This is a genomic window from Nocardia sp. GP40 (assembly GCF_050434125.1).
Taxonomy (GTDB): domain Bacteria; phylum Actinomycetota; class Actinomycetes; order Mycobacteriales; family Mycobacteriaceae; genus Nocardia; species Nocardia albiluteola.
Window position 1 is genome coordinate 518,652 of sequence record NZ_JBNPVW010000003.1, and the last position, 115,343, is coordinate 633,994.

Genomic DNA, 115,343 nt, shown 5'->3' on the forward strand with positions numbered 1-115,343 from the left:
AGCACGCTGGACCTCGGGACTAGCCTCACGACTACCACCCTCGGACAGGATGAACGTCGCCCTGTCAAGGATCCAGGTCTGATCAATTTCGTCGCCGAAGAGATGCCGGCCCGGAACCGGATGCCCCTTCAGGGTGGAGAACGCAAAATCTTTAGGCGTACCGACATACACGGTCCCGAACTTGTTACTCGGCGGCTCTTCCGGCTTATCGGAATCCACCATGCGGATGTCCAGACCGATCGCCTTGTATGCGTCGATCGCCTCCTTGAAGGCGCGGCTGGCGAGCATCTCCTGAGAGAGCTGGTAATGGACGGCCTTGTGCTCGAATGCCATTCGGGCCACATGTGCGATCGCGACCAGCGTTTTACCCTGGCCGGCCTCCATATTGATCACGGCATTATACGTCCGGGAACCATCGTTCTGGTCGCCGAGCAGTGCTTTCGCCGCGGCGATCTGCTCGGGATGCATGATTTTACCTTCGCCATCGCTGCGCAGACCGCCTTGGCGAACGATCTCGATTTGCGCGGCCAGCACGTCGTCTTCCGAACCACGCAGCACCATATCGCGCAACAGCCTGCCGCCCAGCTTCCCGTCGGGAACAGCGGACAGTTCACGAGCCATGAAATCCTCGCGAATACGATCGGCATCCGCCAAGTCCGATTTGGACAAGTGCTCTACATAGGCATCCGTTTTAGGCCGCAACGCCGCGTATTGCTCCTGCGTCGCCTGCTCCATCGCCGCATCGAGCGTGGGCCGCGCGGATTTCTGCGCCTCTCGATGCTCGGCCACCGCGCGTTCGTGTGCGGCCCGCACCTGCTCTATGCGCTCGTGGTCCTCGGTGTTCTCGGCCTCGCGCAGATCGCGCTCGGTCGTCTCGACGGTCTCGCGTGTGTCGTCGACGTTCTTCTTCAGTTGTTCTTGCTTCAGCTCGAACTGTTTGCGTTCCTCCCGGAGGCGGCTGGCGACCTTCGGGTCGAGCTTGTACGACATCGACCCGGAGTCGCCGACAAGGGTGTCGTCGTCGCGCCCGTCCGATTCCCCGGGAACCTTTCCCTTGGATTCGCTCGCCTTCTTGAATCTGTCCAGGAACCGGCCGAATCGCGACGAGGCCGGTTTGCGTTTGCCGTCCTTGCCGGATGCGGAGCCCGACGACTTGTCCTCCGGTGTGTCCTCCGCTTTATCCGACGGCGGATCGTGCGGAGGCCACTTGTCCTTGGCCTCATCGGAATACTCCTTGCCGAACCGGTCGAGATGCTTGATCTCCTTGTAGCCGTCCTCGCCCAGCAACTCTTCGAACACGTGTCGCAGGCGTGCGGAGTTGTAGTTCTCCACCTTGCCGTCGCCGATCTTGCGACGGGTGTGATAAACCGGGGACTTGTCGGTGATCGACACGATCTTGCCCTTGACCACCTTGACCGTCGCCACCGCGTACGGCCCGGTGTTGTGGAACGACTCGTGCGTGATCGTCGTACCGTCACCGCGCGCGAGGTACACCCCGCCCTTGTGCTCGAAGTCCTGGGGCGCGACCAGCAGCCAGTCCGATTCGGCCCGGAACCAGTGTTTCTTACCGACGAGCCGTTGGATGTCGATGCCGGTGTCGATCCGATCGCCCCCGGCGTCGCGCAGCGGCTTGCCCTTGGCGATCGGCACGAAATGGTCCTGCGCCTCCTGCGTGGTGAACCGCCGCACCCCACGCGAGAGCGACAGGTCGAACCCGTCCTCGTCGGTGCCGTGCTTCTTGGCGATCCGCAGGTCGTTGCCGACGTCGTTGGCGCGCACCGGTGGCGGGGTCTCGGGGCGGCCGGCGAAGTGGCCGTGCGCCTTGAGCCCGTCGTAGAGGGCGCCGACAGGGTGCAGGCCGGCGCACCCCAGCAGGAATCGCCCCCATCCGGGCCACGACGATCGGAAAACATCGGCGTCGACGGTGACCTTGATCTGGTTCATGCGGTCGATCCAGTTCGACGGCCGCGCCCGGTTCCGTTTCGCGGCGGCGGGGGCGTGGGCCTCGTCGTCCTTCACGGCGCGCGCGCCCTTGTTGTCGTCCTTCGGATTCGACGTCGACTCCGGGGTCTTCGAGCCCTTCGTCTTCTCGTCCTCGGACGGCTGGTCCGGCTTTCCCTCGTCCTGCGGGCCCTTCTCGCCCTTGCCAGCGGCACCCTTGCCGTTCTCGTCCTTGTCGGTCTTCTCGGCGCCACTCCCCTCGGAATTCTTCGGCTCGGGCGATTTCGTATCCAGGACAGTGGATTTCGTGTTATCCGGGCCGGAATTCTCCGCCTTCGACGTCTCCGATTTCGACTGATCATGCACCGGGCCGGATGTCTGCGTCTCGACCTTCTCCGGGGCACCGGTGGAGCCGGCGGCAACGTCCTGCTTCTTCCCCGCGACCGGGCCCTGGATCCCGGACTCCGACTTGCCCGCGCCCGCCAGCGACCCCTTGTCCGTGGACGTGCTGCCGCTCGACTTGTCCGACAACTGCGATTGCTCGTTCGAATTGGTGACATGAGAAGTGTTCGGGTCGATCTTCGACGACTGGGCCCCCGGAGGCGAGAGCGGCGACGCCCCGTCCTGCTTCGAGGGCGATCCGCTGTCGCCCTTGTTCTGATCGCCGCCGACCTGATTCCCCTGATTATCCTGCGCGCCATCGTTGTTCGACTCGACCACCGAACCGGACCGCTGCTGGCCGTCGCCGGTCGAGGACGAGTTGTGCTGTGAATTCTGCGACCCCGACAATTCCGACTTGTTCGGGTTCTGCCCCTCGGTGTTCGTCGTCGAGGACGACTGCTGCGAATCGCTGTTCGCCGACCGCTGCCCGTCCCCGAGGGACGAACCCCCGGCGCCACCGGCGGACGGCCTCTGATCGGCCGGATTCTGCTGAACGTCAACGGATTCCCCGGGCGTATTCGGCGTCCCTGGGGCCTTTTCCGGCGGCAGCAAAGTATCCGGCTTGGGCGTGGAGACGTTCTCGTGCTCGTTCGCCTCGATATGAACTCCGGCGTCCCCGGCGCCATGGCTGCGGAGACCGCCCAGCGAACCGGCCACACCGGCGGCTATACCGGCCGCATTGAATTCGAACGGGCCGCCGTAGACCAGCTCGTTGCCCAGGCCACCGCCGACCGCGCCGCCCAGGCCACCGGCAGCGCCGACAAACAGGTGCTTGAGAACATTCCCCGCCGTACTGTTGACCACGCCGGGGGCCACCGCCTTGCCCAGCGACTTGAACAGCCCGCCCGCGCCCTTGCCGAATACGCTGCCGAGCGCGCCGCCCAGCGCACCACCCGCGATGCTGGCCTCCAGTTCCTTCAGATCGACGCTGTCCCTGCGGTGCTCGCCCCACATCTGCCCCAGCTGGATGGCCAGATCCAGCAGCCCCTGCGACACCGCACCCTCGATGGCCGCGAGCACCGCCTCTTCCAGGATCTTCTTCGCGTACGCGAGGATGACCCGGAACAGGCCGACCGCCGCGGCCTGCTCCTCCGGCGCCGTCGGCGGGAAGATCCACATCACGACGATGTCGGCCACGAGCTGGGCCAGAGCGAAGAGCGTCATGATCTTGTTTTCCTGGATCGAGCAACCGACCTTGTTGCACGAGCTGGCGATGCTCTGCATCGACGTGACGATCGACGGCAGCGAGTTGTTATTCGCCGGGTCGGTCAGATCCTTGAGCGTCTTGACCATCGTCGCGTCCACGTCGGACACCGACGGATACGCGTTCTGGATGATGTCGTTCACCACGTCCTGGATGCCCTGCACCTGGTTGTTCAGGGCGGTCGCGGCGTTGTTCCAGTCGTCGGCGAGCGCGAACATGCCGCCCTCGCTGCCCTTGGGCCAGGTGCCGCCGGTGACGGTGGCCGCCCAATGCAGCCAGTCAGGCAGCGGGATGTCGCTCTGCGGGACGACGGGAGGCAGGGCCATGCGTCAGGCACCACCCGTGGTCCAGCCGGACCGTTCCCACGGGTCGCCGGGCTGCCGCGGCGCCTCGCCGCCGCTCGATTCGATCTCCACACTCGGCGAGGTTCCCCGGCGCCGGTCCCTGCGCTTGTCCTTTTCGTCGTCCTTACCCTTACCGGACGCGCCGCCCAGGCCGCCACCCGGCATGCCGGGCATCATGCCCGCACCCGCGCCGCCCGCGCGCGTACCCAGGCCCTGGGGGCCGAACTTCGAGGCGAGCTGCTCACCCTGGAACGGCGAGCGGCCCAGCCCGTTCGGGGTCGTGCCCAGGCCCGAATCTTGGCCGCCCGCATAGCTGTTCGGGCCGTAGGCGCCGAGAGGTCCACCGGCAGCATCGAATTCGTCATTCGGGTCGAGCGGACCGTCGGGGATGGCGCCGCTGGGGCCCAGGGCGTACGCGCCGAGCGGATCCGCAGCCCCGGTCGCGCCGCCGTCGGACGAGAGGTCGGAGGTGGTAGGCGTCGTGCCGGAGGTGTCGCCACCGAGCGACCCGTCACCGAGCCCTCCGGCGCCGTCGGCCGATCCAGTGCCACCGGGCCCGCCGCCCGGATCGCCGCCGCCGCTCGAATCGCCGCCACCACCCGAGTCGCCGCCGCCACCAGAATTGCCGCCGCCACCAGAATTGCCGCCACCGCCGGTGTTGGAATAGTCTTTCGGGCCGGTCGATCCGCCGCCCGAATCGGGATTCGAACTCAGCGGGCCCGAGTACTGTCCCGGATCACCGGAGGCGTTCTCGTCGACGTAGTTCTTCAGGATCCACTCGGCATAGAGGTCGTCGCCGGACGCGAATGCCTGCCCCGCGGTCTGGATCGTCTCGCCGTAGTTGACCAGGATCTGCCCGTAGACCGGAATCGCCCCGGAAGCGTCGTCGCCCGTGCTCGCGTTCCCGACCAGCGAACTCAGCGCGGCCAGATAGCCGGAGGCCCCCTGCGAGAACTGCTCACCGGTCTTGTCGTCGCCCCAGGGCTGACCCAGCGCGGCGAGGTTTTTGTGCAGCGAGGTAAGTGTGTCGAAGATGCCGCCCACCAGTTCCGGCAGCGAGGCCAGCTTCTTGCCATCGGAGATCAGGAGGTCGGGCCGAACCTCGACGACATGGGAGCCGCTGCCGAAGGTAGTCAGGGGCCCGGCGCCGCTGCCCGAGGCGCCGCTGCTGCCGGAGTTGCCGTCGCTCACCGGTCCCCCTCCTCCGCGTGCGCGAGCGACGCGTCATCCGCGCGCGGCGCCACCGGAATCCGGCGCCCGGTCTCCGGCATCGACGGCGGCATCACGCTGGTCATTCGAGTCCCTCTCATGCGGCATGCCATCCATCGCCCCACAGGGACTCCAGGCGTTCGAAGTACGTCTCGTACTGCGGCCCAACGACATCGGTGGAGAAACGGGAGATCGCGTACTCGCGAATGCCCCGGTAGTCCAGCTTGTCCACCGATTCGGCGGCATCGCAGAATTCGCGCAGCGTGTGGCAGCGGAAACCCTGCACGCCCTGCTGCACGGTCTCGGTGAAAACACCCCAGTCCGTGGTGATCACCGGGGTTCCGCAGAGCATCGCCTCGACATGCACGCCGCCGAACGGCTCCAGATACAGCGAGGGCACGAACACACCGCGGGCGCGGCTCATCAGCTCGCCGCGGCGCACGTGATCGACCACGCCGGCATACTCGGCGACCTCCGGCGGCGGCGCCTGCCCCGCCCCGGCCACGACGAGTCTCGCGCCCAGCCGCTCACACGTGTCGATGGCGATCTGAATGCCCTTGGGCTCCACCAGCCGACCGATGAACAGGAAGTAGTCGTCCTTCTCCGCCGAGAACGGAAAGTCCTCCACCTCATAATAATTCGGGATCACCGTGTCGTAGAACCGGCCGCGGGCGCTCATCACGCCGGGTACGGTGGTGCGCGAACCGTACACCGAGTGCATCCACGCATAGCTCTCGAAGACCCGGTAGTTGGCGAACACGCCGCTGTAGCCGATGCCGTATTCGACGGTCATCAACTCCGGAAACGTCCGGGCGATGGGCTTCTGACAGGTGCCGCCGAGGACGCAGATGAAGTCGCGGTCCCGCTTGCGCTGGGCGATCTCGGTGATGGCGCGATCGTTCGAGGTCACCCAGTGCGGGGCGCGCTGATCCCAGGTCATATTGGCCAGCTGCCGGTAGGGGTCGAAGTCGTCGAACCATTCGGCCTGCTCCCGCTTCGTCACGAGGGTGACGAATTCGGTGCACTCCGCGTCGTTCTCCTCGCCGCCGTACAGGAACACCTCGTGGCCCAGCCGCGTCATCATGGTCGCGAAGCGACGGTTCTTCTGCGTGTACGCGCACGGCTGGTAGTACTGGGTCGTCTGCGTATTGGGCTGGTTGACGACGTGGAATCGCATGGCGGAGGCTCACATTCGAACGGGGGGACGGCATGGGGTGCGCACGGGTCAGCGGTCGATAATCGGGCGCACGGACAGCGGGTCTTCGCCGACGGCCTCCTCCAGATGTTCCTTGCCGTCCAGATAGGGCGCGCGTTTACGTTCCTTCTGCTGATTGCCCTGACCCCCCTGACCGGCGCCCATACCGCCCATCGGGTAGCCACCCACCGGCCCGGCGGCGGTCTCCGCCACGCCCGCCCGGGGGACGACCTCCTCCTCGGCTGCCACGGCCATCACGCCGCTCACGGCGGTGCCGGCCGCGCGGGGGAACAGCTTGGCCTCGTCGAGGGGTGCCATAGCGGAACTGCCTCCGCCCCCTCCCGCACCGATGCCACCGCCACCGGTACCCGCCGGGTGGGTGCCGAATCCGAACAGGCCGCCGCTGCCCCAGAGACCGCTCACGCCCGGTATTCCGGATCCGGATCCGGAATGACCGGAGGAACCGGACGATGCACCGAACATGCCGGAACTCATGTTCTGCAGCATGTTCTCGAGCGACGACAATGCTCCCGAGGTACCGCTGAACAGGCTGCCGGCACCGCTCTGGCCGTAGGAGGACGACGAACCGGTATAGCCGCTCAGGCCGGAGCTCAGGGACAGGCTCGTGCCCGAGGAGTTACCGGCGCTGAAGTCGGCGGTCTTGGGGGACGATCCTCCGCTGCCGCCGCCGGTGCTGCCGCCGCCGGTGCCGGTGCTGTCGCTGCCGGTGCTGTCGCTGCCGGATCCGCTGCCGCTGCTGCTGCCTCCGCTGCCGCCGCTACCTCCGCTGGATCCTCCGTTGCTGGAACTGCTACTGCCGGAGCCGGATCCGCCGCTGCTGCCGCCGTCGGATCCGCTGCCGGAGCCGGATCCGCTGCCGCTGCCGGATCCGCTGCTGGATCCGGTGCCCTTGGCGTCGGCGGTGTTGGGGTCGGTGATGACCGGGATGCTCTTGACGATGGCGGCCAGGCCGCCGGCGTAGCCCTGGCTGGAACTGGTGGTGTCCCACCAAGTGTCGACGTCGTTCAGGGTGCTGTGGGTGCCGCCGGACCAGGTCCAGTTCTTGTCACCGGTGGGGGCGGTGTCGCCGGTCGTCACGGGAGCGATGTTGCCGTTGCCGTAGCCGGTCTCGTCGCCCCAGGTGGGTACCTGCTGGTGCACGTACCAGAAGAATTCGACTGTGTTCGCGATCGAGTTGTACATGTTCTGCATGGACGTGCCCATGGTCTGCGCCGCGGTCACATAACTCGTCACCGCGGTCTGTGCCGTCGACGCCGCCGAGCCACTCCAGGAATTGGGACCGAAGATGTTACTCATCGTCGACTGAAACGCGAAGACGGCGTTGTTCCACTGCTGATACATTTGCTGCCACTCGCCGGCCACCCATCCAACGGTGCCATTCCACTCATTGATGAGGTCGTTGATATTCGCGAAATCCGGCAGATCCGCGAACAGACTGCTCGGCTCGGGCGGGACACTGATCGAGGAGTCCGCGGAGACACCACTACTGACACCCGTCGCATACACCGGCGTGGTCCACTCATTATTGGTGGCCTCGACCGAGGTAATACCGCTGGTCAGATCCACCGGAGTGCCCGAGGACGGCACGACGAACAAATTCAGGTTCTCACTCTCGGCACCCTTGTACTTCTGCGCCGCGACATTGAAGGTGTCACCCATATCGGTGAGGATCTGCTGATGATTCTGCAGGACCGTCACGACCTCGTTCAGCTTCTTGTTGAAGACCCCGAACAGATTCGCCAGACTGACAAAGTTCGTGGTCCACGTCCCCGACTGACTATTCAACGACCAGTTCTTGGTGATCGACAATGTCGTCGGCAACTGCGTCGTGGACGTGTTCATGCCCTGCACCGCGGTAATCAACCCCATCACGGTCTTCAACAACGTCTCACACGCACCCGCGGCCGTGCCCAACACGGACGGGTCCAGAGTGAGCGAACCATTGTTCGCCCCATCCAACAATCCGGCCCAGTCGGTGCCATCGCTACCGCTGCCCGACATGACACTCCTGCCAATTCACCATTACTACGGGATACTCAAACACGGCGGGTCCTGCCTTTCGAGTCGCGGACCACGCGGACGCCGGTAGCGTCACCGGGTGTTCACCGTTCCGGGTGACGCCGAGAATTTCTTCGGGTGCTGGGCGTCCAGCGAACCCGCCGCTCCCGACGGGAGCGCCCCCGGCGCGCATCATGCCCTGTCGGATCTTGCGACTCACCACGAAATACATTCGCCCGCAGGTCTTTTGGAATAGTCGAGGCCGCGAATTCGGTCGTACGACACGACCCGGCCCTCCCCTCCTGCCCCGCGGTCACTGGCGCAGAGTCTCGCGCGGAGCCACGGGGCCGCCGCCACTGACGGTCACCGGGATGTCATCTCACCCCGGGGCTTCCGGTGAACACCCGATGTACAGAACGATTCCAAGGCCGGCGCCGGGAAGCCAACAGCCACATGGACGTGTACAAACCGGAAGGACGCGTTCGAACATCGAACCTGATGAATCTGTAGTAGGAGTGTCATGTCTGGCAGCGGTAGTGATGGCACCGACTGGGCCGGGCTACTGCATGGGGCGAACGATGGTTCGCTCACCCTGGATCCGTCCGTGTTGGGGACGGCCGCGAAGGCGTGTGAGACATTGCTGGGGACCGTGATGGGGTTGATCACGGCAGTGCAGGGCATGACACCATTGCCCACGACATTGTCGATCACCAAGAACTGGTCGATAAGTGGTCAGTCGGGGACGTGGACCACGGGTTTTGCCAGCATGGCGAACCTGTTCGCGGTCTTCAACAAGAAGCTGAACGATCTCGTGACGGTTCTGCAGAATCATCAGCAGATCCTCACCGATATGGGTGACACCTTCAATGTCGCGGCTCAGAAGTACAAGGGCGCCGAGATCGATAACGCGAGTCTGTTCACTGTGCCGTCCGCGGGAACCAAGGTGGATCTGTCCAGCGTCACACCGCCTGCGGCCACCGACGGTGAGTGGGCCACGCCGGTGTATGCGACGGGTGTCAGCAGTGGTGTTTCCGCGGACTCCTCGATCAGTGTCCCGCCCGAGCCGAGCAGCCTGTTCACGGATCTGCCGGACTTCGCGAATATCAACGACCTCATCCAAAAATGGGAGGGCACCGTCGCATGGGTGGCCGGTCAGTGGAACGAAATGTATCAGACATGGAACAACGCCGTCTTCACGTTCCAGTCGACGATGAGCAACCTCTTCGGCCCCACTACCTGGAGTGGTTCGGCAGCATCGACCGCAAAAACCGCGGTGACAAATTATTTAACCGCGGCGCAGACCACGGGCACGTCCATGCAGAACATGTACAACTCGATGGCGAACACGGTCGAATTCACGTGGTACACGCACCAGAACATACCCACCTGGGGCGACGAGACCGGCTACGGCAACGGCAGCATTTCTCCCGTGACGGCAACCACCACCGTCACCACCACCAACCCCCTCACCGGCGCGCCGACCAGCACCACCACCACCAAGACCCCCCCCACCGGTGACACGAACTGGACCTGGACCGGCGGCACCCTGAGCAGCGTCGACACATGGTGGGACACCACCAGTTCCAGCCAGGGCTACGCCGGTGGCCTGGCCGCCATCGTCAAGAGCATCCCGGTCATCACCGACCCCAACATCGCCGACGCCAAGGGATCCGGCAGCAGCAGCGGCAGCAACAGCGGATCCAACAGCGGCAGCAACAGCGGATCCGACAGCGGCAGTAACAGCGGCAGCGGCGGAGGCGGCGGAGGCGGCAGCACCAGCAGCAGCGGCAGCGGATCCGGCAGCGACAGCAACGGCAACGGAGGCGGAAGCAGCAGCACCGGCAGCGGAAGGGGCGGCAGCACCGGAGGCGGAACCGGAGGTTCCAGCGGATCCGGCGGCAGTTCCAGCAGCATGAGCAACCCGTTCGGCCTCGGCGCACTCGCCAGCGGCGCCAGCGGAATGGACGCCTCGGGCCTGCTCAACCTGTTCTCCGAGGTGATGCAGCTCGTCTCATCGGGCATACCGATGCTGCAGCAGCTCGGTATGCAACTCGCCGCCGACCTCGGGCCTGGGCTGCAGGCGCTGGCGTCGGCGGTCCAGAACGGGGCCATGACCGTGAAACAGGCGATGGCCGACGCCACCAAACATGTCGGCACCGAGCTCGACGAGTTCCGGCACCAGTTCGACCACGGCCCCGCGGGACCGAAGATCCCGGAACTGGATCTGTCGCTGACTCCCCGTGCGGGCGTGACCAATTGGGGTCCGCAGGGCTACACACCCGACGTGGTCCCGAACCTCACCATCAGTACGGGCGGCACGGCCGTCGTCGACGGTCAGCCCGCCGCCTCCGGCGTCACCGTGAAGGGAGAGCAGTAGGTGGAACACACCTGGCAGCTGACCGGCCTGGAGTATCTGGTGCTGCGCGAACGCCTCCTCGGCCGCCCGAACAGCTGGCCGTTCCGGACGGTCACCACCATCGAGAGCGCCTGGGACTACCAGTTCGTCAAGGCCCGCATCTGGGGTGAGCTGAGGGCGAAGTGGGATGCCGAGCTCGCCGAAGTGCTGACGGCATCGATGGACCCCGACATCCGGCTCATCGCACAGGTTTTCGGCGCCCGGGGCAACAACGCCACCCGGGATCTGCTCATGGCCAAACGATTCGGCGACCGCGCGGTGGTGATCCAGGGTTTCAACCCCACCTCGCTGTACAGCCACGACCACTTCGACATCACCCTCTGCGACGCCGCGGCCATGTCCCGCGTCCTGGTCGACCGGCTGCCGCCGATGACGCCGGGCTCACAGCCCCGGGTGGAGCTGCTCAGCTACGACAAGGAGGAGACCGTCGACCACTGGACCCACGGGAAGAGCGGCTTCTACGATGACGGCGACACCGTCGACGCGCGGAGCCGGTACTGGCAGGCGGCGCCGAAGTCGCGCGTGGGCAGCATCCAGATCACCCCGGGCCAGTCCAGATTCGGCCCGCGCGGCAAGGTCACCAAGCACATCTTCTGGGAGGAACACCGCGGCGACGGCTGCTACGTCGTGGACCTCGGGCCACCGATCGCGGCCGTCGCGGCCGACGGCGAGCGGTTGCGCGCCGACATCGACGCACAGTGCGCCGAGCTGCTGATCGTGCGGCAGGACGAGTCCCGGCAGGGAACCGCTCGCGAGAGCGTCTACGACGAATGGTGAACGCGCGCCGCAGACTCGAGCACGGGCATTCCGACACGGTTTGGGAGGCAGAGTGGTTCAGCACAACACCCGGCTGATCGCAGACACCGCCGGGGTCTTGGACGGCATCCACGAGGTCATCACGAGGCTGGCCGACGCCCGCCGCCGCTGCCAGGCCGTCACCGCCACCGTGACCGCGGAGCACGGAAGTATCAGCGTCACGGCCGACGGCTCCAGCGCGGTGACCGACATCGAATTTGCCGACGACGCAGATCAACTCGGCTACGCCCGCCTCGCACGTTCCACCGTGCAGGCCGCCCAGGCGGCAGGTGCGGAGGTCCGGCACCGCGCCGACGCGATCATGGCGCCGCTACGCGATCAGCTCAACCGGCTACCCGGTCCCGCCGAGATGATCGGTGGGCTGTCCGCGCGGGGCGATATCCCCGCGCCCCCTCCAGCGCTGCTGACCCCGCCCGGCGCGCGCGAGCCGACGCCCGTAACTGCCGGCGCACAACCGCATCCGGGCATCGAAGCCGCTGACCAGTCGGTCGCCGAGCTCGTCCGGCTGCAGCACGCGCGCACACTGCTAGTGGCGACCGGCACCGCCGAGCAGCGCCGCGTGGCGGTCACGGTGAACGCGGACTGCATCATCGTCGACATCCAATTCTCCCCCGGCATCGCCGATCTCGACCCCGACGAGATCGCGGCGGCGATCCTCGCGGCGTCGCGGGCGGCGGTGCCCGAGGTGGCACGGCGGGTGAAAGCGCTGTTCGCGCCGGTGTCCTACGACCGATCCGGATTCCCCGGCATCGCCGAGACGTTAGCGGGGCTGGAAAACCTCCGCGATCAATTGCGGTGAGCGGCAACGCGAGCCGTCACCCACACATCACTGCTAGTACGGGAGTATCACGGTGGCACCGAATCCCAACGACCTGGCCCTCACGAGCTGGTCCGGCCTGACCGGTAGCAACGATCTCATGCTCGAATCCGGCACCGCAGAGAAGTGCGCACAGCACGTCGCGGACATGCTCGACGCCGTCGTGGGCGTGCAGACCTGGATCCGGAGCAATAACGCCCAGGCCAGCCCGCCGATCAGCCTGACGACCTCGGGGGCGAATTTGTCGATGGTGTACCAGCAGAAGATCTCCCTCGAGATGCCGCAGCGGATGGTGCAGCACCACAACATCCTCACCGATATGGGCAACACCTTCATTTCGGCCGGAAAGTTGTACGACACCACCGAGCACAACAACGCGACGAATTTCGACAGCATCTCCTTCGACGCCGGCTCAGGCACCGCACCGACCGGATCGCCGGAGCCGCAGACGATTCCGAACTATTCGACCAAGTTCCATGCCAAGCGCGGCACGGACTATTATCCGTGGACCTTCGGCGGCCCCGAAAGCGGAGCACAGCTGGCCTGGGGCGACTTCTGGCGGATCGGGCACTCGATCGACGCACAGAAGGTCGCGGATGCCGGGGGCATCTGGTTCTGGCTGTCGAACCAGCTCGACACCGGCTTCACTACGTTGCGCGAGCGCATCTCGGCCGTGTCGGATCAATGGACCGGGCAGGGGGCACAGGCCGCCATCCAGGCCACCTCGCAGTACGTGTACGCCTCCCAGCAGCTCACCGGCGATATGAACCTGCTGGGCAAGAACCTGCTGTTCACCTCCGGCTGGCTGGCGAAGACCCAGGCCATGTCCACCCCGCCGACACCCGCGCCCGAGATGTACGCCGGCGGGGATCCCACCACGATCCAACAGGCGCTGACCGTCATGCAGAACAACTTCACCACCTACTACACCGATAATTTCCCGACCACGGCCAGCGGCATCGTCATCCTGCCGCCGCCCACGATCGTAGCCCCGGCAGGCGACACGACCACCCGTGATCCGAGTACCTCCGGCGACAACAGCGGTACGAATAACCCCGGCAACAGCAATACGGACACCACCGGCTCATCCGGTGGCGACACGAACAGCACATCGGATTCCAGATCCTCCGGTGGCTACGGCGGAGGATCCGACCACGGCGGCAACTACTCGGACAGCAACACCAGCTACGACAATGGCGGCCCCACGTACAACCCGACCACCGGGAAAACGGACTCCACCAGTACCCCTTCCTCGCTGCCGAATACGATCAAGGACCTCTCGACGACCCCGGACGGCACGGCGTCCTCGCTCGGCGGCATGCCGCTGCTGGCGCCGCTGGGAGGCCCCGGACCGATCGGCCCCCTGGGCAACACGGGCCTCGGTAAGGGACTCGGCCGCAGCCTGGCCGCCACCGAGGAGGAACTCGAGCGCGAGGAGTCCAAACTCTTCCCCCGGTCGGTCCTGCCGCCCGAGGAGAAGCTCCCCAAGGCCGGCCTGATGGAGGAGGAGGGCCGCGAGCCCGGGTTCCCGATGGGCGGCGGGCGCGGCAGCAAGGACGAGGAGAAGGAAAAGAAGCGCCTGGACATCCTCGACTCCACCGAACACCTGGACGAGGCCATGGGCACGCTGGGACGCATCGTACGGCCGGTACTCGACCGATGAGCGAGTCCTGGTCGCTGACCGATGTCGAGCTGATCGTGTTGTGGGACACGCTGTTCGGGGATCGACTGCCCACACCGCTGTTCGCGTTGCAGCGCGGATCGAACGTCGACGACTGGGCGGTGCTGGCCGCCGGCGCCCGCGCCGCGCTACGCGCCCGCGACGACGGCGCACTGTACGACGCGCTCGGCCGAGCAGCACGGGCCGACGTACTGGTGCGCCTGCACGCCATCGACCCGAGGGACCACGAGGATCCGCTGACCCGGCTACGTGTGCTCGGCGCCCGCCAGGGCGCGGTGGCCGTGCTTATCCGCCAGCTGCCCGGCGAAACTGTGTGGCACAGTGGCGGATTCGTGATCACCATGGGCGAAGCGGAACGACTGGCCGGTGCGATGGCCGGCACGCTGCCGCCGTGCCCGCAGGCGAGCGGACCGGACATCCCGCTCGCAACCCCGAGGCCCGGCCACACCGGCCCTCGGCACGGCCACTCCCCCGCCCACGCCGACTATCTGGACGCCGAACGCCGCGGCGCGGCCTGGCGCAAGCATCCGGCGGACCGCGCCGGCGCCTTCGAAATCGTCTTGGGCAGTTCAATTTTCGGCCCGCGCGGAATCATCCCACACCGCGTCTCCTGGCGCGATGTGACGGGCGTCGGTCGCTACGCCGTCGCCGAGACCGCAGAGCCGGTCGCTGTACCCGCGGACCGGCACCGGCTCGCGGCCATGATCGACGCCGAGATCGCCAAGGTACTGCAGACACTGGAGGACGAGCGCTGTGCCTGAATCATCCTGGAGCGCCGCATCATCCTGGGACTCCGACCCGGGCGACGCGGCCGCACCGTTCGGCGCCGTCCTGCACGACGGCGTCTACACCGGCGACGACCCGGACGAGCCGGATGCGTCCGATGCCCCGGACGGCGCGGCAACCGGGGCGCCCGACGGGGACGACGCTGGCTTCGCCACCTACTCCGTCGGCCAGGCATCCCTGCGCGGCGGCGAGATCCAGCTCACGGCAACCGATTCCGGGCTCCCGCTCGCCCTCCGCGTCTCGGCCGCCCAGCTCCGGCGCGAGCCCCGGGACCTCGGTGACGACCTGGTGCGACTGTGCCGCCTCGCCGCGGGCCGCGCCGGCCTGACCCGCCGCTCCTACCTGACCGACATCGGTATCCCGGCGCACGCGGTGGAACTGCTGGGCCTGCCCACCCAGACCGAGGTGGAGCGCATGGAACTGGCCGACGAGGCCGTACACGAGTACGAGCCCCGCAGCCTGATGGAGCCGGACGGGAGCATCTGGTGACAACCGACGACTTCGCCGCGTTCGAGGAGTCCGCGCAGGCCCGGCTCGATCGCATGCAACAGCTATCGGACGACCTGGCCGCCCTCGAGATCCGGCACACCGGCGTCGGCGGAGCGGTCACCGTCGTCGTGGACGGGTCCGCCCGGCTGCTGGACATTGTGCTCTCCGTGGACATTTCGCGGCTCTCGCCGGCCGAGTTCGGGCGCGCGGTCATCGACACCGCCGCGGCCGCCACGCACCGGGCCCTGGCCCGCCGCGGTGCGCTGATCAGCGAATTCAACGAACAGGTGAACAGTTGACGTTCGCCGTTCCGAGCGGTTGCCCAACTCGGCCCGCTCATTAGCATTCATCGCAAAACCCCTGCGTAGCAGCCATATCGCAGATCACGAGGAGCGCACCATGGCAGACACTCTCGATATACGGCCCGGGTCGTTCCGGCAGTACGGCAACATCTCCCAGGCCATAGCCACGACGGTCGGCGCTGTCGGGGCGATCGATCAGGCCGCCAGCGTCGCGGCCGCGGTGCCGGTATTCGGGCTGATCGGGCAGGAGTTCCTCGCCAGTTTCGCCTACGCGCAGGCCAATCACTGTGCGGCCCTGGCGGATCTGGTCGACAACTACACGACCACCGCGACCGCGGCTCACTCGTCCGCCGCATCCTACGAGCAGCACGAGCAGCACAGCGTGGACACCTTCGCCGCGACGACACGGGTCGCCGAACAGTGACTCCCGCCGCCGAACCCCTTGCGGCACCGTTACATCCGAGTGTCCTGGACGCGTTGCGCAACACCCCGGCCGCGCCACTGGCGGGCCTGCCGGCCGCGCAGGTGCTGGCCGGAGTGGGACTGCCCGGGTTGCCGGCGGTTCCCGCCGCGCTGCCCATGCTGCCGGGCGCGCCGATGCTGCCGCCGCTGGATCCGGCCGCACTGGTCAAGCCGATCACCGACCTGTTCGGCGGATTCGGCGACGGCCGGCTCGGCGCGGGCGGCGTGCTCAACCCACAGACCCTGCTGCAGAATGTGATGCAAGCCATCGAGACCGCGACGCAGTGGGCCGGACAAGGCATCTCGCTGTTGCAGACGATGCAGAGCGCCGGCACGCTCGCCGCGACCACCTCGGCGACGTCCGCCCTGGGCACCTCGGCGGAGATCTCCGATCAGGCGCTGCAGATGCACACCACCATGGGCGTGGCGGCCGGCACGGTCGCGGTCGGCTACGCCCAGATGGCTGCGGTGGCGGCGAAATTCGCGCTCACCGCCGCCGCTCTGGGCCCCACCCTGGTCACCCCGCCGGGTCAGGCGGCGCTACTGGCCACTGCCCTGGAGACCGGCGCCGAGGCCACGGCGATCACCGCGAAGACCAAGGGGCAGCTGGCCTGTCACTCCGCGAATATGGCCCGGTGCGGCACCCGCGTCAAACCCACATCCAAGCCGAAGCTCGGCGCGCTGCGGGCCGCCGAGCCCGCGACGACGGCGGCCCCCGCCTCGAGTGCCTCCGGTTCGCAAACCCAGCTGCCGCAGCTGCTTTCGATGCTGCAGGGCGTCGTGGCGCCGCTGCAGACCGCCGCACAGCAGGTCGGTCAGTATCTGCCCGCGAGCGTCCCGGCCGGTCATGCGGCAGTATCCGCGGCCCTGACCGCGCCGCTGGTGGGCGCCCGCGGACTCGGCGGCCCCGCAACGAATATCGCCGCCTCGGAGCCGCTGACCCAGTGGCAGCAGGAGGGCGTCGCGGCGACGGCCGAATCGTCGGAATTCACCGCGATACCGCTCGGCGGGGTCGCGGAGACCTCCGAGGAGGAGATGCTGCCGCCGATACTCCCCGGCGCCGGCATCGCGCCCGGCGGCGGCCGGGGCGGCGCCGCCACCCCCGAATCGCTGGTCACCGGGCAGCACGGCGACGAACTCGTCGGCGAGGCGCCCGATGACGTGGCCGCGCCCGTCATCGGCGCCCTCGCCACCGACAGTAATCCCGACACCCCGTTCAGTCTCTAGAGGAGAAAACTATGAGCCGCATCGCTTTCGACCATGGTCTGGCCCGGATCGCGGCCGGTCGGCTGGACACCCTCGCCGATGTGCTCGAGAGCCGGATGACCGATTCGGCGCCCACCCTGCACCCGGCTGCCGCGGCCCTGGACCCGGTCTCCCTCCGCACCGCACAGACCCTCGGCGGCGCCGGCGAGTCGTTCCGGGAGTCGTACCTCAGCGGCGTGCACGAGCTGCGCAAGATCGCCGCGAACCTGCGTACCCACGCCGACACCCACGAGAACACCGAGGGCGACGCCGCCGGGCTGTTCAGCCCCCTGATGTGAATCCCGCGACCGCGGAGTCACCGCGGTCGCGCGAGAAGGAGTGACACGATGGTCGAACCGTCGCACCCGGGCTTCACCGGCAGGGTGTGGGACGCCGTCCCGGCCGAGCAGTTGGCCCACGAACTGACCACGGGCCCCGGCGCGGCCCCCGTCGCCGAGACCGGCCTGGCCTACGGCGCGTTCAGCGCCGGGCTCGGTGAGGCAGCCGCCGAGTATCGCGCCATCCTGTCCGTCGTCGGCGATGCCTGGGGCTCGGAGTCCAGCAGGGACGGCCTGGCGCAGCTCGCACAGCTGGCCGACTGGCTCGATCACCTCGGCAGCGCGGCCCGCCAGAACGCCGAGACCGCACTGCATCAGGCCACGTCCTACGAGATCGCCGAGCTGGCCATGCCGCCCGTCGCGGAGGTCACCCAGGCCGTGCGGACGGCGCACACCATGGTGCAGGGCACACCGCTCGGCGCACCGCTGGCCGGTCTGTTCGACACCGCCGAACAGCAACTCGACGAGCTGCGCGCCCAGGCCGCGCAGGTGATGCGCACCTACGAGGCGGCCAGCGAGAAGATGGCGCACCCGTGGGAGCAACAGCGTGCGCCTCTGGTCTCCGACGGCGCGAGCCTGATCTCGGACAATTCGCCGGGCCGCGGATCCGAGCAGCCGCAGGGCCCACCGGAGAACGCCGCGACGGTCACGCAACCCACGCTGCAAGTGCAGCTACCGCAGGTGGATCTGTCGATGATGAACACGACCCCGACTGTGCCCATCGGTGTGGACAGCCTGCTGCTGACGCCGGTCGCCCCGCCACTGCTCGTCACGCCCTCGGCGACCGCGATCGTGCAGCCCGCCTTGATGGCCCAACCCCTGCCGGCGGTCCCGCCGCCCCTGCCGGCGCCGAACGCCCCGGCATACGGCGCCGCCGCAGCGGCAACGACCTCGGAGACCGTCGAGGAGACGTCGGCCGCCGGCGCCGCCGATTTCATCGACCTCGGCGGCCTCTCGATCGCCGCCGGATTCACCGCTGCCCCCGCCGTTCTGGGCCGCGGCGCACAGCAGCTACCCGTCGTCGCGGCGCCGGGGGCGTAATGCGCGCCCACACCACAGCACCGGGGGCCGATCGCCGATGACAACGCTCACAAGCGACGGCATGCTCACCGTCGCCGCGTCACTCGGCGTGCAGACCCTGCCCACCGTGCTGGCGCTGCGGCCCCGGCACACAGACCACGAGGAACTCGCCGCCGCCCGCGCCGCTACCGCGACCGCGCTGCGCGAGCGCTGCGTCCTCGATGCGGCCGGGGACCCGCTGGACGATGAGCTCACCACGGCTCTGGTCGCGCTGGCCCGCCCGGATCGTCAGCTGGCGATGCGAATTCGCCGCGACGGCACAGTGATTCGGCTCTGCCTGGTCCGCCGTGGTCTCGAGCACGCGTTGGCCGTGCGCACCGGAGACAACCTGGACGTGCGCACGGTCTGGGGCGACGACGACCCCGCGACGCTGGCCCGCCCGCTGCTGGCAGCCCTCGGCCCCTGCCCGGCCGCGGACCTGCTGCCGTTCAGCGTGCCGACCGCTGAGCTCCAGGAGCGTTTCGATGCGACCGACTCCAGCTACGCCGATGCCGCCTATCGACTCGGCATGCCCGAATCCGATGCCATAACGCTCGGATTGGCGCTGCGTCAGTGCCAGTCGGTCGCCGAACTCGTCTGCTACAGCCAGGGCGAGGCCCGCCCGATCCGCGGCGGCGCGAGTGCCGCGATCTACGACACGCCCGCCGGACGCGTCATCGGGAGCGGCAGCGTCGCCGCCGACGGCCGGGCCTGGACCACGCTCGCCCCGGGCGGCGACCGCCGGCTTGCGCAGGCGATCACCGCGCTCGTCGAGGCGCTGCCGGAAGGTAGGTGGATGCCCTAGCCGTTCGTATACGCCGCGGTGGCGTGCGCTCGCCGTGGCGGCGCCACGAAATATTCCGAGCATTTCCGGGTGATTTCCCATCCGGAATTCGAACACAGAAAGTGAGCTGCGACCATGGTCGTACAGAATGATTCCGGCGCGTCCGCACAGGCCCAGCAGAACATGGGCAACTCGGTGGACGCCCTGCGCGCCAAGATCACCAAGATAACCCAGGCCGTCGATGCGGCAAAGAGCGGCTGGCAGGGCTCCGCGTTCAAGGCGTGCGCGAATGCCGCCGACGCCTGGGACGCCAAGGCCAAGAAACTCAACTCCACCCTGGACGAGATCACCAACGAGGTCGGCAAGGGCAACCAGTCCTACACCGGTCTGGAGGGCGACAACGAGCAGCAATTCAATCAGCTGGTGAATACCGATGCCCCGAACGCGGCATCTTCCTGGACCTCACTGCGCGCCTGACGCACGAGTCACCCAACCTATCCCGACACGAAGGATTCGATATGTCGTCCGATTTCATGAAGTACGAGGAAGGGGTCCTGCAGGACCTTTCCGATCAGCTCAGCCAGTTCGCGAAGGATCTCGGTAGCGAGTCGACCGATTTCCACACCCACGCCAAGGCCCTGGCGGCCGCGTGGGAAGGCAACGCCGGTCTGGCCGCGTTCCAGAACTCGGTGAAGAAGTGGGACACCCAGTTCGGCCCGGAGGGTGACACCAGCAAGGATACCGCAATCGGGCTGTTGAACACGCTGTCCACGTCGGTCAGCCAGGCACTGCAGAACGCGAAGGCCGCCGACAACGGCGTGAAGAACGCGTTCTCCGCGTACGAGTAGTCCGATTCGCACGCGGGGCCCGGCACAGCGTGGTGCCGGGCCCCGCATCGTGCCGGGAGCCGCCCCGGATCAGGTCGGCTGCAACACCTCCCGCTGGCGTTGCGTCGCCCCCTCCAGATACCGCCGCTCCTCCGGAATCGACACCACCTGCACCGTCAGTTCCCCGCCCGCCGTGCGAATGTGCACTCGTCCAGGCTGTTCCGCGGATTCGACCAGTACCACGTCGGCCTCGAGCACGGCCGCCGATACCTCTCCGGGTTCTCGCACGTGCACCACCGTCGCCTCGGAAACCTGTCCCGCCGAACCGATTCCGTCGTAGACGATGATCGTCGCGGCCGCGGTGTGGTGCGCGCCGCCGCCCGGCCGGGTCACCGACAGCGCCTCGGGCCGGTCGATCATGGCGGCCAGATGCAGCCACGCCTCCCCGCGCACGGTGTGCACGATGACCCGCGCACCGACCGCTACCGCGCGCAGGATCATCTGCTGGACCAGGTGCAGGCTGCCCACGATCTCCACCGTCCGCACCGCCGGTCCGAACAGCGGCACCGCGACGCCGAAACCGCCCTCGGTCGCGCCGATCACCTGCCCGCAGTCGCCAGCGGGCACCGACAGCCCGGCCAGCGCGGTGGGCGGGCCGGACGCGGCGCCGACCGGCGCGAGCGATCCGCCCTCCAGCAGCACCCTCCGCTGCAGCCCGGCCAGCGGCCGCAATCCCATCTTCCGCAGCATCTTCCGATCGGCGCCGGGCCCGCCGACGCGAGTGTCGTGGCGTACCAGCGCACTCACCGATACCTCGCCGCCGTCCCCTCCGGGCGCCCGCGGGCCGGATGCGGGGGTCAGCCGCAGGCGCAACAGCGTCGACATCCCGGGCAGCGACCAAATACCTGCCAGCACTTCGGAATTGAGCCGACTCGGGCGCACGGCGTACCCGGTCAGCTCGATCGTCTCGTGCCGCATCGCATGCCACCGCTCGGTCCAGTCGCCGGGCGCGGCGCCGTGCAGCATCTCGGCTTCGGCGGCGGTGAGCTCGGCCGCGGTCAGCGCACGCACCCGCACCCCGCGCGTGGCCAGGCGGCCCGCGACCCGGCGGGTCGCGACCAACGCCGTGCGCAGGGCGCCCTCGTGCCCGCCGCCGCGGCTCTCGATCGCCTCGGCGTTGGCCACCGGATCGAAGCGCAACACCAGGCAGACCGTGCGCGAGGTGGACGCGGGCAGCGGGCCCAGCAGCCGCTCGTAGAGCTGCACCACCTCGTGGCTGCCGCGGGTGCGCACACCGAGGGTGACCACGTCGATCGCGGCCAGGCGGATGTCGAACTGCGACAGGCAGCGCGCCGCCTCGGCCAGCGGCACCGCGTCGCCGGTGCGAATCTCCTGCGGGCGCAACAGGGTCGGCGCCACGTTCGCGCGTTCGACCCGCAGCATCGTGAGCACGTGCCTGCCGTCCCAGCGCATGCCGCAGCGCTCGCCGGCCGCATCCGGCACCGGCACGTCGAACGGCTCGGCCGGCCCGGCAATATCACCGCCGCGCCGACTCCGCAACCGGAGCGCGGCCCGCATTTCCAGAGTTTGCCAAATATTTCTTTCGTTAATCCTGGCGGCACCTAGAACCGCAATTCCGAAACCGATTCCGAGGGTCGCCAAAAGCGGAGCATGAAAGGCGACGGCAGTCGTTCCCGCGACCGCGCCGGAGAGTGCGGACGGCAGCACCTCCGGCAACGGAAATCGGTCGAACGGCCCACGCTTCCCGCCCACCAGCTGGGGAATCTCCGGGTTCGCCGGGGATTCCGGGATATCGGCGACGGGTACGGCCTCGGTCCCGTTTTCCGGAGAGTTGATCATTTTGTGCCCAACCCGCACGGCGGCGATTTCACTCATTCGACACATCTCCCATCGGCACTGCCCCCCGCAGTACGGTAGCCTCCCATACGCTCGCTGATTTCGTGAGCTCCGGGAATTGGCGAGGAGGTGCAATTGCCCGCACAGTTGACGACCCGGGCACAGGTCAATGGGTATCTATTCCTGTTACAGCGTTTCGATCATGCGCTGGTGCGTCGCGATGTGCACATGCTGCACGATCCGATGCGTATCCAATACCGATCGTGGATCACCGGATTCGTCCTGGCAGCGCTCGTCGCGGGCGGCTGCGCGGTACTGGGGTTCCTGCATCCCCAGGGGCAGGTGGGCGACTCCAAGATCATCATGGGTTCGCACAGCGGCGCGCTGTACGTGGTGGTGGGCAAGACGCTGCATCCGGTGCTGAATCTGGCCTCGGCGCGCTTGGTCGCGGGCAGTGGCGCCGCGCCTGCGCCGGTCGAGGAGGCCAAACTCTCCGATATGCCGCGCGGTTCGCTGCTCGGTATACCCGGCGCCCCGGCCGCCCTGCCCGGCCCGTCGAGCGCCCGGTCCGCCTGGGCCGTCTGCGACGATGTCGGCTCCGGATTGAATACCACTGTGCTGGAAGGCAATCCGCAACTCGGCCCGCAGGTGCACCCGACCGCGGCAGGCGAGGCACTGCTGGCCACCCGGGACGGAGCCAGCTATCTGATCTACGACGGCAGGCACGCCCGGGTCGACACCGCCAATGCCGCAATCGAATCCGCGCTGCAATTGCACGGGATAGCCCAGCGGCCGATCGGGACCGGCCTGCTGAACGCCACCGTGTCCGCGCCCGATCTGGCAGTGCCCGCGATCCCGAACGCCGGTGCGCCCAGCGCGGTGCACGGCACTCCGATCGGCACGGTGATCTCGGTCGAGGGCGAGCAGCCCGGATCGGCCATGCTGTACGTCGCGCTCGCCGACGGCATCCAGACCGTGTCCCCATTCACCGCCGAGGTGCTGCGCACCGCGAATTCGATGGGGCGCAACGAGATGACGCAGGTTGCCCCGGACGCCATCCGCGGTGTGCCGGTGGTGCACACCCTGCCGGTCGACCAATTCCCCGTCCAGCGCCCCGCCATCGTCTCCGCGGATACCGCGCCGATCGCCTGCGCGGCGTGGGCGCGCGGGCCGCACGATCCGGCGGCACAGCTGGGGGTGCTGATCGGCAGGCAGCTGCCCCTGCCCGACGGCGCACAGCCGCTGGACCTGGTCGGCGGCAGCACCGGCGCCGTGGCCGATGCCGCGTACGTGCCGCCGTCCACCGGTGAGTTCGTTCAGGTCACCGGGATCGAACCGGACAGCACCCGCCGCGACGGGCTGTTCTACATCACCGACACCGGGGTGCGGTTCGGCATTCCCGACGCGGCCACCGCAGCCGTGCTGGGGCTGTCCCAACCGAAACTCGTGCCCTGGCAGATCGTCGATCAGTTTCCCTCCGGGCCCATGCTGGACCGGCGGTCGGCGCTGATCGCCCGCGACACCGTCCCCGTCACCGGCCCCGGCCGGTGAACTCCGGGTGAACGACATGACCTTTCCCCACCGCACGCGGACGCATGCAGGAGCAATTCATTGATCGAATCATCGACTTCCGAGCCGCAGCTGTGCCGGGTCTCGGTGATCGGCGGCAATACGCAGGTGGACATGGTGCTGCCCACCACGGTCCCGATCGCCCACTTCATCCCCGATGTCGTCACACTCGTGGACTCGCGCAATCCGAACCTGAACGAGCACGACGAGGGCGTGCTCACCGCGCAGCGCTGGACGCTGTCCCGGCTCGGCCACGGCGCCATCGATCCTCTGCGCACCCTGACCGAGGCCGAGGTATACGACGGTGAGCTGCTGGTGCTGCGCACCGACGACGCCATCGACGCCCCGGCGCTGTTCGACGACGTCATCGACGCCGTCGCCCGCCTCACCGAAAGTTCTTTCCGCGGTTGGACTTCCGCGTCCGCGGCCCGCGCGGGCATGACCGGCGCCCTGCTCGCCGGGCTCGGCGCCTGCCTGCTGCTGCTGATCTCGAAGGCGCACGGCCAGGGCCTGGCCGCCGGCGGCGCAGGGCTCGGCGCCGGGCTGCTTGCCCTGGTGGTGGCCACCCTCTCGGCCCGGATGTACGCCGCGGAACAGCCCGCCACCGCACTGTCGCTGACCGGACTGCTACTCATGGGCAGCGGGGCCGCCGCGCTGGTGCCCGGCGCGCTCGGCGCGCCACATCTGCTGCTGGGCGGCGCGGTCGTGCTGCTGCTGGCCGTGCTGGCGCTGCGGGTCGTGTGCACCGGCCCGGCGATGTTCTCCGCCGTCGTCACCGCCGCGACGTTCACCACCGGCGCCGCCGCCGCGATGACGCTGTGGGGCGCCGCACCGGCGAAGGCCGCGGTGTCGGCGACCGCCCTTGCGCTGCTGGGCATCACGTCCGCCCCGCGCATCGCGGTGTGGGCCGCGCGGCTACCGGTGCCGCCGGTGCCGACCGCCGGCGGTGCCATCGATCCGCGCGATCACGAACCCCGTCCCACCGTCGAGGGCATCGGCGCGATCGGCGCCACCTCGATCCCCTCGGCGGCCGGGCTGGGCCGGCGCGCGAACCTCGCCAATGCGTATCAGACCGGCATCGTCCTGGGCATCGTGCTGGTCGCGGTCGCCGGGACGATCGTCACGGTCGCCGAGGCCGCCGAACACCGGTGGCAGGCGGTGGCGCTGGCGTTCGCGGTCGGCATCGTGCTGGCCCGGCGCGGGCGCGGATTCGCCGACCTCACCCAGGCCACTGCGCTGGTACTGGGCGGCTGTACGACGCTCGCCGCGCCGGCGGTGCTGCTCGGCGTCGGCCTGCACGGTGCGGCGTTACCGGGCGCGGCGGCGCTGCTGGTGCTGGTGGCACTGACCCTGCTGATCGGCGTCGCCGGGCCGCACCTCGAGATCTCGCCGCTGATGCAGCGCGCCGGCGAATGGTTCGAGTACCTGCTGATCTGCGCGATCGGGCCGCTGACGTTCTGGATCCTGGACATCTACGCCCTCGCCCGCAATGGCTAGCGCGGCAACGGTATCCCGCGCCCGCCGGCTCGGCGCCGCGGCCGCCGCCCTGGCGCTACCGCTCGCGCTGACCCTCACCCCGGCCGGGTCCGCCCGGGCCGTCGCACCGCCCGGGGTGAACCCGAACGCGCTGGTACTCAACGCGCCCGTCGCCCCGCCCGAACCGTCGCAGCAGCACCTGATGTGCTCGCACCCGACCTGGTCCGGCCCCCCGCCCGTCGGCGAGCCCGCCGTGCAGCGCGCGCTCGAGCTGCGCCAGGCCTGGCAATTCAGCCGCGGCGCCGGACAACTCGTGGCCGTCATCGATACCGGCGTCAACCCGCAGCCTCGCCTGAGCGTCGTGCCCGGCGGCGACTACGTCTCCAATTCCAACGGCACCACGGACTGCGACGGGCACGGCACCCTCGTCGCCGGGATCATCGCCGGCCATCCCGCACCCGACGGCAGCGACGGCTTCTCCGGCATCGCGCCGGACGCGAGCATCCTGTCGATCCGCCAGACCAGCCTGGCCTATCAGGCCAAGGGCAGCTACAACTCGGACAGGTCTGGCGGGATGTCGGCCGGCGGCTTCGGGACCGTCGTCACCCTCGCCTACGCGGTGACTCATGCGGTCGACATGCACGCCTCGGTAATCAACATCTCCGAGGTGTCCTGCCGCGCGGCCGGGGACAACGCCGCCGACGGCGCCCTCGGCGCGGCGCTGAAATACGCGTACGACCACAACGTCGTCGTGGTCGCCGCGGCCGGCAACCTGGAAACACAGGGTGCGTGCAAGACCCAGAACGGCACCGCCGGTTGGGATTCGGTGAACACGGTCGCAAGCCCGGCCTGGTTCACCCCCTACGTACTGCCCGTCGGCTCGGTCGAGGCCGATGGCTCCCCCTCACCGTTCACTCTCTACGGCCCGTGGGTCGGAGTCGCCGCACCCGGCAGCAACCTGATGTCCCTGGACAGCGATCCCGGCGGCACCGGACTGGTCAACGGCACACCGCAGGCCAACGGCCCGGTCGCCCCCGTCGACGGGACCAGCTTCTCCAGCGCGTTCGTGGCGGGCCTGGCCGCGCTGGTGCGAGCCCACTACCCCCGGCTGTCCGCGGGCCAGGTCATCGACCGCATCGAACGCACCGCCCACGGCTTCGGCCCCAGCCACGACGACCGCGTCGGCGCCGGCATGATCGACCCGGTCGCGGCGCTGTCGGCGGCGCTGCCGCCGGTCCCGGCCGCGGCCGCCGCCGAAGCGATCCCGGCCCCGCCGGCGCCTCCCGCCGTAGACCCGTGGCCGCGCCGGATCAGCGCCGCGGGCGCGCTGACCTGTCTGGCGCTGCTGGGCCTGGTTCTGGGCCTGTCCGTGCCGTTCCGCCGCAAGCAGCGCACCCCCCTCGCCATGCCCGGCGACGACTGACCCCACCCACCCCGCCGGCTCCGCCCCCTCCGCCGGCCCATCGTTTCCCGAGGAGCCCTTCATGACGACGACACAGGGTTTCATCCGCCTGGCCCGCATCGCGCCGCCGCGCCCGCCGGGCGGCGAGGTGGTGCTGAACGCACCGCCGGAGATCAGCGCGCCGATCCCCAATCCGTTGTGGCAGCGGCTGATGCCCGTGGTAATGGTGGTCGCGATGGTCGGCATGGTGGGCCTGATGTTCACCATGAGCGGTAAGTCGATGCTGTCCAATCCGCTCACGATGATGTTCCCGATGATGATGCTGATGTCGATGGTCGGCATGTTCGCCGGGCGCGGCGGCGGGGGCGGCAAGCGGGCCGGCGAGCTCAACGAGGAACGCAAGGACTACTTCCGTTACCTGGAGCAGTTGCGACGTGACGTACGGCAGACCGGCGCCTCCCAGCGCGAGGCGCTGGCCTGGAACCATCCGGATCCGGCGAATCTGCACTCACTGATCGGCACCCGCCGGATGTGGGAGCGCCGCCCGAACGATCCCGACTTCGCGCATGTACGCATCGGCGTGGGCAGCCATCGGATCGCCACCAAACTGGCCCGCCCCGAGACCGGGCCGCTGGAGGATCTGGAACCGGTGGCGACGGTCGCACTGCGGCGCTTCGTGCGCACCCATTCGGTGGTGCACGGCCTGCCGACCGCGATCTCGCTGCGCGCGTTCCCCGCGATCAACATCGAGGGCACGCGCGAGCACGGCCGCACGCTGGTGCGCTCGATCCTGCTGGAGCTGGCCACCTTTCACGGCCCCGACCACATGGTGTTCGCCATCGTCACCGCCGATCCGGACGGGGAGGCGTGGGGATGGGCGAAATGGCTTCCGCATCTGCAACATCCGCGCGAGAACGACGGCATCGGCAGCATGCGCATGCTGTACGAGTCGCTGTCGGAGCTCGAGAGCTCGCTGACCGAGGAACTGCTCGAGCGCGGCCGGTTCCTGCGCAACGCACCGTCCACGGCCGGCCGCCTGCATCTGGTGATCGTCATCGACGACGGTTATGTCAGCGGTTCCGAACGCATCATCAGCGATGCCGGCCTCGACTCGGTGACCGTGCTGGATCTCAGCGCTCCGCAGGCGGGACTGGCGGTGCGCCGCGGGCTGCAACTCGTGGCGGAGGAGAACGTGATCGGCGCCCGCACCGGGGGTTCGGTGGAGAAGTTCGCGGGCCCCGACCGGGTCGGCCTCGACGTGGCCGCCACATTCGCCCGCGGCATGGCCCGCTACCGCCTGGCCACCACCGCGCAGATGGTCGACCTCGACGAGGACGGCGCCGGCGATCCGGGTTTGATGGCGCTGCTGAAGATTCCGGACGCGGCGACCATCGACGCCGACCGGGTATGGCGGCCCCGCTCCTCGCGCGAGCGGCTGCGCGTGCCGATCGGCATCACCCCCGACGGCAACCCCGTAGAGATCGATATCAAGGAGTCCGCCGAGAACGGCATGGGACCGCACGGACTGTGCATCGGCGCAACCGGTTCCGGCAAATCCGAATTTCTGCGCACCCTCGTGCTCTCGATGGTCACCACGCACTCACCTGATCTGCTGAACCTGGTGCTGGTCGACTTCAAGGGCGGCGCAACATTTCTCGGCCTCGACCCGCTGCCACACGTTGCGGCGGTGATCACCAACCTCGAGGAAGAACTCTCGATGGTCGACCGCATGCGCGACGCGCTGGCCGGTGAACTGAACCGCCGCCAGGAATTGTTACGTGCGGCAGGCAATTTCGCCAACGTCACCGAGTACGAGAAGGCCCGCGCCAACGGTGCGGCACTGGATCCGTTGCCGGCGTTGTTCGTCATCGTCGACGAATTCACCGAACTGCTGTCGCAGAAGCCGGATTTCGCCGAGCTGTTCGTGATGATCGGCCGCCTCGGCCGGTCGCTGCGCGTGCATCTACTGCTGGCCTCGCAGCGCCTCGAGGAGAACCGGCTGCGCGGACTGGACTCGCACCTGTCCTATCGGATCGGCCTGCGCACCTTCTCCGCCGGCGAGTCCCGGCAGGTGCTCGGCATCACCGACGCCTACCACCTGCCCGCGCAGCCCGGTGCGGGCTATCTGAAGAGCGATTCCTCGGATCCGTCGCGATTCAACGCCACCTATGTCTCCGGCCCCTATACGCCGCCGGTCGCCCGGCGCACCGGAGGCGTCGTCGCGGGCGCGGCAGCCGGCGAGGTCGGCCTGTTCACCGCCACCGCCGTCGCCGTCCACAAGGCGGTGCCGGTGCAGGTGGAACTGCCGAGCCTGGCCGAACTGCTCGCCGAGGAACCGCCGTCGGGTACCGAACGCTCACTGCTGCAGGTGGTGGTCGAACGCCTCACCGGCCACGGGCGACCCGCGCACGAGGTGTGGCTGCCACCGTTGGACATCTCCCCGACCGTGGATATGCTGCTGCCACAAGAGGATTGGCGGGCCCCGGAGAATCGGCACGGCAAGCTGTGGCTCCCGATCGGCATCATCGACAAACCGTATGAACAGAAGCGCGATGTGCTCACCATCGACCTGGCCGGCGCGCAGGGCAATGTCGCGATCGTCGGCGGGCCGCAGTCCGGCAAGTCCAATGCGCTGCGCACCGTCATCATGGCCGCCGCGGCCACCCACACCCCCGAACAGGTGCAGTTCTACTGCCTCGACTTCGGCGGCGGCACCCTCGCCGGCCTCAACGGCCTGCCGCACGTCGGCTCGGCCGCCGGCCGGCTCGAGGCCGACCGGGTGCGTCGCACCATCGCGGAACTCAGCACTCTGCTGCGCCGGCGCGAGGCCCGCTTCCTGCAACTCGGCATCGAAACCATGCGCGACTTCCGCAAGGCCAAGGCCGAGCTGGCCGCCCTCCCGCCCGACCGGCACGGCGGACATCCCTTGTCCGAGGACCTGTTCGGGGATGTGTTCCTCGTGATCGACGGCTGGCTGACCTTCCGCGAGGAGTTCGAATTCCTCGAGCCGCAGGTACACGCGCTCGCCGCGCGCGGGTTGTCCTACGGTATCCACCTGATGCTCGGCGCGAACCGCTGGGGTGAGATCCGTCCCGCGGTCAAGGACCAGATCGGCACCCGCATCGAGCTGCGCCTCGGCGACCCGTCCGATTCCGAGATGGACCGGCGCGGCGCGGCGGGCGTGCCGATCAACCGGCCCGGTCGCGGCCTCACCGCCACCAAGCTGCACATGCTCGTCGCACTACCTCGGCTGGACACCGACACCGACCCGAACACGCTGACCGAGGGGGTCAACGCGGCCAAGGAGGCGTTGCGGGAGATATACGGCGAGCGGCGAGCACCCGCGGTGCGTATGCTGCCGCTGGAGCTGCCACGCGAGCACGTGCTGGCCATCACCCGTGAACAGAACGTGCGGCTGGATCGCCAGCGGATGTTGATCGGCCTGTCCGAATCCGAATTGCAGCCCATGGTGCTGGATTTCGCGGATTCGCCGCACCTGATGATCTTCGGCGACGTCGGCAACGGCAAGACCACCCTCTTGCGAAATATCGCCCAGGGCATCGTGGAGAACTCCACACCCGACGAGGCCCGGATCGTCCTGATCGACTACCGCCGCACGCTGCTCGGCGCGATCGATACCAAGCATCTGGCCGCATATTCCACCAGCGCCCAGACCTCGATTCCGACGCTGAAGGAGGTCGCGGGCTTCGTCTCCGAACGCATCCCCGGATCCGATATCACCCCCACCGAGCTGCGCGAACGCAGCTGGTGGTCCGGGCCGGAGGTGTATGTGATCGTCGACGACTACGACATGGTGGCCAACAACAATCCGCTGCTACCGCTGATGGATCTCATCCCGCAGGCCCGCGACGTCGGCCTGCACGTCATCATCGCCCGTCGTTCCGGCGGCGCGTCCCGCGCACTGTTCGACAATGTCCTGGGCCCACTCAAGGACATGTCGGTGGACGCGTTCCTGATGAGCGTCCCCAAGGATGAAGGCATCCTGATCAGCGACGTCCGCCCCGCCACCTATCCACCCGGCCGCGGCATGCTGGTCTCCCGCAGCCGCGGCGGCCGGGAACTGGTACAAATCAGTCAGATGCCCCCGCTGTAGGCGAGTGACCGCCGCCCCAGGTCGTTGGCCTGCCTCCCATTACCGGCATCACGGTTGCCGTCTCCTAATCCGCCCCATGCGAGCCACCGGCGGGTAGCGGGTGCTCGTGGAGGCGGGATCGAACCCTGCTCAGGACGCTGCCAGTGCGTCGTCACGTCGGCGCAGGCTGTCGAGCCAGTCGATGATGGCGCGCAGGGCGAGCCCGAAATTGCCTACCTGACAGTGATTTTGGGCCTGCTCATGGTGGGTGAAGACGCGAGCGGTGAGCGAGCTGGTGGCGGTGAGCAGCGCGACCTGGTCGACGAAGTGCTGGTTCGGGATGTAGTGGTCCTCGTTGCCGTGCAACAGCAGCACATCCTGGGTCACCCGCGCCGAGACCGATGCTGTCTCGTAGTCGCGGGGCGAATGATTGGTCCAAGTGCCGTGCCCGTAGGCAAGTAGTGCGAGACCGATGCCCCTCGTCGGCGCGGCCGGTTGCCGGCAACTGCCGAGACATCCGCGGCGGTTCTTCGTATGCTCATTGTTAGCGAGCAGGAGGGTCGTCAGTGGTGGACCTCGATGGCTCAGCGGTGGAGGAAGGGCATCGCGGATGGACAGTCGCGACGTTGCGGAGATGGCGGGTGACTGGTCGGCAGCCCTGGTCGAATGCGGCGGCGTGCTGATATCTCTGCCGCACGACATCAGCCGGTTGACGGCCAGATGGATCGTGGAACTGGAAGCTGCCCTGTCGGCCGAATCGTTCGACCCGTCGCCCGCATGCCGAGTCGGGGTCGAGATGGTCCGGTCGAACCTGACGGTCCCCGCCATGATGAGCCCGACCGCAGCGGTGCTGACCGGTTTGCTGGAGCGGTCGCCACAACCGGATCGGACACAGCGATTCGGCGCGCTGATGGGCGAGCTGGCCCGCGGCTACACCACCGAGCTGTTGCAGGCCCACGTCCGCAGCCAGGAGCTTGCGGACCAGCGCTTCCGTGTGGTGTTCGACAACGCCGCGGTGGCCATCGCGCTCTACGACGTCTACGGCATCACGCTCGAGGCCAATCCCACCACGGCGCGGATGGTCGGGATGAACCCCGAGGACATGCCGGGCGTGTCCGCTCTGGACTTGATGCACCCCGATGACCGCGACAAGCTCCGTCAGGTGGCCGTCGGCCTGTTGAAACGCGGAAGCGGCACCGAGTATCTCGAGGGTCGATTCTGTCGCACTGACGGCACCGTCTGCTGGGGGGCGTGGACGATAACGCTGGTACGCGGCATGGACGGACGTGACGTGCGGCTGCTCGCCGTCGGGGAGGACATCACCGAGCGCCGGGCTATGCAGGAGGAACTGTCGTGGCAGGCCCGTCACGACCAGTTGACGGGTTTGCCGAATCGTCGTCGCTTACTCGAGCAGCTGGAGGCCATTGTCGCGGTGGCCCGTCCCGCCGATCACCTCGGTTTGTGCTTCCTCGATGTCGACGACTTCAAGCTGATCAACGACCGGTACGGTCACAGCGCAGGAGACAGCGTGCTGGCCGAGGTCGGCCGCAGGCTCGACGCGGCCCTGACCTCGCCGGCGGTCACGCTGGCCCGCATCGGCGGAGATGAATTCGTCGCTCTACTCGCACCGCCCTGCGACGACGACACGGCGTACGAGACGGCCGAGACGATGCTTGCGACGCTGCGAGACCCGATTCCGGTCGGTCCCAGCAGGGATCTGCTGACGATGTCTGCCAGCATCGGCGCCGTCGTCACGCCGGCTGCCGGCACACAAGCCGAAAAGCTGTTGGACGACGCCGATGTCGGCCTATACCGCGCCAAGGCCGCCGGCCGCGGCACCTGGGTATTGCATCGCGTCGGCGACGGCCCCGCAGCCGGGGAGTAGGCGATCGGCCGGTACGGCAACCACGCCGGACCCGAAACCATCGCCTGGCACCTACCGCTACGCCCGGACCTCGTTGAGGTAGTTGTAGATCGTGTAGCGGGTGACGTCCAGGCGTCCGGCGAGGTCGTCGACAGCGTCCTTGATGAGGAAGAAGCCGGCCTCGTCCAGTTCGCGCACGACGGCCGCCTTGTGACGTTTCTTCATCAGATCCACCGGGATGCCGACCTTTCCCACCGCGCGGTCGACGAGGAACCGTTGCAGGCTGTCGATATCCGCGGGAAAGATCTCCGGTTCGCCGTTGCCGTCGGCGGATGCCGCGGTGTCCAGGCTGTTGACACACAGGCAGCCGATCGCCGACCCGTCCGGGTCGTGCAGGAACAGCGTCGACGAACGGATCGGGCGGCCATCGGGACTATGGGTCCGATAGTTCGTCAGATCCTGGGTGGTGCCGCGGCGGATCAGGCTGAGCAACAGATCGGTCATCGGGCCGCCGATGCTGCGTCCGGTCAGATCGCCGGCGATCGCGATGATCGAGTCCGGCAGCCGGGTCAGGTCGTGCAGCAGCACCTCGTTGCCGGGACCGAGCATGGCGGCCAGGCCGGGTACGGCTGGGACCAGCGCGGTCAGCACGTCGGGCGTGGCCGCCGTAGCCGCGGGCGCCGGAAGCGGTTTCCGCGGACGGTGCAGCGTCTCCAGCGCGGAACGCAGCAGGTCCGCGCTGGCGGGCGGGGTCGAGGCGTGCGGCGACAGCCGAACGTGCTCCGGCCGGACCGTCGCGGCGATCCCGGCCGAAGTGAGCGCAAGACCAACCTGTTCGGCCGAATGGCCGGGCAGGGTGAATGCCAGGATTCCGGCCCGTCTGTCCACAGCGGACACGATCTGCGCGCCGACACCGGCGAGCACGTCGGAGAACTCGCCGATCCGCTCGGCGATCCGGGCCGCGATCGTGCCGGGACCGGCCTCCTCGACCAGTTCGAGCGCCGCGGCGAACGCGCCCGAGGTGATCGGGCTGAGATTGGTCAGCGACCACGCGGCGGCGGTGGTATCCGGCGGACGGATCTCGTCGTTGAACAGCCCGGGGTCACGGGCTCCGGTCCAGCCCGACAGCACCGGGTCCATCCGCTCCAGTGCCCGGTCCGACAGCACGGCGAACCCGGTACCCCACCCGGCGCGCAGCCACTTCTGGCCACCCACGACGAGGATGTCCGCGACCTGCCACGGTTCCTCGGTGATGCCGAAACCCTGGATGCCGTCGACGACCAGCAACCGGTCACCGACGACATCGCGCAGTGCGGCCAGATCGGCGCGGTAGCCGGTGCGGAAGTCGACCGCGCTGACGCTCACCGTGGTTATCTCGTCGGTCAGCCCGGCCGCGACTCGCTCCGGCGTGACATACCCACCGGCCAGCCGTCGGACGACGAGCCGCCCGTCCTGCTCGGCCCGCGCCCACGGGTAGGTGTTGGCGGGGAACTCCGCGGCCGATACCAGCACTTCGCCGCCGAAACCGAACGCCGCTTGGAACAGGCCGAGGCTGGTGTGCGGGAGCAACACGACGTGGTCGGTATCCGACCCGGACAGTCGTGACACGGCCGCTCTGGCCCGGATCTCCTGCAGCATTAGATTGTCTACCGTGGCCGGGCCGGCGGTGGTGGCCTCGTGCAGCAGACTCGCGGTGGTGTCCAGCACGGCGTGCGACGGCGGACCGAACCGCGCGAAGTCCAGATATCCTGCGGGCTCATCGAACTGCAGCAGGTAGCGCGGCGAAATCCGCGTCGCTGGATTCACGACAGAATCCTCGCGAGGAACTGGCGGGTGCGGTCGTGTTTCGGTGCGCTGAGCACCTCACCCGGCGGCCCGGTCTCGACCACCACGCCGTCGGCGAGGAATACCACCTCGTCGGCGGCCTCGGCGGCGAAGCTCATCTCGTGTGTCACCACGACCATCGTCATCCCCTCTCGAGCCAACGTACCCATCACTTCGAGAACCTCACCCACCAACTCCGGGTCGAGCGCCGAGGTCGGTTCGTCGAACAGCATCAGCTTCGGGCGCATCGCCAGCGACCGGGCGATCGCCACCCGCTGCTGCTGCCCGCCCGACAGCTGCGCCGGGTAGGCGTCGGCACGGTGTGCCAGCCCGACCCGGTCGAGCAGCTCCAGGCCCTGCCGCCGCGCGCTCGCGGCGTCGACACCCAGTACCCGGACCGGCCCTTCGACGACATTCTCCAGGGCCGTGCGGTGGGCGAAGAGGTTGAACCGCTGGAAAACCATGCCGATGTCGCGTCGCTGTCGGGCGACCTCGTGCTCCCGCAGCTCGTACAACCTGCCGCCGCGTAGCCGGAATCCGATCGGCTCACCGTCGACCCAGATCTGGCCGCCATCGATGGTCTCGAGGTGGTTGATACACCGCAGGAACGTGCTCTTCCCGGCGCCGGAGGGCCCGAGCAGGCAGACGACCTGACCCTTGCGGACTTCCAGATCGATCCCGCGCAGCACTTCGGTGTTGCCGTAGTTTTTGCGAACGCTCACGGCTCGCAGCAGGGGGTCACTCACGGGTACTCCTTACTAACGGCACGCCCCGCAACGCCTTCGCGGCGCGCGCCATCGGCCCCCGGTCGGCCACACCGAACGCTCGCTCCAGGCGATGCTGGCCGACCCCGGCGACCGTGACCACGACCATGTACCAGACCGCCGCGGCGAGCAAGGTCTCCATCACCAACAGGTTGCTGGAGGAGATGTTGTTGGCCGCGTGGATCAGCTCCGTCACGCCGATCACCGACGCCATCGACGTTCCCTTGAGCATGTTGATGAAGTCGTTGCCGGTGGGCGGGATGATCACCCGCATCGCCTGCGGCAGTACGACCCGCCACAGGGTCATCCCGGGTGTCATACCGATCGATTTGGCCGCCTCGGTTTGTCCGCTGTCGACACTGTTCAGCCCGGCCCGGACGATCTCGGCCATGTATGCGCTCTCGTTGAGCGCCAGGCCGAGGAAGGCCGCGGTGAACGCGCTGATCAGAGCATTGGTCTGTGCGTGGAAAAGGGATGGGATGGAGATCACCGGGAAGACCAGCGCCAGGTTGTACCAGAGCAGGATCTGCAGCAGCACGGGCAGGCCGCGGAACAGCCAGATGTAGCCCGCCGCGAACCAGCGCGCCACCGGGTTCGCGCTGCGTCGCAGCAACGCGACGACGACGCCGAGCACGATCGCCACACCCTGCGAGAGCACTGCCAGCACAATGGTGTTGACCAGGCCGGTCACCATCACGCGATACCACAGGAAGTCCGGTACCCGAGCCCACTCGATCTTCCCGTTGCCGAGCGCGATGCCGAGTGCCACCAGCAGGGCGAGGATCACTGCGGCGGCGATCCAGCGACCCCAATGTCTCAGGCGGACTATCGGCAGCTCAGCTTCCGCCATTGATCACGGCCTCCTTGACCGCGCCCTTCTCCACACCCCACGCCTGCAGGATCTTGCCGTAGCTGCCGTCGGTGATCAGCTCGTTCAGCGCCTTCTGCACGGCCTCGGCGAGCGGCTTGTTCTGCTTGTTGATACCGATACCGTAGGGACCGCCGTTGATCGGCTCGCCCGGCACGACCTCGAAGAACTTCCCGTCGCCCGCGGTGCGGGACACGTAGATAGCGGTGGGCAGGTCGTTGACGATCGCTTGGACCCGACCGGTGCGCAGCTGGGTCTGGTTTTGGTTGTCGCTCTCGGTCTCGGTGACGTTGATCGCGGCCTTGCCTGCCTGCGTGCATTTCGTGCTCTGGTCCGCGGCGAACTTCTGCTGGCTCGTTCCCTGGACGACCGCGACGTTCTTGCCGCACAACGTATCCGGCCCGGTAATCGCGTCCGGGTTGCCCTTGCGGATCATGATCGCGATGCCGGAGGTGAAGTAGTCGACGAAGTCGATCTGCTGCTGACGTGCTTTGGTGTCGTTCATCGCCGCCATGGTCAGGTCGACTCGGCCGGACTGCAGGCTGGTGATCAGCGAATCGAACGTCATGTCCTGATACTGGACACCGACACCGAGCTTGGCCGCGATCGCCTTGGCCAGATCGACCTCGTAGCCGATCGGAGTCTTGCCGTCGGCGGCATAGAAGTTGTTGGGTGCGGACTGGATATACGACGCCAGGTGCAGCGTGCCCGCCCGGCTGATCGACGCCGGCAGGCTGGCGTTGAGCTGCGGATCCTTGGTCACCGCCCCGATGATCGCGGCGTTGTCCGGGACGTTGGCGCTCGGTGCATGCGACGTCGTGCCGCCGCCGCTCGGGTCGCTCCCGCAGGCGACGAGGAAACTGACCAAGCCTGCCAGTAGTGCGATGTGGCGCACATAGGTTCGCGACATTGCGGAACCTCCGTTCTCTAGATAAACGGCGACGCTACCCTCGCTTGTTGAAGAGATCAACGAATTGTTGAAATTACGCCTCGCCTTCGACCGTGAGCCGGTGGATCGCGCGCCGAGTTGCTCGACGCGCTGGGCGGCTAGGTGCGCATACCCGATATCGCGGAAGCCCTGTTCCCGGCGGTGATACGTGGCGCACGTGACTCGAATCCGCCTGCCCTGGAACTGCTTTCGCAGCTGCGCCAGCATCCGACCGCCACCGCCGAACAGCTAGCCGACACACCTGGGGTGCGCGCATCGCCGATTTCCTCAGCTGACCGGCCCCCGACCCGACACCACAGGGCGGCCTTGCGCGGTCGATGCGGGCACGCTCGCACCGATGCCAGCGGCAGCGAGTCGGTCAGGTACGGATGTCCGAACCCGGAAGACCGTGCTGCCCCTGCGCATCTCGAAACAGCTGACGGCGCCCGCCCGCTGGTTCCGCCCGATCGGCATGGCCTAATGTCGGTGCGTGCGAATTCTGGTGTTGGAGGACGACCAGCGGTTGTGCCACGAGGTCACAACCGGACTTCGGTCGGCGGGGTTCGCCGTTGATCCGGCCGGAGACATCGCCGATGCCGATTTCAAGATCGCGGTCAACCGCTACGACTGCCTGGTCGTCGACCGCGGATTGCCCGACGGTGACGGCCTGGACTTGGTCGCCGACACCCGCGCCGCCGGTCACAACGTACCCGCACTGATCCTCACCGCCCGTGACGGACTGGCCGACCGCATCGCCGGCTTCGAGAACGGTGCCGACGACTACCTGGCCAAGCCATTCGCGCTGGCCGAGTTGGTGTTACGGGTGCGCGCGTTGTGCCGGCGTCAGGCCCAGCCGACCTCGGCGCAGATCATGGTGGGCGACATCGAGATCGACCTGATGCGCCGCCGGGTGCAGCGCGGAGGGATCCTGCTGTCGTTGACTCCGAAGGAGTTCGCGGTACTGGAGTTGATGGCGGCCCGGCGCGGCAGCGTGGTCTCGCGCAGCGAACTCATCGAATGCTGCTGGGACGAAATGGCCGAGCCCACCTCCAACGTGGTCGATGCGCTCGTGGCCAAGCTACGCCGCAAACTCGGTCCGCCGCCGGTCATCGAGACCGTTCGCGGCACTGGCTTCCTGTTCGCTCTCGAGCCAGTTCTATGAGCGAGCGAAGCGGAGGCAGGAGCAATACCCGCCCCGCACTGGCTGGGCTGCGGCGCACCCGATGGATGCTCACCGCGCTGGTCACCTCGATCACCGCGGTGTGCACGATGGTGCTCGGGGTGGGCGTGGTGTGGGTCGACAGCCAATCCCGCTCGCGCGGAGTCGATCACGATCTGGACCGGGTGGCGGGCGGCCTGGCCCGGGCCGTGCTGCTCACCACCGATAACAAGGCCGTCGACGTATCCACCATCGCCAACGACGACCTGACCAACCAGCAGACCGCCGTGGTCGTGCTGACCCGCAAGGGCACCGGCGGAAAGTGGCGACAGGTGTACACCCATCTGCGATCGCAGCTGCCTGACGACACCGATCTGGGGATCCTCGCCTCCGACTCCGTCGACCGATCCCAGGGCCAGATCTACGCCACCTGGATGCACACCGGGTCCGACGTGTCCGGCGCAGCGGTGCGGGTGGCCGCCACCCCGGTGTTCTGGGACGACAACGATCGGGTCGCCGTGGTGATGGCGGGCGCGCCGCCGATGAGCGGGGCCGGTGCGCATCGGCTGCTCATGCTCGGCCTGTTCGCCGGCGGGCTGCTGATCGTGGCCGCCGCCGGCGCAGCCGGGCACGTGCTGTCCGGGCGCAGCATGCGAGCCGCGGTCCAGGTGCTCGACGAGCACGAGCAGTTCCTCGCCGACGCCGCCCACGAGCTGCGAACGCCACTGACCACCATGAAGCTGATCACCGAATCACGGACGCACACACCGCAGGACCTGGACCGGGTGCTCGACGAGACGCGCGGGCTGGCCGATCGGATGGCGCGGCTGGTGACCGGTCTTCTCGCGCGGGCCCGCATGCAGGCAGGCATCGCGGATCCCGAACGCACCATGCTGCGGCTGGATCAGCTGGCCGATACCGTCGTCGAGGACATCCCGGACGACCGCATCACCCTGGACGCCCGGCCCTCGATGGTGGTCGGCGATCCGGAACTGCTGACCCTGGCGATCCGCAACATGGTGGAGAACGCGCTCACCCACGGTGCGGTGAACCGATCGGCACCGGTGGAGGTGCAGGTGGCCGAGGGCCGGATCAGCGTCCGCGACTACGGACCGGGCATCGATCCGGCGCTGTCGGCCAACCCGTTCGACCGCGGCGTCGCCGGGCGCAGCGGCCGGCACGGCATCGGGCTGGCTCTGGTGGCCTGGGTCGCACAGGTGCACGGCGGCAACGCCGCCATCGAACCGGCCGCCGGCGGCGGGGCGATCGCCACGCTGTGGCTGCCGCCGGCAATACTGCCCGCCGTCACGAGAACCCAGTAGGCATTCTGCTGGAATTCGCTGTGGTGGAGGGGATGAACCGCTTCTCGCCGGCTTTCCACCAGTGCGAGTGGAGGCCGGTATAGCCGGAGGGAACGTCTATACCGGCCTCCATCCGCACTCGGAATGCAGTGCGCGGCGACGCCGGGTGGCGCGACCCCTCGCGAGCCACCCGGGCAGCGGCTTGGAGGAAACCCCAAGCGGCGATGTCGATTAGTTCGACAGGTACAGGTAGAAGAGGCCGTCGTCGCCCTGGCGGCAGTCCCATTTGGTCCACTTGTCGTTGTTGCGGGTCACCTCGACATGGGGGCCGTCGGCCTGGCAGGCGGCCAGGGTCGAGTAGTTGCCCTCGACCTGGACCTCGTCGGCGGAGGCGATCCCGGTGCCGGCAGCGGCGAGGCCGATCGCGATGGCGCCGGTGACAAGAATGTTCTTCATCATGAGAGCTGAATCCTTTCGTTGTGGCGCGGATTTCCGTGCCACACAAAGGAAACCAATCTCTTCGTGAACATTTCATGATCGCCCGCGCAGCGGTGTCAGCTCTTGGGCGTAGAAGGCCTGGAGGCCCTGCGGCGGAAGCTTCCCGAGCCCACCACACCCGCTCCGCTGCCCGCCGATCGACCCAAACCCGGCCGGGCCCGCCAACTCGGCACCGATCAGCGCTTAAGAAAGGGCATGTCCCATCGGGAGCGGAGGCTTGCCATAGATCGACTGTTCGAGGCCGCGAATGTATCCGATGGCGAACAGGCGCCCCAGGGCGCCGTATGCCGGGCGGTCGTTGGATTCGCCATGCATGGTGGGGACGTGGTCCGGACGCATGGGTCCGGAAAAACCGACCTCCGCGTAGGCGCGCATACATTCGGGCAGGTCCGTCTGGCCTTCGTCGTGGAAGGTTTCCTGGAAGTCGTCGGCCGTACCCCGGACGTCGCGGAAGTGCACGAAGCTGATTCGGTCCAGGCCGCCGAATTCCCTGATCAATGCGGGTAGGTCGGCGTCCATCAGGGCGAAATTGCCCTGGCAGAACGTGATGCCGTTACTCGTGGAGGGGCGCAGCGACAGTAGCCGCCGGAATGCCTCGGGGGAGCGCATGATGTGCGGCACGTTGCGGCCCGTGGCGCGGGGCGGGTCGTCGGGGTGCATCCCGAGCCTGACTCCGGCTTCTTCGGCAACCGGGATGACGGCGTCGAGGAAGTAGCCCAGCGCATCCCACAACTGATCTTCGGTGATCTCGCCCGGTTCGGCGAGCGGGGGCAAGCTTGCTATGTCCGCTGCCCTGAACCCGGTGACCAGGGCTCCCCCGCGCCCGATGATGTCCACGCTCGTGCGGCCCCAGCTCGAGATGGCCATCCAGTTGTAGCACAGGGTCGGGATTCCCAGCCGGCCCATCGCGCGTATCTGCGTGAGAATGTTTTCGATTTGTTCGTCCCGCCCAGGGAGCCCCAGGCGGACCTTGTCCATGGGGGCCGTGTCCTCGATGGCGATTACTTTGAGGCCGTGTTCGGCGAAAATTTCGATGTCGCGTCTGATCGCTGCCTCGCCCCACGGAATATCGCCGGAAGCAGTCCCGGAGAACCCGTCCTTGCCGACGGAGGCGAACATGCGCTGGTCCTGTTCGGCTCCGTTGAGGAGGGCGACGACGTTGTCGACCCCGCATTGCTTGATCAATTTCCAGAGCGGCTCGGGCCGGGGGGAAAGCATTTCGCTCAGTTGAATCATCATGCAACCTTTCAGTTGGCCCTGGTCGATTCGGGCATTGCGTCGGTGCTTTTAGTTCTTCGTATCGGGAAGAGGGGCGGCGATGCGGGCGAGCAGGCCTCCGTCGACCCGGATTTCCGCTCCCGTGACGAAGCTGGCCCGAGGGCTGGTCACGAAGGAGACGACTTCCCCGATTTCCTCGGGCCTGGCGACCCTGCCGAGGGGGTGGGCGGTGCCCCAGTTCGCGACGATCTGCTGGGCGCTCTCTTCCGAGCCGTCGCTGAACAGCGCCGCCGACGTGCGGAGCATGGGTGTGTCCACCGAGCCGGGGCTGATGCTGTTGACGCGGACCCCGTACTCGGCTTCGTCTACCGCCATCGCCCTGGTCAGGGCGTTGAGAGCGCCTTTGCTCGCCGTGTACGCGGCGACCTGGTTCTGGGTCGCGGTGGCCTGCACGGAGGAGATGATGGCGATGGCACCGGCCGGGCTCTGGCGCAGGTAGGGCAGGGCCGCACGGGCGGCGAGGAAGACTCCTTTGACATTCACGTCGAAAACTTCGTCCCAGGTTTCCTCCGGGGTGGAGGGAACGTCGCCGTACCGCTGGATTCCGGCGGAGGTCACGAGGGTATCGAGCCGCCCGTACCGGGAGATGGCCTGCTCGACCGCAAACCGGCTGGTATCGGAAGCGCCGATCGGTCCCCATACCGCGATCGCCTTGCCGCCTGCACGGTTGATTTCCGCCGCCGTTTCCTGGGCAGGGTCCTCGGTCTGCCCGTGGCAGACGATGGCCGAACCTTGCCGGCCCAATGCCAGCGCGATGCCCTTGCCGATGCCTTGGGATCCGCCGGTGACGAGGGCGACCCGTTCGTCGTGTTCACCCATCACGCACTCCTGTCGTCGAAATTGATGCTCAGTGGGATCTCGATCGCAGCCCGGGGGCCGAGGTGCAGGGCGCTTCGCCGGTCCGGACCGCTTGTCTGCATGCTTGCCGGTTCCATGGCCATCGCGCGGGCCCGCCCATACCACGGGAACTGCTGGGTGGCATTGAGCTCCTGCCACAGCCATGCGTAGGGCAGGTGCGTGCCGTCCCAGTCGAGGCGAACCGTCAGGCCCAGGTCCAGATTGGTGACCGAGACCCAGTGCTCGGTGAAGTCGTGCAGCCACCCGAACACTTCGCGTGAGCTACCACGCGGGGGGATTCGGCGCAGATCGACACGCTCTCCTGATGCTGTGACGGCCTCGGGCCAGCGGTGTTCCGAGCCGGAGTCGAACACTGTTTCCCGCTCCGGGTCGCTGGTGAACCGGCGAGCGCCGGTGTCGAGCCGGCAGTCCCCGTCCAGGAATGGGCCGCCGAGGGCGGGGTGGCTCGAGTAGTCGAATTCCAGATCGATGTCGCTCAGGTTGGTGAGCGTATCGGCGAGGTGCAGCCGCGGGCCTTGGAGCTCGATGACCCGATCGATGCGCACCGGGATCGAGAACAGCTCCACCTGCAGCCGAGCTGAGCCGGTCGATGCTTCATCGACCCGCCAGGGGACGACCGAGGCTTCACCGTGGAATGCCACGGGAGCGCCGTGGACGGACCGAGGGTCGCCGGCGTTCGGACACAGTGTCTGCCAGCCGCCCCGATACTGCTCCAGCCATCCGGCGACCGGGTCGTATGTCGAGGGCCGCTGCCCGTCGCGGACCGCGTCGGCGCGTTCCCGCCATGGCGTCCGGAAGAGCGCGTCCACTCCGGTGCGCCGGTGGACGAGCGAGAGGACGTCTGCTCCTCTTCCGGGATCGATGCTGACCTGTAGATCTGGGCTCGTGAGGTCGAGGGTTCGCGGGCTCATGCGGCGAAGGGCTGGACGGGAACACCGGCGGTGTTGGTGGCGACCGCGAAGACAGAGCCTGCCAGGGGCTGCTTGCTGAGCCGGTCTTCGGGGATGTCTGCCGACGCCGAGGTGATGTACAGCGTTCCGTCATCGGCGAAGGCGCAGCTGGACGGTTGTTCGACGGGCATCGGGATCCGTCCGATCAATTCGCCTGCGGGGTCGTACCGGCGCACCTCACTACCTCCCCAGATCGCGACCCACAGGCATCCGTCCAGATCGACGGCGAGCCCGTCGGGCAGGCCGCCGTCGATCGTGCACAGCGGCGTGAATGGTCCGACCTCGCCTTCGTCACTGCGGTAGGGCGCGCTGAAAAGCAGGTTGGCCATGCTGTCGGCCAGGTACATGGTGGTGTCCTCGGCGTTCCAGCCCAGGCCGTTGGGCAGGGCGAATCCGGTCGCCACGACACTGCTGGGCGCCTGCCCGTCCCATCGGTGCAGGGCGCCGACGCCGGGGACGAAGTCGAGGTGGGTGCTCCCGGCCCAGAGACGGCCGCGCGAGTCGCATTTGGCGTCGTTCATGCGCCGGGTGGGTTCGGGCAGTACCGGGTCCAGGACTTCCAGCTTTCCGTCGGCGAAGATCCCGAGACCGTCGGAGACGGCGACCGCGAATCCCTCGTGCTGGGCCCGGGGTGCCGCCGCCCCCAGGAGGGTGTCCAGGGCGGAGGTGCTTTGCCCGCCGGTCGCGAGGTCGTTCTCGAAGAGCAGGCCGTTGTTGATGTCGACCCAGCACAACCGTCCGGTCCGCCGGTCCCAGACAGGTCCTTCACCGACCGTGGCATGGGCACGGATCACCACGTCAGGCTGCGGAAAAAGTTCTACGGAACCCATTGTTCTGCTCCTCTCGCTGTCGATCGCGGGCTGTAGCTGCGGCGTTCACAGGACGCCGTAGGTCGCAAAGGCTTCAGTGGTGCTCATTCCCTGTTCAATGGCGTGGCGGACCTGGTTCTCGGCGCCGGCTTTGTCCAACGCGCGGGCCAGCACTTCGTCCTCGAGGGCGGCCGGGATGACCAGGACGCCGTCCCGGTCTCCCACGACGAGGTCTCCGGGGGTGATCTGAACACCGTCGATTTCGAGGGGAATCCCGTAGTCGAGCACAGTGCCTCGGACTCCCGAATCCTGGCCGTAGCTGCCGCGGCTGAAGACCGGAAATTTCTGGTCCAAGACCTTGTCGGTATCCCTGTGGTACCCGTCGATGACGGCGCCGACCGCCCCTGCGGCACGTGCGGCCGTAGTCATGATCTCGCCCCAGGCGGCGCAATCGAGACGGCCGCGGCGGGCCAGGTAGACGTCGCCGGGCCGCAAAGCGTCCAGGGCTTCGGTCAGTTTGCCGAAAGGCTTCGCCGGCATCCCGAAGACGTCCCCGACCAGCACCGGCATCGCCCGGCCGACCACGGTCATGGTGGGCAGTAGCGGCTGCACCGCAGCCGGTAGGAACTGGTGTGTCCGGCCGAGCGCATCCAGGACGTCGCCGAGTACCGGGGTGTAGAGCGAAGCGGCAACGAGATCGAATCGTTCGGTGTCGTTGGGCGGTATCGTGGCCATTTCTTCCTTGTGTCGATGATCCTCGGGTGGCGGTGGCCCGCTGGTCAGGTCGAGGTTGTCGCCCGGCGTGAACGCCATACGTTCACCAAGACCGCGACGAGGACGACGGCGCCGCGAACAACCTGCTGGGCATAGGGGTCGACCCCCAGCAGCACCATCCCGTTCATGAGTACGGCGATGAACAGGACACCGATCAGGGTCCCGACGATGGTCCCCTTGCCGCCGCTGAGCGAGGCGCCGCCGATGATGGCGGCGGCGATCGCATCGAACTCCAGTCCGTTGGCGATGGTGCCGTTTCCGGAGGACAGCTGTGCGGATTGGAGCAACCCGGTAACCGCCGCGGTCAACGCGGAGATCGCCAGCACCGAAATCCGGATGGTGCGTACGTTGATGCCGGACAATTCGGCGGATTTGGCATTTCCGCCCACGGCGTAGATCGACCGGCCGAACACCGTTTTGCGTGCGATTACCGCGATCGCGATAAAAACGATCAGGAGATACACGGCCGGCACGGGAATGACTCCGGCAATCTTTCCGCTCCCCCAGTAGAAAAACTTGCCGGAGTCGACGGGAATCGGGAACGTGTTGGTGATCAGCATGGCCACTCCACGCAATCCCAGATACAGGGCCAACGTGGCGATGAAGGTCGGCACCCCGAATACCGCCCTGATCCATCCGGCGGAGGCGCCGATGGCAGCGGCGGCGGCGAGCACCAGAATACACGCGGCCCACATCGGCAATCCAAGGTTGACGACCATGACTCCCAGCAGGGCCGACGACAGCGCGGCCAAGGATCCCACGGAGATGTCGATCTCGCCGGCGACGATGACCAGCGTCATAGCGAAAGCCACAATCCCGAAGAAAGCGGCTTGCTGAAGAATGTTGAGCAGGTTGCGCGCGCTGAGAAAGTTCGGTGCGCTGACGGACAGCACCAGGAAGACCAGCACCAGCACGCCGAGCAGGCCGATGCCCTCCCAAGAGCGGATGCGCGTGAACAGGCCGCCGGCCTCGGATTCGACGGCCCTTTTCTGGGGCCGCATGACTTCCGGGTGGGACATTTCAGTTGCCTTCTTTCATGGCAAGTGCCAATAGTTTTTCCGTCGTGGCACCGGCCCCGACGACTTCGTCTCGGATCCGGCCATCCCTGAGCACCAGCACGCGGTCGCAGACTTCCGAGAGTTCCTCGAGCTCCGAGGAGACAAAGATGGAGGAAATCCCGTTCACGGCCAACTCTCGGATGAGCTTGTAGATTTGGCCTTTGGCGTGGACGTCGATGCCGCGGGTCGGCTCGTCGAGCAGTAGCACCGACATCTTCGCCGCCAGCAGCCGGCCGATCACAGCTTTCTGCTGGTTTCCGCCGGACAGCGTGCCGATCTCTTGACCTGCTGTCGATGCGACGATCGAGAGCGCGCGCAGCGTCTCGGTCGTCACCGCGGCCTCGCGCGGGGGCTTGATCCAGAACCGGGGCAGCACCCGGCCCCGGGCCGACAGCAGGATGTTCTCCCCGACCCCGAGCATCGGCACGATTCCGGAGCCTTTCCGGTCCTCGGGGGTCAGTCCGACTCCCCTGGCCAGCATGCGGCGGGGGCGGCGCCGCAGGATGCGTTCGCCGGCCACGGACACCTCGCCCCGGACGCCGGGTCGCAGGCCGTAGATGGCTTCGAGGAGCTCGGTCCGCCCCGATCCCAGCAGCCCGGCAATGCCGAGCACTTCACCGTCGTGCAGATCGAACTCGACGCCGCCCAGCACACCGGTGATGTGCATGTCCCGCACCGACAGTACGACCGGCTCGTTCCGACGATCCCGGTGCTCTATCCGGGCGGCCACCTGGCCGCTCTCGCCCGCGATGAGCGCGGCCACCTTCTCGGCGCTCGCTTCGTCCGCTCCGAAGGTCTGCACTTCGCGGCCGTCTCGCAACACGGTGAGTGTGTCGGCAACGAGCGGGATCTCTTTCATCCGATGCGACACATAGATGATTGCCACTCCCTGACCGGCCAGGCGTCGGATCAGGGCCAGCAGCGCGTGGACCTCGTGACTGTTCAGGGCGCTGGTCGGCTCGTCCAGGATCAGTACCCGGGGCTCGTCGAGAAGTGCCTTGGCGATTTCGACGAGTTGCTGCTGCGCCAGGGAAAGGTTGCCGACTTCCTGCCAGAGCGGAATCGGTTCGCCCAGCATCTCGATGGCCCGCCGGGCATTGTCCTCCAACGTCTTGGCGTCGATGAAGCCCTGGCGTTCGGGCCAGCGACCGAGCGTGATGTTCTCCGCCACCGACAGTCCCGGCACGAGGCTGAACTCCTGGTGCACCATCGCGATGCCGCCGGCCCGGGCGTCGCCCGGCCGGCTCCAATGCACCTCCTTGCCGGACACGCGCAGTCTTCCGCTGCCCGGATCCGGCTGCTGGGACCCGGAGATGAGGTTCACCAGGGTCGACTTCCCGGCCCCGTTCTTCCCGAGCAGGGCCCGCACCTCCCCCGCACGCAGGGTGAGGTTGACGTCTACCAGCGCCTTGACGGTTCCATAGGTTTTGCTGAGGGAAATGCATTCCAGGATCGGAGGAGCAGTCTTATCCACAAGCGTTCCTTCATCGTTGACCGGGCAGACACCGTGCCGGGGCGCGCAAGAGCCTCGGCACGTGGCCGTTCGGTGTTCCTACTTGCCCAGGTACTTGTTCACTGCGGCCGGATCGTCACGGGTATAGGTGATTCCGGGAAGGTCGGTCTCCAGCGGGGAGTTCGCCTTGCTCGCAACGGCATTTCCGGCCTGCTGGTACGCGTCCTTCGCTGTGGTCTGCGGGTCCTGCCCGGTCGTGGCCTGAAGAATGTCGTTCTTGTCCTCCAGGAAACCGGCAAGTTGCTTGGAAATATCCGTGCCGAAGACCGGCACGGCTTTGCCGGACTGCGCGACGGCGGTCACCTCGCCGACGGTGCCGCCCTCATTGGCAGCCCAGAGCAGGTTGATGCCGGGATCCCCGGAGAGCATGTTGGTGGCGACAGTGGTGGCCTTGTCCGCGAGAAATCCCTCCTGGTCGGAGGCATAGGTGGCCGTCACGCCCGCATCCTGGAGCGCCTTCTTGAAGCCGGCTTTGCGCAATTTGCAGGTTTCGGCCGCGCTGTCGCAGTTCAGGATGCCGATGCGCGCCGACCCGCCGAGCTTGCTCTTGATGTATTCCGCGGCGGCCTTTCCGGTGGCCGTTCCCAGGGCCGTGTTGTCGGACTGGACGACCCCCTTGACAACGGAGGGACTCGTGGCATCGGCCGTGCAGTTGCCGTAGCAGATCAGCGGGATGTTCGCAGCCTTGATCGATTTCATCGTCGCCAGCGAGCCGGCAACGGTAACGGGCTGCATGATGATCGCGTCGACCTGGCGCTGGATCATGTTCTGCGCGGCGGCAGCCTCCGCGCCTGCATCGTTGTTCGAGTTGGCCGCGACGACCGTACCCCCGTCGGCCTTCACCGCCGCTTCCAACGACGTCTGGATCCCCCTGAAGTATTCGTCGCCCTGGAGCATGATCAGCCCGACCGTGAGCTTCTTGCCACTGCCGCCCGCACCACCGCTGCCCGCAGGCCCGCACCCCGAGACCGCAAGAACGGTCAAGACCCCGGCTGCGACGAGTGAGAAAAATCTCCGCTGCATTCCAATCTCCTTTGATTGCAGGTGGCTAACATACTAGAGTTCAAACATACTTGTATACAAGCCCTCCGATGAGTGAAAATCGAGCATGACTTCTACTTCCCGATCCGCTGAGGGGCCGCCGCCACCCGCACCGTCTGCAGGTCTGCGGCAGGTCGCCCGCACCCCGGCTCGGCAGCGCATGTCGGACCGGGTCCACGACGAGCTCATGTCCGCGATCCGGGACCTGCGGCTCGAACCAGGGGCTCTCCTGTCCGAGGCCGAGCTCTCCGTGCAGCTGGGGGTAAGCCGGACGCCGTTGCGGGAAGCCATTTCCCGGCTGGTCGATCAGGGCCTACTCAGCGTCGTCTCCCAGGTCCGGACCAGCGTGGCACTCATCGACCTCTCGCAGGCCCGGGAAGCCTGCTTCATTCGCCGCGCCCTCGAGACGGCAGCATTCCAGCAAGCCTGCGAATCCGGTGGCGATGTCGGCGAGCTCCGGCGCATTCTGCTACGTCAGGAGCAGGCAGTGACCGACCGCGACGTCGAAGCCTTCTTCGTCTCGGATGAGGATCTGCACCAGGAGATCTTCAGGCTGGGCGGTTATCCGGGGCTCTGGAACGTGATACAGCGCTCGAAGCTGCAGCTGGACCGACTTCGCCGACTGGCGTTTTCCGAGACCGTGACCACGCGGAACGTCATCGACGAGCACATACGCATTGTGGATCTGCTCGAGAACAGGGACGTCGAGGAGGGTATACGCGTCATCACGGTACATTCTCGGCACGTGCTCGACCAGGCCGGAAGGGTCCAGTCCGAGCACCCGGGGTATTTCACCCCATGAGCGGTGCCTGCACGGGATCGGTCCGGCAGCGGCCCCAACCGCACCGCGATCTGATCCCGTTGCGCGGCAACGTATCGAAGTCACCGGCGGATGGCGTCGCAGCCTGCGAATTCCGCCGCCGCACCGAGTTCGCGTTCGATGTGCAGTAGCCGGTTCCATTTGGCAGTGCGCTCGGAGCGCATGGTGGAACCGACCTTGATCTGGCCGGTACGCCAGCCCACCGCCAGGTCGGCGAGCCAGCTGTCTTCGGTATCGCCGGAGCGGGCGGAGAGCACCGTCCGGTAGTTCGCATCGTGCGCGGTGCGCACGACGGACCGCGCCTGGGTAAGGGTCCCAATCTGGTTCGGTTTGACCAGCACCGCGTTGCCGACGTGATGGGTGATTCCGCGCTGCAGCCGGGCCGGGTTGGTAACGAACAGGTCGTCGCCGAGCAATTGGGTGCTGTCGAGCTGTCCGGTGGCCTGTTCCCAGCCGTCCCAATCGTCCTCGGCGAGGAGGTCTTCGATGGAAATCAGCGGGTAGGTGGTTGTCCACTCGAGGAATTCGCTGATGAGTTCGGCGCTGGTCAGCGCGCGGTCTTCGGTGCGGAGAAGATATCGGCCGTCATGGAAGAATTGGGTGGCCGCGACGTCCACCGCGATAGCTGCCTGTGTCCCCGGCTCGAGTCCTGCGCGGTGGATCCCTTCGGTGACCAGGTCGAAGGCGTCGCGGTTGCGCGTCAGAGGGAAGGCGAGCCCGCCTTCGTCCGCGACGAGCGCAGTCGACAAGCCTCGCTGTTCGGCGGCCGTGGCGGTGCCGCGCCGGACACTCCAGCACCATTCGAGCGCCTGGCTGAACGAGTCGGCGCCCACCGGAACGACGAGAATGTCCTGAATATCGATCGCACCGCCTGCGTGTGCGCCGCCGGAGATGACATTGATCATCGGCAGTGGCAGCAACGGTGCAGCGCCGGCGTCGAGAACGCTGCGGTACAAGGGCATTCGGCGGGCATCGGCGGCGGCGAGCGCGGCCGCGACCGACACCGCCAGCACCGCGTTGGCTCCCACATTCGACAGCGCGGCATCGGTATCGGTGGCGAGCAAAGCAGTATCGACCGCGGATCGGTCCAGAGCGTCGAGGCCGTGAACGGCCTCGGCGAGTGTGGTCTCCACGTTGGCGACGGCTCGCGTGACGGCACGTCCGGCGTAGCGGTGATCGGCGTCGCGCAGCTCGGCTGCCTCGTGGGTGCCGGTGGAGGCGCCGGAGGGTGCCATCGCCTGCCCCCGGGCGCCGCAGGCCAGCAGTACCTCGCAGGCGACCGTGGGGGTCCCGCGGGAGTCCAGTGCTTCCCACGCGAGCAGGGAAGTGATGCGTGTGTCCGTCATGAGATGGTCTTCCAGAGTTCTTCGAGGTCGGCCGCGCGGTGGAGCGCGGCAAGGGCCAGCTCTCGTACTCGTCCGCGGCCGCTGTGGGTGAGATATTCCGCTGGAGATTTGCCGTCGACCCTCGCCAGCAGTAGGCATCCGACGTGCGCGGCCAGCTGCCCGGATTCCGGGACCAGGTCGCCGTGCACCGCACTGGTGTACCCGTGGTTGAAGGCGTCCGCCACCCCGTGGTAGCCGAGAGTGTCCTCGGGCCGGTGGACCGCTTTGAGGAGCAGATGGGTGTTGAGGAAGGCGAGATCGAAGACCGGGGACCCGTAGTGGGCAACCTCCCAGTCGATGACCCAGGCGTCGGTACCGTTCACCAGGATGTTCTTCGGAGAGAAGTCGCCGTGTACCAGGCAGGTGCGCTCGCGCAGCAGCTGGTCGGCCAGTGCGTCGACCTTGTCGGCAACGCCGGGGTGGGCCGCGCCTGCCGCGCGGTAGAACGGTGCTATGCGCAGGCTCGCGAAGTGTGTGTTACCGAAGTCGGCGGCGAGGCTGCTCCGGCCGGCGGTACCGGTGTGCCATAGGGCGAGTGCGGTGGCAACGGTCCAGGCGACCGCGGGGTCGATGGTTCCAGCGAGGAGTTGGGTTTTCCAGTCGGTCCACTGTCCGCGTGCGCGTTCGATGGTAAGGGTCAGCGCTTGGTCGTCGGTGTCGATCACCTTTGGTACCGCGGTGGGGTCCAGCTCGCCGACCACGCGCAGCGCCGCGGCCTCGACCAGGATTCGGGCGGGGTCGGCGAACCACTCCTGCGTCACTCGCAAGCGTGGCAGCGCCTGCTTGACCACGACGTCCACCCCGTCTCCCCGCACTGCGAGCACCTCGTTCGACACCCCTCCGGACAGTGGGTACGCGGCGGCGGCGCTGCCCCGGGGAACTACGCCACGGCCGATCAGGTAAGGGATGATGGTCTCGGTGGTGAACACTGCTCACCTCCGGTTACGGGCGTGGTGACGCATTTCGAGATCCCCGACGCGAGTGACGATTTCGTCGCCGTCGGTCAGGTAACGCGGTGGCTGTTGGCCCAGGCCGACACCCGATGGGGTGCCGGTGAGAATCACGTCACCGGGCAGCAACGTCACGATGCCGGACAGGTAGGCGATGAGCGTGCTGACGTCGAAGATGAGGTCCGAGCTATTGCTGGCTTGCATCCGCTGACCGCTGACCTCGCACGACAGCGCGATCGCGTCCGGGTTTTCCCACTCGTCGGCGGTGACCAGCACCGGCCCCAGCGGCGTGAAGCCGGGGAAGGACTTGCCGAGACTGAACTGCGGTGTCCCGGATGGCCGCATCTGCACGTCGCGCGCGGAAATATCTTGCGCCGCCGTTAGTCCCGCGACGAACGACCACGCTCGGTCAGCTGTGACGTGATGGGCGCGGCGCCCGATCACCACGGCCAGCTCGACTTCCCAATCCACCTGGTCGGTCGGCAGTTCGATAGTGCCTCGAGGGCCGGTCACCGAGCTGGGAAACTTGGTGAACACCAGCGGGAACTCCGGTTCCGGTAGCCCTGATTCGATTTGGTGGGCGCGGTAGTTGAGCCCGATTCCGAACAGTTGCCGGGGCAGCGGTACGGGGGCGTCGGCCTTGTCCACCTCGAACGGCTCGCTATCGGAGACCGGGACGCCGCCGGCCCAGAGCAGGAATTCATCCCACCGGTCATAGACCGCCAGGGGGTCGGGCCCGAAGCGCCCTCCGCTCGCATCCGCGATGTCGATCGCCCGGTCGCCCGTGACTATCTTCGCTCGGCCGGCTGTCACACCAATGCGCATCTTCTACCCGTTCTCAGTCGTTGTGTTCGGTGTCAGGAGGTCAGCCGGCGAGAATTCCGCCGTCGATGACGAATTCGCTGCCGGTGACAAATGCCGCGTCGTCGCTGGCCAGATACAGTGCTGCCTTGGCCACTTCCACGGGTTGCGCCAGCCGGCCCATGGGCTGACGGGCAACGAGCTGCGCGCGCCGGGTATCGCTATCGTCCGCTTGCGCCAGTAGCCGGCCCACCCACGGGGAATCCACTGTGCCCGGGCATATGCAGTTGCAGCGGATACCCTGCTTGGCCCACTGCACGGCGACCTGCTTGGTCAGTGCGATGACCGCCCCTTTGCTCGCGGAGTAGGACGCCCGGTCGGGGAGCCCGATCATCCCCGCGACAGAGGCAGTGTTGACGATGACTCCGTTGCCCTGGCCGAGCATGTGCGGCAGCGCGAATTTGGTGCACAGGAATGTGCCACGAACATTGACCGCGAACACACGGTCCCATTCCTCGACCGTGGCGTCCAAGACATCGGTGGTCGAACCGATTCCCGCGTTGTTGCACAGGATGTCGGCTCCGCCTCCGAATAGGCGAGCCGCGGTATCGAACAATCGGGCGACATCGTCCTCGACGCTGATGTCGGCCCGGACAGCGTGCGCCCCAGCGGGCAGGCTGTCGGGGTCGAGGTCCGCGCCGATCACCTGGGCGCCCTCTTCGAGAAACAGTCGGGTCATTTCCCAGCCGATACCGGATCCTGCCCCTGCGACCAGGACCTTGCGGCCGTCAAAGCGTGCCATTGGCTACTCCAGCTTCTGAATTCGTCGATGAATGGAAACGTCGTGTGGCCTACCCGATGCCGAGGGCCTCCCCCCGGCACGCCGCGCGGATAGCCCGATCGTGTGGGCTCGTCCGCGGCGGCGGTAGGCGGCGGGAGAGGTGTCGCCTCAGGTGGCGGTGTCGGAAATCATGACCCAATCTTGCATACCAGTCTTCTTGTATGCAAGTATTCAGCTGCCGGTTCGCGGCGATGAGATCGGTGCAGTCGGTGACGTTTTGCGCGAGCCCGGACAGTCCAGGGCCAGCGTCGCCAGTCAGCGCCGAGGCCGCGGTGGCGGCCGAGGTCCGCTACGGCCAGGCCGTTCGATAAGTCGACGGGGTCAGTATCGAGCCCCGAGTGCCGGTTCCACGTCTCCGGGTCAGTCAGCGAAGTAGTCGGGATATTGCTCGCGCAACATACGACCGTAGCGGCGTACCCGGCTGATGTGTCCGCGGAGCAGCGTCTGGCCGCGCTCGATGTCAGCCGCCTCCAGCGCGTCGACGATCGCGGTGTGTTCGTCGATCAGCTCCCGTACCGTGTCGGATTCGGGAAGGCTCAGCCGACGTAGCCGGTCGAGCTGGAGCTTCATCGGCTGCATCATCGTCCAGGCACCGCTGTGCCCGCTGAGCACGAAGATCTGCTGGTGCAGCGCCTCGTCCGCGGCGAAGAAGGCACTGAGGTCGTGGGTTGTGCGGCAACGTTCCTGCTCGATGAGCAGCGCCCGCATTGCGCTCACATCGCGGTCCGGCCGTTCGCATGCCTCCGCAAAGGCGGCTAGTTCCAGGGCTTCACGGACGAAGCGCGCTTCCTCCACGTCCTGTAACCGGATTCGCTCCACCCGCGTGCCCACCTGCGGTACGACGGACACCAACCCATTGTCGACAAGACGCACGATTGCCTCACGCAGCGGCGTGCGACTGACCTCCAGCTGGGCGGACAGGTCGGTCTCGGACAGCGACGCGCCCGGTGGGATGCGCAGGGTTCGAATGGCGGAGACCAACTCGTCGTAGATCCGGTCGGATGTGCGTGCGCGGACGCGTTCACGCCGGATGGGTGCCATCCGGTGTACGTCACCGGTGCCGTGCGGCTTGGTGCTCACCGATCTATCGTCGCATGCTTGCGTACTTGTACATGAACGGCCTGATGGGAGAGCCGCACCCGATGAGTCGTCACGACCGGTACTGACCTGCCAATATAGTCGAGATCAATTGGGGGCCTGGAGATTTCAACCATTCGACCTGGGTGCCGGTCGGCTTCAGGACGGTGATGAGGGCATCCAGCCAGGCCGCGTTGTGTGGTGTCAGCGGGATGGTCGTCGGTGCGTCGAGCAGCCATGGGCGTGACAGGAAGCGCTGGAACAGCTGACGCGACCCCAGCGCGAGAGGCGTATGTCAACTGTGTAATTCTACGATGTAGACATGTTAGGTAGCCGAAGCTATGCTGTGGCGATAGCCGGTGCGTGCGTCGAACGGTCGGTCGATGTGGCCGCCGCGGCCGAACCGTACATCCGGGGACGGGATCTTTTCCGATGACCGAGAACAAGATCACGGATCGAATCTGGACCGCCAAGGAAGGCATTGAGAAACGCTTCCGCGACGTCGGTGCCCGGGGCCCCATTGAAGGGCGTACAGGGAGTCACGGCCCCTTCGACTGGCTGGAGCACAGTCTGAGGGGCGTGTTCAAGCGCTGACATGGCAATTACAGAGTTTGCTGTCTACGCGCACGTGAGCGCGGCCGACATGGTGGCCCCACGGCCACGAACTTGCCAGCGAGCTGTCGGCCCTGCTCACGGTCTTGGCAGTGCGGCTCGATCCCATCCATCGGGTTACTTGTCGTCTCGGTGACCGGGCGAGTACCTGTGGCGAACTCGTATTCGCCGGGCAGATGGTGCGACTGGACCGATACCCGCACGGCACCCCGCAGCCGGCGCCCAAGAACGCACCAACCGCACCGGCAGAGCCGCCGCGCTGCGACGATGGCGCATGAATTCGGCCCGCGCGCCGAGACGGGAGCATCGATCATGACCTCACGGCAACCCCGATACGACAATCCCAGGCCACCCGCACATTCGCTGCGTCTGCTGGTCGACACCCAACCACCGCACACCGGATGGGTCGACGGTGCGTGGTGGCCCCACAGCCATCACCTCACCACCGAGCTGCCGGCCCTGCTCACGGCGTTGGCGACCCGGCTCGGCCTCGTGCACCGCGTGATCTACCACCTCGACGATTGGGATCAAGCACCGGCCGGATTCACCGTCGCTGCAGGCTGGGTGCGGCTCGGCGGGTTCCACCGCAAGCCGCCACACACCCTCGACGTTGTCGGGCTCGCCGGCAGCAGGGTCGCGCTACTGATCGTCCCGCCCTGCACCACCGTCCACTCCGCGCTCGTCACGATGGCGGCCGCGGCCGCCAGAGGCAACACATCGACCATCACCGACCTGCTCAGGGCCGGGCGAAACACCCCTGGTGACATTTCAGAATGACCGGCGAACCTGTGCCGTCGCTTGTGAGCGCGCGGACGCGAGCGCCACGAGTGATGTGGCGCGAGGTAGTCAATGTTCTCGCACCACGCCTCGGTCGACTGGCTCGAATCGGATTCGATTGGAACACAGCGGCATCCACCTTCAGCGACGACAGACAGGGCGGCATCATGCACCTGTACGGCCTGAAGGGCACCCGACTGGCACTACTCGTCATACCCGCCGACACCACGCCCGCACAGGCCGGCACCCGGATGCGGTGGGCAACGGGACAGCCCCGGCCGTACGACCGATGCACCAAGAGAATCGGAGCACGAACCTACGCGAAGTGGACCGCTGTCGCCGGCGGCGGGGGCGGGGGCGGGGGTAGCCGATGTCCACAGTGAGTGAGAAAGACTACCTGGAACTGATGCGCGATCTCGCCGCGCTTCGTAGAACACGAGCCGCCACAACCGATCCCGCGATCCGCCACCGACTCGACCACATCATCGAAGAACACCACGGAGAGGTATGCAAGCGGGACCGGCACGGGCGCTGACCGTTCGGGGCGCGGCGGGTGATCCTGATCGGCCTGGTGCTGGCCGTCGCACGCGCGGCAACCCTCGCCGCTTTCCTATCGAATGCCGCGGTAGCCCTCGCCCGATCCGCGCCCGCAGCGGATCCTGCTGATCAGTGGCGGCAGCGGCATCACACCGGTGCTGTCCATGCTGCGCATGCTGGCCGACTACACGCGGGATGCCACAGCGCAGCAGCCGATGGCCGCCGGCGCCGCGCCGTGGACCTGCGCGGCCACTGGGCCCGCCGTCGGCCGCTTCGGCTACGACGGACGAGCTGCAACGAGTGGCGCCGTGGTCCGCCGACGCACAGACCTACCTGTGCGGCCCACCGTCGCTGATGGCGGCGGTACGCACCATCTACACGGCCGGACAGCTCGACGACCGCCTGCACAGCGAGGAATTCACCGTCACCTCCGCCCCCGCGGACCCGGCGGATGCCAGGGGACGGTGCGCTTCTCCGGCAGCGGTGTCACCGCAGAGAACACCGGTGCCACCCTGCTTGAGCAGGCCGAATCCGCCTGCCTCACACCGGCATACGGCTGCCGCATGGGAATCTGCTTGTCCTGCACCGCGGTCCGGCGCTTGTGGTTATGCAGGTGAACCACGACACCGCTTACAGGCGAATTTCGACACCGGTTGTGATCGGAAGACGTTGGAGCCGGCGAATTTTGACACCGCGGGCCGCGTTGCGGTGCGGGGATCTGTGTGCTGTGGACAAACGCCGAGGGAGCCGTTGTTGCCGCTACGTGCGTCGAAGGTGGAGCTGTATGCCGCTATCCGGCGGGATTCGCGGGCGGGGATGTCGGGTCGGGAGCTTCAGGGCAAGTACAACGTCGGATACCGCACGGTGGCGGCGGCTTCGGGATCGGCGTGGCTCTTCGCCGAAGCCCCTGCAGTGACGCCTGAATTCACACGTTGGCAGTGAACTCTTGGACGACCTTCGCCAGCGAAGCGGAATCCTGCAGCATCGGCAGATGCCCGGTGGACAGCTCACGACGGAATCCGGAGCCGAGTTCGGCCGCGTGCCGATATTGCATCGCGGCGGACAATTGTCGGTCCGCCGTGGTCACGACATACCCGCTGCGCGCCGGGAACGTCCTGCTGGACACTTTGTCCCGATACAGGTGCTGGGATTCCGGCCCGAACTCCGCTACAATGCGAGCGGTGTCGCCCTCGTCGAGGCCGGCGCACAGCGCCGAGCGGATCGCCTTCTCGGGGGGACGAGTTCCCGCGACACGCATGACAAGGCCCACAACAACACGCTGCGGCGCAGGTAATGCCGCAAGGAACGACGTTCCGGCGGCGGGGAACGAGGCGGCGACCCCGAGCAGCCCGGCAACGCGCTCGGGCGCAGTCGCCACGATCTGACTTGCCACGACACCGCCGATCGAATGGGCAACGATCGTGAACGAGCCCTCCGGCGCCTGCGCCAGCACTGAGGACACACAGTCAACGAGACGCGCGTCAGCCCGCTTCGGATACGCCGCCACGACCGACTCGACAGGCAGGTCCGCGCGGACCCCGTCCCAGATCCAGGCCGGAAGACCTGCTCCACTGAGAAACAGGATCGGCGTCGAGTCCAGATCCGGGTTCATTTCGTTCTCCTTGCGGGCTCGGAATGCGCTCGCAATGGTAAGCGAGGGGTCCGACACCAATCGATCCGAGACCGTCCCTCAGACTTCTACGCCCGGTGACCACCCCCGCCAAAGGTCGGGCTCATCCACCAGAACATCACCCAGCCCGCCAGTCGACTGCCGCGCCGACAGCACCAACCCACCTGTCAACACCTACAAAACAGCGTGGCCCCAACGCACTCCCGGCACCCTGTGCGAGAAATACCGGCTGCCCTACAAGACCGGACCGCTGAGCAGACAGATCGGGTCGGTATGGCTGAAGATCTTCCGTCTCGCGCTGCCACCACGCTGGGTCGGAGCACGGGCCGCTGCGCGATCCCGACGCCCGCGACGACGAATGAGACGGCCACTGTCGGTGCCGCAGCGATACAGGGTGGTCGACAATCGAGGAACCGCACTACCGGATAGCGGCCGGCAGGCAAAGCGCGGAGGCCGGCCATGCCGCCGCCCAGGGTAATTCATGATTACGACTGGTCCGCAATGGTGCTTACGGCCTTGCGCATCTGCGCGTCGGCGCGGTCTGCGGGGGTGGCGGGGTCGATCACCAACAATCGAAGGCGCCGATCGTGCGGCCCGAAGACATACATCACCTCGGGTGGCTGGCCCGGAAGCGGGCCAGCGACCTCGATCCCATCGGGAGGGTCGATGCCACGCTGGGACAGGCTCAGCGAATTCCAATCGAAGGTGATCCGGGCGGTCGCGCCCAGTCGCGTTGTGAGGGCGGTGACCAGGTCGTGCAGTTCGCTGGTGAGGTTGTCGGTTCTGGGCCACCAGGCGCCGTCGACGCCACTGGATTGTTCGTCACAGTCGCGGAGCAGCAGTCGCGGTGTGCGGGTCGGCGTGCCGAATGGTTGCCCACCACCGGCGGTTGCCCGGAATCGGCCCAGGCCGCGGTCGGCGGCGGCACCGCCCCTGTCCTGCGACGGGTTCTGTGTCATATCAGACCGCCCGCAGGAGACGGGGATCCTGCGCCCCGTGGCGGGACGCTCGCGGTGTCGGTAACCGCCGTGACGACGGCAGGGCGCCGCTGCGGAGAGAAAAGCGTGAGGAGCGGTCCAGCAGGATCGGCTCGTGTTGTGGCGTCATCACGACGCTCCTGACCGGGACCGCGTGGCGGCCCTTTTCGTTCGCCGGGTAACGACAAGACCACGGGTGGCTTCGAGAAGCCCCCTACGCCCTTACCCTACACCGGCCCGATATGCGCGCATGCCACAGTGGCCTGCGGCATTGCATGAGACCACCCCGCCGCATGGGTGTTCGCCTTCGGGTCGAACCCTTTCGGCTCGCCCCCTTCCACGTCGGCGAACCGTCCCACATGCCAGCCCGGCCCGGCTGGCGATCGACACCGGCGCTCCGCCGCTACCGGTGCACTGCTGGTTCACCCCCGACGGCTGGGGTTTCGATGTCGACGCGCCGATCGACATCACCGGCGGTGTGCAGCACACCACTCAGGCATTGGCCAGCCGGTTCGCCGCCGGTATCGCCGCCCACTCCGCCGGCTGGCACATGCTGCAACCGGTAGGCCCGCCCCCGCCGACGACGTGTGGAGGGGTCACTGTCGTCACCCGAGAACCGGCGACCATCCCTCCCGCTGAGGCATGGCTGCGGCGTGATGCGAGTCGGAGGTGCCGTTGGGTGTCGACGCGGCGGCGTGCAGGGTGGTGGATGCGGTGGTCTCGCGGGCCAGGAAGGTGCCGATCTCGCTGATCGCGCTCATCAGCGGCGCAGGGAACACCACGGTGGTGTTTTTGTCGACCCCGAGTTCGATCAGGGTCTGCAGGTTGCGTAACTGCAGGGCCAGGGGGTGAGCCATCATCGTGTCCGAGGCATCGCCGAGCGCCGCAGCCGCCAGCGATTCGCCTTCGGCGGCAATGATTTTCGCCCGCTTCTCACGTTCCGCCTCGGCTTGGCGGGCCATCGCACGCTGCATACTGTCGGGCAGCTGAATGTCCTTCAGCTCGACCAGCGTGACTTCCACGCCCCATTCCAGGGTGGTGGTATCGAGTATCTGCCGGATGTCGACGTTGATGGTGTCGGTCTCGGCGAGCGCTTGGTCCAGAGTGTGTTGACCGACCACCTTGCGCAGCGTGGTCTGAGCGATCTGATCGATGGCCGCATACACGTTCTCGATCGCGACCACCGACTTCTCGGCATCGACGACCCGGAAGTAGGCGACAGCAGAGATGTCGACACTGACATTGTCGCGAGTGATGATGCCCTGCGACTGGATCGGCATGGTGACGATGCGCAGCGACACCTTCCGGAGCCGATCGATGACCGGGACGATGAGGTTCAAGCCGGGTTCCCGAACCGCGACCACACGCCCGAGCCGGAACAACACACCCTTTTCGTACTGGGTCACCACCCGAACCGAGAACGCCACCACGATCAGCAGCACCACGATCACAGCGATGATCACGCCGAGGACGTTCACAACTGCTCCTGCCGTACGCGAATCCGTGTAGGCAGCTCACAGGCCGCTCCGCCATCGGAGTCCCAACGCTGCTGTGCAGCAACGATTTCGGCGTCTTCGATGCCGTTTCTTCCGGTGGTCGCCAGCAGATCCGAGGGCTCGGCGCCGAACTCATCGCTGCGCGGCCTGCGGGCGCCGTCGCCCTCGCGGGTTCGGCCGGTCACGCGTTCGAGCCGCCACCGTCGCAACGCGGCAGCTCTGCCGGTACGGGCGGTGCGTTCTCGTACGCCGATCATCAACAGTTCGTCGACAGTCGATTCGTTGTCCGCGACGGACGCGGACGTCATCGCCGTGAACGCGTGATACGCGTCCGTATAAGGCGGAACCACCAACAGGACCAGTCGGCGATCCCGTGCGCCGAGTACTTCGATCGTGTTGACGGTGCCGTGACGGTATCCGTCGAGCCGCACCACCTGCCCGGTGAACACGAATTCGCCACGGGTACTTGCCCATTCATCAAGGTTATAAGCCACCCGATGGATGGCGCCGAGCCGCGCGGCCAAGACCGTGAGCAGGCCCGGAAGCTCGGTCGCGAGTTGGTCGCTGTAGGGCCACCACGCTCCGTCGACGTAGCCAGTTTTCTGCAGGTGGGCCTTCAACAGCACTCGCGGTGTGCGATCGCCGGGCGGGCCGTGCGCCCCGATGCCGAGTCGGTTCTTTTGTCGCGTCATGACCGACGCTCCTGCCTGGGCCGCGAATCGGCCGGATTATTCGAATCGGACGACGATACAACCTCGAAATAGTCGTATGCGATGTGTCGCCGATACATTGATTATAGCCGTTGCACTGCCGCCGCGCGGAGCGCGGAGCGCAACCCGTGCTGTTCGGCTGGCGGGCCCGCATCAACGGCGGCGATTGTGTTGGGGCTGGTGAACTTTCGTTCCGAGGCCGTTTCGGGAGCGTCGTCGGAGGTGGCGATCAGGAAGCGGTCCGGTAGGGCCAGTTTGTGGATGGTGCGCAGGGTCAGCAGGTATTGGCGCAGCAATGGACCGGTCGTGTAGGGCAGGTCGTATTTGTCGCACAGCACCCGCACCCGCCCGGCGATCTCGGCGTAGCGATTGCTGGGCAGGTCGGGAAACAGGTGGTGTTCGATCTGGTAGCACAGATTCCCGCTCAGGAAGGCCAGCACCGGTCCAGCGTCGAAGTTCGCGGTGCCCAGCATCTGTCGCAGGTACCACTCGGGCGTAGTCTCGTGCTCGACCGCTGCGGACATGAATTTCTCCGCACCATCGGGGAAATGACCACAGAAAATGACCACGTAGGCCCAGAGGTTGCGGAGCAGGTTGGCTGCGGCGTTCGCAGCCAGTGTGCGGCGCCAGCGCGGGCCGGTCAGCGCCGGAAACAGGACATAATCTTTGCCGGCCTGCCGGATGATCTTCCCGATGAGTGCCTTGGCCTGCGTGATCTTCTCTGCTCGGGTCGCGGCGCGGGCGCATTCGGAGTCAAGACCCTGCAGGGCGATTCCCCACTCGAAGGTGGCCGCCAGCAAGAGGTTCTGCAGCGGCTGCAGGAGCATGTACGGTCGCCAGCGCTGGTCACGGGTCACTCGCATCACTCCGAAGCCGATGTCGTCGTCCATGCCGAGGACGTTGGTGTACACGTGGTGGCGATAGTTGTGCGCATAGCGCCAGTGCGACGACAGACCCGCCATGTCCCATTCCCAGGTGCTGGAATGGATTTCAGGATCATTCATCCAATCCCATTGGCCGTGGGACACATTGTGGCCGATCTCCATGTTCTCGACACTCTTGGCTACCGCCAAGCCGGTGACCCCCAGAATCCATCCGATTCTGGTGCGGCTCATCGCGATCGTCAGTCGGGCCGCGGCGTCGAGAGTCCGTTGGGATGTGATGGTGCGGCGGATGTAGGTGGCGTCTCGGGTTCCGCGTTGGTCCTGGATGTCCTGGCGAATCTGGTCGAGCTCGCGCCCGAGCGCCTCGATGTCGGCCGCGCTCAGGTGCGCGTAGGCAGCGACTTCTGTGATTGCCATCGTCGATTTCCTCGACTTCCTGTGGGGCTGTACCGGTGCGCGGACCCGAGGAGCGTGTTCGGGCGACGATGCCCTTCGTCGAGGAAGGGGTCAGCGCTTGAACACGCCTCTCAGCGTCTGCCCGACTCGATCGAAGGGGCCCTGATATCCGCGTCCCTCTGCCGGATCGCGGATGTCGCCACCGCGGAAGAGTTTCTCCAGGGTTTCCTTGGCTGCCTGGACCTGGTGCGTGATCGTGTTCTCGGTCATCGGAATGATCCCGTCCCCGGATGCGCGGTTTCGACCGCGGCCGACCGGGTCGGCCGGCCGTTCGCCGCAAGCACCGGTAATCACTCCAGCCTAGGCTTCGATACATCGAACGTCTACAGCGTAGGATTACATCGTTGACATAATTCCGAACGCTCGAGGAAGGGATGCTGAATACGATGAACGACACGAGGGCCGGACCCGGCGGCCCGGACCAACGTACGAATCACGCCGTCGGCGAACACACCCGCAACAGCCCGCTCAGCCGCGCCGTGATACTGGCCGCCGCGCTCGAGATCATCGACCGCGGCAGTGTCGACCAGCTGTCGATGCGGCGCCTCGGCGAGGCGCTCGGCCGCGACCCGATGGCGCTCTATCGGCACGCCACCAATAAGGCCGCGCTCCTCGACGGCGTCACAGAGATCATGCTCGGCCAACTGACCGTCGACAGCAGCGACCCCGATTGGCGCCACCAGCTGCGCGTCGTCGCGCGTGAGTTCCGCCAGCTGGCCGTGGCCCATCCGAACGTGGTTCCGCTGCTGGTCACGCACCCGCTCGCCACCCCGCTCGGACTGCGCCCGCTGCGCACCCTGCGACCACTGGAACACATTCTGGAACTGCTCACCCGCGCCGACTTCAGCGACACCGAGGCCCTGCACATCTACCGCGCCCTGTTCGGATTCCTCTACGGCCACGTTCTCACCGAACTGCAGGAGATCGTCGCACGGCCCGAGGAAACCACCGACCTGCTACGACTCGGGCTACAACGCCTACCGCTCGGTGAATTCCCGCTGCTGCGCGGCCTCGCCCCCGTCCTGGCCGCCTACGACGGGGACACCGAGTTCGAACGCGGCCTCGAGATCCTGCTCACCGGCCTCACCGCCACCATCACCCCGGCCGCCCCGCGGCCGAGACGGGAGCGTCGACAATGACGCCACAGACGAGTGGGCTGCCGCACCCGCCGAACTCGCCACCGCAGGACGGTGCGGTACGACTCGACGGCTACCGGCACAAACCGGCCCATACTATCGACGTCTTCGACATCGGCGGCACCAGGATCGCCCTGCTGGTCATCCCACCGACACAAACACCGACTCCGTGCACACGACCACGACGACCGCCACCGACCCGCGCATCACATCAACCCATCGATGACCTTGTGGCGATCACCATGCGAGACGACACCAGCGACACCGAAACAGATGCCGCAGAGCAACGTTGGGATTCCGAAGGCGGCGCCGGCGCCTACTGAGATCACCGCTGGCGAAGATCACCGCCTGCGCCGGTCGAATTCGCGGCCAGGCCGGTCAGCAGGATATCGAGCCCGCGCTCGAGCTCAGCGGCACCGTCATAGGCCGCCAGCACCGGGGCCAACCCGCGCAGCAGCGGGAACTCGCCGACCGGCAGCCGATACAACCCCAGCCGCAACAAGGCGTCGGTCTCCTCGGGCCGTTCCACGATCTCCTGCAACTCGTTGAGAACATGCCCGAACAGGAACCCGAACAACGCCCGATAGACATGCAACGCATCCGCACCGGAGAACCCGGCACGCGTCAGCAGAGCAAGAACGTCCTCCAGTGGCCGCAGCACGGCCAGCGGCCGCAAGCCCAGCGGTGTCGCCAGCGGCCGGGTCACCAGCAGCGGCACCACCCGCGGATGCGCCAGCGCCAGCCGCCGGAAATCCCGTGCCACCACTCGTAATTGGGCCATCCAGTCCGGATCCGTGGTGTCGACCGACAACTGCGCGAACACGATCTCGGCGACACCGTCGAGCACCGCGGCCTTGTTCGGCACATGCCGATAGATCACCATCGGATCCCGCCCCACCGCCTCGGCCAGACGCCGCATCGACAACCCCTCGACCCCGTCACGATCGACGATTTCGAGCGCCGCGGCCAGCACCGCGTCCCGCGTCACCGGACTGTGCCTGCGGCCGTCGCCCACGCGATCGGAACTACCGGTATCGGACCGGGAGGACCTGCGGTTGATCGGCGATTCGGCCATCACGGGACTCCGTTCCTCGGGAGCGGTTACCAGCTCCATTAGTGTAGACCTACAATGTTGACATATGGGTGCATGAGGCGTCTACTGGTGCTATCGACAGATCCGAGGGATCGCCGCGATGGGCGTGGCCGGATTGGTCGTCCTGATCGCGGGCACCCGGCCGGATACCAGGCGCCACAACCAACCGATCCGGCACCCGGTCGACATCGACACCGCCACACGATTCGATTTCGCCGCCGAACAGGAGACCCCCACATGGCGCCACTACAGATTCACCGCCGTTCCGCCCGACATCGTGTTCCGCCCGACTACACACCTCGATTGCGACTGAAGCCGAAAGCCGACAGCGACGGATACCTCGACGGCGCATGGTGGCCCCGATCCGGCAAACTCACCGCCGAACTACCGGACCTATTGACGGTCTTGACGGTTCGGTTGGGCCCCATCCAGCGCGTCATCTACGACCGGGCAAGCTGGTCACGCGTCCCCCGGCGGCTGACCGTCGGCAACCGCGCGGTACAACTCGACGCCCACCCATTCGAACTCGGCAACACGATGTACATTTACGGCAGCAACGGCCGCATGATCGTGCTGCGCGTCATCGCCTCGACCACGAGCCACGACAGCGCACATACCGCCCTGATGGCCGCCGTCGCCCGCGAACCGACGACCACTCTCGATTGGGCTGAAGAACAATCCCCCGGTAATCCAATCGGTTTCGCATCGGTTTCGGGCTAGTTGTCGAACGAACACGCTGCTCGCCGGCATCGTCACCCACGAGAACGCTGGCGTCAACCGGGCTTTCGTACACACGGAGATCTATCCGCGCTACGAGGGACAGGGGCTGGTCAAGGTGCTCATCGGGTGCGCGCTCGACGCCACCCGCGCACAACGCATTTCGGCTTGCGGCATGAATGTTCAATCCGGCTCATAACCGCGTTGAAGGAGAGCCTCTGGCTGCTGACCTGACCCCGACGACGCAGCCCAGCATCCGTCTGCGCTGGTTGTGCCACCGCCGACTTCCGCCATCGACAGCCAGCGACGAAAGCCACAAGCCCATCCAGAAGCTTATGCACGACATGCCTCGGCTGTGCGCGCTGAAGCGCGGAACGGTTCGGATAACTACACGTATGCAACAAAGCCGCAGGCCGTTGACCTGCGACTTTGCTATTCTGTGGGCCTAACGCTGATCAATCCGAACCACCCGACGGCCGAAGGGCCGAAGCTCCGGATCAAGCCAGTAGGCATGCGCACGGCGACACCGAAGGCATGACCTGCGATTTTGGCGCCAGTTGTCGGCACTCGATCGCACGTGCGAAGTAGTGTTCACGAATCGGGTAGTTCCTTCCATTCCGCCGACAGTCGAGCCGACCAGGCAGGATCGCGGTGTTCCAGGAGTGCGTGCACGCCTTCGGCGGCGTCGGGACGGCCCATGACCCGCAGGTGCAGTCCGGTTTCGAGTTCCGCGACGCGGCTCGGGTGGTGGCCGTTAATTGCGGTGTCCCACAACAGTCTTTTGCACAGTGCCGCGGACATGGGCGCGACATTGACTGCCATATCGCGGGCCATGTCGAGTGCGGCCGGGAGCACGTCGGCAGCGGGCAAGCTGCGACCGGCCAGCCCGAGCCGGTACGCCTCGTCGCCGTCGAATGTCCGGCCGGACAGAAGAATCTCCGCGGCCACCGCCATTCCCGCAACCCGGGCTACGGTCCAATGCGCCATCGCGTCGGGCAGGACTCCGAGCCGAACCTGCGGAATGGCGTAGCGAGCGTCGGCGGCGACGAAACGGATATCGGCCTGCATGGCCAGGGTCATACCGATGCCGATGGCATGCCCGTTGACCGCGGCTATGACGGGTTTCCGCAGCGCGAACGCGGGTGGATCGACCGGTGAGGCGGAAAACGCCGCGCTGTCGGGGCTTTCGAAGGTATCTCCGCCACCGGAGAGATCAGCCCCGGCACAGAATGCCGGGGCGGCCCCGGTCAGCACGAGTACACGCACCGCATCATCGGCATCGAGATCACGGTAGGCCTGCCCGAGCGCACGGCCCATCGCACTGGTGAACGCATTGCGCCGCTCCGGGCGATTCAGGGTCACCACCGCTACCCCGCTGTCGATTTCGACGCGCACCTCACTCATGACGATGCCCTGAGTGCCGCGATCAGGTCCGCCACATGCGCGGCCGGCACCTCGTATCCCGGGAAATAGCAACAGATTCGGTCGGCGTAGCCGCCGAATCGCGCGAGCACGGCCGCGGCACAGTCCTCGGGTGTGCCGTAGACGGCGAGGGTTTCGAGCATGCCGTGATCGATGAGCTCGGTCATCGCGGCGATCTGGCCACGCTTGGAGAGATCCTGCAATTCCGGTTGCAGATCACCCCAGCCCTCCACGTCGAGGACCGGGCGATAGGCCGGAGTCGAGCCGTAGAACGCGAGCAATCGGCGGGCCCCCTCGGCGGCAGCTGCCAATTCGTCCGACGTGCGGCCGGTCGCGACCACCACCTGCGGGTAGATCGCCAGTTCCGCAGCGTCGCGACCGGCGCGAGCGAGCCCCTCCTCGATGGCGGGCACGGTGCGCTCCCGGAAGTGGCGGGCGCTGTTGAACGGCATGATTAGCAGCCCGTCCGCGACCTCCGCGGCTACCCTGGTCATGATCGGACCGAGCGCACCGAGGCAGATCTCCGGCAGCCCAGAGGGATTGGGACCGGGATCGAACATGGGCGGCATGAGGGTGTGCCGCGTGAATTCACCCTCGAAGCGCAATGCGTCGCCGTGCTGCCAGGCACCGAGGATCGCCTTGACCGCAAGTACCGTTTCTCGCATCCGCGCCGCCGGACGCGACCACTCACCGCCGTAACGCTTTTCGATATGCGGCCGCGTCTGCGAGCCCAGCCCGAGGCGGAATCGCCCGCCGCTGAGCAATTGCAGGTCATAGGCCGCGTGCGCCAAATGCAGCGGGCTGCGCGGCAGCGCAATGGCGACATTGGTCATCAGGTCGGCCGCGACCGCACCCGAGGCCACGGCCAGCGGCAGAAAGGCGTCGTGCGCGCCCTCGAAGGTGAACAGCCCGTCGGCCCCGCACGCGACCAATTCGGCTGCGCGAGCGGCTATCTCACCGGGCCGCCCGTCGAGCTGCAGATCGACTCTCACAATTACATAGTATCATGTTACGTTATTGGGGTGTTCGAGGTCATCCCCACTTTCCCGCGCCGTCGGAGCAAGATCGGACGATCATTGCGACAGGCGGAAACGGCGTCCGAGCACCCTCGTCCGCGAGGGCCCGGCATGAGATCGCTCCCAGCCCGCCGCATCCGGCGCACCCTGGTAATCACCACGGCCGCAGCCCTTCTCCCGATGGGCACCAGCAGTGCGCAACCACCCCTCAGCTCCCCCGACTCCGTACAAGAGCTGAACGACATCGCGAATACCGCCGTCCCCCGCGCGAACTGCGGCAAGGGTTCGCTCGCCGAAACCGGCCTGCAGGGCGATGTTTCCGCCGCCGACCGCAATAGCGGACGCAGCACGCTCGGCTACAGCTGCAATATCGTTCGCCTGGGCGGCTATGCCGGGCGCGGGGGCGGCATCACCTCGACCAGCTTCGATCACTGCGCGTACATGGGCAGTTTCTTCCCCGGCAATATGGTCGGGCACACCAATGGTGTGCAGGTCGTCGATGTATCCAATCCCGCGCACCCGGTACTCACCGATACGCTCACCGCGCCGGCCATGCTGGCGGGGACGTGGGAGAGTCTCAAGGTCAATGCGGCCCGAAAGCTGCTGGTTGGCATCGGAGTTCCCGCGCTGACCGGCTATGGCCTGATCGCGGTCTACGATGTTTCCCACTGCGCGCACCCCGTCCTGCTCAATCCCGGTCCCGGTACGAACCTGGCGATGCCCGTCCCCCTGACCGGCCACGAAGGCGGGTTCTCGCCGGACGGCAGAACCTATTGGTCCTCGGGCGTCGTTCCCGGCATCGTCAGCGCTGTCGATCTCACCGATCCGTCTCGGCCGCACGTCATCTGGCAGGGCATGCCGGGCATGTCCATGCACGGCATGGGCCTGAGCGCCGACGGCAATCGCATGTATCTGGCGAACAATATGGGCGGCATGAGCGTTCTCGACACCAGCGCGGTGCAGCGCCGCGATCCGAATCCGCAGGTACCGGTGCTGTCGCAGACCACCTGGACGGATGGGTGGGCGACCCAGCACGCCATACCTGTCACCTACGGCGGCAAACCCTATGTCTTCGCCGCGGACGAGGCCGGTTCCGGCGGAGTGAAGCTCATCGACATCTCCGATGACAGGCGGCCGCGGGTGGTGAATTCGATCAAACTGGAGATCAACCTGGTCGAAAACCGCGCCTCCGCTATCGCTTCCAGCATGGGCGGCTCGCTCTTCGCCTACGACTCCCACTACTGCGCCGCCGACCGCGCCGTCACCCCGACGGCACTGGCCTGCGGCTGGATCTCCTCCGGCATCCGGGTCTTCGACGTGCGCGATCCGTTGCATGTCCGCGAGATCGCGTACTACAACCCGGGAGCGCGCACCGGGCACAACACCGAGCTGTGGAACTCCCCGCACGCCTTGGCCTCCATTATCGGATTCCCCCTGCTCAGTACACAGTCGGTCATGCAAGCGCTGAATCAGGGCGCGTTCGATCCCAAGAAGGCATTGAGTCCCCGCAGCGGGGATATCGCCTTCGGTGATCTGTCCACCGACTGGTGCATGTCGCCTCCGGAATGGCACGGCTCGCAATTGTGGGTCACCTGCGCCGACAACGGCTTCATGACACTGCAACTGTCACCGCATGTCTATTCCCCTCCCGCCGAACAGCATTCGACGGTCGGCTCCTGACGCCGAACTCAGTCCCGGCGCATCGCCACGCCCTGGGACGCCATGACATACAAAGCATCCGCCAGGCCGGACACGAACGAGCCGGACTCCCCACCGCCGCGCACCAGGGCATGGAACGTCGTTGTGCCGGAAAGTATCTCGAAGAGGAAGTCGGCGTCCGCGCCCGGTGGTATCCGGCCGTCGTCCACCGCACCGCCGAGTAGTTCGGCGAATGCCTTGCGGGCCGGAGCGCCGATGGCCAGCAGCCGGCGGCGCGCCTCCTCGGTCTGCGAATCGGCGAGCAATCCGGGCACACCCGCCCGCGCGGCGGGACTATCGGCGCGCACCAGGAAGATTCGCACCCAGGTCGCCAGGTCGGCGCGAAGATCACCGGTCGGTTCCGGGGGCGCGTGGCCACCCGGACCGTGAATGGCCTCCTCCAGCAACGCCTGTCGGGTAGGCCAGCGCCGATAGATCGCCGGGGTGTTCACTCCGGCACGCTTGCCGATCGCTACCACCGTCGTCTGCTGGTAGCCGACCTCGGCGAGCAGATGCCGGGCCGCGATGAGCACCGCGAGGTCCTTGTCCACATCGCGCGGTCGTCCGGGCCGCGGCTGGTTATCCGAAGTCACAATTACATAGTAACCTGTTACGTTATTCGTATCGATGCAGATCAGGCGAGAATTGACGATGAAAATCTTCCCGGCTCGACACCGATGGATCACCGCTGGGACGCTCGGCTCGCTGGCGCTGCTGATGCTCGTACTGGGCGCGGCGGCCCGGCCCCTGTTCATCACGGACAAGGCCTCCCCCACACCGATTCTCAATGCCACCGAGATCGGTTTCCTGCAGGACATGCTCGCGCACCATCAGCAGGCGCTGATCCTCGTGCAACGCCTGAGCCCCGACGCCGACCCGACCGTCCGCAGGCTTGCCCAGCAGATCGCCGATAACCAGCGCGTCGAGATCGGCATGATGCTCGGCTGGCTCCGGCTGGCGAATGCCGTGCCCACCAACCCCCATCCGATGGCATGGATGCACGATCCTGGCGAATCCGCGATGCCCGGTCACGGACATCAAACCCCCTCCGCGACAGCGAGTCCGGTGACCACCATGCCGGGAATGGCGAGTCTGCAGCGCCACCACTACGGCGGCGTCACTATGGCCCAGGCCGCCGACCCGCAGCTCACCGGCGGTCAGGTCAAACTCGCCGCACGGGACATGATCAGCACGCAGAGCCAGGAAATCGGTGTTATCGGAATGCTCCTCGCCCAGCGCGGCGCGCTCGGGTAGCGCTGGGTGTCGCCTCCGGCTCAGTGGTCGACCGTGATATCCGCGATCGTGGTGCGCACTGCGCGAATCTCGGAAACCTCAGCGAATTCCCGCGATTCGTGGTGGAAATCGCGCAGCCGGGCGGCCGTGCGGCCACCGGGGCGCGCTCCGGCGAACGGCAGGGCCATGCCGACGAGCTCGGCGGCGCGTTCCGGTTCGCCCAGCATCAGATGCAGGCGGGCGACGGAGGTCAGCGTCATGGCCGGCTCGACGATATTGCCGGGCAAGGGAGTTCGATCCATGCCGAAGGCCGCGCCGGCCAGTTGCGGACGAGTCGCGACCACGTGACGGTAACTGGGGCCGAGCAATTCCGACTGCCTGCCGCGACTCGGCCAGGTGCGTCGGGGTCCGAGCAGGAAACTCAGATTCAATGCGGTCAAGCTCCGGTCCACCGCCGTATCCACCAGCGGGTTCGCGGCCGCCTCCAGATGACACTCAGTGGCGTAGGCGGTCTCCCGCTCGAACGCCATGGTGTCGCCCACGATACCGTAGGCGGTGGCTTGCAGATGCGCCAACGCGGCCCGTAGTCGCGGCGACGCCGACCGCCGGGCGACGTACTGCGCCGATTGCGCGGCCTCCAGCCCGTCCTCGGGCCTGCCCTGGTCCAGGAACTGCATGGCGAGCCCGGCAAGCGCCGCTGCCGCCAGACTCGGGTCACCCGCGCTGTGGGCCAAGCGCGCGGAGACGAGGGAGAACCTGCGGGCGGAGTCGGTGTCCTCGATATCCCAGGACATGGCGGCAGCGATGTCCGCGAGTTCGGCGCCGACCCGCAACGCCTGCCCCGCCCAGCCAACGCCGGGCGAGAGCTGTTGCAGACCAGGCAGATTCGCCTCCACCCAGCCGATCACGATGCGGCGGGGCGGCGTCGACTCGGACCATTGCAGGCCGCGTGCCCACCTCGCCAATCGCTGCGCCGCACCCAGCTCGCCGAGCGGGAATCCGCCTTCGGTGTCGCCGACCGGGACGATCGGCAGCAGCAGCGACGCCAGCTCCATCGACAGCTCGCGCTCGTACCGCGCGGCCACCGGCAACTGTGCGTACAGCGGACTCAGCGACACACCGAGCGCCGACTCGTAGGCGGTGACATGTTCCGCCCGAACGGCGCGGGCGCCGGTTTCCAGCTGCCCGAGGTACGGCTTCGAATAGTTCGTACGCCCGGCCATAACCTGCAGGCTCAGCCTGGCGGCCTGCCGCGCCGTGCGCAGCGCACGCCCGATCTCCGTCATGCGCCCTGCCTCTCTGCGTGCCCACCGGTCGTACCGGATCGAATATTTCGCAGAATACGTCCACGGCGGGCGCTGTCTGCAAGTGTCTGCAGAACGATCCAGACGGGCTCCGACCGAATTCCACGGCCCTACGGTCAGCGATTGTGTATCAGAAATCCACACGGCAGCGCGGCCGTGTCCATGCCGTCGCCGCGGCAATCGCGCTATCCTGCGCCGCGATCTCGGCCGTGGCGCCGGCTCAGGCCGCCCCCGCCTATCAACCCGCCGGACCGGTGGAAGCCACGTATCACGCGGCGGGCCCGCATCCGGTGGCCAGACGGGCCGGGACCGACTGCTGCAGTTCCACCGGGGATGCCTACGACATCTGGTACCCGGCGGACCTCGGCGCGAGCGGGACCCGCCGCCCGATCATCACCTGGGGAGACGGCACGATGGCGCATCCTCGCGAATACGATTTCCTGCTGGCGCACCTGGCCTCCTGGGGTTTCGTGGTGATCGCCCCCGATCTGACCAGCACCGGCACGGGCGCTCAGATGCTCGACGGGGTGAGCTATCTGACGCGGCAGAACAGTGATCCGGCCAGCGTGTTCTACCGGAAACTCGATACCGGCGCGATCGGCGCGATGGGCCATTCCCAGGGCGGACTCGGCACCCTCAACGCGGCCGCGCATTCGAACGATCTGGTCAAGACGGCGGTCACCATCGAAATGCCCTCACAGAGCCTGTGCTCGAGCCTGCCACCGCTGATCCCCGGCAAGAACGTCTGCGACATTCCCACCAAGCTGATCTCGAGCTCGGTGTTGCTCATCAGCGGCACCGCGGACCCGATCCCCTCCTCGGGCACGTCCGGCGGCATGCAGGGCGTCTACGACGCACTGCCCGCCTCGATACCCAAGGCCCGCGCGGCGCTGATCAATGCCAGCCACAACGACATCCAGGGTCAGCCCGGATGCACCAACCTCGGCTGCAACGACGGCGTCGACGGCTACCTGGGCTACCTGACCGCGTGGTTCCTGGATCAATTGCGCGGCGATACGCGGGCGCACAGCATATTCGTCTCGGGCACAGGCGAATTCCAGCACAACGCGCACTGGACCGACCAGCAGAGCAATATCCATTGAAAGGGGAAGACCCGCGCATGGGCGACCGCATCGACGAATTGCTGGCCAAGCTCGACCTACCGGCGAAGGTCCGGCTCATATCCGGAGCCGGCCTGTTCCGGCTGGCGGGCGATCCCGCCATCGGGCTCGCGGAGATGCCGATATCGGACGGGCCGTCCGGCGTGCGCGGCGAGAGCATGGACGAGCCGGATCCCTCGGTGAGCCTGCCGTCAGGCACCGCGGTGGCCGCGACCTGGGATCCGGAGTTGCTCAACGAGATCGGCGCGCTCATCGCCGCCGAGGCGCGCCGCAAGAACGTATACGCGGTGCTCGGTCCGACCATCAACCTGCACCGTTCCCCGCTGGGTGGCCGCCACTTCGAATGCTTCTCCGAGGACCCGCTGCTCACCGCCGAGATGGCCGCCGCTTATGTGCGCGCGGTGCAGGACCACGGAGTGAGCGCGTGCCCGAAGCACTACGTGGCCAACGATTCCGAGACCGACCGCTTCACCGTGGACGTCCAGGTCTCCGACCGCGCGCTGCGCGAGCTCTATCTCTATCCGTTCGAACGAGCCGTCGAGGCCGGCGCGTGGATGATCATGGACTCCTACAATGGCGTGAACGGCGCCGCCATGTCCGACAACCCGCTGCTGGACAAACCACTCAAGGGCGAATGGGGTTTCGACGGTGTCGTGGTCTCGGACTGGGGCGCCGTCCGCTCCACCGAAGCCGCAGCGGGGGGCACCGATCTCTGTATGCCCGGTCCGCCGATCCTGTGGGGGGAGCCGCTGCTGGCCGCGGTCCGATCCGGAGCGGTCCCCGAGTCCGCAATCGATGACAAGGTCCGGCGCATACTGCGATTCGCCACCCGCGTCGGCGCGCTCGACGGTTCGCCCTGGCCCACCTCGTATTTCACCGACAACCAGGTCCGGAATCTGGTGCGGCACCTGACCACCCAGTCGATGGTGCTGGCGCACAACGACGGAACACTCCCGTTGCACCCGGATACGACGATCGCACTGCTCGGACCGTCCGCTGCCGAACCGCGCATCATGGGCGGCGGCAGCGCCACGGTGCTGCCCACGCACCTCAGCACTCCACTGGCCGGCCTGGGGGCCGTGCTGCCCGTGACACATACGCCGGGCGTCCGCCTGATCGAGGGGCTGATCCCCGCACCACCGGAGTTGGTCACCGATCCGGAAAACGGAACGCCGGGGGTGCGGGTGCGGTACTTCGACGGCGAGACCGAGATCGGCGCCCGGCATCGCCACACCGCCCACCTCGTGCTGCTCGGCGACGAATTGGCCGCCCGCGCAACACATATGGAACTTCACGCGCGGCTGCGAGCCGACATGTCGGGCGAATGGCGGATCGGGTTCGGCGGAACCGGCGAGGTGTGGCTCGATATCGACGGGATCCCGGTGATCGACGAGACCGTCGTCGACGCGGTCGGCGATCCGGTCGCGGCGCTGCTGGAACCGCCGCAGCGGTCGGTGGCCCGAGTCCTGGCCGCCGGTCAGGAGGTCGACGTGCACCTCAGGATCGCCGTTCCCGAGGCCATCCCGGGGCTCGGCGTCCTGCTGGCCTTCCTGCTGGGCATCGATCGCCCGCAGCGCCCCAAGGACGAAGAGTTCGCGGCCGCGGTCGAATTGGCGCGCGCGGCCGAGGTGGCGGTGGTCCTGGTCGGCACCAGCGAGAAGATCGAGAGCGAAGGCACCGACCGGACCTCGCTGCGCCTGCCCGATCGCCAGGACGAACTCGTCGCCGCGGTCGCCGCCGTGAATCCGCGAACGGTCGTGGTGGTCAATTCCGGTGCGCCGGTGGAAATGCCATGGCGCGATGAGGTCGCCGCGGTGCTGCTGACCTGGTTTCCCGGTCAGGAGTTCGGCGACGCGCTGGCGGACGTTCTCACCGGTGCCGCCGAACCCGGCGGCCGGTTGCCGACGACCTGGCCCAAGACCATCGCCGACGTCCCCGTCCTCGACACCACGCCGAATGACGGTGTCCTCGCGTACACCGAAGATATCCACATCGGCTACCGCGCCTGGCTGCGCGCCGGAACGGAACCCGCCTACCCCTTCGGGCACGGACTCGGCTACACCACCTGGTCCGCCGGTGATCTGCGGGTCTCCGGTCGCACGGTGAGTATTACCGTCGGTAATACCGGCACCCGCACCGGAAAGCAGGTCTACCAGGCCTACCTATCCCGGCCGAACAGCGCGATCGACCGGCCGGTCCGATGGCTCGCCGGATTCACCGCGGTCACGCTGGACCCAGGACAGTCCCGGACCGTCGACCTCGAGCTGCCCGGACGCGCTTTCGAACACTGGACCGCCGATGGCTGGGCGATCGAACCAGGCGCGTTCACGCTTCACGTCGGGACGTCGGTCACCGATCTTCCCCTGACGACAGATATCAGCTGATCGAGATCGATCACCGAGTTTCAAGACGTGAACTCACCCCCGTCATTCCGGCGTGCTCTTGGCCGGGATCCACCAAAGCCGTTGTTACACAGTCGGTGTTAATCCCTGCCGAAAACATGACTGGATGACGGGAGTGGCGACATCACACAGAAAGCTCAGTGATAGCGGGTCTATAGGCCAGCCCACCCGAGCGAAAGGACTCCGCCCCAGGCCGGTCTCGGGGGCAGAGTCCTTTCGCGATGGATCAGGGCAGCAACTGCTCGATTCGGGTGGTGCAGAAGCCGGTGATGTTCATCTCCGGCGGCAACTGCACGCGATTGGCCATGCGCAGCAACGGAATCGAGAGCAGCACGGCGGCGAGTATCTCGTTGTACCGGAGATTGCGGACCAGCATCCCGGTGCGATTCTCGTAGTGGGCGATGGTTTCCTCGCGGGTCGGCGTGCCGGGCAGCGGCGCATGACCCTCGAATTCGCTACTGGCCCAATCCAGGAACAGCAGCCAGCCCAGATCGGCCTCGTGATCACCTAAGTAGGCGATCTCCCAATCCAATACCCCGCTGACCCGAAAGTCAGTGTCGTACAGGATGTTCGACATGCGGGCGTCACCCCAGCAGAGCGTGGTGTGCTCGGGCTCGTAGAGGTTTCCCCGCAGGTAGGCGATGGCCCGGCGATAGGTTTGCGGCTCATCGCCTTCGGTGGCCCAGCTCAGCGCGGCGTCCACATAGTTCACGATCTGCTCGACCGGCCGGGTGCCATGGTCAGGCATGGCCAGGAAGTCCAATCGCAGTGCCCGCCAATCCAATCGGTGGATATCGGCGATGGTATCGACACAGCCCCACCACATGCGCTCCCGCTGCTGCGGCGTGGCCTCGAAGTAATTGCCCGCCGAGTGGTACGAAGGATAGTCGCTGGGCGCTTCGCCGGAGAGCCGGTTCATCACGAAGTACGGACTGCCGATTTCGCCGCCGTCGCGGTCCAGCCACAGCGGCGTGGCGACCGGGATATCGGTACCGGCCAACCGCCGCATGACCAGCACCTGTCGCAGCAGGTCGTAGTCGGGAAACAGCGACATCTCCGGTGGTCGCCGGAAGACCAGTGGCAGCGCGCCGTTGTCATCCTCGACTTCGAAAAGGAAGGTCTCGGTAGCGAATCCGCGAGCGGTGCGAGCGAAATTGCGGATCTGGGCGCCGCCGGATACCGAGACGTTGCGGTGCACGGCGGGTTCCAGCGCCGCGGCCAGCTGCTCTGCTGACAGTCGAGTTGTGCTCAAGCTCAGTACCCTTCGTACCCGTAACGCTCATTGCGACCCATGAAGACCATTTCGACCAGTCCGTACCCGACCTTGCCGTCGGTCTCGACGCGGCAGAACGTCTCGCTGAGCATGCTGGCCTGCTTCAGGTCCTGCGTATCGGTGAGGTCGGCGACGAAGCTGTCGCTCCAGTCCTCGCCCTTCCAGATGCCCGACGCGTAACCGCGGTAGAAGTCGTAACCCGCGATGCCGGGCCAGAAGTCACCGACCGGGGTGATGGTGAATTCGCGGTTCTTGCCGGCGGCGTCGACGATGGTGAAGGTACCGCCGCTGACAATGCGGAAATCGTCGCGGAAGGTCAGATCATGGCCCGCATCGCGCACCGGCTGCGGCTCGGTGTCGGCGCCGAACGGCGACAGTACGGTGCCCTCGAAATGCCAGCGGGCGCCCTCGGGGGTCTCCCGCTGCGCGAAATGCACCAGCTCGTCCTCGAATTGGAAGATGCCCATGTAGTAGAGAACATCGTCCGGAATCTCGTTCGGCTGCAGAATGCCGCCGCCTTCGTTGATGGCGCCACCGTCACCGCCGTGCCGGGTGCCCCAGGAGTGATCGCGCCCGAACCACCAGTTTTCGGGGTCGATCTCGATGCGCTCGCCCTCGTACTCCAGCCAACCGGAGACGCGGCCGTTCTGGTAATACCGCCGCGCATCCTCACGCACCCGGCCACGGGTGCGGAAGAATGCGGGCTCCTGCTCGTAAGCCGGGAACTGCGCATCGAATTCGAGCTGCAGCGCGATTGCGTGCTCGTTGTCGGCGAGGGTAGCGCGCACCTTCCGCAACGGTTCGACGATCTCGTAGGTGAACGGGCCGACCCGCCAGGAGCCGAGGCCGTCGTAGCGGGTGTCGATCTGCCGGGACATGCGAACCACATGCGCCTTGTCGTCGACGGTGATCATGGCGTAGGCGTCGATCAGATTCCGGTTGGGGTAGCGCGCCATGCCGGTCATGACGCTCACTCGGCGGGTCTTGTCGAAGCCGTACATGACCACGCGCTCGGTCCAGCGCAGATCGCTCTGCTGGACGTGGTCGAAAGTGGTGGGCAACTGGTGACAGAGCAGTTCGTCCTGGGGTGTCAGCATCGACGGATACCTCTCGAATGAACTGTGGCCGCGGCCACATAATTTGAATACGATGTGCAGCGTATTTGAATTAGCTTCTCGATGTAACCTCAATCGCAGAATTTCCTAGACCGGATCGGAGAGTCCTGTGAGCGCACCCCCGCATCCGACACGGCCCGGCCCAGGCCGGCCACGCGATCCACAACTGGATGCGCTGGTGCTGGCCGCCGCCCAGGAGCTACTGGTCAGCGAGGGCTATCAGGCCACCACCCTGGCCGCGGTCGCGCGCCGCGCGGGCGTGGTCACTACCTCGATCTACCGCCGCTGGCCGAGCAAGCGGGCACTGGTGGAGGACGCCATCTTCGCCTTGGACGAGTTCGCCCACCCCGAACCGAGCGGCGATCTGCGCGCGGACCTGCTGGCCTGGACCCGCCTGTTCTTGTCCGCGTCTGCACATCCGGCGGCCCGCTCGGCCATTCCCGGCCTGCTCTCGGAGTATCACGACGACCACGACAGCTACCGCCGTCTGCTCGACCGTGGCGAGCTGCCCACCCGAGAAGCGCTGCGAGAGTTGCTGACCGGCGCATCGGACGCGGGACAGGCCGCCCCCGACTGCGATGCCGACGCGGTGTTCGAACTACTGCGCGGCGCAACCCTGTTCCGAGCGCTTACTCATGGCACCGATGATGCCGACAAGTTCTGCCATCAGATCACGGACGCTCTGGTCGCGGTGGCCGCGACGCCGTCGTCACGCTACTGAAGAGCGCGTCAGCACGGAGACCACCATCGACACGATCGAGTCCGACGGGCTGCTCGGGCGCGACCGGGAGCTGCCGCAGGAATTCCCGATGGCGTCGTCACCACGGTCACGACGACCGGTCACCGACGACGCAGTTGCGCCACCATCCCTCTGTTCCGGTTGTGCCGACGCCGACTTCCCTCATCGACCACGAGCAACGGGCACATCCGGAAGCGCGTGCACGACCCGCCGCGACTGCGCGTACATAAGGACGGCAATTTCGGTATCGAGCGCCGGACGGTCGCCGAATATCGGTGCGGCTCACCAGCTCTACATGATCGGTGCCGGCGACGGGGTATTGTTCGAACATCAATGTGTCGCCTGTTGTGTCGGTCGTGCCAGGCTTCGCCCACACCGGATACGGACTGTCCGCCATCGCCCATATCGCCGAAACCAGCCGCATCCAGCAGCACGATCTGTACCCCCAGGTGGCCGACCGGCTCCGCGCAGGCTTCGAACTGCACTCGCAATACCAACTCGGGACACCGATGCCGAGCTGGCTGTGCGGCGGACAGTTGCAGCGTGAACTCGGACCGGTCACCGAGGTCGCCTACAACGCCCTGCACAACCGCATGCACCTGGACCTGCCCTACACCGAAAAACTAACCTCGAGCAGCGCCCAGCAGGGCTGGACATGTTCACCATGTGGGAAACCCTCACCCACGCCGACAATCCGAACTGAGCAGGGTCCGTGCAGTCGTGAAAGCGACCCGCAACAAGGGGTGAGCGGGTAGCTTTCAGTTCCACCTCGGACGAGGCGATCAGCCGGACGCAGAGGCGAAAGATTAGCCTCAGGCGTGCACGTTCTGAAACGTATGGGGTTGGAGCAATTCCCGAAGCTGACGCTCGGGGTGTTCGCGGTGACGGCGACGGCGAACGCCCTGCAGTGGCTGATACCGGGCATGCTGGCGCACCTGGAGCGAACGCCCTCGGGGCTGTACGGGGATTGGTGGCGCTCCGGCACCGCACTGTTCGTGCAAGACGGCGGACTCGGTGGCGCACTCCTGAACCTGGCCTTCCTGCTGGTATTGGGCGCGGCCGCCGAACAGGTGCTCTCGCCCGCGCGCTGGCTGGTTCAGTATTTCGGGGTCGGGCTGGTAGCAGAATTCATCGCGTACGCGTGGCAACCGGCGGGCGGTGGGAACTCCATCGCCGATTGCGGTCTCGCCGGCGGGCTCGCGGTAGCACTGCGGCGGCGAGACGAACGCCTGCCCCGCTGGACACCGATCCTCATCATGCTGTGGAGCGCAGCCATGTTCGCCACCCTTTGGGACCGAGCATGGCTGCCTGCGGTAGTGGCGTGCGCGTTGCTCGTAGGACCGTCGAACCTGCTGGCAGCGCGTGGTATCGACCTTCGCCGCCCGGTAGCGAGTCTGCTCGTGGCCGTTGGCCTGACCCTCGCCGCGACCGCGAATATCCATGGCGCAGCACTGATTCTGGGCACCGTCGCCGCCGTGGTCGCTGTCTCACGATGAGGTTCCCGACTCCGCCGGGCTTCGGGTCGGCCCGGCACATCGGATTCTGCTTCCCTTCTGCGGGGTGGTCTGCCCCCGATCGCGTCAGCGCCAACTCGGCACAGCTCACCAACCCGACCCGGGTTCGCGGCCCGGAGCGCCACGCCGGCGATGGGGGTGGGTCGAAACCTCCATCGAATGAGCGGGATCCGCATGACTGTCCGATTCAGGTACGGTCGTGCGGTGTTATATGGGCGGGCCGACGAAGTGGCCTTGATCGACGGATTGGTCGCCGACGCCCGCGTAGGCCAGAGCGCGGCTCTCGTGCTGTGCGGTCCTGCCGGGATCGGCAAGTCCGCATTGCTCGATTACGCCGCCTCGGCAGGGACGGGGAGCGGGCTTCGTCTGGTGCGGGTCACCGGCATCGAGCACGAGGCCGAGCTGCCTTTCGCCGGCTTGCATCTGTTGCTGCGCCCGGTGCTCGATCGGCTGGACTCGCTGCCTGCGCCGCAGGCCGCGGCGCTGCGAGGGGCGTTGGGCCTGGCGCCGCCGCAGCCGGTCAGTGACCGGTTCCTGGTAGGTGTCGCGGTGCTGTCCATTCTCGCGGAGTTGGCCGAGGACGGGCCGGTACTGTGCTTGGTCGATGACGCGCACTGGCTGGATCGCTCCTCTGCCGAGGCACTGACATTCGCGGCGCGCAGGCTCTATCGCGAAGGCGTGGTGCTGCTCTTCGGTATTCGCGACGGCGCCGGTGCGCAGGGGGTGAGCGGGCTCGGCGAATTGCCTCGGCACGTCATTTCCGGGCTCGACCGCACGGCCTCGGTCGCGTTGCTCGAACAGCGATATCCGGACCTCGCGGCGGCGACACGTGCCCGCATCCTCGACCAAGCTGACGGAAATCCGCTGGCGCTGGAGGAACTCCCACTGGCCCTCACGCCCGAACAGCGTACCGGTGCGGGTTCGGGTCTACCGGACGATGTGGCTCGGCTTCCACTGACAGCGAGAGTGCAAACAGCGTTCGGCGCTCAGGCGGACCGCCTCGATGCCCTGGCCGCGCAGCTCCTGTTGATCGCGGCCGCGGAGGAGACCGGCGAACTGGGTGTGGTGCTGCGGGCTGCGGCCGCCATCGATGCCGGGCCGGCGGAACTGCTGGCAGTCGAGCAGTCCGGACTGGTGGTACGCGACAATGATCGTCTTGCTTTCAAGCATCCGCTGGCGCGCGCGGTGGTGTTGCAGCAGGCCGGATTCCACCAGCGACTCGACGCCCATCGCGTACTCGCCGACGTCCTGGCGACGCACAGCGCTCCCGGCTCCGACGACCGCGCGATGTGGCATCGAGCGGCCGCGACAACCGGTACCGATGACGCGACCGCGGCCGACCTGGAGGCTGCCGCCGAACGAGCCCGCGACCGCACCGATCACGCCGCGGCAGCTGCCGCGCTGGAGCGGGCCGGTGAGCTGACCGGCGATCCAGGACAGCGGACGCGCCGGTTGATCTGTGCTGCGGAGTCCGCCATGGCCTGCGGCGATCTGCGCCGCACTGCCGCGCTGACCCGCAAGGTGAGCCGGAGTCCCACCGATGCGCAGAGTGCAGCGCGACTCGCCTCCCTCCGTGCGGCCATCGAATTCGAACAGGGATCCCCGCGCACCGCCGCGCGCATCCTATTGCAGGCTGCACCCGCCGCACCTGCTCCGACCGCCGCACCGATGCTGCTGGCAGCCGTGCGCAACAGCTACTACGTCGGTGACGCCGAACTGGCCGCAAACGCGGCGACCCTGCTGGCCGCGACCGTGGGTGGGTCACCGTTGTCCGAGGCGATGCTCGGACTCGCCCGCCTGATGGACGGCGACGACGGGTACGCGATGCCGAGATTGCGCGCCTTCACCGATTCCATACTCGCCCAACCTGATTCGGTCCCCGGGCACGACGAGCGCCTGCTTGCCGGTGCGGTGGCTCTGATGACCGGCGACGACGACAAGGCGCTGGACTTGTTCGCAGACGTGGTCACCGACGCGCGGCAGGCGGGGCTGATCGCCCGCTTACCGATCATGCTCGAGCACTTGGCCGTCGCCGAACTGTTCACCGGCCATGTCCGCGCCGCACAAGCCCACGCCGAGCAGGGCGAGAACCTGGCCGAGTCCGTCGGACAGCGCAATCAGTCGCAGCACCTGCGCAGCATTCTCGCGTGCATCGCGGCCCTGACCGGAGACGAGGTCCGCTGCTACGAACTCGCCGAACCGGCCCTGCACGGCGCCCTCGACCGTGAGGAGATCCGGACCGCAGTACTGGCGACGACGGCGGTAGGCCTGCTCGACATCGGCGCCGGACGCTACGAACAGGCATTGGACCGGCTCGAGTGGGCCGCGCGCGGCCCGATGGCCCGCCACTATGGCGTCACGTTGTTCGCACCCGACCGGATCGAGGCGGCCATCCGCACCGGACAACCGGAGCGAGCGGTGGAACCACTGGACCGATTCCACCGATGGTCCCGCGCCAGCGGCCTGGCATGGACCGAGGCGGTAGCCGAACGCTGCGCAGCGCTGACCGCCACCGGAGACCGAGCCGAACTGCACTACCGCGAAGCAATCCGACTGCACGACAGGGGCGATCGGCCATTCGAGCGCGCCCGCACCAACCTACTGTTCGGCGAGTGGCTGCGCCGAGCGCAGCGCAAGGCCGAAGCCCGCACCCGGCTGCGACCGGCCCTGGCAACCTTCGAACGACTCGGCGCCAGGCCCTGGGCGGAGCGCGCCCGCGCCGAATTGCGTTCGACCGGCGACGCCGGCCCGCAGCCACCCGTGGCATCGAAGCTGAATACCCTGACACCCCAGGAACTTCAGGTCATCAGACTCGCCGCGCAGGGCCTGTCCAACCGTGACATCGGCGCCCAACTGTTCCTCAGCCCCCGCACCGTCGGCTATCACCTATACAAGGCTTACCCGAAACTCGAAGTGGCCGGACGCCACCAGCTGGCCGCACTCGTCGACTGGGACTGAACCGACCGTGTAACTGCCGGCCAGGGTATGTCGGTCACACGCGTCAGATGTCGGAACGACCCGATTTTCGATGGCCCCGCGTTCGGGGCCATCGTTCTCGGGTCAGAACCGGTAGCGCAGGATGCGTGCGCCCTGGCGGGACAAGGCGGTGCTGCGGGCCATGGCGCGGGTGAGGGCGCGCAGGGGTTCCGGCCAGGCGGCGATCTCCGGTGCGCGGGTGAGGAAGTCCTCGGCGACGAGGGTGAGGCCGGCGTCCCAGGTCTCCGGTATGCGGGGATCGTCGAACCCCGCGGCGGCCTTGATGCCGAGCGCCTTGATTGTGGGGTGGTATTTCATCGCCCACGCGGCGAATCTGGTGTAGCCGTTGAGAGCGATCTCCCCGCTGGTGAAATGCGTTGTGAGAGCGTGGGTCAGGGCTTGGAAGGCATCGCCGGGCAGGAAGGGGATCAGTCCCTCCGCGACGATCATGGCCGGGCGGTCGCCCGGTATGCCCTCGAGCCAGCCGGAGTCGGTGATATCCGCGCCGACGAGATGCGAAGGCTCCGGCAGGAATTGCGGACGCAGGGCCACCACCTCGGGGAAATCGACGTCGTACCAATCGATTCGGGCGGTCGGACGGCACCGGATCATTCGGGGGTCCAGCCCGCATCCCAGATCGAGCACCACGGCGTCGGGGTGCGCGGCGGTGAACGACCGCACGGTGTCGTCCAATTTCCTACTGCGCAGCGCTGTTTCGTAGGTCAGGCTGTCTTTGATCTTCAACTTGCCGAAGTCGTAATCGATCCGGTCCGCGATCTCGGCGGAGCGGGTGTCGCCGAGCATCGGGACGGGTAGCTTGCCGTCGAGGGCCTTGGCCCACAGCGTGATCAGCAGGGTTTCCTCGAGCTGATTCAGATCCAGACGGGTGCGTTGTACGGTCACGGGATACCTCACGTTTTCATGGGATGCTCCGCGGAAAGGTCACGGAGCCAGGTCAATGCCTGCTGGGCGGCGCGAATGCGCTCGGTCTGCACGCGGTTCCCGGCGTCGACGAGGGCGAGACCGTCGTCGGCGATATCGCCGAACGCGCCCAGACCGGCGATCTTGCGCTGGATCACCTTCTGCCAGGCATCGTCTTCGATGCGGTAGTAGGCGGTGCGATCACCGGCGATCCGAACCTTGCGGATCAGCCCGATGGTGGTGAGCAGTCGCATATTCGAGGTCAGCGACGCCCGGCTGGCCTTGATGGTATCGGCGATCTGCCCCGCCGACTGATCGGGCGGGTCGCAGATCATCAGCAGCCCGAGAATGCGCCCGGTGATCGGCGTGAGCCCCCACTCGTCGACGCAGAAGGTGGCCACTCGCTCCACCCACCGCATGACGTCGTCCTGTCGGTGCTCGCTCGGCATCGGCGCGTTCTCCTCGGCTACTGGTCGGTGGGATCACTCAATCATGGCGGCCACCGACTCCCGGGTCGGCGGTGCGGTGATGGTCGCGAGCCGAGTCTTGCGCAGGTAGAGGTCGAACCAGTCGATGGCGAGCGCCATCGATTCCTCGAGTCCAGGACCCATGTAGAGGCCGAGGACGTCGTAGGGCAGCACCACCAAGCGTTTCGGCTCGCCCGCCTTGGCGAACGCGCTCTGCCCCTCCTCCAGCATGTGGTAGGGGTCCCAGCCGCCATTGGCGATCATCAGCAACGGGGTGGGTGCCAGCAGGTGGATGAGGTTCTCGGGGGCGAAGGTCAGCAGATGCTCGTGCGAGTCGAGCGTCTTCTCGTTGCGATAGGTCGGGAACATCTCGGCCGCCAGATCCGGGGTGCCGCGCACGCTGTCGTAATCGAGTTCCAGATGCGGTATCCGGGCACTCGCGCCGCCCTCGTACTGCCGCTGCCAGTCCTCGTCCAGCTGATCGCGCAGCGTCCGCACCCCGGCCCGGCTGCTCAACCGCTCCAGGTAACGCCAGCCGTTCCATGCGCTGGGGCTCTGCACCACAACACATTTCGCGCGCCGATCCAGCACCGCGGCCTGCACCGCCACCGAACCGCCGACACTGACGCCCCACAACCCGATCCGCTCCGCATCGATCTCGGAGCGTCCCTGCAGGTAGGAGATCGCACTGCGGAAATCCTCCACCTGCCGTTCGGGGTAGTCCTGTCCGCGCGGCTCGCCCTCGCTGGACCCGACGGTGCGGTAGTCGATGGCAAGCACCGCGAACCCAGCCTGCACGAAATAGGGCGCGAAAACCGCCAGCGCCTCCTTGACCATCACACCGCTGTGCCCGAGCACCAATCCGGGGACCGGCCCGTCGGCCGCGGGTAGATACAGATCAGCGGCACATCTGATGCCCAGGCTGTTGAACGTCACATGTTCGGGTGTCAGGGTCACGTCCATTCCTTCGCGCTCACTCTTGCTAGTTATTTCAGCTACGACTGAAATCAATAGCAATGTAGCACGACGGAGAGATGTGGTCTGGGTTTGTGAAAGGGGTTACGTGCCGGGCGGATTCGCCGCGGTGACCCAGCTGCCGGTGTCGCCGTCGGTGATCTGTGCGGCCGGCGCTGCAACGCGCCCTCGACCGTGAGGAGATTCGGACCGCGGTGTCCTTCGCCAGGTATGGCCCCATGCGTGAAGCTGGAGCCGACTCAGATCCGCAGAGTAGAAGACAGATTCGACCGATGTCAGTAGGTACCCGTGACCTCGAAGGCAAGATCGCGCTGATCGTGGGTGGGACGCGCAATCAGGGTGCGGAGTTCGCGAAGAATATCGCCGCCCGTGGCGCCGTCACGATCATTACCTACCAGGGCAATGAGCAGGCCGCGAAAGAGACGCTGGCGGCGTTGCAGGAGCTGGGCGCGACCGCGGAGGCCATTCGCTCCGACGCCGCCTCCGCCACCGAGGTGGACGCCCTGTTCGCGGATATCGTTGCGCGCCACCGCCCGCCACCTCGCTGACAATGGCCGCTACGTCGTGCTGTCCACCACCCTCACCTCCATCATGACCGGCACCTACGGGGTCTACTCCGGCTCCAAGGCCGCCGTCGAACGCATGGTGCTCGCCGCCGCCAAGGAGCTCGGCGACCGCGGCATCACCGTCAACGCCGTCGCTCCCGGCCCGATCGACGACGACTTCTTCCGCGGCGCAGAGACCCCGGAATCCATTGCCGAGGCGGCCCTGCACAACCCGCACGGCCGCCTCGGCCTCCCTACCGACACCGCCCCCATCGTCGGCTGGCTGATCAGCGACGAAGCGGGCTGGGTCTCCGGGCGGGACAGGGCGTCGCTGCGGGCAATCGCGCGGGTTCTGGGGCCGAAGGCGAAGACAACGGGTGTGAAGTCTTCGCCATCGGGGCCGCCGGTCGCAGCGAAGGTGGTGGCCGTCGGTGTGGGCTACCACCGCTTGCGTGCAGTCGCAGCCCCCAGAAGTAGCGGGAATGTGATGCGCAGTATCCGTACTCGGCCCATCCGGCCAGCTCGGAGCGTTTCACCGTTTCCCGGGACCGCCCACATTCCACGGGCGTGGAATCGACCACCCACACGTCACCGGTCCATACCGTGGTGTCGGTGGCCAGGGCCCGCATCACCACTTGCATCAGCCCGCCCGCCCGCCCGGCGCAACCGCTTGTCGTAGCCCGGCTGATGTGGCAGGTACCGGAACAGATGCCCCAGGTGAGCGTGGGCGTAGCGCAACCAGCGTGCCTCGGAGGTGAACCCCAGCAACGCCTGCATCACCGACAAGGTAATCAGTTCGGCGTCGGTCAGCCGCAGTGTGAGCCCGACTCGCGGACGCCACGGAGCCAGGTCGGGGCGAGCGGTCAACAGGTCGTCGGTTTTGAAGTACAGTGCGGTGGCGAGGGCGTCTATTTCATTCATCTTCGCGGCCCAAATGTGTCTGCCGGGCAACGTATTCGGCCGGGCTGGCCGATATTGCATCGGCGCCTGGTGCGCGGCGCAGCCGCGCACCAGGTCACCCCTTGGAATCACTCATCCAGCACTGAGTAGCAGTGGCGCAAGCTCCAGGGAGCGATGGCGAGTTCGATCGGATTCACCCGAATTCGGGGCGCAGGTGCTGGGCCCGGACCTCCTCGGCATCGGGTGACGGAACGAAGGCGGGGGCGATACGCAGGTGGCAGTCGAACCAGTCGGCGGCCAGCTTCATCGCTTGGCCGAGACCGGGTTCCACCGACAGCCCGCGTTCGTCGTAGGGCAGGATCTCGAGGCGTTTGGTCTCGCGGGCCAGGGCGTAGGCGGACAGCACCTCGTCGATATCGTGGGTTAGGTCCTCACGGCCGGTGACCAGGAGCAGTGGCCGCGGCGAGAGTCGCTCCAGGAGGGTTTCGGCCGCGAATGCCAGGATGTGGCCGAGTGATTCGAGTTCGACCTCGTCGTCGAAGGTGGGAAATGCCGCCTTCGCCAGCCGCAGGTAGTCGGTGATGTGCTCATCCCCGCCACCAAGCAGCGGAACCCGCATGCCCTGCCCGGTTGCGAAGCGCTGCTGCCGATCCTGGTCCAGTAGGTCCAGTAGCGCCTGTAATCCTGCTCTGCCCCGGGACTTCTCCGTCGCGCGCCAGCCGTTGAACATGCTCGGGTTCTGTCCGACAACGCATTTCACGTGTCGATCCAGTGCCGCCGCCTGGATGGCGACCGTCGCGCCGAGGCTGTGGCCCCACAGGCCGATCCGATCCGGGTCGACCTCGGCACGCGTGCGCAGATAGCAGACGGCATTGCGGACATCTTCGGCCTGCCGTTCCGGGAACACCTGACCGCGAGGCTGCCCTTCGCTGGATCCGATGGTGCGGTAGTCGATGCCGAGCACCGCGAAACCGGCCTGCACCAGGTACTCCGCGTGCGGGGCCAGCGCCTCCTTCACCATGTGAACGCTGTGACCCATCACCACGGCCGCGAGCGGCGCATCCGAATCACGCTGGGGCAGATAGAGATCAGCCGCGCACCGGACGTCGCCGCTGCGGAACATGACGTGTTCGATGGTCATGCTATCGGCCCGTTCCGGTTGTCACGGGGTGGCCGTCGAGGCTCGGTGGGGTCCAGTTCCACAGGTGTGCGGTCTTGCGGGCGGCAATGCGGCTGCCGGCCAGGGCGGTGAGCCGGGTCATGGTGGCGTAGACGAAAGCGTTGGTGGAGAGGCTGATCGACGGGTCCTGCCGTGCGCCGCGCTGCACGGTCTGGGTGCGGGGGCGGCGGAGGCTGTCGTAACGGGCTAGGGCGGCGGGGATGTCGGCGTCGCCGGCGAGTTCGGCGGCCAGGACGGTCGCGTCCTCGAGGGATTGGCAGGCGCCCTGGGCGAGGAACGGCGTCATGGCGTGCGCGGCGTCGCCGAGGAGAACCACGCGGCCCTTGGCGTATGCGCGCAGTGGGTCGAGGTCGGAGACATCGTTGCGCAGCAGCGACTGCGGCGGCGTCGCCGCGACGAGCTTCGGAATCGGGTCGTGCCAGGTACCCACGCGCTCGACGACTTCGGCCATGTCGTCGTCGTAGTGCACGTGCGGTTCGGGCTGGCGAATGGCGACGAACCAGAACACGCGCTCCTCGGAGATCGGATGCGCGGCGAAGCGTACGCCGCGTCCCCAGGTCTGGAAGCCGTCCACCGGCCAGAGGGAGCCGGGCGCGGTCACCCCGCGCCAGACGAGGATGCGCTGGAAGACCGGGTCCGTGGTGTGTGGCCAGACGGAAGTCCGCACCGCACTGTGGATTCCGTCCGCGCCGATCAGGACGTCGGCGGTCTGACGATGAATGTCGTCGCCGGACCGGTAGGTCACCGTGACGGCCGCATCGGTCTGCTCGACCCTCGTGACCTCCGCCCCGGTGCGCATGCTGTCGGCAGGGAGGTGAGACTGCAGCAGTTGCTGCAGATCGCCTCGATGGTTCGCCAAAAGTGTTGTATCGCGGCCTTTTTCGAACTTCATCAGGTATTTTCCGTCCGGTGTCAGCAGGTTGACCGCCGCCTCGGACGGCTGGGAGATGGCGCGGAATTCCGCGCCGATGCCCAGGGCGTCGATGGCCTTCAAGGCATTCGGCGCGAAGGACCAGCCCGCGCCGACCTCCCGCGATTCGCCCGCTCGCTCCAGCACGGTCACCGACCATCCGACGCGGCGCAGGCCGATGGCCGCGGCGAGTCCGCCGATGCCACCGCCCGCGATGATCGCGTGCCGACCGGTGTCGTGTTGCTTGGTCATTCGTCTTGTTCCTTCGTGTCGGGAAGCGGTTCCGCTGTGAGCCGCTCGGTCATCCAGTCGTAGACGTCGTGCGCGGCCTGTAGCCGTCGTGCGGGGGTGCCCGCACCGCCGGCCAGCTCCATACCTTCGGCCGTAATGCCACGGAATTCGGCGAGGCTGGCAATGCGCCGCTGCACGACGGTTTCCCAGGCGCGGTCGTCCATGCGGTAGTAGTTGGAGCGTTCGCCTGGTCTGGTGCGCCGCCGGATGAAACCGGCGTCGGTCAGGACCCGCATATTGGTGGCCAGCGACGCGCGGCTGGCTGCGATCGCCGTGGCGATCTCATCGGCGGATTGCTCGGCGGGATCGCAGATCATCAGCCATCCGAGAATGCGTCCCGCGATGGGTGGCACTCCGTACTCGACAGCGCAGAACATCGCGACCTTTTCGACCCACTCGAGCACCTGCTCCGGATCCGCCTGTGCCATCAGCACCATCCTTTCCAGTTCCGTCTAGTTGTTTCAGTTTTAACTGAATCAACTAGACGGCGCAAGACATTCGGGGCGGTGCGTGAACAATCAGGTAACCGGGGCCAGCAGCGACGCCGTCGACACCAGTCGTTCGACGGATTCCGTTGACGCTGTCGTAGGCGAAGGTGACGAACCTGTGGGCGGATACTCTCGAGCCGAGTCTGATCGCCGCGCTGTCGGCTCGACTATGACTTCGGCACCCTGAAGATGAAGGAGAGCCTGACCTGCGAAACAGCGCCGCACAGTGAGAAATTGGACGATGCCGTCCGGGCGTTCACCACCGCGCATCCCGACGCGGTGGTGCTCGACCTGGGATGTGTTCCGCGATGCGGGTGTTTTCCCGCTACAGCTGATCGACCAGGGCGGGCAGTTCGGCCCGCACCGCGACGCCGAGTTTCGGATAGGCCTTGTAGAGGTGGTAGCCGACGGTGCGGGGGCTGAGGAACAGCTGCCCGCCGATCTCGCGGTTCGACAGCCCCCGCGCCGCCAGGCGGACCACCTGAAGCTCTTGCGGCGTGAGCAGATCCAGCACCGACGCGCCGGCCGGTTGCCGGCCGGTGTCGCCGGTGGCGCGCAGTTCGGCGCGGGCCCGATCGGCCCAGAGGTGTGCGCCGAGGCGGTCGAAGGTTTCCGCGGCGGCGCGGAGCCGGGTGCGGGCCTCTGCCTTGCGCTGGTCGCGGCGCAGCCATTCGCCGTAGAGCAGGGCGGTGCGGGCCCGTTCGAAGGGGCGTCCACCTTCTTCGTGCAGGCGCTCGGCCGCGCCGTAGTGCTCCTCGGTCTCGGCGGCGGGACCTGCAAAGGCCAGGCAGCGCTCGTAAACCGCCTGCGTACAGGGTGATCCGCTGGCGGCCGCCCAACGTCGGAACCGGTCGAGGGGTTCGGCGAGGTGGCCGGGCTGCCCGATCCGCACTGCGGCTTCCACGCGTAGCGGCGTGTACGACACGGCCACAGTGAAGGACGCGGCCACGAACATCGGTTCGCCGGCGGCGGATTCGAGCCGATCGAACACCAGGTCATAGCGGCCGGCACCGAGATCGAGCATGGCGAGCGTCGTAGTGGCCAGCGCCGCGGTCGCGGCCTCGCGACGATCGAGTGCGGCCGAGAGAGCGGGTTCGGCGAGTTCGCGGCAGCGCGTCTCGTCACCGGACAGCGCCGCGCCCCATGCCAGCACGCAACGCAGGCCGTCCATCTGGTGATTCAGGCCGATGGACTGCGCGAGCGCGAGCGCCTCCTCCGCGTGCACGATCGCGTCACGACTGTGGCCGGTGGCGTATTCGGCGGAGGCCAGGTAGTGCAGCCGCAGCGGCAGCGTACCGAGCGTCGACTGTTCGCGTGCTTCGGCCACGAGAGTCTCGAGCAGGTCGCGGGCCTCGCGGTCGAAACCGGTCATGAGACCCATTGCGGCGCCGTTCATCCGCTCGTCCTGGGTGAGTTCCGCCGAGTGTGCGTGCGCGTATTCGGCGCACGCACGCAATCGCGGCAACGCGAACTCGTCGTCACCGCCGAGCATTCGGGCCAACCCGAGCAGCCCCTCGGTCACTCGGTTGGGGCCGTGGCGATAGTGCAGCATGGTGGCCGCGCGCGCGGTGAGTTCGGCATCGCCGACCAGGAAGCCATTGCGCACCGCGTCGACCAGCATCGGGCCCGCCGTTTCGTCCGGCGCCCGATCGGCGGCGTCGATGAGCAGGCGCGCGGCGGTGTGCCGGGAACCGAATTCAGCCTCGACCAGGGCCCGCAGCGAGGCCAGTCGCGGGGTGTCGGTCTCGCTGACGGTTCTCCGGCCTGCCCGCCGGACCAGCGCGTCGGTCCGGTGCAGATCTCCGGCGACGACGGCTGCCTTGGCCGCGCAGATCAGACGCCGGGTGCCGGTCCCCGCGGTGACGGTCAACTCGGCCGCTCGTTCCATGGCCACGGACGCGGCGGCATGGTCCGCGCGTCCGTATGCCCGCGCGGCCGCGGCCTCCAGATCGTCGGCGATGGTGTCGTCCGGACCGGTCGACGCCGCCGCGCGATGCCAGACCGCCCGGTCCACGGCCTCGGGATTGCCACTGCGACAAAGTGTTTCGGCGAGCGCGCGGTGCACGGCCAGCCGCAAGTCCAGCGGGGCATCGCGCAGGATGGCGGCGCGGGCCAGCGGATGCCGGAAGCTGACCTGATCACCCTGGCGCACGAGCAATCCCGAGCGCTCGGCCGCCACGAGGTCCTCGGGTCCCGCCCCGAACGCGGCGGCGGAGTCGAGCACCGTCGAGATCTCCCCGGTCTGCTCGGCCGCTGCGATGAGCAACAGTGCACCCGCCGCTTCGTCGAGTCTGGCGGCGCGCGCGCCGAACGCCCTCTGTACCCGGATAGACAGCGGGAGCATGGCGAGGTCGTAGGGCACGGTCGGGGCGGCGCCGGTGCGCTGTTCGGCGCTGAGCGCGGACGGCAATTCGACCAGGGCCAGCGGGTTGCCCTCGGTTTCGGCGAGCATTCGGGCCCGCACCCGCGGAGCGAGTTCGGGGTATTGCTCGTCCAGCAGTGCCGCGGCGGCCGCGCGGTCGAGTCCGCTCAGTTCGTGCGCACTCAGTCCGGCCACCGGGGCGGCGGCGCCGCGCACGGCGAACAACAGCAAAACGCCCTCGTGATGCAGCCGACGGGCGGCGAAAGTCAATGCCTCCGAAGAAGATCGGTCCAGCCACTGAGCATCGTCGACAAGACACAGCACCGGCCCGTCCTCGGCCAGTTCGGCCAGCATGGACAGCACCGCGAGACCGATCAGGAACCGGTCACCGGTCTCCGCTGCAGCCAGGCCGAAGGCGCCGCGCAGGGCGGCAGCCTGCGGTTCGGGCAGGGCGCCGATCCGATCGAGTACCGGGCGCAGCAGCAGATGCAGGCCGGCGAAAGGCAATTCCGCCTCGAGTTCGATTCCGGCCACGCGAATCACCCGCAGTCCGCCGGCCCGCGCCGCGGCGTAGTCGAGCAGGGCCGTCTTACCGATGCCGGCAGGCCCGGTCAGCACCAACGCTCCGCTGCGGCCTGCGCCCGCATCCGCCAGCAGCCGATCGATCAGTACCAACTCTTCGGCACGCCCGTGTAGCACTCGACGGACCCTACCTAAGGAATGTGACGGATCACGGACCAGTCGTTCGACTGAATCCTTCCGGCCCGCCCCGCAATAGCGTTCCTACCAGCTAATTCACCCCGACATCAGGAGCTGGTATGTATCCGAATTACTCGCTGAGCGAACGCGATCGACGCTGGGTACTGGCCCGCGAGCTGATGGACGAGCAGGGCGTCGACGCCCTGGTAATCTACGGCGAACACGAGACCGGCGGCCCCGCCACGTTCGCACCCGACGTCTACTTCACCAACGAGCGCCCCGGCGCGATCGTGGTCTTCCCCCGCGACGCCGACCCCATCTCGCTGGTCTGGTCGCCCATGCATATCGCAGACCACATCGAGGCCCGCCGCCGCGCCGAGGCCTGCTGGACCGAACCGCAGAACATGCGCGTGGCCAAGCACGCCCAGGGCGTCGTCGATGTCCTGAAGGAGCACGGACTCGAACGGTCGGCGGTCGGCGTAATCGGCCTCGAGCCGTATCCGCCGTTCCAATTCAACCCGACTATGCCGTACGCGCTGCGGACGGGCGTGCAGCAGCAGCTGCCGCAGGTGACGTTCAAGCCGGTGTGGTTCCCGTTCCTGCTGCGCACGCTGACACAGTCCACCGAAGAGCTTGCGGTGCTGCGCCGTTCGGCCGAGATCGGGGAGGCCATGGCGGCCGCGATGCTGAAGGCCACCGCGCCCAGTGTGACCGAGGCCGACGTGTACGCCGCCGGCATGGCCGAATCGTTCCGGCTGGGCACGGTCGCGCCGGGCATGCTCATCCAGTCCGGACCCGGCTTCGCCTGCTGGGGTCCGCCGGTCTGGTCCTACCGCCCGCAGGCCCCCCGGGTGATCGAGGACGGCGACGTGATCATGGCGGAAGTGTTCTGTCAGTACGGCATGCGTGAATCCCAGCATCAGGTGGCCATCGCGGTCGGTGAGGTGCATCCGGATATCGAGACCGCGGCGCAGGTGGCGCGCGCCTCCTACGAGGCCGGACTGGGCGCACTACGGCCGGGCAACACCTTCGGCCAGGTGGTCGACGCCATGAAGGCCCCGCTCGATGCGGCGGGCGGCTGGAACGTGCATCCGCTGGTGCACGGCATGAACCCCTATGGCACCGTCAGCGGCTTCGGTCAGGGGATGCGGAAGCTGCCCGAGGCCGCCGGCTACGGGCTGCTGGCCGAGGTGCCGACCATCGGCACCGATCTGCCGCTGGCCGAGGGCATGACCTTCGCCTTCGAACCCAACTGCGTGATCAACGGGCGGCTGGCCAATATCGGCGGGACGGTCGTCGTCGGGGCCGAGGGCGCTGTCGAACTGAATTCGCTCACCACCAGCCTGTTGCGGGCATAGCCATGACTCCACGACGTCTGGTGGTCGGCATCAGCGGCGCGACCGGGATCACTTACGGCATGCGGATTCTGGAGCTCGCACGCAAGGCCGAGGTAGAGACCCACCTGGTGGTCACCTCCGCCGCGCAGCTGACCCGCCTGCATGAAACCGATATCAGCGCAGGCGATCTGTCGGCGATGGCGGATGTCACCTATCGCCCGGCCGACATCGGCGCTGCCATCGCGTCCGGATCGTTCCGCACCGCGGGCATGATCGTCGCGCCCTGTTCGGTCCGGACACTGTCGGCCATCGCGTATGCGAACAACGACAATCTGCTCACCCGAGCCGCCGACGTCACCCTCAAGGAACGGCGCCGGCTCGTGCTGATGGTGCGCGAAACCCCGCTCACCATGGCGCATCTGCGCGCGATGACCGCCGTTACCGAATCCGGCGGGATCGTCATGCCGCCGGTGCCGGCGTTCTATCTCGGGCCCGAATCCGTCGACGACATCGTCGAGCACACTGCCGGCAGGGCCCTCGATCTGCTCGGCATCGACGTGCCGGACCTGCCGCGCTGGGGCGAAGACACGACACCGAACCAGAAACCGTTGCCGAACGAGGAAAGATTGATATGGAACACCTGAAAAGCCTGCGGGAGTTCATCACCGCACTCGAGGCCATCGGCGAGATTCAGACCATAGACCACGAGGTCGACTGGCAGCTCGAGATCGGCGCCGTGATCCGACACTCCTACGACTTGCGTGCGCCCGCACCGCTTTTCACCAACATCACCGGCTACCAGGACACCGGGTTCCGGGTACTCGGCGCACCCGGCGCCTTGAGCGCGCCCGAACATCAGCTGGCCCGCATCACGATGGCCCTCGGCCTGCCCGCCGACGCCACCGGTCAGGAGCTGATGGAGGCACTGGTCGCCGCGCGGGAAAAGCCTGGCATTCCGCCGGTCGAGGTGGAACGCGAGGATGCGCCGTGCAAGCAGAACATCATGCTCGGTGACGACATCGATCTGTTGAAGTTCCCCACGCCGTGGATCCACGGCAATGACGGCGGCCGCTACATTCAGACCTGGGGCTTGAATATCGCTCGCACACCGGACGGTTCGTGGACCAGCTGGTCGGTCAACCGCATGATGATCCACGATGCGAAGAGCCTGGCCTGCATGTTCGCGTCGGTTCAGCATCTCGGCGTGGTGCAGACCGCGTGGACCGAAATCGGCAAACCCATGCCGATCGTGCTGGCGCTGGGAGTGGAACCGGGCCTGCCGTTCGTCGGCGGCATGCCGCTACCGGACCACGTCTCCGAAAGCGACTTCATCGGAGCCTATTTCGGTGAGGGCATCGAAGTCGTCCCCGCCGAGACAGTGGACCTGATGGTCCCCGCGACCGCCGAGATCGTCATCGAGGGCTACATCAGCCTGGACGAGACGGTCATGGAAGGCCCGATGAACGAGTTCCCGGGCTACAACGCCACCGCATCCTCACCCAAGCACCTGTTCACCGTCACCGCGATCACACACCGCGACAACGCGATCCTGCCGGTGGTGGCCGCGGGCCCGCCGGTGGAGGAGGACCACACCTGCACCGCCACCATGCACGGCGCGGAGCTGCTCTACCAGTTGCGCCAGGCCGGGCTGCCGATCACGTCGGCCTGGCACACACCCGAGGCCGCCATGCACTGGCTCACGCTGTCGGTGCGCCAGGACTGGCACGAAACCCTCGGCATCTCCTCGGCCGAACTGGTGCAGCAGATCGCCGATGTCGCCTTCACCGGTAAGGCGTCGGTGAACGCACCGAAGATCCTGGTGGTCGAAGACGACGTCGACATCACCAATCTGAACGAGGTGGTGTGGGCCTTCGCCACCCGCTCGCACCCCGATGCCGAGCGCGGCGAATTCCACTTCCCGCACCGGCTCAGCGACGACCTGCCCGTCTACCTCGACGAGGAAGAGAAGCACACCTACATGGCGGGCAAGGTCATCTACAACTGCCTGCTCGCCGATCTCTACCCCGACGGCAAACGTCCGGTGAAGGGCAGCTTCGAAAACGGCTGGCCCACAGAGATTCAAGAACGCGTCCTCGCCAACTGGCATGCCTACGGCTACCGATAGGAACACGACAATGTATCGGCCCCTTGCCTTTCTGGCGATTCTCTCGGCGGCCATGCTGGTCGGCCTCATGACCACCTTGCTGACCGTCATGCGGGGGCTGTGGAATCAGCAGAGCGAATCCGACCCGCCCGCAACTTCCAGGACTTCCTGCAGCACGCGGGTACCAACCGGGTGCTGTCCACGCTGATCTGGACCGCCATCTTCAACCTGCCGATCTACAAGGCTGTCGCCAAGTGGAGCCTGACCGACGACACCCCGGCGGACGTCCGCACACAGATCCGCCGCTTCCACACCCCCAACCTCGGCCGCCTCACCGCCGCCCTCGCCACCAGCGTGCTGTTTTTCGTGGCGACGTTCTGATCAACCCCACATATCGGTCATCACAGAAAGAGAGAACTCCATGCCCGAAAAAACCCGTGTAGAAGGCACCATCACGGTGCACACCTATGAACCCGTTGCCTACGAAGAACCCGCCGCGGGACCTGTACTGACCAGAATCCATGTGACGGAAGCTTTTTCCGGCGGAATCGAGGGCACAGGTGTCGTCGAATTCCTGCAATCCTCGAATGCGGACGGCACCGCGAGTTTCGTCGGCATCGAGCGCGTCGACGGCACGCTGGGCGGCAAGGCCGGCACCTTCCTGCTGCAGGATCAGGGCAGCGTGGCCGACAAGATCGTGACCGGTGAATGGTTCGTGGTGCCGGGTTCGGGTACCGCGGGTCTGGCCGGGCTGCGCGGCACCGGCGGCTTCCGCGCGAATCTCGGTGAGAACGCCGAGATCTGGCTCGAGTACTGGTTCGAATGATGTCCGCCGCTACGGGCAAGACCGCGCTGGTGACCGGCGCCGCCACGGGCATCGGTCGCTCGATCGCGGAAACCCTTGCAGCCAAGGGGTTCCGGGTGGCGATCAATCATCCGCACACACCCGAACTCGCCGACAAGGTGGTCGCGAGGATCGAGGCGGACGGCGGGCAGGCCCTGGCAGTGGCCGCCGATGTGCGTGACCGTGACGAGTACGCCGCCATGGTCGGGCAGATCAAAGCGGCGTGGGGCAGCTGGGATGTGCTGGTGAACAATGCCGCGGTCGCCATTACCAAGCCGTTCCCGCAGATCACCTCCGAGGAGTTCGATCTCAGCTATGCGGTGAATGTCAAAGGCGTGTTCCATGGCATGCAGCTGGCCTGGGAGCAACTGGCCGACAACGGCCGCATCATCAGCATCTCCAGTTCCACTACCGCCCTGATGCTACCCGGCTACGCCGTGTACGACTCCACCAAGGGCGCGGTGGAACAGTTCACCCACATCCTGTCCAAGGAGTTCGGCCCGCGCGGCATCACCGTGAACGCGGTGAGTCCGGGCGCCACCGAGACGGAGACCTACCGGATCGGCAAGAGCCCGGAGTTCCTGGCCGGACTGGAGGCCCTGAGCGCCTTCGGACGACTGGGCCGGCCGAGCGAGATCGCCGCGGTCGTAGCGTTTCTCGCCAGCGATGCGGCCAATTGGGTCACGGCCCAGAACATCCGGGTCAACGGCGGCACTGCCTGATCCTGCGCGACGCGCCACACGAGCGTGCCGGTTCGCGGGGCACGCAGGCCGTGGCGTCTGCGGGGGTCGGTTGTCCCACGGCGGTTACCGCCGCGTCGTCGCCGTGGGACGAATCCAAGAGTCCGAGAAATCGGCAAGTTCCAGAAAGAAGCACAAACGATGGCGAAGATCGGATTCCTCGGCGCCGGACGGCTCGCTCGCGCGCTGGGCAGCCGGCTCGAAAAGGCCGGGCACATCACCGCTTACGCGGATGTCGACGGTGGACACGAGGAGGCGGGGGCGGGGGCCGATGTGGTGGTGCTGGCGGTGCCGTTCTCGAACGTGGCGCAGGCGCTGGACGACGCACCGTCGCTGGCCGGGCGGGTGGTGTGGTCGTGTGTGAATGCGATGACCGTGGACCTGTCCGGGTTGGCGGTCGGCTTCGACACCTCGGGCGCCGAACAGATCGCGGCCCTGATGCCAGGGGCTCGACTGGTGGCCGCGATTCCACCCTTTGCGGCCCAGATCGCCCGCCCGGCATTCGATTTCGATGAGAGGCTGGCCCCGTCGGCCTTCGTCTGCGGAGACGACGCGGGTGCCAATCGGATCGTGTCCGAGCTGCTGACCGATATCGGCGTGCATGCCGTCGACGCCGGGCCGCTGATCCGTGCTCGCTATGTCGAACCCGCGATGATGCTGATGGTCAACCTGGCCTACGACGGACCGGTGCCACGTCACCTCACACTCCGGCTGCTGGAACGCACCCGTGTGCCCGAGTAGCCGGCATTCCCGAAAGGAACAGCAAGTGGCACTTATTGCGCGGTTCATCGTGCTCTGGGATACCCCGTCCGATCCAGAGGCATTCGACAAGCACTATCGGGAGGTACACATCCCGCTGTGCAGACAACTGCCGGGTCTGCGCCGTTACACCTTGTCCCGTAACCCGACTCCCATTGTCGGCGAACGGATCGACGCGGAGGTCGACTGGGATCTGGAGATCGGCGCCGCGATCATCAGCCGACTCGCCACCGATCCGGTGTTTCTCACATCCACCGGCGGCTACTTCGACAGAAGGGCTGCACGCCTACTCTGCCCTGCCCCTGGCCGGGCCGAAGCCCGGCAACGGGAACACGCTGGTGGTTTTCTCGCTGCACCGGTCGGCGGAGAAGATCTTGCCGTCGAGGATCAGATGAGCGAGTTCGTCGTCGCTGGCATGTTGGACGGCTTCGTGTCCACCGAACCGGGAACGGTCCAGGTTGAGCCGTCGACCGTCGTTATCGGCGTGGCGTTCCCGCGCGACCCGATGTCGTCGTTTGCGCGAGCCAGCGCTCGAGGTCGGCGGCATCCGGCGCCGTGGCGGAGCCTGGGCCGGTGGTGGCCGCCGTTCCGCATGCTACGGCCGCGGCGAGGCATTTCACCGGTGGCCATCCTTGGAGCAGGCCGTGGACGAACCCGACGTTGAAGCAGTCTCCCGCGCCGGTGGTATCGAGGACCGAAATCGGTGGTGCGGAGGCGTCGTAACGTTCGCCGTCGTGTCTGGCCGTGGCTCCGGCGCTGCCGAGTTTGATCAGCACGGTCGGCACGAGTTCGCTCAGCCGCGATATCGCGTCGTCGATTGTGGGTTCTCGGGTCAGCCGCAGTGCTTCCTCTGCGTTGGGGGCGAAGATGGTGGTGGAAGCAAGCGCGGCCCGTACGCCGGGGGTGTCCAGGTCGACGGGGACGTCTTGGCAGTCCATCACCACGGTGATGCCGAGGTGGCGGGCGAGGGCCAGCACGTGCACGGTGTCGGCGTCGTAGCGCAGTTGCGGCACCATCAGGACACGCGGCCGATATTGCCGCAGCAGCGACGGAACCGGCTGCGGACCGGTCGAGTCCTGGAAGCTGACCATCGCGCGGTCCCCGGGCGTGGACAGGGCGACGGTCAGGCTGCGCAGCGGGGCCGGATGATGCCGGAAGGCGCTCTCGTCCAGTCCTTCCGCGCGTGCCGCGTGGAAGACGTAGGTGCTGAATGGGTCGGTGCCGAAGTCTGTTGCCCAGACGACGTCGTGCCCGAGTCGATGCGCGGACATGGCCAGGGTGTAGGCGCCGCCGGGCACCATGGTGAACCCCTCGGAGAAGACCTCACGGCCGGACCGGACGGGTTCGGGGAGCCCGTGGAAGATCAGATCTACGAAATATGCGCCGACCACCAGGATTTCACATCCACGCCGGTTGTCTGTGCCCATCCGATGAGCATACTGGGGGGCAGCGGTCGGGACGGCCGCAGCGGCAACGAGTTACATGCTCCTGGTGTTAGCCTTTGAGCTGGTGATGAGAATCCTGGTGACCGCCCCCGAGGACCGGCACTCCCTGATCGTCGGCTATCACCGGCCACCGGTGCCCCCTGATGACCGACAGACATTGTCCAGCCCCAACGGGATTCTGCCCACCCTGACCGCTCTGTTCTCTCGAGGGCTGTCGGGTGTCTGGATCGCCGCCCAGGTCGGTGGGGGTATCGACGACCGTGAGTACGAGGTTCCGCTGTCGCTGCTGCCGGTGACTGCCGACGAATGGAGTGGTTATTTCCATCGCGCATGCAAGGACACGCTCTGGCCGATCCTCATGTCCGAGCCGCACCGCATGCACTTCGATGTCACGGCCTGGGCCTACTACCGCGTGATCAACCAGCGCTACGCCGAGCACATCGCAGCCCGAGCAGCACATGAAGCGATCGTCTGGCTACACGATTACAACCTCTGGCTCGTCCCCGGCCTACTTCGCCGGGCCCGGCCCGACCTGCGCATCGGACTGTTCCACCACACCCCGTTTCCGCCAGCGTCGGTGTTCGCCACCCTGCCCACCGCCGACGAGATCCGCTGCTCACTAGCCCAGTTGGGCTGGGCGGGATTTCACACCACTGCCTTTGCCGACAACTTTCGCCAAGCCCTGGGCAACCAACCGATGCTGCCGGCCTTGGGTATCCACCCGCTGGGCATCGACCGCCCGACGATCGAAGCACTCGCCCGCAGCCGCGCACCGCACCGACGGCCGAGCCGCCACGTGCTGGTGCTGTCGGTCGAACGTCTCGACTACGCCAAAGCTCCCGTGCACAAGGTCAACGCCCTGGCGGCGTTGCTGGACCGCAGCCCGGACCTGCGCGGCCGGTTGGTCTTCCGGCTCATCTGCCCGCCACCGGAGCCGGGCATCACCGCACATGACACCACCCGCAGCACGCTCGAACGGCGCATCACCGAGATCAACGAAGCCTGGCGCACCGGCGGTTGGCAGCCGATCGACTATATCCCCCGCACTCTGCCGCTACCCGAGGTGATCGACCACTACCTGGCCGCGGACGTATTCTGGGTGACCTCCCTGCAAGACGGCATGAACCTGACCGCAAAGGAATTCGTCGCCACCCAGTCGGCCTCAGCCGGACCCGGCTCCCGGCCCGGGGTGCTGGTGCTGTCGCGCTATGCCGGCGCCGCAACAGAACTCGGTGGCGCCGCCCTGCTCACCGACCCCCATTCCCTCGAGGACCTCACTACCACGCTGGCCCGCGCCCTGTGCCTCGGCCGCACCGAACGCCGCACCCGCGCGGAACACCTGGCCCACCTGTTGGGCTACGACCGCCCCATCGACTGGGCAACCCGCATCATCGACTCCATCCGAGCCCGCACACCCGACTCGGCTACAGCGCCGACCACATCCCAGCCTTCGTGATCGCGCGCTCATTGCGGTGGATCGCCTTCAGCGCCGGAACCGGTCTCGGGTGGTCCCGGTGGGAGGTGAACCGGATATCACCGGAGTCACGGGTCGATGAAGTGGAAGCTGGGGTGTGGGTGCATGAGGAATTCGTGGTGGGAGATGTTCCAGGCGTAGGCACCGGCCAGACCGAACACGACACGGTCGGCGGCTCTCAGGCTGGTGACTGGGATCTGGTGGGCGAGAACGTCTTTAGGTGTGCACAGTTGTCCGGCCAGGGTGACTTCGGTGTGCTGGAGGCTGGGCCGTTTCCAGGAGTACGGCCACTGGTTCACGGGCAGGATCGTGAACGGCTGATTGTGCTGTTTGGTCACTGGAGTGCGTAGATGGTGGGTGCCACCGCGTATGAGCGCGAATTCTCGGCCATGGCTGTGTTTGATGTCCAGTACTTCGGTCGCGTACCAGCCGCAGTAGGCGGTCAGCGCTCTCCCCGGCTCGATACGCAGGGTCAGCTCGGGATGTGCGGCGGCGAGCCGGTCGAGCCCGGCGCCGAACCGGTCCCATTCGAACCGTGTTTCCGGCTGGGAGTAGTCGACGGCCATGCCGCCGCCGATGTTGATCTCCGAGACAGGGATACGGCGGCGCTCGGCGAGTTGCGTTGCCCAGGTGATCACTTCGGACGCGAGGCTGAGATGTGCATCGGCATCCAGCCCGCTGGCCAGATGAGTGTGAATGCCTCGAAATCTCAGCCGGGGTAGCCGGGCGAGGACGGCAAGGCAACACTCGACCTGGTCGGGGTCCAGGCCGAATGGTGTGGGGCTGCCACCCATAGCCAATGAGGCACTGCGCAGAGTGCCCTGCGGGACAGGAAGATTGGCCCGTAACAGCACATCGATGGACCGGCCCGGAATCAGGGCAGCAACCAGCGTATCGAGCAGTCGCAGTTCGTATTCGCTCTCCACGTGGAACAGTTCGACGCCGGCCCGTAGTGCCGCGGTGATCTCGGCGGGGGTTTTGGCCGGACCGCCGAAGGCCACCGGCAGTTCGGGAACGGTTCGGCGGACATGGGCCATTTCGCCGCCGGAGGAGACCTCATAGCCGGTGACGTAACCACGCAGTGCAGTCAGGATCGGCGGCTCGGGGTTGGCCTTGGCGGCGTAGTACAACTCGACGCGTGCGGGAATCGCGGCGCGGATCGTGGCCGCGTGGCTTCTGAGCGCGGCCAGATCGTAGAGGTATGCGGGGAGATCATCCGAGGAGAGGTCGCTGATCCGGGTGAGTACCGCCGCGGTAGGAGTCACGGCCTGCCTCGATCGCTACCGACGACGTCGGTCGCCATCGCCGGGATCAGTGGTGACGGTAGCCTGACGTACCCGGTGTCGCGATCAGGGTTGCGGTGCCAGCGGCTGAGCAGATTGGCCTTGGCCGGCAACCGATCACCGGTGAGCAGAGCGCCCAGTCGGGGCGGGCAGTTGTAGGTGTCGGCGTAATCCTGCAGGGTTCGGCGCACCTGCATCCACAGTGCGCGCTCCAGCCGGGGATGCAGATCCGCCAGGACGGCCAGCATTTCGGCGATGTGGTTGACCAGCAGGCAGTAAACCACCCGGTCCCAGCCGTGTTGGGCGTCATAGGTCAACGGACCCGAGACGGTAACGGGAAGTGCGGCCAACGCGTCGGCATGATGGTCGGGCAGCAGCTTGGTGCCTTCGAAGTCGCGGAAGAACACCTGGACAGGTATGCCGTCGGGATCTATTCCGACCACGACGTTCTGCAGATGGGGTTCGAAGACGACTCCGTGCTCGAAGTACGCGGTCAGCACAGGAGGGACCAGTAGCCGCAGATAGGCCGTCCACCAGGCGGTGGCTTGTATCGGATCCGCGCAGGCGGGCAACCGGGAAAGGTGCGCCGGACTGGTCGGGTATTCATCGGCCATCGCGGCGGCCAACAAAGCAGTCACCCCAGAGCGCAGATACCGGCCCAGCCCGTCGCGGACGATGACCCCGAATCCCTCCAGGAGAGTGGTATCGACGCTCCCTGTCGCGCAATTCGGATCGGTGGCGCGCAGGGCAACCGAACGGTAAGCCGACTCACGAAGCACGACCGCATCGGGAAACCGGGCAGACAAACTGTGCAGAGTCAACGCGAGCAGCCGGGTGAGCGCGACGGCACCGGCAAGTTCATAGGCAGCGTTTTTGCGTACACAGTTGGTGATTCGGATATCGAGGCTGAACTTCAAGAAGTCCTGTCCGTCATACAGAGTACGGACCGAGGCGGTGGGCGTGAACAGAGCTCCACGCACTCCGAGATCGACGATGTCTCCGCGTCCCAGCGCCGTCCGCAGCGGCGGATAGTCCCGAAGCAAGTCGTACTGCCAGGGGTGAATCGGCAACAACCGATACCCGTCGGGTACGTCGCCGAGACGATCAATCGGTGTGGCCGCGCCGACGGCAGCGATGTCCTCGATGATCAGGTGCGGCCGGACAGCGAGATGGCGCACCGGAAACCGGGCCCCTGCCTCCGGAGCGTAGGCCGTCCAGTCTCGTGCAGTGCCGGACCGAGCCTTGGGCGTCGGGTGGAACCGGTGACCGAAAAGGAGAGACTGCTCGGATTCCAGATAGCGGTCTCGGACGCCGGAGGGCTTCGGGCGCAACGTCAGGGCTATACGAACGTTCTGGTAGCTGGAGGCCAGCTGGCTCAGAAACTCGTCGTTCTCGATGCCGGTCCGCAAGGTCAACTCCGCGTGTACGTGCATAGCCAGCTGCCGACAATCCAGCGCAACCCAGTCACCATCACGCTGTTCGAAGATCGGCCCGCAGAACCGGTGCGCGCCGATCAACGAGGTGCGACGCAAGGCGATACGCAGCAATACACCCCGCCGGGGTAGCAAGACCAGCAGGTATCCGTCGGCGACAATGGCCTGTTGATCAGGTCCGCAGACCTCACGCAGCAGACAGTTGAGCAATGTGTGCGTGACAATCTCATCGGCCGTCGGCAGCGTCGGATCGCCCACCTCGAAGTCCCGTCTCGTCCACAGTCCGAACCGCACAATCACCGTCAACGGTAGCCGTCACCAGGACGCCGTGAGCGCCACGTCCACGAAAATCCCCTCTACCGCGTTCGGATAAGGCCCTGGAGGCCCTGCGCCGGAAGCTTCCCGACCCCACCACACCCGCACCACCGCCCGCCGATCGACCCAAACCCGGCCGGGCCGGCCAACTCGGCACCGATCAGGTCCAGGAACTCATCGCCGGATACAAGAGTGGAGCCACGGTGTACCGGTTGGGCGCTCGGTTCGGCATCGAGCGGCGGACGGTCGGCGAGATCCTGCATCGGCACGAGGTGTCGATGCGCCGCCGGGGCTTGTCCCCCGAGCAGGCCGATGATGCCATCCATCTGTACAACCTCGGCTGGTCCCTCGCCCGCGTCGGCCGACACCTGGGTGTGGACCCCACCACCGTGCTGGCCAAACTCCGCCAACGCGGCATCCTTACGCGTGACGCCCGCGGACGACCACGCGCATAAACGCAGCAGCATCGACACACACGAACGGATGTCGCAGGTTCGCGCCCCCGGCGGGGCGCTATAAGTCAATCACCGACGTGCAGATCCTCGATCCGATTCCCGACTACTCGATCGACGCGCGAGAGCGGAAGGAACGCACCGAAACAGAAGCCGCAGAGCAGCGCCTGGATTCCGAAGGCGGAGCCGGAACCAATTGAGCAGATTCTTCCAGTCGGTTATGGCATATCCGTCGTTTTCCGGGCCCAGTCCGGGCCCCCTCCTGCTGCCGGGCTGCCGCAAGGGCAATTCCGTCAGCGCTGTGCGCAATCCGCGCCGCGCGGCGGCCGGGTTCGACCCGACGATGGTGGGTTGGCCGAAGCGTCGTTCGGACGCGGTCTCGGGTGCGTCGTCGCTGGTGGCGGTCAGGAAGCGGTCCGGGAGCGCGAGTTTGTGGATGGTGCGCAAGGTCAGCAGGTATTGGCGGGTCAGCGGGCCGGTGGTATAGGGCAGGTCGTATTTCTCGCACAGCGCCCGTACCCGCACGGCGATCTCGGCGTACCGGTTGCTGGGCAGATCGGGGAACAAATGGTGCTCGATCTGATAGCACAGATTTCCGCTCAGGAGTGCCAGCATCGGACCGGCGTCGAAGTTCGCGGTGCCGAGTATCTGCCGCAGGTACCACTCTGGTTTGGTCTCGTTGTCGATGACCGTGGGAGTGAATTTCTCTGCGCCGTCGGGGAAATGGCCGCAGAAGATCACCACGTACGCCCAGAGGTTGCGCAGCAGGTTGGCGACAGCGTCCGCGGCCAGGGTGCGCCGCCAACGCCGCCTGCTCAGCGCGGGAAACACTAGATAGTCCTTCCCGGTTTGGCGGGTGATCTTCCGGATCAGCGCCCTGGTCCGGGCCTTCTTTGCAGCATCGCTCGCGACGCGATCGCGCTCGGAATGCAGCCCGTGCAGGGCGATACCCCATTCGAAAGTGGCTGCCAGCAACAGATTCCGCAGCGGCTGGAGCAGGTGTCGCGGTCGCCACGGCACGTCGCGAGTCATCCGCAGGACGCCGAAGCCGACGTCGTCGTCCATGCCTACGACATTGGTGAACATATGGTGGCGGTAGTTGTGCGAATACCGCCATTGCGCCGACACGCCTGCCATGTCCCATTCCCAGGTGCGGGAGTGGATCTCCGGGTCGTTCATCCAATCCCATTGGCCGTGGCAGACGTTGTGGCCGATTTCCATGTTCTCGATGCTTTTCGCGACCGTCAGCGCGGTCACCCCCAACACCCAGCCGGTCCTGCTGCTACTGCCCAAGATCACCAGCCGGGCCGCCGCATCGAGTGTCCGCTGTGCGGCGATGGTGCGATGGATGTACCGGGCGTCCCGCCGGCCACGCGAGCTTTCGATGTCGCGGCGAATCGAATCGAGTTCGCTCCCGAATGCCTCGACGTCGGCCGTGCTGAGATGTGCGTATCGCCTGATCTCGGTGATCGCCATGCTGAGTCCTCGAGGTCGACCGATCCACATCGGAGTCCCCGACCGCTTGATCGAGAACAACAGCAGCCACCCCACCGTAAGCGATCCGATGACGGCCATCCGATGTTTCGAGGCATCGACACCCCAGCCGTGTGGCCATTCGGCGACGGGCGCCGACGATCACTGGAAATCGGTATCAAAGCCGATTCGCCCCGGTGGCGGGTCGGATCCGGACTGTCGTGCCCAAGACGCCACCGGTAAGCGGAACGGATCGTCTGTGCCGGTCACCGAAATCGTCTGTCTATGACAGCGGGCGGAAATTGTTCGGGAGTCGGGTAGGTGACCAGCACGCGAATCCCGTCCGGGTCGATACTGTCGACGAAACTGACCCCGTTCAGTGTGTTCGAATATGTACTGGGATACCGGGTGCTCAGCCGCTGTTCGATGCGTTGTAGTTCTTCTTCGCTGTCTACGGACCAGATGATTTCCTCAACACCGACATCATTGATGCCGCGTGCCCGGCCCGCCTGGCGTGTGCGCAGGTATATCTGGAAGCCGCCCGGCGTCAACAGAAGCGCCGCGTCCGGCTCGTGAATCGCGATGTGGCATTCGAACACATCGCAGTAGAAGTTCACGGAACGATCCAGGTCGGATACGCGCATAAGACAGCATGTAATCCCTGCAACACCCATTTCCTCCCCTTTCATCCGCCCGGCGAGAGTCCTCACGTTACCGCCTGCAGCGTCTGCGGTGCGCGACCCTGCCGGCCTGCCGCAGGGTCGCGCACCGGACAGGTTGACCGGGCGGTGAACGTGGCGGCGACCGAATCACGGTGTTTGTTGGGCCGCGCCAGCAGCGGCTGGTCACACGATCGCCAGCCCGTTACGTGACTATTTCAAGGTCACGTCGTCGCCCGATTCGAATGAAACCGGCCGATTCACGGCCTGAACAGGAGTGGCGGCAATGACGCTACCGACGACCCTGGCGTGCACGGGCGTGCACGGCTGGCGCGCGGTGTCCAGCGCGACCGGGCGGTATGCGAACTCCGACCAGTTCAATCGGTTGCGCCGCCCTCGTTATCCCACCGCTGCTCAGCGGTTTCGCGGTCGGTGCGGGCGCGCCGATCCCGCGTGTTGACTATGAGCAGGTCTTCGACGGTCGAGGTGTCATCAGAGTGGGTTACGCCGGCCATGATCGCGGTGGCGGTGTCCGAACCGGTTGTCGGCGGGATGACCAGTAGGCCGATGGTGCGGCCGTCGACCCCGCGAACCAGGATGGTGTGGGCGGGTTTGTGGTGTCGGTATCCGTCGAGCCGGACCCTGCGCTCGCCGAAAGAGAGTTTTGCCGGTGTTTTCGACCATTCGTCGAGATGGAAGAGCACGCGTTCGATCGGTCCGAGCCGGGGGCTCAGGTGTTCGAGCAGTTCGGGGAGTTCGGCGGCGAGGTCGTTGCGGTAGGGCCACCACGCTCCGTCGACATGACTGTGTGCGGGGGATTCGCGCCGGAGCCGCACCCGCAGATTCGGTGCTGGTGGCACGTGCGTGTTCGGGGTGTGTTGTAGCGTCATGGTCGGTGCTCCGTACCCAAGAGTGATTTATTTGGCCGAGCAGCTCATACAGGCGAGGTCTGGTAGGTGGGTTCGGCGGTGCCGTTGGGGATCGTTGCCGGCAGGGGCGCCGACTGTGGTGGCAGTACGGGCGATGAATGCTGCGGCCGCAGCGGTTTCGCGGGCGAAAAAGGTACCGATCTCGCCGATCGCGCTCATCAGTGGTGCCGGGAACACGACGGTGGTGTTCTTGTCGACGCCGAGTTCGATCAGCGTTTGCAGGTTGCGTAGTTGCAGGGCCAGCGGATGGGCCATCATGGTGTCCAAGGCATCGCCGAGCGCTGCAGCGGCCAGCGATTCCCCTTGGGCTGAGCGTGGTCGATGTGGTTGGTACCGGTGTCGGGAATGGGTTCGGTTGACCGCGACCGCGTGCCCTGGGCACCGATGTTGTCAGCGGCTGGGTTGGGGCACATGGCAGTTGGTCACCTTGGGATTGACCCCGGCATAGTTCAGTGGCCCCGCGAACACGGTCACCGCGATAGTCCCGACACCCGCGCAATTCTGTTCGGCGTGGGTGAGGTATCCGCGTTGCCCGGCGGCGATCGCGCCGATGATCAGCCCATCCTTGTTCTCGCCCAACTGGATGGAAGCCACGAGTCTCGAGCGGCGGCCCGGGCGTTTCGTGTTCCACTGAACCACCCCACGGCCGAAGGGCCGACGCTCTGGATCAAGCCGGTAGGCCCGCGCAGGGCGACATCGACGGCGCGAGCTGCGGTTTTGGCGGTTCGCTGGTTATCGGCACTCCTCGCGCACAAGCATGATCGGCGGCGCCGAAACATCGGCAGTCACAGCCGGTCATAGATCGCAACAAGCCGATCGAGGACCTCGGTGGCGGATCTCAGCGCTGCGATGTCCTGATCGGCCAGTTCCTCCTGAAGGGAGTCGGTCATGGCCACCATGCGCTCGCGGCACCGGACGCGCCCGGTCTCGGTCAACGCGACCAGGACCGAGCGCTTGTCGCCGGGTAGACGTTCCCTGGTGACGTATCCTGCCGCGGCCAGGCCGTTGACCAGCTGAGTGGTTGCGGCGCTGGTTGTTTCGGTCAAGGCGGCGAGTTGGCTGATCATGAGCGACCCCTGGTCGGCCAGCGCTCGTAAGGCACGCGCATGCGTGAGCGACAGCGCCTCGGGGGATCGTGTCGCACGCCCCCGCAGCCGGGAGTCTGCCGCGCTGAGCCGATAGGCGGCCCGGGCCAGCAGGTCGAGGGCGCTCGCGCGGTCCGAATCGAGGTCTTCTGTCACGGTGCGTGTCCTGTCTACGGATCGTTCGAGGTTGACAACCAGCTTAGTGCAGTACTTAATAGATAAGTACTTAACTTATTCGGAAGGAATCACCATGACCACTCGATCCGTCGGCCAGAGCTGGGCCCTCGACATCGCCCTCGCCCAGGGCGGATTCGACGCCCTGCACCCGCAGGCGAAGGGCACCATGGAGCAACTCGGTCACGACCACACCGATTTCGACAAGGTCTTCGAACTCGTCCAGAGTGGGGCGATGCTGCCCAAGGCGTGGGCGAGCATTGCTGCCCAAGCCGAGGAGCGCGCCGCTCATCATGAGCGAAACGGGTTTGCCCGCACCGCCGCCGACCTCTACACCCGGGCTGCGGTGATGTGGGGCCGGGCCCAGTATTCGATCTTCGAGGCCGCCGACCCGCGCAAACTCGCTTTCCGTGAGCGCGCCAACCATTGCGTCGAACGGCTGGGGGAATTGCGTGGCGGACGGGTCCGGCGAGTGGTGCTGGACTTCGAGGGCAAGCAGATCTTCGCGCTGCTGCACCTGCCACCGGAGCCGGTGCGTGGGGCACCGGCAGTGATTCTCGGCCCCGGGATGGACATGATCAAGGAGGATTACATCGCCGCGGCCGAGCGGTACTACACATCGCGGGGTGTGGTTGCCCTGTCCATCGAAGGCCCTGGACAAGGCGAGAGCCGGGCGCACGGCCTCACCGTCGATCTCGCGAACTACGAACGTGCGGTGCGGCATTACATCGACTACCTGATCGGCTTGCCGGAGGTGGATCCGAACCGCATCGGCATGTTCGGCATCAGCATGAGCGGATATTGGGGATCACGTGCGGCCGCAACAGATCCGAGGCTGGCGGCGCTGGCAGCTTTCGAGGCGCCGACCGGTGAGTTCCGGACCATCTTCGAGCGAGCTCAGCCGACCTTCAAGAACAACTACATGTACATGGCAGGCTACGACGACGAAGCGGCCTTCGACCGTGATCTGACCGATCGGATGCCGCTGGGTGATCTGGTCGGTGACATCACGTGCCCGGTGCTGTACGGAATCGGCGAGTTCGACGAGCTGACCCCGCTCGAGCAGGCTCTCGCCAACTACGAACTCGTTCGCGCGCCCAAGGAGATTCGCGTCTACGAAGGCGAATTCCATCCACTCGGAGGCGTGGCGGCTGAAATCTTCCGGTTCGGCGCCGACTGGCTCGAGCGCGCTCTGGCCCGCGAGTTCACGACGCCGGGACGAGATGTGCGGCACTACGTCCACTCTGACGGGCACACCACCGACGGCACCGCCGATCCGACATGGTGGTCAGGTGCAGTGCCATTGGCTATCCAGCGGTTGCGCTCGGCGTGAGCGTACGTGAAGACGACCAAGCGGGACAACAAGTCCGGCACGGTCAGGTATCTACATCTGGCGCACAACACCTGGCCGCCACCGCCGAGGGCGCGGGGTTGGAGTTCGTGTCCTCCAGGGCGTTCGGCGGCGCCTATCTGCTGGATCATCTATGGCGGTGGGTGGGCATAGATGCGATCGTGACCCGGCTCGGGCAGCCTCGCCGCGGTCGGCCCTGGGACGTGAGCGCAACCGAGCGGGTGCTGTTCGGGCTGGTCGCGGGCCGGGCGCTAGCCCCGTCGTCGAAACTGGCCGCGGTGGAATGGATCAGCGGTGACGTGCACATCCACGGGCTACCCGAGACCGACGACGATGCGCGTGCGTTATCGGGCGATGGACTGGCTGCACGCGGTGAACCACGACCTGGAACGGGCGGTGTTCGACCGGGGCGCGGGCGCTGCTCAACCTGCCGACACCGCGGCGTAGAGATAGAAGTCGTACCACTCCAGGGCGGAGCCGACGAGGGCCGCGGGCACGACCACCGCATGGACGACTCCGTCGTTTCCTGCTGCTGCATCGGTAGCTCCCGATCCTCAGGCGACGCGGAGATCGGCGATCGCGTCCCAGTTCCAAGTGATCCCCAGTCCGGGTGTCTCCGGCGGCACCACGTGCCCGTCCTCGATCACCAGTGCGCTGTGGGTGATGGTGTTCAGCTGCGGGATGTGTTCGACGTAGGTTCCGGCGGGCACCGCGCACGCGAGGCCGGCGTGCAACTCCATGAGGAAGTGGGGGGCAACGCGCACGTTGAACGCCTCGGCGGTGTGCGCGACCTTCAGCCATGGCGTGATGCCGCCGACGCGAGCCACGTCGACCTGCACGATGCCGGCGGCGCCTGCGGCGAGGTATTCGGCGAATTGCCCTGCGCTGTAGATCGATTCGCCCACGGCGATGGGGACGCTGGTCGAGCGTGCGAGTCGTACGTGCCCGGACAGATCGTCGGCGGGCAGCGGTTCTTCGAACCAGGCGATGTCGAGTGGTTCGTAGGTGCGGGCCCGGCGGATCGCTTCCGGGCCGGTCAGCGACTGGTTGGCGTCGACCATGATCTCCCAGCCGGCGCCGACCTCGGCGCGGACGGCGGCCAGCCGCTCGGCGTCCTCGCCGGGGGTGGGTTTACCGACCTTGATCTTGCCCCCTCGGAAGCCGGCGGCTTTCGCGGCGCGGGCGTTGGCGACCAGTTCGTCGATCGTCAGGTGCAGCCAGCCGCCCTCGGTGTCGTAGACCGGCAACCGTTCGTGCGCGCCGCCGGCGAGGCGCCACAGCGGCTCTCCGGCGCGCCGGCACCGCAGATCCCAGAGCGCGGTGTCGATCGCGGCTAGGGCGAGGGAGGTGATGACGCCGACCGTGGTGGCTCGGGTGCCGGCGAGCAGGTGCGCCCAGACCGCCTCGACGTTGCGGGCATCGGCGCCCAGCAGCCGGTCGGACAGGTGGTCGCGCAGCATCGACAGTACGGCTCGCCCGCCGGTGCCGATGGTGTAGGAGTAGCCGGTGCCGGACAGGCCGTCGTCGGTCTCGATGGTCACCAGGATCGTTTCCTGGCGCACGAAGGTCTGCATTGCGTCGGTCCGCACGGTTTCCGGTTCGAGGAACACGAGCCGGCATTCGACGTTGGTGATTTTGCTCATGGGACGGCCTTTCGTTGTCAGGAAACAGGGTGTATGGCGGCGGGACTCAGGGCGCGACGAGGACGACGTCCAGCGTCCGGGGGCCGTGCACGCCTTCCACGCGTTCGAGTTCGATGTCGCTGGTGGCGGACGGACCGGAGATCCAGGTCTGGGGCCGCGCGGGATCGAGGCGTTCGAGGGCCTGCGGAACGGATTGCACGATTTGGTCGAGGACGCGCACCAGGCAGATGTGGTGGTCGGGGATCAGGGTGATCCGCCGTCGTCCCTGATCCGGTGCGGCGTCCAGGACGAGTGTGCCGGTCTCGGCGATGGCCACGGCGCAGCCGGTGACGACGCTGTCCACGGTGTCGAGATCGGCGGCGGTGAGATCCGCCGTGTCCGGTACGCGTTCGACGGTGCCGGGCAGCCATGCCGTGGGGATGCCTGCCGGTGCGATCAGGGTGCGGGCGCCGCGGGCCGCGAGTAGGTCCGCGATCGTCGCGGGGAGGGCGGCGGCGGTGGTGCGGTGGACGTGGGCGCGGTAGTCGGACAGGTTCGCGGCGAGCAGGTCGGCAGCCTGTGCCGCGGTCTGTGCGCCATGGGTGCGGAGGTAGGCGCGCGGAACCGGTGTCCGGCCGGGCTGTTCATCGGGCGGAACGTCGGTGAGGGCTCGGCGGATGCGGGCGAGGATCAGGGTGCGACTGTTCACCGGGTGCCTCCGTGTGTCCTCTGGTTCTCGGTGCGCCGCCACCAGTCGCGGAAGGACTCGGCGGGCAGGGCCGGTAGGTCGCGGGTGGCCGTCCAGGCGCGGCCGGGACCGGGCAGTCGGCGGAGGCGGAGCCGGCGACCGAGCGCGGCGAGGCGCTGCCCGGCACGCAGCGCGCGCGGATGGTCGAGGATCCAGCGTGTCGCGCGCATGATGCCGCGTTCGATCGTGTGCCCCGCACCGGTCTCGACGACCCGTTCCCGGAGGTGGACGAGCACCTCGGGGATGTCGATGGCGACCGGGCAGACCTCGTAGCAAGCGCCGCAGAGGGTCGAGGCGAACGGAAGCGAGGCGTCCACCTCGGAGGCGATGCCGCGCAGCTGCGGAGTGAGGATCGCGCCGATGGGTCCCGGATAGGCCGAGCCGTAGGCATGCCCGCCCGCGCGCTCGTAGACGGGGCAGACGTTCAGGCAAGCCGAGCAGCGGATGCATCGCAGCGCCTGCCGCCCCACCCGGTCGGCGAGGGTATCGGTGCGGCCGTTGTCGAGCAGCACGAGATGGAAGGACCGCGGTCCGTCCGCGTCGGTGGTGCCGGTCCAGGTCGAGGTGTAGGGATTCATCCGCTCGGCGGTGGAGGAGCGGGGCAGCAATTGCAGGAAGACCTCCAGGTCCTGCCAGGTCGGAACAACCTTTTCGATGCCGACGACCGAGATCAGCGTCTCCGGCAGGGTCAGGCACATACGGCCGTTGCCCTCCGACTCGACCACCACCAGGGTGCCGGTCTCGGCGACCATGAAGTTCGCCCCGGAGATGGCGACCTTGGCGCGCAGGAACTTCTCACGCAGATGCAGCCGGGCCGCCTCGGCCAGCTCCGCCGGATCGTCGGTCAAGTTGTGCGGTGCGGCGCGGCCCCAGTCCTGCATTCTGGCCGTGAAGATGTCCCGGATCTCGGATCGGTTGCGGTGGATGGCGGGGACGAGGATGTGGGAGGGGCGATCGTCGCCGAGCTGGACGATGAGTTCGGCCAGATCGGTTTCGTAGGCCGAGATCCCGGCCGCCGCCAGCGCGTCGTTGAGTCCGATTTCCTGGGTGGCCATCGATTTGACCTTGACGACCTCTGTCTCGCCGGTGGCTCGCACCAGCTCGGTCACGATGCGGTTGGCCTCGGCGGCATCAGCTGCCCAGTGGACGTGGCCGCCGGCCGCGGTGACCCTCTCCTCCAGTTGAACCAGGTAGTGGTCGAGGTGACGCAGGGTGTGGTCCTTGAGCGCGGCGCCGGATTCCCGCAGCGCCGGCCAGTCGGCGAGCTCGGCGACCGCGGCGGCTCGTTTGGCGCGAATGGTGTGGGTCGCGTGGCGCAGGTTGGCCCGTAGCCGGGCATCCTGGGTGGACACCGCGGCGGCAGCTGGAAAGGCGGGCATGCCGATGTAGGTGCCGCTCATAGTGGGTCCTCCTGTGTACTGGCCAGGATCTCGGCGATGTGGACGGGCCGGATTCCTGCGCCGCGACGGCTGAGCGTGCCGCCGATGTGCATCAGGCAGGAGTTGTCCACCGCGCAGACCACCTCCGCGCTGGTGTCCTCGACGGCGCGGGCCTTGTCGGCGCCCATCGCGGCGGATACGGCCGCGTTCTTGACCGCGAAGGTGCCGCCGAATCCGCAGCATTCCTCGGCCGCGGCCAACTCGCGCAGTTCCAGCCCACGGACCGCCGCCAGCAACCGGCGCGGCCGGTCGCCCAGGCCGAGCATGCGCATCCCGTGACAGGTCGGGTGGTAGGTGACGGTGTGCGGATAGTAGGCGCCGACATCGGTCACCCCCAGCACGTCCACCAGGAATTCGGTCAGCTCGTAGGTGCGGGGCGGCAGATCCGTGCCGCCTGCGACCAGGCGCGGATAGTTGTCGCGCACCATCGCCGCGCACGATCCGGACGGGACGACGACATGATCGTATCCGTCGAAGGCAGCCACTGTCCGGCGCGCCAGCGGCTGCGCCTCACGCCGGTAACCGCTGTTGAATTGCGGCTGGCCACAACAGGTTTGGCTTTCGGGGAAGTCGACATCCAGCCCGAGCCGGGTGAGCAACCTGACCGTCGCCCGGCCGGTGCCCGGGTAGAGCGTGTCGTTGACGCAGGTGACGAAGACCGCTACGCGCACACCTGCTCCTCGCCGTCACGGCGCCACCCCGCCTCGATCTCCTCCAGGGAGCGTTTGGCCGTCTCCGGGACCCGGGTGAGCACGAATATCGTTCCGAGCACGGAGAGCAGGGCATAGATCCCGAATACTCCGAATCCGATCGCGCCCAGCAGATCCGGGAACGTCAGCGAGAAGATGAAGTTGAACACGTACTGGACGAAGGTGATCAGGCCCATGCCGACGGCGCGGGCGCGCAGCGGCAGGATCTCCGGTACGTAGAGCCAGAACACCGGTCCGACACCGAATCCGAAGGCGAAG

103 protein-coding genes and 8 pseudogenes (2 of these 111 cut by a window edge) are annotated in these 115,343 nt (G+C 67.0%); 52 read left to right on the plus strand and 59 right to left on the minus strand.

Going from position 1 to position 115,343, the window contains the following annotated elements:
• The 4 genes from ABH933_RS11250 to ABH933_RS11265 form a co-directional block, all read right to left on the minus strand.
• On the minus strand, positions 1–3,912 hold the 5' end (the start) of the coding sequence (locus ABH933_RS11250) for a C2 family cysteine protease (protein WP_429416887.1). The gene continues 37,338 nt to the left of window position 1, outside the view; 3,912 of the gene's 41,250 nt are visible here — the first part of the coding sequence; its start codon is at positions 3,910–3,912; its stop codon lies off the left edge, out of view.
• A gap of 3 nt (positions 3,913–3,915) precedes the next feature.
• The gene (locus ABH933_RS11255) at positions 3,916–5,121 is read right to left on the minus strand and encodes a hypothetical protein (RefSeq protein ID WP_429416889.1); all 1,206 of its coding nucleotides are present in this window, start codon (positions 5,119–5,121) and stop codon (positions 3,916–3,918) included.
• A gap of 115 nt (positions 5,122–5,236) precedes the next feature.
• Positions 5,237–6,316 (minus strand): glycosyltransferase, encoded by a 1,080-nt coding sequence (locus tag ABH933_RS11260; protein ID WP_429416892.1) that lies wholly within the window; start codon positions 6,314–6,316, stop codon positions 5,237–5,239.
• Positions 6,317–6,364: 48 nt separating this feature from the next.
• Entirely contained in the window at positions 6,365–8,356 is a 1,992-nt protein-coding gene (locus tag ABH933_RS11265) for a hypothetical protein (protein WP_429416895.1), read from the minus strand.
• Positions 8,357–8,873: 517 nt separating this feature from the next.
• Between ABH933_RS11265 and ABH933_RS11270 the strand changes: the two genes are divergently transcribed.
• The 14 genes from ABH933_RS11270 (at position 8,874) to ABH933_RS11335 (ending at position 20,396) form a co-directional block, all read left to right on the plus strand.
• Positions 8,874–10,730 carry a hypothetical protein gene (locus ABH933_RS11270; protein WP_429416898.1) on the plus strand — a complete coding sequence of 619 codons (1,857 nt, stop codon included), beginning with the start codon at positions 8,874–8,876 and terminating at the stop codon, positions 10,728–10,730.
• Positions 10,731–11,546 carry an ESX secretion-associated protein EspG gene (locus ABH933_RS11275; RefSeq protein ID WP_429416901.1) on the plus strand — a complete coding sequence of 272 codons (816 nt, stop codon included), beginning with the start codon at positions 10,731–10,733 and terminating at the stop codon, positions 11,544–11,546.
• A gap of 52 nt (positions 11,547–11,598) precedes the next feature.
• Entirely contained in the window at positions 11,599–12,384 is a 786-nt protein-coding gene (locus ABH933_RS11280; protein ID WP_429416904.1) for a YbaB/EbfC family nucleoid-associated protein, read from the plus strand.
• Between the two features lie 52 nt (positions 12,385–12,436).
• Positions 12,437–14,065, plus strand: coding sequence for a hypothetical protein (locus ABH933_RS11285; protein WP_429416906.1), 1,629 nt, complete (start codon positions 12,437–12,439; stop codon positions 14,063–14,065).
• Positions 14,062–14,844, plus strand: a complete 783-nt coding sequence (locus ABH933_RS11290) for an ESX secretion-associated protein EspG (RefSeq protein WP_429416908.1) — start codon at positions 14,062–14,064, stop codon at positions 14,842–14,844. The genes ABH933_RS11285 and ABH933_RS11290 overlap by 4 nt, the downstream gene beginning before the upstream one ends.
• The gene (locus ABH933_RS11295; RefSeq protein ID WP_429416911.1) at positions 14,837–15,358 is read left to right on the plus strand and encodes a hypothetical protein; all 522 of its coding nucleotides are present in this window, start codon (positions 14,837–14,839) and stop codon (positions 15,356–15,358) included. The genes ABH933_RS11290 and ABH933_RS11295 overlap by 8 nt, the downstream gene beginning before the upstream one ends.
• Positions 15,355–15,657, plus strand: a complete 303-nt coding sequence (locus ABH933_RS11300) for a YbaB/EbfC family nucleoid-associated protein (RefSeq protein ID WP_429416914.1) — start codon at positions 15,355–15,357, stop codon at positions 15,655–15,657. Before ABH933_RS11295 ends, ABH933_RS11300 begins: the two co-directional genes overlap by 4 nt.
• Before the next feature lie 100 nt (positions 15,658–15,757).
• Positions 15,758–16,084, plus strand: a complete 327-nt coding sequence (locus ABH933_RS11305; protein ID WP_429416917.1) for a type VII secretion target — start codon at positions 15,758–15,760, stop codon at positions 16,082–16,084.
• A complete protein-coding gene (locus tag ABH933_RS11310; protein ID WP_429416920.1) occupies positions 16,081–17,349 on the plus strand; it encodes a hypothetical protein in 1,269 nt (422 codons plus the stop codon). Before ABH933_RS11305 ends, ABH933_RS11310 begins: the two co-directional genes overlap by 4 nt.
• A gap of 11 nt (positions 17,350–17,360) precedes the next feature.
• A complete protein-coding gene (locus ABH933_RS11315; RefSeq protein ID WP_429416923.1) occupies positions 17,361–17,666 on the plus strand; it encodes a PE family protein in 306 nt (101 codons plus the stop codon).
• A 48-nt stretch (positions 17,667–17,714) separates the two neighbouring features.
• On the plus strand, positions 17,715–18,746 hold the full coding sequence (locus ABH933_RS11320) for a PPE domain-containing protein (RefSeq protein WP_429416926.1): 1,032 nt from the start codon (positions 17,715–17,717) through the stop codon (positions 18,744–18,746).
• A gap of 37 nt (positions 18,747–18,783) precedes the next feature.
• On the plus strand, positions 18,784–19,569 hold the full coding sequence (locus ABH933_RS11325; protein ID WP_429416929.1) for an ESX secretion-associated protein EspG: 786 nt from the start codon (positions 18,784–18,786) through the stop codon (positions 19,567–19,569).
• Positions 19,570–19,683: 114 nt separating this feature from the next.
• Positions 19,684–20,025 carry a WXG100 family type VII secretion target gene (locus ABH933_RS11330; RefSeq protein WP_429416932.1) on the plus strand — a complete coding sequence of 114 codons (342 nt, stop codon included), beginning with the start codon at positions 19,684–19,686 and terminating at the stop codon, positions 20,023–20,025.
• A 41-nt stretch (positions 20,026–20,066) separates the two neighbouring features.
• A complete protein-coding gene (locus ABH933_RS11335) occupies positions 20,067–20,396 on the plus strand; it encodes a WXG100 family type VII secretion target (RefSeq protein WP_429416935.1) in 330 nt (109 codons plus the stop codon).
• A 69-nt stretch (positions 20,397–20,465) separates the two neighbouring features.
• Here ABH933_RS11335 and eccE read toward each other — a convergent pair whose 3' ends face one another.
• On the minus strand, positions 20,466–22,280 hold the full coding sequence (gene eccE / locus ABH933_RS11340; protein WP_429455023.1) for a type VII secretion protein EccE: 1,815 nt from the start codon (positions 22,278–22,280) through the stop codon (positions 20,466–20,468).
• Positions 22,281–22,367: 87 nt separating this feature from the next.
• Between eccE and eccB the strand changes: the two genes are divergently transcribed.
• The 4 genes from eccB to eccCa all read left to right on the plus strand — a co-directional run bounded on the left by eccB (position 22,368) and on the right by eccCa (position 30,793).
• Positions 22,368–23,783: a type VII secretion protein EccB gene (gene eccB / locus ABH933_RS11345; RefSeq protein WP_429416941.1), complete on the plus strand. Its 1,416-nt coding sequence runs from the start codon at positions 22,368–22,370 to the stop codon at positions 23,781–23,783.
• Between the two features lie 60 nt (positions 23,784–23,843).
• Complete coding sequence (eccD, locus tag ABH933_RS11350; protein WP_429416944.1) at positions 23,844–25,298, plus strand: type VII secretion integral membrane protein EccD; 1,455 nt, start codon at positions 23,844–23,846, stop codon at positions 25,296–25,298.
• Positions 25,291–26,700 (plus strand): type VII secretion-associated serine protease mycosin, encoded by a 1,410-nt coding sequence (gene mycP / locus ABH933_RS11355; protein WP_429416946.1) that lies wholly within the window; start codon positions 25,291–25,293, stop codon positions 26,698–26,700. Before eccD ends, mycP begins: the two co-directional genes overlap by 8 nt.
• A gap of 61 nt (positions 26,701–26,761) precedes the next feature.
• Positions 26,762–30,793 carry a type VII secretion protein EccCa gene (eccCa, locus tag ABH933_RS11360; protein WP_429416948.1) on the plus strand — a complete coding sequence of 1,344 codons (4,032 nt, stop codon included), beginning with the start codon at positions 26,762–26,764 and terminating at the stop codon, positions 30,791–30,793.
• Positions 30,794–30,922: 129 nt separating this feature from the next.
• On the opposite strand, the gene ABH933_RS11365 is transcribed toward eccCa, so the two are convergent.
• Positions 30,923–31,159, minus strand: a complete 237-nt coding sequence (locus ABH933_RS11365; RefSeq protein ID WP_429416951.1) for a hypothetical protein — start codon at positions 31,157–31,159, stop codon at positions 30,923–30,925.
• A 223-nt stretch (positions 31,160–31,382) separates the two neighbouring features.
• Between ABH933_RS11365 and ABH933_RS11370 the strand changes: the two genes are divergently transcribed.
• Positions 31,383–32,657, plus strand: a complete 1,275-nt coding sequence (locus tag ABH933_RS11370; protein ID WP_429416954.1) for a diguanylate cyclase domain-containing protein — start codon at positions 31,383–31,385, stop codon at positions 32,655–32,657.
• Positions 32,658–32,714: 57 nt separating this feature from the next.
• On the opposite strand, the gene ABH933_RS11375 is transcribed toward ABH933_RS11370, so the two are convergent.
• Genes ABH933_RS11375 through ABH933_RS11390 form a run of 4 tightly spaced genes read right to left on the minus strand, consistent with a single transcriptional unit; the run spans position 32,715 to position 37,002 of the window.
• Positions 32,715–34,442: an aminotransferase class V-fold PLP-dependent enzyme gene (locus ABH933_RS11375; protein WP_429416957.1), complete on the minus strand. Its 1,728-nt coding sequence runs from the start codon at positions 34,440–34,442 to the stop codon at positions 32,715–32,717.
• Entirely contained in the window at positions 34,439–35,206 is a 768-nt protein-coding gene (locus ABH933_RS11380; protein WP_308166992.1) for an amino acid ABC transporter ATP-binding protein, read from the minus strand. Before ABH933_RS11380 ends, ABH933_RS11375 begins: the two co-directional genes overlap by 4 nt.
• Positions 35,199–36,074: an amino acid ABC transporter permease gene (locus tag ABH933_RS11385; RefSeq protein WP_429416961.1), complete on the minus strand. Its 876-nt coding sequence runs from the start codon at positions 36,072–36,074 to the stop codon at positions 35,199–35,201. Before ABH933_RS11385 ends, ABH933_RS11380 begins: the two co-directional genes overlap by 8 nt.
• A complete protein-coding gene (locus tag ABH933_RS11390) occupies positions 36,061–37,002 on the minus strand; it encodes an ABC transporter substrate-binding protein (protein WP_429416964.1) in 942 nt (313 codons plus the stop codon). The genes ABH933_RS11385 and ABH933_RS11390 overlap by 14 nt, the downstream gene beginning before the upstream one ends.
• A gap of 508 nt (positions 37,003–37,510) precedes the next feature.
• Between ABH933_RS11390 and ABH933_RS11395 the strand changes: the two genes are divergently transcribed.
• Together ABH933_RS11395 and ABH933_RS11400 are read left to right on the plus strand one after the other, a co-directional pair.
• The gene (locus tag ABH933_RS11395) at positions 37,511–38,182 is read left to right on the plus strand and encodes a response regulator transcription factor (RefSeq protein ID WP_429416967.1); all 672 of its coding nucleotides are present in this window, start codon (positions 37,511–37,513) and stop codon (positions 38,180–38,182) included.
• On the plus strand, positions 38,179–39,501 hold the full coding sequence (locus ABH933_RS11400) for a sensor histidine kinase (RefSeq protein ID WP_429416970.1): 1,323 nt from the start codon (positions 38,179–38,181) through the stop codon (positions 39,499–39,501). The genes ABH933_RS11395 and ABH933_RS11400 overlap by 4 nt, the downstream gene beginning before the upstream one ends.
• A gap of 210 nt (positions 39,502–39,711) precedes the next feature.
• Here the strand turns inward: ABH933_RS11400 and ABH933_RS11405 are convergent, their stop codons facing one another.
• The 9 genes from ABH933_RS11405 to ABH933_RS11445 all read right to left on the minus strand — a co-directional run bounded on the left by ABH933_RS11405 (position 39,712) and on the right by ABH933_RS11445 (position 48,202).
• Positions 39,712–39,939 (minus strand): hypothetical protein, encoded by a 228-nt coding sequence (locus ABH933_RS11405; RefSeq protein WP_429416973.1) that lies wholly within the window; start codon positions 39,937–39,939, stop codon positions 39,712–39,714.
• A 222-nt stretch (positions 39,940–40,161) separates the two neighbouring features.
• Positions 40,162–41,217 carry a mannonate dehydratase gene (locus ABH933_RS11410; protein ID WP_429416976.1) on the minus strand — a complete coding sequence of 352 codons (1,056 nt, stop codon included), beginning with the start codon at positions 41,215–41,217 and terminating at the stop codon, positions 40,162–40,164.
• 48 nt (positions 41,218–41,265) lie between these two features.
• Positions 41,266–42,075, minus strand: coding sequence for an SDR family NAD(P)-dependent oxidoreductase (locus tag ABH933_RS11415; protein ID WP_429416978.1), 810 nt, complete (start codon positions 42,073–42,075; stop codon positions 41,266–41,268).
• Positions 42,075–43,025 (minus strand): DUF4432 family protein, encoded by a 951-nt coding sequence (locus tag ABH933_RS11420; protein ID WP_429416981.1) that lies wholly within the window; start codon positions 43,023–43,025, stop codon positions 42,075–42,077. The genes ABH933_RS11415 and ABH933_RS11420 overlap by 1 nt, the downstream gene beginning before the upstream one ends.
• Positions 43,022–43,894: an SMP-30/gluconolactonase/LRE family protein gene (locus ABH933_RS11425; protein ID WP_429416984.1), complete on the minus strand. Its 873-nt coding sequence runs from the start codon at positions 43,892–43,894 to the stop codon at positions 43,022–43,024. The genes ABH933_RS11420 and ABH933_RS11425 overlap by 4 nt, the downstream gene beginning before the upstream one ends.
• Before the next feature lie 45 nt (positions 43,895–43,939).
• Positions 43,940–44,686: an RraA family protein gene (locus ABH933_RS11430; protein ID WP_429416987.1), complete on the minus strand. Its 747-nt coding sequence runs from the start codon at positions 44,684–44,686 to the stop codon at positions 43,940–43,942.
• The gene (locus ABH933_RS11435) at positions 44,653–45,666 is read right to left on the minus strand and encodes an ABC transporter permease (RefSeq protein ID WP_429416990.1); all 1,014 of its coding nucleotides are present in this window, start codon (positions 45,664–45,666) and stop codon (positions 44,653–44,655) included. The genes ABH933_RS11430 and ABH933_RS11435 overlap by 34 nt, the downstream gene beginning before the upstream one ends.
• Position 45,667: 1 nt before the next feature.
• Positions 45,668–47,179, minus strand: coding sequence for a sugar ABC transporter ATP-binding protein (locus ABH933_RS11440; protein ID WP_429416993.1), 1,512 nt, complete (start codon positions 47,177–47,179; stop codon positions 45,668–45,670).
• Positions 47,180–47,257: 78 nt separating this feature from the next.
• Positions 47,258–48,202 (minus strand): substrate-binding domain-containing protein, encoded by a 945-nt coding sequence (locus tag ABH933_RS11445; RefSeq protein ID WP_429416996.1) that lies wholly within the window; start codon positions 48,200–48,202, stop codon positions 47,258–47,260.
• A gap of 124 nt (positions 48,203–48,326) precedes the next feature.
• On the opposite strand from ABH933_RS11445, the gene ABH933_RS11450 reads away from it, so the two are divergent.
• Positions 48,327–49,061, plus strand: coding sequence for a GntR family transcriptional regulator (locus ABH933_RS11450; protein WP_429416999.1), 735 nt, complete (start codon positions 48,327–48,329; stop codon positions 49,059–49,061).
• 80 nt (positions 49,062–49,141) lie between these two features.
• Here the strand turns inward: ABH933_RS11450 and eno are convergent, their stop codons facing one another.
• The 5 genes from eno to ABH933_RS11475 all read right to left on the minus strand — a co-directional run bounded on the left by eno (position 49,142) and on the right by ABH933_RS11475 (position 54,136).
• Positions 49,142–50,425 carry a phosphopyruvate hydratase gene (eno, locus tag ABH933_RS11455; RefSeq protein ID WP_429417002.1) on the minus strand — a complete coding sequence of 428 codons (1,284 nt, stop codon included), beginning with the start codon at positions 50,423–50,425 and terminating at the stop codon, positions 49,142–49,144.
• Positions 50,422–51,393 (minus strand): phosphotransferase, encoded by a 972-nt coding sequence (locus ABH933_RS11460; RefSeq protein ID WP_429417005.1) that lies wholly within the window; start codon positions 51,391–51,393, stop codon positions 50,422–50,424. The genes eno and ABH933_RS11460 overlap by 4 nt, the downstream gene beginning before the upstream one ends.
• A gap of 3 nt (positions 51,394–51,396) precedes the next feature.
• A complete protein-coding gene (locus tag ABH933_RS11465) occupies positions 51,397–52,227 on the minus strand; it encodes a fumarylacetoacetate hydrolase family protein (protein ID WP_429417008.1) in 831 nt (276 codons plus the stop codon).
• Positions 52,228–52,279: 52 nt separating this feature from the next.
• Positions 52,280–53,017, minus strand: coding sequence for an SDR family NAD(P)-dependent oxidoreductase (locus ABH933_RS11470; RefSeq protein WP_429417011.1), 738 nt, complete (start codon positions 53,015–53,017; stop codon positions 52,280–52,282).
• A gap of 399 nt (positions 53,018–53,416) precedes the next feature.
• Positions 53,417–54,136, minus strand: a complete 720-nt coding sequence (locus ABH933_RS11475; protein ID WP_429417014.1) for a GntR family transcriptional regulator — start codon at positions 54,134–54,136, stop codon at positions 53,417–53,419.
• Positions 54,137–54,565: 429 nt separating this feature from the next.
• On the opposite strand from ABH933_RS11475, the gene ABH933_RS11480 reads away from it, so the two are divergent.
• The 4 genes and pseudogenes from ABH933_RS11480 (at position 54,566) to ABH933_RS11495 (ending at position 56,057) form a co-directional block, all read left to right on the plus strand.
• Positions 54,566–54,727, plus strand: coding sequence for a hypothetical protein (locus tag ABH933_RS11480; protein WP_429417017.1), 162 nt, complete (start codon positions 54,566–54,568; stop codon positions 54,725–54,727).
• Positions 54,728–54,786: 59 nt separating this feature from the next.
• A pseudogene (locus ABH933_RS11485) lies at positions 54,787–55,023 on the plus strand (DUF5994 family protein); the annotation flags it as partial.
• 34 nt (positions 55,024–55,057) lie between these two features.
• Complete coding sequence (locus tag ABH933_RS11490; protein ID WP_429417020.1) at positions 55,058–55,522, plus strand: DUF5994 family protein; 465 nt, start codon at positions 55,058–55,060, stop codon at positions 55,520–55,522.
• 379 nt (positions 55,523–55,901) lie between these two features.
• Positions 55,902–56,057 carry a hypothetical protein gene (locus tag ABH933_RS11495; protein WP_429417023.1) on the plus strand — a complete coding sequence of 52 codons (156 nt, stop codon included), beginning with the start codon at positions 55,902–55,904 and terminating at the stop codon, positions 56,055–56,057.
• A gap of 927 nt (positions 56,058–56,984) precedes the next feature.
• Here ABH933_RS11495 and ABH933_RS11500 read toward each other — a convergent pair.
• Both ABH933_RS11500 and ABH933_RS11505 read right to left on the minus strand, forming a co-directional pair.
• Positions 56,985–57,671 (minus strand): alpha/beta fold hydrolase, encoded by a 687-nt coding sequence (locus tag ABH933_RS11500; protein WP_429417026.1) that lies wholly within the window; start codon positions 57,669–57,671, stop codon positions 56,985–56,987.
• A gap of 503 nt (positions 57,672–58,174) precedes the next feature.
• Positions 58,175–58,648, minus strand: a complete 474-nt coding sequence (locus ABH933_RS11505; protein WP_429417029.1) for a DUF5994 family protein — start codon at positions 58,646–58,648, stop codon at positions 58,175–58,177.
• A gap of 379 nt (positions 58,649–59,027) precedes the next feature.
• Between ABH933_RS11505 and ABH933_RS11510 the strand changes: the two are divergent.
• Positions 59,028–59,231: pseudogene (locus ABH933_RS11510) on the plus strand (phosphatidylinositol mannoside acyltransferase); the annotation flags it as partial.
• 40 nt (positions 59,232–59,271) lie between these two features.
• On the opposite strand, the gene ABH933_RS11515 reads toward ABH933_RS11510, so the two are convergent.
• The 4 genes from ABH933_RS11515 to ABH933_RS11530 form a co-directional block, all read right to left on the minus strand.
• Entirely contained in the window at positions 59,272–60,144 is an 873-nt protein-coding gene (locus tag ABH933_RS11515; RefSeq protein ID WP_429417032.1) for an SPFH domain-containing protein, read from the minus strand.
• Positions 60,141–60,854: a DUF5994 family protein gene (locus ABH933_RS11520; RefSeq protein ID WP_429417035.1), complete on the minus strand. Its 714-nt coding sequence runs from the start codon at positions 60,852–60,854 to the stop codon at positions 60,141–60,143. Before ABH933_RS11520 ends, ABH933_RS11515 begins: the two co-directional genes overlap by 4 nt.
• 101 nt (positions 60,855–60,955) lie before the next feature.
• Positions 60,956–62,173 (minus strand): fatty acid desaturase family protein, encoded by a 1,218-nt coding sequence (locus ABH933_RS11525; protein WP_429417038.1) that lies wholly within the window; start codon positions 62,171–62,173, stop codon positions 60,956–60,958.
• Positions 62,174–62,263: 90 nt separating this feature from the next.
• Complete coding sequence (locus ABH933_RS11530; protein ID WP_429417040.1) at positions 62,264–62,422, minus strand: hypothetical protein; 159 nt, start codon at positions 62,420–62,422, stop codon at positions 62,264–62,266.
• A 176-nt stretch (positions 62,423–62,598) separates the two neighbouring features.
• Here ABH933_RS11530 and ABH933_RS11535 point away from each other — a divergent pair, with 176 nt between their 5' ends.
• Positions 62,599–63,351: a TetR/AcrR family transcriptional regulator C-terminal domain-containing protein gene (locus tag ABH933_RS11535; protein ID WP_429417043.1), complete on the plus strand. Its 753-nt coding sequence runs from the start codon at positions 62,599–62,601 to the stop codon at positions 63,349–63,351.
• A gap of 322 nt (positions 63,352–63,673) precedes the next feature.
• Here the strand turns inward: ABH933_RS11535 and ABH933_RS11540 are convergent, their stop codons facing one another.
• Positions 63,674–64,423, minus strand: a complete 750-nt coding sequence (locus tag ABH933_RS11540) for a TetR/AcrR family transcriptional regulator C-terminal domain-containing protein (RefSeq protein ID WP_429417045.1) — start codon at positions 64,421–64,423, stop codon at positions 63,674–63,676.
• A gap of 118 nt (positions 64,424–64,541) precedes the next feature.
• On the opposite strand from ABH933_RS11540, the gene ABH933_RS11545 reads away from it, so the two are divergent.
• Together ABH933_RS11545 and ABH933_RS11550 are read left to right on the plus strand one after the other, a co-directional pair.
• Positions 64,542–64,754: a hypothetical protein gene (locus ABH933_RS11545; RefSeq protein ID WP_429417048.1), complete on the plus strand. Its 213-nt coding sequence runs from the start codon at positions 64,542–64,544 to the stop codon at positions 64,752–64,754.
• The gene (locus tag ABH933_RS11550) at positions 64,745–65,161 is read left to right on the plus strand and encodes a DUF5994 family protein (RefSeq protein ID WP_429417051.1); all 417 of its coding nucleotides are present in this window, start codon (positions 64,745–64,747) and stop codon (positions 65,159–65,161) included. The genes ABH933_RS11545 and ABH933_RS11550 overlap by 10 nt, the downstream gene beginning before the upstream one ends.
• A gap of 588 nt (positions 65,162–65,749) precedes the next feature.
• On the opposite strand, the gene ABH933_RS11555 is transcribed toward ABH933_RS11550, so the two are convergent.
• Both ABH933_RS11555 and ABH933_RS11560 read right to left on the minus strand, forming a co-directional pair.
• Entirely contained in the window at positions 65,750–66,562 is an 813-nt protein-coding gene (locus ABH933_RS11555) for an enoyl-CoA hydratase/isomerase family protein (RefSeq protein WP_429417054.1), read from the minus strand.
• Positions 66,559–67,572 (minus strand): TIGR03617 family F420-dependent LLM class oxidoreductase, encoded by a 1,014-nt coding sequence (locus tag ABH933_RS11560; protein ID WP_429417057.1) that lies wholly within the window; start codon positions 67,570–67,572, stop codon positions 66,559–66,561. Before ABH933_RS11560 ends, ABH933_RS11555 begins: the two co-directional genes overlap by 4 nt.
• 135 nt (positions 67,573–67,707) lie before the next feature.
• On the opposite strand from ABH933_RS11560, the gene ABH933_RS11565 reads away from it, so the two are divergent.
• Positions 67,708–69,276, plus strand: a complete 1,569-nt coding sequence (locus ABH933_RS11565) for a hypothetical protein (protein ID WP_429417060.1) — start codon at positions 67,708–67,710, stop codon at positions 69,274–69,276.
• Positions 69,277–69,284: 8 nt separating this feature from the next.
• On the opposite strand, the gene ABH933_RS11570 is transcribed toward ABH933_RS11565, so the two are convergent.
• Complete coding sequence (locus tag ABH933_RS11570) at positions 69,285–69,887, minus strand: TetR/AcrR family transcriptional regulator (RefSeq protein ID WP_429417063.1); 603 nt, start codon at positions 69,885–69,887, stop codon at positions 69,285–69,287.
• Between the two features lie 34 nt (positions 69,888–69,921).
• On the opposite strand from ABH933_RS11570, the gene ABH933_RS11575 reads away from it, so the two are divergent.
• Positions 69,922–70,548, plus strand: coding sequence for a DUF305 domain-containing protein (locus ABH933_RS11575; protein ID WP_429417066.1), 627 nt, complete (start codon positions 69,922–69,924; stop codon positions 70,546–70,548).
• Positions 70,549–70,568: 20 nt separating this feature from the next.
• Here the strand turns inward: ABH933_RS11575 and ABH933_RS11580 are convergent, their stop codons facing one another.
• Positions 70,569–71,813, minus strand: a complete 1,245-nt coding sequence (locus ABH933_RS11580) for a helix-turn-helix domain-containing protein (RefSeq protein WP_429417069.1) — start codon at positions 71,811–71,813, stop codon at positions 70,569–70,571.
• Positions 71,814–71,956: 143 nt separating this feature from the next.
• On the opposite strand from ABH933_RS11580, the gene ABH933_RS11585 reads away from it, so the two are divergent.
• Both ABH933_RS11585 and ABH933_RS11590 read left to right on the plus strand, forming a co-directional pair.
• Positions 71,957–72,934, plus strand: coding sequence for a hypothetical protein (locus ABH933_RS11585; RefSeq protein ID WP_429417072.1), 978 nt, complete (start codon positions 71,957–71,959; stop codon positions 72,932–72,934).
• A 17-nt stretch (positions 72,935–72,951) separates the two neighbouring features.
• The gene (locus ABH933_RS11590) at positions 72,952–75,336 is read left to right on the plus strand and encodes a glycoside hydrolase family 3 C-terminal domain-containing protein (protein WP_429417075.1); all 2,385 of its coding nucleotides are present in this window, start codon (positions 72,952–72,954) and stop codon (positions 75,334–75,336) included.
• A 244-nt stretch (positions 75,337–75,580) separates the two neighbouring features.
• Here ABH933_RS11590 and ABH933_RS11595 read toward each other — a convergent pair whose 3' ends face one another.
• Both ABH933_RS11595 and ABH933_RS11600 read right to left on the minus strand, forming a co-directional pair.
• Positions 75,581–76,606, minus strand: coding sequence for a phosphotransferase family protein (locus tag ABH933_RS11595; RefSeq protein ID WP_429417077.1), 1,026 nt, complete (start codon positions 76,604–76,606; stop codon positions 75,581–75,583).
• A 2-nt stretch (positions 76,607–76,608) separates the two neighbouring features.
• Entirely contained in the window at positions 76,609–77,724 is a 1,116-nt protein-coding gene (locus ABH933_RS11600) for a DUF7064 domain-containing protein (protein ID WP_429417080.1), read from the minus strand.
• Positions 77,725–77,851: 127 nt separating this feature from the next.
• Here ABH933_RS11600 and ABH933_RS11605 point away from each other — a divergent pair, with 127 nt between their 5' ends.
• From ABH933_RS11605 to ABH933_RS11620, 4 genes are all read left to right on the plus strand, one after another.
• Positions 77,852–78,463, plus strand: coding sequence for a TetR/AcrR family transcriptional regulator (locus ABH933_RS11605; RefSeq protein ID WP_429417083.1), 612 nt, complete (start codon positions 77,852–77,854; stop codon positions 78,461–78,463).
• Positions 78,464–78,828: 365 nt separating this feature from the next.
• Positions 78,829–79,236 carry a hypothetical protein gene (locus ABH933_RS11610; RefSeq protein WP_429417086.1) on the plus strand — a complete coding sequence of 136 codons (408 nt, stop codon included), beginning with the start codon at positions 78,829–78,831 and terminating at the stop codon, positions 79,234–79,236.
• 81 nt (positions 79,237–79,317) lie between these two features.
• Positions 79,318–79,977, plus strand: a complete 660-nt coding sequence (locus ABH933_RS11615; RefSeq protein ID WP_429417089.1) for a rhomboid family intramembrane serine protease — start codon at positions 79,318–79,320, stop codon at positions 79,975–79,977.
• A gap of 192 nt (positions 79,978–80,169) precedes the next feature.
• Positions 80,170–82,953, plus strand: a complete 2,784-nt coding sequence (locus ABH933_RS11620) for an AAA family ATPase (RefSeq protein WP_429417092.1) — start codon at positions 80,170–80,172, stop codon at positions 82,951–82,953.
• A 102-nt stretch (positions 82,954–83,055) separates the two neighbouring features.
• Here ABH933_RS11620 and ABH933_RS11625 read toward each other — a convergent pair whose 3' ends face one another.
• From ABH933_RS11625 to ABH933_RS11635, 3 genes are read right to left on the minus strand one after another with little or no spacing between them, the layout of a single operon-like run.
• A complete protein-coding gene (locus tag ABH933_RS11625) occupies positions 83,056–83,874 on the minus strand; it encodes a class I SAM-dependent methyltransferase (protein ID WP_429417095.1) in 819 nt (272 codons plus the stop codon).
• 8 nt (positions 83,875–83,882) lie between these two features.
• Complete coding sequence (locus ABH933_RS11630; RefSeq protein ID WP_429417098.1) at positions 83,883–84,341, minus strand: GbsR/MarR family transcriptional regulator; 459 nt, start codon at positions 84,339–84,341, stop codon at positions 83,883–83,885.
• A gap of 33 nt (positions 84,342–84,374) precedes the next feature.
• A complete protein-coding gene (locus ABH933_RS11635; protein ID WP_429417101.1) occupies positions 84,375–85,316 on the minus strand; it encodes an alpha/beta hydrolase in 942 nt (313 codons plus the stop codon).
• A 290-nt stretch (positions 85,317–85,606) separates the two neighbouring features.
• On the opposite strand from ABH933_RS11635, the gene ABH933_RS11640 reads away from it, so the two are divergent.
• Together ABH933_RS11640 and ABH933_RS11645 are read left to right on the plus strand one after the other, a co-directional pair.
• Positions 85,607–85,882 (plus strand): SDR family NAD(P)-dependent oxidoreductase, encoded by a 276-nt coding sequence (locus ABH933_RS11640; RefSeq protein ID WP_429417104.1) that lies wholly within the window; start codon positions 85,607–85,609, stop codon positions 85,880–85,882.
• A pseudogene (locus tag ABH933_RS11645) lies at positions 85,854–86,138 on the plus strand (SDR family oxidoreductase); the annotation flags it as partial. The gene ABH933_RS11640 and the pseudogene ABH933_RS11645, both read left to right, overlap by 29 nt.
• Before the next feature lie 193 nt (positions 86,139–86,331).
• Here the strand turns inward: ABH933_RS11645 and ABH933_RS11650 are convergent.
• The 5 genes and pseudogenes from ABH933_RS11650 to ABH933_RS11670 form a co-directional block, all read right to left on the minus strand.
• Positions 86,332–86,800: pseudogene (locus ABH933_RS11650) on the minus strand (IS982 family transposase); the annotation flags it as partial.
• Between the two features lie 172 nt (positions 86,801–86,972).
• Positions 86,973–87,920, minus strand: coding sequence for an alpha/beta hydrolase (locus ABH933_RS11655; RefSeq protein ID WP_429417107.1), 948 nt, complete (start codon positions 87,918–87,920; stop codon positions 86,973–86,975).
• A gap of 1 nt (position 87,921) precedes the next feature.
• Entirely contained in the window at positions 87,922–89,121 is a 1,200-nt protein-coding gene (locus ABH933_RS11660; protein WP_429417110.1) for an FAD-dependent monooxygenase, read from the minus strand.
• Entirely contained in the window at positions 89,118–89,588 is a 471-nt protein-coding gene (locus ABH933_RS11665) for a GbsR/MarR family transcriptional regulator (protein ID WP_429417113.1), read from the minus strand. The genes ABH933_RS11660 and ABH933_RS11665 overlap by 4 nt, the downstream gene beginning before the upstream one ends.
• 385 nt (positions 89,589–89,973) lie before the next feature.
• Complete coding sequence (locus ABH933_RS11670) at positions 89,974–92,709, minus strand: AAA family ATPase (RefSeq protein ID WP_429417116.1); 2,736 nt, start codon at positions 92,707–92,709, stop codon at positions 89,974–89,976.
• A 119-nt stretch (positions 92,710–92,828) separates the two neighbouring features.
• Here ABH933_RS11670 and ABH933_RS11675 point away from each other — a divergent pair, with 119 nt between their 5' ends.
• The 8 genes and pseudogenes from ABH933_RS11675 to ABH933_RS11710 form a co-directional block, all read left to right on the plus strand.
• Complete coding sequence (locus ABH933_RS11675) at positions 92,829–94,067, plus strand: M24 family metallopeptidase (protein WP_429417119.1); 1,239 nt, start codon at positions 92,829–92,831, stop codon at positions 94,065–94,067.
• Between the two features lie 2 nt (positions 94,068–94,069).
• The gene (locus ABH933_RS11680) at positions 94,070–94,690 is read left to right on the plus strand and encodes a UbiX family flavin prenyltransferase (protein ID WP_429417122.1); all 621 of its coding nucleotides are present in this window, start codon (positions 94,070–94,072) and stop codon (positions 94,688–94,690) included.
• On the plus strand, positions 94,678–96,171 hold the full coding sequence (locus ABH933_RS11685) for a UbiD family decarboxylase (protein WP_429417124.1): 1,494 nt from the start codon (positions 94,678–94,680) through the stop codon (positions 96,169–96,171). Before ABH933_RS11680 ends, ABH933_RS11685 begins: the two co-directional genes overlap by 13 nt.
• Positions 96,172–96,270: 99 nt before the next feature.
• Positions 96,271–96,531: a hypothetical protein gene (locus ABH933_RS11690; protein WP_429417126.1), complete on the plus strand. Its 261-nt coding sequence runs from the start codon at positions 96,271–96,273 to the stop codon at positions 96,529–96,531.
• A 40-nt stretch (positions 96,532–96,571) separates the two neighbouring features.
• Entirely contained in the window at positions 96,572–96,976 is a 405-nt protein-coding gene (locus tag ABH933_RS11695) for a DUF3224 domain-containing protein (RefSeq protein WP_429417129.1), read from the plus strand.
• The gene (locus ABH933_RS11700; protein WP_429417132.1) at positions 96,976–97,716 is read left to right on the plus strand and encodes an SDR family NAD(P)-dependent oxidoreductase; all 741 of its coding nucleotides are present in this window, start codon (positions 96,976–96,978) and stop codon (positions 97,714–97,716) included. Before ABH933_RS11695 ends, ABH933_RS11700 begins: the two co-directional genes overlap by 1 nt.
• 159 nt (positions 97,717–97,875) lie before the next feature.
• Positions 97,876–98,475, plus strand: coding sequence for an NADPH-dependent F420 reductase (locus ABH933_RS11705; protein WP_429417135.1), 600 nt, complete (start codon positions 97,876–97,878; stop codon positions 98,473–98,475).
• A gap of 49 nt (positions 98,476–98,524) precedes the next feature.
• Positions 98,525–98,629: pseudogene (locus ABH933_RS11710) on the plus strand (EthD family reductase); the annotation flags it as partial.
• 340 nt (positions 98,630–98,969) lie between these two features.
• Here the strand turns inward: ABH933_RS11710 and ABH933_RS11715 are convergent.
• Complete coding sequence (locus ABH933_RS11715; protein WP_429417138.1) at positions 98,970–99,920, minus strand: carbohydrate kinase family protein; 951 nt, start codon at positions 99,918–99,920, stop codon at positions 98,970–98,972.
• 85 nt (positions 99,921–100,005) lie between these two features.
• Between ABH933_RS11715 and ABH933_RS11720 the strand changes: the two genes are divergently transcribed.
• On the plus strand, positions 100,006–101,394 hold the full coding sequence (locus tag ABH933_RS11720) for an alpha,alpha-trehalose-phosphate synthase (UDP-forming) (RefSeq protein ID WP_429417779.1): 1,389 nt from the start codon (positions 100,006–100,008) through the stop codon (positions 101,392–101,394).
• An 86-nt stretch (positions 101,395–101,480) separates the two neighbouring features.
• Here ABH933_RS11720 and ABH933_RS11725 read toward each other — a convergent pair whose 3' ends face one another.
• Both ABH933_RS11725 and ABH933_RS11730 read right to left on the minus strand, forming a co-directional pair.
• The gene (locus ABH933_RS11725; protein ID WP_429417141.1) at positions 101,481–102,677 is read right to left on the minus strand and encodes a type III PLP-dependent enzyme; all 1,197 of its coding nucleotides are present in this window, start codon (positions 102,675–102,677) and stop codon (positions 101,481–101,483) included.
• Entirely contained in the window at positions 102,674–104,428 is a 1,755-nt protein-coding gene (locus ABH933_RS11730; protein ID WP_429455028.1) for an IucA/IucC family protein, read from the minus strand. Before ABH933_RS11730 ends, ABH933_RS11725 begins: the two co-directional genes overlap by 4 nt.
• Positions 104,429–104,646: 218 nt before the next feature.
• Here ABH933_RS11730 and ABH933_RS11735 point away from each other — a divergent pair, with 218 nt between their 5' ends.
• Positions 104,647–104,898 (plus strand): hypothetical protein, encoded by a 252-nt coding sequence (locus ABH933_RS11735; protein ID WP_429417146.1) that lies wholly within the window; start codon positions 104,647–104,649, stop codon positions 104,896–104,898.
• A gap of 291 nt (positions 104,899–105,189) precedes the next feature.
• Here ABH933_RS11735 and ABH933_RS11740 read toward each other — a convergent pair.
• The 6 genes and pseudogenes from ABH933_RS11740 to ABH933_RS11765 all read right to left on the minus strand — a co-directional run.
• Positions 105,190–106,371 (minus strand): annotated as a pseudogene (locus tag ABH933_RS11740) (fatty acid desaturase family protein); the annotation flags it as partial.
• Positions 106,372–106,634: 263 nt separating this feature from the next.
• Entirely contained in the window at positions 106,635–106,985 is a 351-nt protein-coding gene (locus ABH933_RS11745; protein WP_429417148.1) for a glyoxalase, read from the minus strand.
• A gap of 419 nt (positions 106,986–107,404) precedes the next feature.
• On the minus strand, positions 107,405–107,917 hold the full coding sequence (locus tag ABH933_RS11750) for a DUF5994 family protein (protein WP_429417151.1): 513 nt from the start codon (positions 107,915–107,917) through the stop codon (positions 107,405–107,407).
• Between the two features lie 27 nt (positions 107,918–107,944).
• Positions 107,945–108,268 (minus strand): annotated as a pseudogene (locus tag ABH933_RS11755) (hypothetical protein); the annotation flags it as partial.
• Between the two features lie 78 nt (positions 108,269–108,346).
• Positions 108,347–108,541, minus strand: a complete 195-nt coding sequence (locus tag ABH933_RS11760; protein ID WP_429417780.1) for a hypothetical protein — start codon at positions 108,539–108,541, stop codon at positions 108,347–108,349.
• 200 nt (positions 108,542–108,741) lie between these two features.
• The gene (locus ABH933_RS11765; RefSeq protein WP_429417154.1) at positions 108,742–109,197 is read right to left on the minus strand and encodes a MarR family winged helix-turn-helix transcriptional regulator; all 456 of its coding nucleotides are present in this window, start codon (positions 109,195–109,197) and stop codon (positions 108,742–108,744) included.
• A gap of 31 nt (positions 109,198–109,228) precedes the next feature.
• On the opposite strand from ABH933_RS11765, the gene ABH933_RS11770 reads away from it, so the two are divergent.
• The gene (locus ABH933_RS11770; RefSeq protein ID WP_429417157.1) at positions 109,229–110,548 is read left to right on the plus strand and encodes an alpha/beta hydrolase; all 1,320 of its coding nucleotides are present in this window, start codon (positions 109,229–109,231) and stop codon (positions 110,546–110,548) included.
• A gap of 6 nt (positions 110,549–110,554) precedes the next feature.
• A pseudogene (locus ABH933_RS11775) lies at positions 110,555–110,980 on the plus strand (IS1634 family transposase); the annotation flags it as partial.
• Positions 110,981–111,120: 140 nt separating this feature from the next.
• On the opposite strand, the gene ABH933_RS11780 reads toward ABH933_RS11775, so the two are convergent.
• The 5 genes in view from ABH933_RS11780 to ABH933_RS11800 are tightly spaced (at most 46 nt apart) and all read right to left on the minus strand, a layout consistent with a single transcriptional unit that may run on beyond the window.
• Positions 111,121–112,209: a mandelate racemase/muconate lactonizing enzyme family protein gene (locus ABH933_RS11780; protein ID WP_429417160.1), complete on the minus strand. Its 1,089-nt coding sequence runs from the start codon at positions 112,207–112,209 to the stop codon at positions 111,121–111,123.
• Between the two features lie 46 nt (positions 112,210–112,255).
• Entirely contained in the window at positions 112,256–112,897 is a 642-nt protein-coding gene (locus ABH933_RS11785; protein WP_429417162.1) for a LutC/YkgG family protein, read from the minus strand.
• Entirely contained in the window at positions 112,894–114,336 is a 1,443-nt protein-coding gene (locus tag ABH933_RS11790) for a lactate utilization protein B (RefSeq protein WP_429417164.1), read from the minus strand. Before ABH933_RS11790 ends, ABH933_RS11785 begins: the two co-directional genes overlap by 4 nt.
• Complete coding sequence (locus ABH933_RS11795) at positions 114,333–115,046, minus strand: (Fe-S)-binding protein (RefSeq protein ID WP_429417166.1); 714 nt, start codon at positions 115,044–115,046, stop codon at positions 114,333–114,335. The genes ABH933_RS11790 and ABH933_RS11795 overlap by 4 nt, the downstream gene beginning before the upstream one ends.
• A protein-coding gene (locus ABH933_RS11800; RefSeq protein ID WP_429417168.1) for a sugar porter family MFS transporter crosses the window boundary here: on the minus strand, positions 115,037–115,343 show its 3' end. 1,079 nt of this gene lie beyond the right edge of the window; 307 of the gene's 1,386 nt are visible here — the last part of the coding sequence; its start codon lies beyond the right edge, outside the window — the gene reads right to left on this strand; it ends in the stop codon at positions 115,037–115,039. Before ABH933_RS11800 ends, ABH933_RS11795 begins: the two co-directional genes overlap by 10 nt.

Coding starts and splice junctions, on each gene's coding strand:
- ABH933_RS11260 (WP_429416892.1), bottom strand. CDS start 6,316: ATGCGATTCCACGTCGTCAACCAGCCCAATACGCAGACGACCCAGTAC.
- ABH933_RS11265 (WP_429416895.1), bottom strand. CDS start 8,356: ATGTCGGGCAGCGGTAGCGATGGCACCGACTGGGCCGGATTGTTGGAT.
- ABH933_RS11270 (WP_429416898.1), top strand. CDS start 8,874: ATGTCTGGCAGCGGTAGTGATGGCACCGACTGGGCCGGGCTACTGCAT.
- ABH933_RS11290 (WP_429416908.1), top strand. CDS start 14,062: ATGAGCGAGTCCTGGTCGCTGACCGATGTCGAGCTGATCGTGTTGTGG.
- ABH933_RS11305 (WP_429416917.1), top strand. CDS start 15,758: ATGGCAGACACTCTCGATATACGGCCCGGGTCGTTCCGGCAGTACGGC.
- ABH933_RS11315 (WP_429416923.1), top strand. CDS start 17,361: ATGAGCCGCATCGCTTTCGACCATGGTCTGGCCCGGATCGCGGCCGGT.
- ABH933_RS11320 (WP_429416926.1), top strand. CDS start 17,715: ATGGTCGAACCGTCGCACCCGGGCTTCACCGGCAGGGTGTGGGACGCC.
- ABH933_RS11325 (WP_429416929.1), top strand. CDS start 18,784: ATGACAACGCTCACAAGCGACGGCATGCTCACCGTCGCCGCGTCACTC.
- ABH933_RS11330 (WP_429416932.1), top strand. CDS start 19,684: ATGGTCGTACAGAATGATTCCGGCGCGTCCGCACAGGCCCAGCAGAAC.
- ABH933_RS11335 (WP_429416935.1), top strand. CDS start 20,067: ATGTCGTCCGATTTCATGAAGTACGAGGAAGGGGTCCTGCAGGACCTT.
- eccE (WP_429455023.1), bottom strand. CDS start 22,280: ATGTGTCGAATGAGTGAAATCGCCGCCGTGCGGGTTGGGCACAAAATG.
- mycP (WP_429416946.1), top strand. CDS start 25,291: ATGGCTAGCGCGGCAACGGTATCCCGCGCCCGCCGGCTCGGCGCCGCG.
- eccCa (WP_429416948.1), top strand. CDS start 26,762: ATGACGACGACACAGGGTTTCATCCGCCTGGCCCGCATCGCGCCGCCG.
- ABH933_RS11370 (WP_429416954.1), top strand. CDS start 31,383: ATGGACAGTCGCGACGTTGCGGAGATGGCGGGTGACTGGTCGGCAGCC.
- ABH933_RS11385 (WP_429416961.1), bottom strand. CDS start 36,074: ATGGCGGAAGCTGAGCTGCCGATAGTCCGCCTGAGACATTGGGGTCGC.
- ABH933_RS11390 (WP_429416964.1), bottom strand. CDS start 37,002: ATGTCGCGAACCTATGTGCGCCACATCGCACTACTGGCAGGCTTGGTC.
- ABH933_RS11400 (WP_429416970.1), top strand. CDS start 38,179: ATGAGCGAGCGAAGCGGAGGCAGGAGCAATACCCGCCCCGCACTGGCT.
- ABH933_RS11405 (WP_429416973.1), bottom strand. CDS start 39,939: ATGATGAAGAACATTCTTGTCACCGGCGCCATCGCGATCGGCCTCGCC.
- ABH933_RS11410 (WP_429416976.1), bottom strand. CDS start 41,217: ATGATGATTCAACTGAGCGAAATGCTTTCCCCCCGGCCCGAGCCGCTC.
- ABH933_RS11415 (WP_429416978.1), bottom strand. CDS start 42,075: ATGGGTGAACACGACGAACGGGTCGCCCTCGTCACCGGCGGATCCCAA.
- ABH933_RS11420 (WP_429416981.1), bottom strand. CDS start 43,025: ATGAGCCCGCGAACCCTCGACCTCACGAGCCCAGATCTACAGGTCAGC.
- ABH933_RS11425 (WP_429416984.1), bottom strand. CDS start 43,894: ATGGGTTCCGTAGAACTTTTTCCGCAGCCTGACGTGGTGATCCGTGCC.
- ABH933_RS11430 (WP_429416987.1), bottom strand. CDS start 44,686: ATGGCGTTCACGCCGGGCGACAACCTCGACCTGACCAGCGGGCCACCG.
- ABH933_RS11435 (WP_429416990.1), bottom strand. CDS start 45,666: ATGTCCCACCCGGAAGTCATGCGGCCCCAGAAAAGGGCCGTCGAATCC.
- ABH933_RS11450 (WP_429416999.1), top strand. CDS start 48,327: ATGACTTCTACTTCCCGATCCGCTGAGGGGCCGCCGCCACCCGCACCG.
- eno (WP_429417002.1), bottom strand. CDS start 50,425: ATGACGGACACACGCATCACTTCCCTGCTCGCGTGGGAAGCACTGGAC.
- ABH933_RS11470 (WP_429417011.1), bottom strand. CDS start 53,017: ATGGCACGCTTTGACGGCCGCAAGGTCCTGGTCGCAGGGGCAGGATCC.
- ABH933_RS11480 (WP_429417017.1), top strand. CDS start 54,566: ATGACCGAGAACAAGATCACGGATCGAATCTGGACCGCCAAGGAAGGC.
- ABH933_RS11490 (WP_429417020.1), top strand. CDS start 55,058: ATGACCTCACGGCAACCCCGATACGACAATCCCAGGCCACCCGCACAT.
- ABH933_RS11500 (WP_429417026.1), bottom strand. CDS start 57,671: ATGAACCCGGATCTGGACTCGACGCCGATCCTGTTTCTCAGTGGAGCA.
- ABH933_RS11505 (WP_429417029.1), bottom strand. CDS start 58,648: ATGACACAGAACCCGTCGCAGGACAGGGGCGGTGCCGCCGCCGACCGC.
- ABH933_RS11520 (WP_429417035.1), bottom strand. CDS start 60,854: ATGACGCGACAAAAGAACCGACTCGGCATCGGGGCGCACGGCCCGCCC.
- ABH933_RS11525 (WP_429417038.1), bottom strand. CDS start 62,173: ATGGCAATCACAGAAGTCGCTGCCTACGCGCACCTGAGCGCGGCCGAC.
- ABH933_RS11530 (WP_429417040.1), bottom strand. CDS start 62,422: ATGACCGAGAACACGATCACGCACCAGGTCCAGGCAGCCAAGGAAACC.
- ABH933_RS11535 (WP_429417043.1), top strand. CDS start 62,599: ATGAACGACACGAGGGCCGGACCCGGCGGCCCGGACCAACGTACGAAT.
- ABH933_RS11540 (WP_429417045.1), bottom strand. CDS start 64,423: ATGGCCGAATCGCCGATCAACCGCAGGTCCTCCCGGTCCGATACCGGT.
- ABH933_RS11545 (WP_429417048.1), top strand. CDS start 64,542: ATGGGCGTGGCCGGATTGGTCGTCCTGATCGCGGGCACCCGGCCGGAT.
- ABH933_RS11555 (WP_429417054.1), bottom strand. CDS start 66,562: ATGAGTGAGGTGCGCGTCGAAATCGACAGCGGGGTAGCGGTGGTGACC.
- ABH933_RS11565 (WP_429417060.1), top strand. CDS start 67,708: ATGAGATCGCTCCCAGCCCGCCGCATCCGGCGCACCCTGGTAATCACC.
- ABH933_RS11575 (WP_429417066.1), top strand. CDS start 69,922: ATGCAGATCAGGCGAGAATTGACGATGAAAATCTTCCCGGCTCGACAC.
- ABH933_RS11580 (WP_429417069.1), bottom strand. CDS start 71,813: ATGACGGAGATCGGGCGTGCGCTGCGCACGGCGCGGCAGGCCGCCAGG.
- ABH933_RS11590 (WP_429417075.1), top strand. CDS start 72,952: ATGGGCGACCGCATCGACGAATTGCTGGCCAAGCTCGACCTACCGGCG.
- ABH933_RS11600 (WP_429417080.1), bottom strand. CDS start 77,724: ATGCTGACACCCCAGGACGAACTGCTCTGTCACCAGTTGCCCACCACT.
- ABH933_RS11615 (WP_429417089.1), top strand. CDS start 79,318: ATGGGGTTGGAGCAATTCCCGAAGCTGACGCTCGGGGTGTTCGCGGTG.
- ABH933_RS11620 (WP_429417092.1), top strand. CDS start 80,170: ATGACTGTCCGATTCAGGTACGGTCGTGCGGTGTTATATGGGCGGGCC.
- ABH933_RS11630 (WP_429417098.1), bottom strand. CDS start 84,341: ATGCCGAGCGAGCACCGACAGGACGACGTCATGCGGTGGGTGGAGCGA.
- ABH933_RS11640 (WP_429417104.1), top strand. CDS start 85,607: ATGTCAGTAGGTACCCGTGACCTCGAAGGCAAGATCGCGCTGATCGTG.
- ABH933_RS11655 (WP_429417107.1), bottom strand. CDS start 87,920: ATGACCATCGAACACGTCATGTTCCGCAGCGGCGACGTCCGGTGCGCG.
- ABH933_RS11660 (WP_429417110.1), bottom strand. CDS start 89,121: ATGACCAAGCAACACGACACCGGTCGGCACGCGATCATCGCGGGCGGT.
- ABH933_RS11665 (WP_429417113.1), bottom strand. CDS start 89,588: ATGGCACAGGCGGATCCGGAGCAGGTGCTCGAGTGGGTCGAAAAGGTC.
- ABH933_RS11675 (WP_429417119.1), top strand. CDS start 92,829: ATGTATCCGAATTACTCGCTGAGCGAACGCGATCGACGCTGGGTACTG.
- ABH933_RS11680 (WP_429417122.1), top strand. CDS start 94,070: ATGACTCCACGACGTCTGGTGGTCGGCATCAGCGGCGCGACCGGGATC.
- ABH933_RS11685 (WP_429417124.1), top strand. CDS start 94,678: ATGGAACACCTGAAAAGCCTGCGGGAGTTCATCACCGCACTCGAGGCC.
- ABH933_RS11695 (WP_429417129.1), top strand. CDS start 96,572: ATGCCCGAAAAAACCCGTGTAGAAGGCACCATCACGGTGCACACCTAT.
- ABH933_RS11700 (WP_429417132.1), top strand. CDS start 96,976: ATGTCCGCCGCTACGGGCAAGACCGCGCTGGTGACCGGCGCCGCCACG.
- ABH933_RS11705 (WP_429417135.1), top strand. CDS start 97,876: ATGGCGAAGATCGGATTCCTCGGCGCCGGACGGCTCGCTCGCGCGCTG.
- ABH933_RS11715 (WP_429417138.1), bottom strand. CDS start 99,920: ATGGGCACAGACAACCGGCGTGGATGTGAAATCCTGGTGGTCGGCGCA.
- ABH933_RS11720 (WP_429417779.1), top strand. CDS start 100,006: ATGAGAATCCTGGTGACCGCCCCCGAGGACCGGCACTCCCTGATCGTC.
- ABH933_RS11750 (WP_429417151.1), bottom strand. CDS start 107,917: ATGACGCTACAACACACCCCGAACACGCACGTGCCACCAGCACCGAAT.
- ABH933_RS11780 (WP_429417160.1), bottom strand. CDS start 112,209: ATGAGCAAAATCACCAACGTCGAATGCCGGCTCGTGTTCCTCGAACCG.
- ABH933_RS11790 (WP_429417164.1), bottom strand. CDS start 114,336: ATGAGCGGCACCTACATCGGCATGCCCGCCTTTCCAGCTGCCGCCGCG.